Raw genomic sequence first — 115,343 nt, 5'->3', positions numbered from 1 at the left:
CGTCTTTTTGTGCGCACCACGCGATCAGTCATGCTGACAGACAGCGGGCGAAGATTCCTTGAAGATGCCAGACGCATTCTGATGGATCTCGAGGAGGCAGAGCGTGCCGCCGTCGGATCCTATGCCGAACCGACCGGGGAACTCAGCGTGACCGCATCGGTGTTGTTCGGCCGAATGTTCGTCAATCCGATTCTGGGAGAATTTCTGGAACTGCATCCAAAGCTCTCCGCGCGCACTCTTTATGTGGACCGTGTGGTCAATCTGATTGATGAGGGCCTCGACGTCGGCATCAGGATTGGAAACCTTGCAGATTCAAGCCTGATGGCCGTGCGATGCGGTGCGGTGAGGCAGGTCGTGTTTGCCGCTCCGGCATATCTCGATTCGCGCGGCGAACCTGACACACCCGACGACCTTGCCAATCACGCCATCATTAATTCAACTGCCCTGCACCCCTCGGCCCAATGGCATTTTCAAAAGAGCGAGACGGTCGTGACAAAACGTGTAAGTCCCCGCATCAGCATGAACACCAATGATGCGGTGATCGAGCTGGCCCTGCAAGGGCATGGCATCGGGCGGCTCTTGTCCTATCAGGTGGCACCCTACCTTGCGGACGGGCGGCTCAGGACCGTTCTGAATTCGTATGAACCACCCGAGATTCCCATCCATCTTGTGCATCAAGAGGGCCGTACCGTGTCTGCAAAAGTGCGTGCATTTGTCGATTTTGCGGCCAAGCGTCTCAAATCAGACCCCTATTTGGACGGATTCCAACACAGACCTGCGGGTTAGGCCAAAAGATCCGCCGAACCACGCCATCCGGTCGCGGCCAGGGTCGCCAGGGTCCTGACCGACAGATCACTCTGGGCATGCCCTTTGAGGTGAGTCCGCGCGAAACCTGCTAACATGCGCAACACAGCTTGCCACCGGACGGATTTGCGGGCACGAAACTGAAATTTCAGGTCCCGGGCACACACGCCTTTCGAAGCGATGGAGCCAGCATTGAGCATGCCATCACGTTTGACTGACGGCTTAGTCCGTCTTGCCCCAAGCATCGTGCGCGATCAGCGCGGCCTCGACCCGGTTTCGGGCGTGGAGCTTGGACAGGATTGCCGTCATGTAGTGTTTCACGGTTTTTTCCTGAAGATCCAGTTGATCTGCGATCTCCCGATTGCTCATCCCCTTCGCCACACGTCGAAGTATTTCTTCCTCGCGATGCGTAAGATCATCCAGGACATCACCATCCTTGGAATTCTCCGCCTCTCTGTTGATCTGAAGCAGCACGCGCGAGGCCAGCCCGGGCGACACGAATCCTTCGCCCGCGGCGATGCTGCGCAGTGAGGCGGTCAATTCGCTGGCTGTCACACCTTTGACGATGTAGCCGATTGCCCCGGCTTCCAAAGCATCCGCAACGTCACTGTTGTTTTCCGAGACCGTCAATATCGCGATGAATGGCGGGTTTGCCATAGCCGCGATTTTTCGCGTCGCATTTATGCCGCCCCCGGGCATCGAAAGATCGAGGATGGCGATGTCAGGTTGATGAATGCCGACAAGTGAAACTGCCTCATCCGCGCTCGAGCCGGCAGCGAGAACTTCGAAACCATCGGCTTCGTCCAATGTCCGGTGCAAACCGTCCCTGAAAATCGGATGATCATCCGCTATTACGACAGATGTTGTCATGACGTACTCATCTTTCTGGGAAATAATGTCATTGTGACAGAGGTGCCTTTGCCAGGGCTTGACCAGACTTCGAACCTGCCACCGATACTCTCAACCCGATCTCGCAAACCCAGAAGTCCCTGGCCTCCATCGTCGCGCAGTACTTTTCCGTCCGAGGGGTCAAATCCGGGCCCGTCATCGTCGACATGAATGACGACCCGATCGTCATGCGCCTTGCAAATGACGGTGCATCGAGAATTCGGAGCATACCTGGCGGCATTGGAAAGCGTTTCCTGAAGGAACCGAAAAACACACAACTTGTCGGAGACGGACAACTCGATCGTCTGGCTTCCCTGAAGTGAAACTTCTGGCCGCAGCGGGCTGTGTTCCGAGTGATCTTCTATGGCTCTTTTCACCACATCAATCAGCGCCAGATTGTCGATGTCCGGAGCGGACAAGCCCCGCGACAACGCACGAATTTCGGCCAGGGACTTCTGCAAAGACTGTTGTATTTCCTCAGCTTCCGCAGGCTTTTCTGGCCTGTCCGAGAACGCCGCCTCCAACCTGAGGGCCGCAAGGGACAGGTATTGAGCTGGGCCGTCATGAAGTTCGGAACCAAGTTTCTTCAGAAAGCGATCTGTTTGCGTGGCATATCGTTCCGACGCTTCGACCACGCGCGACCGCAGCCTGGCGTTCTGCTCTGCCATCTGCTCGCTCTCTTTCAGACGCCGCTCCAACAGGCGCCCCTGACGTCGAATGGTGTTGTCACCGATTGCCACGATGGAAAACAGAACGATTGTACTTGCCGTAAACGCTGATCCGACGACCAGCCAGCTTGTCCGCCGGGCTCTGGCCATATCAACTTCCAGCTGTTCCGCTTTTTCATAAAACTCTGCAACTGCAATGATATCTCCTGACCAGAGTTCTCGGATCGGGCTGTACACTTCAAGCAGCGGGATCCCAAGTGCTGCTTCTGCGGCGCTTTCGGCATGGTCGAGATCTTCGAACGAACCCGAAATCTCTCCGTTCCAGGCTCGGCTCAGATCGTCAGTCGGATCGAAACGGCTTCCAATGATGGTCGGATCCGACGCGTGCGCGATCACGCCGCCTTGCTTCCAAAACTTGAAGGAAACAATGCGGTCACGCAGTGGCTGGGTCATGAAAATTTCGTCCAGTGCCCGCCTTGCTTGATCGGAAAGACGATCCCCGTATGCAAGTTCCTGGCTGAGAGGGGATACGATGCTCTCCATATACAGCGCCGCGGAGTTGGCGGAGTTTTGGACAACTGCATTCTCGATCCGATTTGACACCCACACGCCAACTATCGCGGTGGCCGTTCCCATCACGACAATGCAGGCCGCAAGAAAAACTCGCGACAATGACCAATTGCGAACTGACAGATCGGAAATCTCGGGTCTCATTTCACGTTCAACTATGAACGACAATCCCTGTCCGCGCCACCGACCTTGGTCTGAACTCATAAGCGTTCGGTTTCAGAACTTGGCCCCTGTCATAACCCTTGTTCGCGCAATCGCGCAGACGGCGGACGGAAGGCACGCGTGGCCTTGCAGGAGCTAAACGGAGTTCGCCCGAACTCCGTCCAGACGATCAGCGCCTCGGCCCCGGAGCGTTTCTCGGAGGGGCCAAGCCTACTGGCGAGTTTTTTGATATGTCACCCGGGCAGAGCAATGGACAGGCGTTCGACCAAAGCTCTTTGTACGATGGCAAATCTCGGAGTGCGCGCTATCTCATCCAGTGTCGCCACCCACAGCGGAACGTCTATTCCGGGATCAATTTCTGACGACCGATGAAGCCGAGGATCCGCATTCCCGATAAACGAGGGCAGAAACGCTTTGCCCACCCCGGATGCCGCCATCTGCTGAAGCACCAAAAAGCTGTCTGCCCCGTTGGTCATCTCATCGGCGCTGACATGTTCGGCCAACCATTTGGCGGGAAGCGAGCGGCTCAACGCCCCATCAAGCCTCATCCATTTTCGGTTTGGGGAACCATCGTCAAAAACGCCGAATGACAATGTTCCCGCTCGTTCGCTGACAAGCCCTTCTTCAAGTTTGATCGAGGGTCGCACGGCGATGTCCGCGGTCAACCTCGACAGATCATGATGGCTGTTGCCACTTAACAAAGTCAGTTCCAAGCCGGGGTAAAGCCGCGATATCTCAGTCAATATTTGGGGCAGTACAAGCTGACAAAGGCTGTCCGTGGACGCAATGCGGACCTGACCCGCAGGGGACCGGTTTGCACCCACAATTGCCCGCTCTACGGAAAGTACCGCCTCTTCAACGCTTTCCATCGCCGAAAGAATTGCACTGGCCTCGGGCAGGGCGGTGTACCCTGACGGGTGTTTTTGAAAGATCACGCATCCAAAACGGTCTTCAAGCGCGGCGACTCTGCGCAGCACCGTTGCATGAGTAACACCCAGCGCCCCGGCAGCCGCATTCAGCGATCCGTGTTTCCTTACGGCCAGCGCGTACCGAAAATCATCCCAGTTTTGGTTGTGCATAAATTAACAAGGAACGATGAATAACAAACAATTACAAGAAAAAATGTTCAGGCTAGTATTCGACGCATTGAACAGGGAGACGCACAATGATGAAGAAAATTCCGGCCATTGCGGCAGGTTTATTGTCGGTAGCCGTTATTGGATCAGCCATCGCCCATGAAAGCGAAAACCCGGCGGTGAAGGCTCGGACCTCGATCATGCAGCTTTATGCCTTCAACCTTGGCACATTGGGCGGCATGGCCAAGGGAGAGGTTGAATATGATTCCGAGGCGGCAACCCGGGCCGCGAACAACCTGGTTGTTCTGACTCAGATAGATCAATCAGCGATGTGGCCTGCCGGGTCCGACAATGCGTCCGACCCGTCTACCCGAGCCTTGCCAGCCATCTGGGAAAACTTCCCGGATGTAAGCGCAAAAGGTCAGGCCATGGCCGAAGCCGCGGTTGCGATGCAGGCGGCGGCAGGTCAGGATGTCGATGCTCTGAAGGCGGCGATGGGTGATCTGGGCGGATCATGCTCGGCATGTCACAAAGTTTACAGGGCGCCCAAAGACTAAAGGAGCGCTGGCCATGCGGCGTTTTTTCATTTTCGCCGCAGGTATTGCTGTACTGGTCGGGCTGGTCGGTTTGGTGCTGACCCGCCCGAAAAGAGTTAATCAGACACAACTGAACGGGATTGTCCCTGATCTCAGTCGAGGTGAAGCCGTGTTTTACGCGGCTGGGTGCGCGTCCTGTCATTCTGCACCGAACGCAACAGGTGAGGAAAAGCTGGTACTGGCTGGCGGACGTCGGTTTGAGACGGATTTCGGCACCTTCATAGCCCCGAACATATCCAGTGATCCGGTTGCCGGCATCGGATCGTGGTCCGCATTGGATCTGGCCAATGCCCTGCTTCACGGGACCGGGCCCGAAGGGCAGCACTATTTTCCTGCGTTTCCCTATTCGACTTACGCCAACATGTCAGTCGAGGACGTTGTTTCGCTGCATGCCTTCCTCGGCACTTTGCCGGCGGTTCCAACCCAAAGCGCAGCGCACGATGTTGGCTTTCCCTTCAACATTCGACGCGGGCTGGGCGGGTGGAAGCTGTTGTATCTGAAACCGGGCTGGGTTGTGGAAGGCGATCTGACGGACCAGCAAATGCAAGGCCGTTATCTGGTAGAGGCGTTGGGACATTGCGCAGAATGCCACACACCGCGCAACGGGCTAGGGGGCCTGAAACGCGACCTCTGGCTGACAGGTGCACCAAACCCCAGCGGAAAGGGCCGCATCCCCGGGCTGACCTCCGCCCAGTTGGATTGGTCTGAGGCTGATATTGCCGAGTATCTGAAATCTGGCTTCACGCCGGATTATGACAGCGCGGGTGGCGAGATGGTGGAAGTCATCGAGAACACATCACGCCTTACGGATGAGGACCGTTTGGCGATTGCGGCCTATCTCAAGGCCGTGCCCGCGTCACCGACAGGCGCGCCATCAGAGTAACCCTCTTTGGCGCCATGCATCGGATGCCAGATGCCCCGGTCAGCTGCCAGCACGAAGCCGCAAGGCCTATTCCCTTTTCGCCAAACTCCTGTTTTACGTTCTGGGCACCGGAGCGCAGCACTCGCCCGAGTTTCTGTTCGTGATTGATTGAGGGTCGTGGCCGAATGACACAAAAAATAGCGCTTTGGTCCATTCCGATATCCCTGGCGGTACTGGCCCTGAAGCTGCTGGCCTGGTGGCTGACGGGTTCTGTGGCTTTGTTGTCGGACGCGATGGAATCCACCGTCAATGTCCTAGCGGCGATGCTGGCTTATTTCGCGGTTCGGGTTGCAAACAAACCCCCTGATGAAAACCACCCTTTTGGTCACAAGAAGGCCGAATATCTTTCCGCCGTCGTCGAGGGCGTATTGATTGTGTTGGCGGCGTTCCTGATCATCAGAGAGGCCGTGCTGGCACTTCCAAATCCGCATCTTGAGGACGCGCCTTTTCTTGGAATCGCCGTCAATGTCATTGCAACGGGCGTGAATGGCGCATGGGCCTACTTGTTGCTCAGAATCGGCAGGCGCGAGGGGTCGCCTGCATTGGAGGCAAGCTCGCGGCATATTTTTACAGATGTCATGACGTCAGCGGGTGTCATCGCGGGACTCATGCTTGCACTTGTCACCGGCTGGCTGATCCTTGACCCGATCCTTGCAATTCTGGTCGCGCTGAACATCCTGTGGGAAGGATGGAAAGTCATTCGAGCGTCCGTTGACGGCCTGATGGATGTGAGCCTTTCCGACCATGACCTGGAAGTTGTTTCCGACACCATTGAAAACAATCTTGGCGCTGCGCTGGAGTATCACGACCTCAAGGGACGCAGATCCGCAAATATCATCTTCGTCGAGTTTCACCTCGTTGTGGACGGCGCGATGTCGGTCAGCGCAGCGCATGACATCTGCAACGAAGTCGAACACGCATTGGAACGCATTTATCCTGGTTCTGTCTTTGTCATTCATCTGGAGCCCGATGATGAGTTGAAGGGCAACGGAGCAAAACCGAGCCAAGTCTCCTAAACCACTCTCCTAAACCACGCGGTGCAATCGATTACGACGGAAGTCGTGGTTTTGGCCGGGACGTTCGGCCTGCAATTCGTCAGACCTAAGCCCGATGTCGGGAAGCAACGCCCCGGGTAATCTGTCACCGACACCATGAGATGGGTCGAACAGAACTGGAGGCGAAAGAATGAAACTTCAAGGAAAACTGGGCCAGCTTCTCAGCACCGCAGCACTGGCTTCGTTGATTGCCGCAACGCCTTACGCGCCGAAGTTTGACGCGGAAGGGCGCTTGCACCTTGAACCAGCCTATGCCTTTGCCAAAAGCGGCAGCGGAAAAGATGGGGATGGCGGCGATGACGATCGGGGGGATGATCGTGGCGGCGAACGGGACGACAACTCGGGGTCGGGCAACAGTGGTCGCGGGGGTGATCGCGACGACGACAGGGACGATGACCGCGACGACGACAGGGACGATGATCGCGACGACAATTCCGGATCCGGCAAAGGTGGTCGCGACGATGATGACGATGATGACGACGACGATGATGATGACTCGAAGCGGTCGAACCGAGGCAGCGGCAAAAAGGATCAATCCCGGTCAGGAGGCGGGTCATCGCGCACTGCCGGCGTAACCAAGGTTGAGACGAACGCCAACGGCATCGAAGTGCGTTATGCCGATGGAACCAAAGAAGAAATCGAAAACGGTCGGTATGAGAGAAAGAATGCTCAGAACCGCACTGTGGAAGAACGGCTGGCGACAGGCGCCGATGTCTCAAGGCTCCGGTCATTGGCAGATGGTATCTCCATCGACAACGTGCGCGCGTCCGGCCAAGGAGGTTCTGCGGGAAGCCGCCCGACGAAGGTTGAACGTCAGGGCAACAATATCGAAGTAAACTATGCCAATGGCTGGAAAGAAGAGATCGAGTTTGGCCGTTACGAATTGAAGGACCCGTTCAACCGAACCGTTGTCGAGAGAAATGCAACCGCCGCTGACCGCCGGAGATTGCAGGCGGCAGCCAACTAGGCAACAATAACAGGTCGAAAGACAAAAGGCGGCTTCTCATCGTCAGAGGCCGCCTTTTCCTATCGTCATTGCCGCCGGTTATTGGCGTACTGCATTGCGATCAAGGGCTTCTTGCCCAAAGTGCTGACGCAAGATCCCGCCTAATACGACAGGCACGGGTTTAAATGTCGCAACCCGCCATGACCCGAAGTTTCATGTATGTCCTGCCCCTTTCGCGCTTGCAACAACAACCCATCCACTGGTTGTGAACCCTGATCCTAGCGTTCACCGCGCCGATAGGGTGCCATCAGCGCAGCAGGCACCTCGGCCCTGCGGGCGACGAGAACGAGCGCGACGATGGAAAGCACATAGGGCGCCATCAGGAAGAGTTGATATGGCACGCCTTCAATCGCCGTTTGCAGCCGCAATTGGTATGCATCGAAAAAGGCAAACAACACGGCGCCAATCAACGCCTTGCCGGGCCGCCAGCTTGCGAACACAACCAGCGCGATGCAGATCCAGCCGCGTCCTTGAACCATGCCCGGAAAAAAACTGTTGAACGCCGTTGTCGTCAGGAACGCGCCACCCACTGCCATCAACGCTGATCCAACAACCACTGCTCCAATGCGAATGCGAATGGGGTTCAGCCCCTGCGCCTCGACCGCGTGCGGGTTTTCACCTGTCATGCGAATGGCCAGCCCCAACGGTGTCCGGGCAAGGACGTAAGCCATCACAGCCACCGCAAACAGCGCCAGATAGGTCGGCAGGGCCTGGGAAAACAGGATCGGACCCAGAATGGGGATGTCGGAAACACCCGGAACATCGAGAGGCTGGAAAGGTTCTATCGTCGGGGGCAGATCGCCCACTTCAACAAGCAACCGGTAAAGGTAGTAGGCCAGCGCGGACGCAAACAGCGTAATGCCAAGCCCCGATACATGTTGCGACAAACCAAGCGGGACCGTCAGCATGGCGTGCAGCAATCCCATCACCGCGCCGCAAAGCGCGGCAATCATCAGGCCCACCAGCAAAGGTGCGCCCATGTAGACGGCAAGCCAACCGCTCATCGCGCCCATGGTCATGATCCCCTCGATCCCCAGATTGAGAACACCCGAACGTTCACAGAGCAACGCGCCGAGGACTCCGAAAATAAGCGGCGTTGCAATGCGCAGCACGGACGCCCAGAGGCTGGTATTCAGCAGCAGATCAATTGCATCACTCATCGGCGCACCCGGTAAGTTGTGAAAAGAAGGGCCACGATCATGGTGAGCAGGCAGAGCGCCACGATCACATCGGCAATGAAGCTGGGAACGCCGGTTGCGCGGCTCATGGCGTCGGCCCCGACAAAAACTGTGGCAACGAATACGGCGGCGGCGACCACACCGGCCGGATGCAATGCGGCAAGCATTGCGACGACGATGCCGGCATAGCCGAATCCGGGACTCATGGTCGTGGTGACCCCGGCTGTAACACCCATGACTTCGACGGAACCTGCCAGACCCGCCAAAGCACCGGAAAGCAGAGCCACACCCATGATCGTTCGGGGCAGAGAAATTCCGGCAAAGGCAGCGGCACTGGCGTTCAAGCCTGCGGCGCGTGTTTCAGCGCCAAAAACCGTGCGGGCCAGGATCAGCCAAACAACACCTGCTGCCGCGATGGCAAAAAGCAGCCCGATATGAAGGCGCGTGCGGGGGATAAGATCCGGCAGGCGGTACTCTCCGCCCACTGGCACGGAGGAAGGCCAGCCAAAGGCCATCGGATCGCGCATCGGGCCTTCGATCATGAGGCCGACGAAAAGGATCACAATGAAGTTGAGCAGCAGGGTCGTCACCACCTCATCCACCCCGAAACGCAGGCGCAAAAATGCGGGGCCTGCCAACAGGGCCGCGCCCGCCGCCATGCCCGCCAGCATCAAAATCGGAATACCGATCCACCCGGGAACCCCGAGTGAATGCCCGATCCACGCGGTGATCAACGCGCCAACGAAGAATTGCCCCTCGCCGCCGATGTTCCAAAGCCGCGCACGAAAAGCGACGGCCGCGGCAAGCCCGGTGAGTATCAGTGGCGTGGCGCGGGTCAGCATCTCGGTGATCGAAAGGCGTGAACCAAGGGCGCCGGTCAGCATTTCACCATAAGCAGTCAGCGGGTTCACACCCGCCGCTGCGATTAGTCCCGCAGCCAATAACAAGGCGGTAATGATCGCGGCCAGCGGCGCAATGACCACAAGGTACAGCGGTACATGTGTGCGTCGTTCAAGCCGCATCATCATCTTCCTTCCAGACTCCTGCCATCATCAGGCCAAGGCGTTGCGGATCAGCCTCATCAGCGGATATCGGTTTCGACAATCGACCCTTTACGATGGCCTGTATCCGATCGGACAGGGCCACGGCTTCTTCCAGTTCCTCTGAAATAAGCAGAATCGCGGCACCCTCGGCCCGCGCGGCCAAAAGCTCGGCATGAACCGCGGCAATTGCCCCTTCATCAAGGCCCCGCGTCGGCTGGTTGGCGAGTACAAAACGCGGTCCGTTGGTCAGGACTCGCCCCAGGATCAGCTTTTGCATGTTGCCGCCAGACAGCAGCCGTGTTCGCGTGTCGGGACTGGCCCCTCGGATGTCAAATCGTTCGATAAGACCCGCGGTGTATTCTCGGGCGGCGCGTTGTCGGACAAAGCCTCGGCGCGAAAACTCCGGTGTGCGCAGACGTTCAAGAACTGCATTTTCCCACAGGCTCAATTCACCCACGACACCTTCTGCATGGCGGTCTTCCGGAACCCTGCCGGCGCCAGCCCGGATCATGCCACGCGGGCCCAGATGGCCGATATCCTGATTCAGTAGTGTCAACTGCCCGGCGCTTGGGTGGATCAATCCGGACAACAGCCCGCCAAGCGAGGCCTGACCGTTGCCTGATACGCCAACGATCCCAAGGATCTCGCCAGCGTGGACGGTGAATGACACGTCATCCAGCCGCAATTCACCGTCTTCTTCCACGCGCACATCGTTTGCGACCAGAACCGGCGCGCCAATCTCGTGGTCTTGACGAATAGGCCGTTCCACTTTGCGGCCAACCATCAGTTCCGCCAACTCTCCGGGGGTTGTTTCAGAGGTCCTGCGTTCCGCAACCAACCTGCCGCCACGAAGAACGGCCACACGGTCAGAGGCCGCCATGACCTCATGCAGTTTGTGACTGATGAAGATAAGCGACAGACCCTCTTTCGTCATGTCGCGCAGCGTCTCGAACAGGCGCATTGCCTCGGGCCGGGCCAGAACGGCCGTGGGTTCATCCAAGATCAGTATGCGCGCGTCTCGATACAGCGCTTTCAGAATTTCGACGCGTTGACGCTCACCTACGGAAAGGGACTTGATCCTGTCGTCGGGGTTCACGGGCAGACCAAACCGATTTGCGATCTGCAACAACTTTGCGCGCGCCTCGCCACGTGCGGACCGTGCGCGTGTCAGGGGTTCTGAACCAAGCATGACGTTTTCAAGAACCGTGAGGTTGCCCGCAAGCGTAAAGTGCTGGTGTACCATGCCCACACCCACCTCGATCGCTGCGCGGGGCAGGCCGGGTGGCAGCTTCTCGCCGAACACCCTGACAGTGCCTTCATCGGCTGCGTAATGACCGAACAGGATGTTCATCAGCGTCGTTTTTCCCGCGCCATTTTCACCCAACAATGCAAGGATTTCACCCTCGGCCAGTGTCAGGGTCACATCATCATTGGCGGTAAGCGTTCCAAAACGCTTTGTAATGCTGTGAAGTTCCAGAACCTTGTTCATGTAGGCAGGCCTGCGATTGGAGACGGAAAGGTTAGTTCGGGCGCACGCGCCTCGATCAGAGCGCCAAGTTTCAGCAGCGCAACATCCGAACCGGGTGGTCCCAGCAGTTGCACACCGATTGGCAGGCCATTTGCCATGCCAAACGGCAATGCCAAAGCCGGCAAGCCTGCGACATTGGCAAGTGCCGCGTTCGGGGCAAAGGCCTCCAGCCGCGCCATGTGTTCATCTGCGGAGGCACCAGACAGATCCAAAGTGCCAATAACGGGCGGCGCAGACGATAAGACCGGCATCAGCACGGCATCGGCAGAACTTAAAGTCTTGCGAGCACGATATGTCAGACGCGCAAGCTGCCGTGAGGCCGCAAAAAGCGCGGTGGCAGATGTGGCACGGCCTTCGGCGGCCATGGCGGCGGCAAGCGGTGGAACCTGGTCATCGCGGATCCTGAGTGCAATGAGCCACTCGGCCAGCGAAACAGCCAATATCGTGCGGGCAATTGCATGAGCCTCGGCCCCCATCTCGTCCGGGGCGCAAATGTCATGCACTTCGCAACCTGCATCGCGCAGAGCGTCAGCCGCATCTTTGGCGGCTTCGCACTGGTCAGTTCCGCAACGCTCGGGCAATGCCAATGCGATGCGGGGGAGGTCCGCCGGATATACCGGGGCCATGGGCTGGGCTACGGCTTGAAAGGCGGTTTCCACATCGCGAACGGACCGTGCCAGAACCAGTTCTGACGCTATCCCCATCAGGTGATTGGTAAAATCAGGGCCTCCGGGCACCGCACCACGTGACGGCTTGAGCCCGGTCAAGCCGCAGCACGCGGCAGGTACTCTGATAGATCCGGCCGCGTCCGTGGCATGAGCAATGGCGACGATGCCGCCTGCAACCGCAGCCGCAGCGCCGCCAGATGAGCCACCGGGCGTCAACGCGGGATTCCACGGATTGCGGGCCGCAACCATGCCATCTGGTTCACATGTCAGGGAAAGGCCGAATGGCGGTGTTGCCGACACGCCAAAAGGGATCAGGCCGGTCTGGCGCAATTCATGCAGCAGGCAGCTGTCAGTTTCGGATTTTCGCCCTTGCGCGCGGATTGCCGCAGACCCGGCAGCAGCGGGCAGCCCTTTGGCGGAACCGCCGAGGTCTTTGACCAGGAACGGAACCCCGTGAAAGGGCCCGCGCTGGTCCGATGGCGCTGCATCTGCTGCCCTCGCGCCGGCGCGGGCCATGTCTTCGTCCAGAAACACCACGGCGCCCAGATCCGCCTGCGCGTGGCAGGCTGAAAGGCTTGCTTCCATCGCGTCGGCGGCAGTGATCTGCCCTGCCGAAACGGCAGCTGCAAGAGCCGTGGCATCGGTCACGTCAAAACCCCCGGGATCAGGAGGGCTCGCTTTCGTCGATCGGAACGTCCCATTCGCCGGATTGGATCGCGGCTTGTTTGGCCTTCATCGCAGGGATGGCGTCGGCAGGCACTTCGTCAGCGACATAGATCAGCTCATTGCCGCCATGGGCCATGAAGGAATATTCAGTATAGTTGCGCCCGGTGGGTTTGCCGGCCTGAACATCCGCCACGATGGCTTCGATGGTTGGCCCATAGTTCCATATCGCGTTTGCAAAGACCGTACCGGGATAGCGCGGTGTATAATCGATAAGTGAACCGATGGCTTTCACACCACGCGCCTGAGCCGCATCCGCCGTACCGATCCGTTCACCAAACAGGATGTCCGCGCCCGCATCGATCTGGGCAATCGCGGCTTCCTGCGCGCGGGCGGGATCAAACCATGCTCCGATGAAACCGTTGAGGAAAGTGGCGTCAGGGTTCACTTCACTGACGCCCATCCGGAAAGCATTGATCAGCAGGTTCACCTCGGGGATCGGATAACCGCCGACCGAACCATAGACATTGCTTTCCGACATTCGGCCGGCAAGCATTCCGGCCAAATAGGCCGCCTCATGGTTGCGGGTGCCGAAAACACCGAAATTGTCGCCCTCCGGTCCGCCGGAAGACCCCATCAGAAACGCGGTATCGGGGTAGTCACCCGCCACTTCGCGTGCTTCGCGTTCCACCGCGTAGGACTCGCCCCAAATGATTTGCGCACCGCCTTCGGCATATTCGCGCATCGCACGGGGATAGTCGGTCGGAGCTACACCCTCGGAAAACTCATATTCGATCAGACCAGCCTCGGCGGCTTCCTGCATCGCCACATGGATCCGGCTGTTCCATGCGTTTTCGACCGGAGACATATGCACGCCAGCGACGCGGATCGCAGATTGTGCATTGGCGCGGCGGACATAAGCCGGCAGGGCCAGCGTGGCCGCAGCGCCGACGATCAGTTGACGACGTGTTGTGGTGAGTTTCATCGGAGTATCCTCTTCTGTTGGTGGCAACTATTCTTGTTTTTAAGCTTCCTGAATATTGGGCCTGGGCGCGTAATCCGCTGGATCCAGGGTCGAGGGGCGGCCGGGCAAAGAAAGCGCGGCCAGTCTTGGTTCGGTACGCGCCAGCACCTTGCCGTTTTTGATGACGGCAAGACGTGTGGCCTTCATGCGAACAGCTTCAATCGGGTCACGCGCTTGCAGCACAACCATGTTGGCCGGGCCACCTTTGCGAATTGTCGGGTCAGGCAGACCCATGGTCCTGGCACCGTTCTTGGTAACGGATGTGAAAGCCCATTCCATCGCTTCGCGGGATGTCATCGGCACCGCATGCACGCCCATATGGGCCACTTCCAGCATGTCGGCGGACCCAAGAGAATACCATGGGTCCATGGTGCAATCCTGCCCGAAGGAAACGTTCACACCTGCTGCACGCAATTCTGGTACACGGGTCAGGCCACGGCGGCGCGGATAAGTGTCCGAGCGGCCTTGCAGCGTGATATTGATAAGCGGGTTCGGTACGACGTTCATGCCGCTTTCCGCAATCAGCGGAATAAGTTTCGAGGCATAGTAGTTGTCGTATGAATGCATCGCGGTGACATGGCTTGCAGTCACACGACCCCCGAGCCCAAGGCGCGTGGTTTCATAGGCGAGGGCTTCCACATGGCGCGACATCGGATCGTCGCTTTCATCACAGTGCAGGTCCAGCATCAGGCCACGATCTGCGGCAATCTCGGCCAGCCTCGTGACCGATCGGGCGCCTTCCGACATCGTGCGTTCAAAATGCGGGATACCGCCCACCACGTCGACCCCCATATCGAGCGCCCGGATCAGGTTTTTCTCTGCATTTTCTGCGCGATACAGTCCATCTTGCGGGAATGCCACCAATTGCAAATCAATATACGGGGCAACCAGCTTGCGCACTTCCAGCAAAGCTTCGACACCCACCAACGGAGTTGACGAAACATCCACATGCGAACGGATGGCCAGCAACCCCTGCGACACGGCCAGATCGCAATATCGCATGGCCCGCTCAATCACCGCTTCGGGCGTCAGAAGGGGCTTCAGTTCTCCCCAAAGCGCGATGCCCTCCAAAAGCGTGCCCGAGACATTCATACGTGGCGTCCCCAGGCTCAGGGTGGCGTCCATATGGAAGTGCGGGTCGACGAACGGAGGTGAAACAAGGCGGCCCGTTGCATCGATTTCTTCGCGCGCCTCACCCAAGATGTCAGCGGCAATTTCCGCAACACTGTCGCCCTTGATCGCAATATCCACCGGTTCGCGGCCATCCGGCAAGCTGGCCTTTCTGATGATGATGTCAAACATTCATCTGCCCCCTAATTTGACCACATGGTAAAAGTATTCAAAAAAATTGCCATTTATTTTTGCGATGTTTTGGAATCGGCGCCTTTGACAGCCTCTCAGCTGCTCATTATCAAAGCGCGACTGATTAAATTTTGGCCATCTATAGCCCGGGATTTGGGGCAATGGCGGCCCGAGCCAAAGAGCGCCCGGTTCATCCGCGAGATTGTTTGCCGATGCAAACAAAAGCTCCGCCCGCCACCGCACAGCGATATTCGATGACCGGTGCGGCGAACAGGGGCGCTAGCCCTCTGAATTGAGTTCAAGCAGAGCGTTGTTTGATGAAGACATCGACAATCCACCATCTGCACGCGCCGTGTTTCATCTCGACCGGAATTGGTGATACCTCCTTGCACGTCATGACCAATGTCGCACCAACGATCCTTTCCACGGTTTCCAGCCAGTTTATCGATGACTGGCTGACGGCATTGCGTACGCTATGCCCCGAGGCTCAGATGGCATCGCTTCTCGGCCGGTCGGGTTTGGTCGCGGATACGCGTCACCCTCATGGTCGCGTCACGCTGGATCAGATCGTATGTCTCTATCAACTTGCCGCAGTTGAGACCGGTGATGAGATGATGGGGCTTTGGAGCCGCCCAATCCGACCGAGGGCCCTGCAACATCTTTTGACGACAGTCCGGGAAGCCACGTCACTTTCATCGGCACTTTATCGCTTTTCGACCTTCTGGAACTTGTTGCTGGATGACTACCAGTTTGATCTGGATGACGCCGATAACATGTTGGTGCTTACCCTGAAGCCACGGGGCGCGGCTCAAGTTCAGCGATTCGGGCATATGCTGATACTCAAACTTGCCCACGGGCTCATGTCTTGGCTGGCGGGGCATGAAGTTCCGGTCAGGGGCGTCGATTTCGTGTTTGACCGCCCCGACTTTGATCAGGATTACGCGGTCATCTTTCCGGCGCCGCTACGGTTTGGCCAAGGCGCCACCGCGATTTCGTTCGATCCGAATGCACTGGGTCCAGTGCAGGCGCGCAGCACATCTGATCTTGACCGGTTTTTGCAAAACGCGCCCCGAGACTGGATCTTCACCAGTTCGCGAGAGCACACCCAATCGCTGCGGGTGCGCACATATCTGGGTCAAACGGGCTGGGGCGCGGCAACCCTGACCCAGACAGCGTCCGCGATGCACATGACCCCGCGCACCCTGATCCGCAGGCTGCATGCGGATGGAACATCGTTTCAGGCCATCAAGGATGCCCTGCGGCGTGACATCGCAATCCGTGATCTTCAGGCGGGGCGCAAAAGCGTTGAGGCCATCGCCCATGATGTCGGATTTTCCTCGGCCGCAAACTTTCACCGGGCCTTTCAACGCTGGACCGGCAGCACGCCCAGCTCGTATCGCAGGACGAATATCTGAGACGCGCTTTTTGTCACTTTTGGACAATACCCTGTCACCACGCGAGATAGAGCAAAGAAGTTTCTCCTGCTAAATATTGCGCAATACATGGCGTTCTCACCTGACTCTCCTCTGGAAGCTTGACCCGCTGCCTGCTCAGCAGGTGCTGAAGTGTGGCGTCATGTGAAAAGAGCCGCTCACAAAAGGACCGACCAATGTCAGACAAACTCGCCATCATACTCCAAGCCGCACGCGACCACGCCGAGCAGGTCATCCTGCCCAATGTGGACGCCTGGAACGCCGCAAAGACATGGCCCCGTGATGCGTCTGACAAGGCCGGGGCCGCTGGCCTGACGGGGCTCTACGCCCCCGAAGAGTTTGGCGGGCAGGCCTTGCCGCTGTCCGAGGGCATTCAGGTCTACGAACAGCTGGGGCTCGGAGATGGCGCTTATGCCTTTGCCCTGTCGATGCACAACATCTGTACCTTCGCGGGCTGCGGCTATGGCACGGATGCCTTCAAGGAAAAGTGGGCGCGGGATCTGACCTCGGGCCGCAAGCTGGCGAACTTTGCCCTGACCGAACCGCAATCGGGGTCGGACGCAACAAACATGTATTCGCGCGCCGTGATCAATGGTGACGGCACATGGACGATCCGCGGCGCGAAAGCATGGGTCAGCCTGGCGACCGAAGCTGATATCTATTTCACCGTGGTTAAGACCAGTGACGCACCCGGCCACAAGGATATGGCGATGATCGCCATTCCCGCCGACGCACCGGGCCTCAGCTTTGGGCCGCTTTATGATACCCCGTCCTACAACTTCCTGCCCTTGGCCGAGATGTACATGGACAAAGTGGTGGTGAGCGAAGACAACATCATCCTGCCCATTGGCCAGGGCCTGCAAGGCTCGCTCATGGCGATTGATATTGCCCGCGTTTCGATTGCGTCAGGATGCTGTGGATTGATGCAAGCTGCGCTGGATACGGCGCTGTCCTATTCCAAGAACCGCAAGATGTTTGGTGGCAAGAACCTCGATCTGGACGGGATCCAGTGGATGCTGGGCGAGGTTGCAACAGACCTTGAAGCCTCAAAGCTTCTCTACCGAAAGGCGGCAGAATCCCTTGGCACGCCCGAAGGTCCATTGATGGCCGCCCATGCGAAAAGGTTCGTGCCCGATGCCGCCGTGAAGGCTGCGAACACCTGTACGCAAGTGTTGGGTGGTGCGGGGCTGTTGCAGCCCTACGGTCTGGATCGTTTGTCCCGCCTTGCGCAAATGCTGCGGATCGTGGACGGGACGACGGAAATCAGCCGCGTGGTTATCGGGCGGGCCTTGCAAAAACGTGCGGCAACTCTGCCTGATCTGCCGGTGCCGAAAGGCTTTGGCGAGACCGACTGAATGTCCCACATCTGGCAGAACGGCGCCAATCGGAGATTCTGCGCAGACTTCAGCAAGATCGAAAGGCCAGCCGCATAAGTGCGGCCGGTTGCCTGAATGGTTGACCGTGGTGCTAGCTCGCCCTGAGCAATGTCGCGCAAAGCGTAAGAAGATTTGCTTTCTGACGACACTGACATCAAGGCCGGTTCAAAACAAAGTTCGGTGCTATCCCTGCCTTCATGATCGCTGCTTCAACATCATGCCCTGCGAAGAAACCGTATCCCGAGATGAGAGCGGAAGCTATGCCGGCTTCTCGTGCGCCCAGTATGTCGGTGTGAAGGCTGTCGCCAACCATCAGAACCCGGGGCTTGTCGATGTGCCCGAGACGTTGGAAAGCAATATCATAGATATTGGCGAAAGGCTTTCCAAAAAACTGAGGGGCGACGCCTGTCCGGTCTGCCAGCCGATGCGCGTAAAGACCGGGTTCTTTGGAAAAACCATACTCGCGCGGAGCGACAATGTCAGGGTTGCCGACCAATACCGGGCGGGGGCGCTCCAGCAAAGCGGCCTCCAACATGGCTTGTCGCGATTCAGTCCAAACCGCCGACCCGATCAGCAAAAAACCGTCGACGGTTTCGTAGGGCTTCGGATCGTCCTCCAGATAGGATAGTTTCAGCCCCTCCAGATCGCGAAGGCCGGCACTGGGGGTCGCCATCAATCCCCAATGCAACTCACTTTGGCCGTTTAGTTCAGACAACAATGTGACCCGGCTGGTGATCACGTCTTGTGGGGCGAAATCGTAACCAAGCCTCGTGTACTTCTCCAGTAGAGTTGCGTGGGGAAACCCAGCGGCATTCGACACAACCAGAACACGTTTTCCGGCGGCTTTCAGCGACCTGACCCGATCCGGCGTGCCCGGGATTGCCGTATCACCAATATTGAGAACCCCGAAAGCATCGAGGAGGAACACGTCAAACTCATGAGCTATGTCCTCCAGCGTGTCCGCCTGGCGATAGCTCAATTCAGTAGATCTGGTTTGCGGCAGGCGATGTCGTACAGCCTCGTAGGCGTCAAAAGCATCTTGCACAGAGAAACCGGTCAAATGATGGCCCCTCGTACTTTCGCCGAAACCCATTCGCTGATCATAACGGCGACCAGAATTACAATCAGGATCAGGCTGACTTGCGGCCATGCCAGAACGTTGAGCGAAGCTGAAAGTTGCAACCCGATGCCTCCGGCCCCAACCAGCCCAAGCACCGTGGACTCGCGGATGTTGATATCCCAACGGAAAACGGCAATGCCTGCAAACGCGGGCAGGATTTGCGGTACGATCCCATAGGCCATGACCTGCCAGCGTGAAGCACCGGTCGCCGCGATTGCTTCGACCTGCGCGTGATCAATTTCCTCAATCGCTTCGTAAAGAAGCTTTGCGCAAAACCCGATTGAACGAATGGCGATTGCTATGACACCGGCGAACACACCGGGACCAATAATCGCGATCAGAAGAAGCGCCCAGATCAACGAGTTGATGGAGCGGGTCGAGACAATGACCAATAGCGCAATCGGCCGGATGAACAGAGCGGACGGCGTGGTGTTGCGGGCCGCCAAAAAGGCGACGGGGACTGCCATGCACAGGGCGATGATTGTACCCAGGGTGGCGATATTTAGCGTGTCCCAAATCGGGCGACCCAACTGGGTGATGTACTCCCATTTAGGAGGCGTTGCCCGGGTCCATATATCATTGGCGATGCGGGGCGCGTCCCAGACGAAAAACCAAGTGGTCGATTCCGAGATCAGCTGCCAGCAGTAAACAAAGATCGCCGCGCCCAACAGCCAGCCGAACCAACGGACCAAGCTCTGACCTGTTGTCCGGCGACGCCAGATTTGCGCATCGTCGCGTTCAAGTATTGGCATTACTGAACCCTCGCTCGTATAATTCCCGAAAGGTATTCAAGAGCCATCACGATGCCGATGATAAGAATGAGAATGGCTGCCGCGGTGTCGTATTCATAGCGGTCGAATGCGGTGTTCAAAGTCGCGCCAATTCCACCAGCCCCCACAAGCCCGAGGATCGCGCTTTCCCGGAAGTTGATGTCGATCCGATACATGGAAAGGCCCACAAGTCGCGGCATCACCTGCGGCTGAACTCCATAGTTGATCCATTGTGGCCAACGCGCTCCAGAGGCCTTGATCGCCTCGGCCTGAACCTTGTCCATGGCTTCGATATCTTCGGCCAGCAGTTTCGAGAGAAATCCGATGGTGGCGAAGGAAAGCGTCAGAAATCCAGCGAGCGGGCCAAAGCCGAAGATCGCCACAAGCAATATGGCAACGATAATCTCTTGCAATGCCCGACTTATCGCAACAATGCCTCGGCAAATCATGTAGATTGGCAATGGCGCGATATTGCGTGCAGCCCCCAGCCCAATCGGGATCGATATCAGGATACCTACGACCGACGCGGCCACGGTCATGACGATACTTTCCAGAAGGCCGCTCCAAATATCTGACCACCGTGAAATGAAGTCCGGGCTGGTGAATGCAAGCACAAACGCCCAACCCCGATCCAGCCCTTCATAGACACGGCCCCAATCGACCTCGATGGTCATAAAGGCTGCGATCAGGTAGGCGAAAAAACCAAGAAGCAATGCCCAGCGGAGCACTGGGTTCTTGACAAAGGCAGGCTTACGCCAGCCTTTTCCCAGCATGTCGTCCAGTTCTCGATGGCTCATTCTGCGGCCTCGACATCTTCATCTTCGTCCACTTTTTCGATGGTTGCTTCCCAGTCCTCTTCCCCATAGATCTCGGTCAGCTTCTCAGGGGTAAGGCCGGTGGGAAGTCCATCATACACAATTTCGCCAAAGCGGAGTCCCACGACGCGGGGAACAAACATCTGAGCGAGCGCCACATCATGGATATTGATGATGGCCGCCAATCCGCGTTCCTGACATAACTCGGTGATCAGCCGCATGATTTGACGGCTGGTCTTTGGGTCCAGCGACGCAGTTGGCTCATCGACCAGCAACAGTTTCGGGTTCTGTATCAAGGCGCGGCAGATGCCCACCCTCTGGCGTTGACCACCCGACAGTTCATCCGCCCGTTTATCCGCCATGTGCAACAGCCCCACCCGATCGAGCAAGCGGAAGGCTTCGTCCACATCCGACTGCGGATACCGCCGCAGAAAACTGCGCCAGAACCCTACATAACCCAGCCTGCCGGACAATACGTTTTCCATCACCGTAAGGCGTTCGACCAAAGCATATTCCTGAAAGATCATGCCCATTTGGCGGCGCACTTTCCGCAGCGCACCCGAGCCGAGTTTGGTCACGTCTACGTCATCCAGAAGGACACCGCCGCTGGTCGGTTCAACCAACCGGTTGACACAGCGGATCATGGTCGATTTGCCCGCGCCCGAGGGCCCGATCAACGCAAGAACCTGTCCTTTTGGAACCTCAAGATCAATCGCCTTCAGCGCCTGATCTCCGGTCTTGTATGTTTTTGTCAGCTTTTGAAGACGCAGCATGAAATGCCCCAGATTAGGGTGAAGAGCGGGCCCTTTCAGGCCCGCCGGATGAGCCGGAAGTTACTGGCAGGCGTAAGAGACGCCATTTGCTGCGTCAATTTTACGAATGACGTCCCAGAATTCCTGATAGGTCATCTCGAGGAATTGGCCTTCGTTCGATTTCGAGAACTCCGCCTCCAGAGTCGTGCCTTCCCAGTCGAAACTGAAAAACGCATTGCGGATCTTTTCCTGCAACTCGGGCGTCAGGTTGTAGACGGTGCCAAACCCTGTGGTCGGGAAGGTCTGCGACTTGTAGATCGTAATGACATCATCTTCCTTGATCACATCGCGCGAGATCATCCGGGACTTGACGGAATTCGCAATTGAGGCCGCCAGGTAGTCCTTGTTGGCGACACCCAGAATCGAGTTGTCGTGCTTGCCCGAGTAGACAGGTTCGAAATCGCGTTCGGGCAGAAGATCAAAATCGCTTTTCAGGATCGCCGAGGGCGCTTTGAATCCCGAGTTGGATGTAGGCGATGTGAAAGCCAATTGCTTTCCCTTGATGTCTTCGACCTTTTCGATGCCCGAACCCGGATAGGTGATGATCTCCATCTCGTAACCAAAATTTCCGTCCTTCGAAGCCATGATCGTGAACGGACGGAACCCGGCGCAGTTTACCGCAAGTGGGTTGGACCCGGTGTTGAAGCCTGCAATATGCAAACGGCCCGAACGCATCGCCTCGATCTGGGCCGCGTTGTTCTGGACTGGAAAAAAGACGACATCCTTGCCAGTTTCCGCTTTCAAATGGTCAAGAAAGTCTGACCAAGCAGTTTTGTATACGGCGGGGTCTTCAACCGGCGTATAGGCAAAAATCAAAGTGTCCGGATCTATCTGCTCGGAAGGGTCCGTGGGGATATCCGCGATCAAATCCCCGTCGGCATCACAAAAACGCTCGTCCAAGTCACCGCGTGGACAATCCTGCGCCGACGCCGTTCCACTTATCGACATGAGCGCGATTGCAGATGCCCCAAGCAATAGTTTGATATCAATCTTCATGTTTTCCTCCCAGTCATGTGCGGTGCTTTTTGTCCGCCGTTAATCAGTCATTTCACATCTACCCGGCAACGAGAACGTCGACCCCGGCGCCCTCAATAGCGTTACGCAATTCTCCTGTTGGTTTTTTGTCCGTGATTATCGAATCCAGGTCACTAAGGTCTCCTACCTGAGACAGGTCTTTCCGGCCGAATTTCCCGGAATCAACAAGAAGGTGCCGTTTCTCGGCTCGCGTCAGCATCACCCTTTTTACTGCCGCAAAGCCCCGCACTGTTTCTGAAGGGCCATCCGTCGAAAACCCCGAGGAACCGATCATGCACCTGTCGACGTTGAAACGGGACAGAAATTCCAGCGTCTCGGTTCCGATCGTTGCGGACTCAGTAGCCAAAAATTCCCCTGGGCATAACAGCACTTGTGCAGCCCCATGGCCAAGGGTCATAGCTACGGGAATGGAATTGGTGATTACCGTGCAAGCGGTATCATTATAAGCCAGTTCACGTGCCATTTCGATTGTGGTCGAGCCGGAATCGATCATGACCGTTTCACCACTCTGGATCAGTTCTGCCGCTGTGGCGCCTATCCGTTCGCGTTCCTCAACCTGAGCGTTTGTTCGTTCATCCAGACCCGGATAGTGCCCTTGCGCGGCGGCCGACGCCCCCCCGTGTGCCCGCGCTATCAAGCCGTCATTCGACAGCGCATCGAAATCTCTGCGTACCGTCTCGGTGGAGACGTTGAACCGCTGTGCAAGTTCATTGATGCGAACGTGCGGGCGCAGCTTCAGTTCCAGCAATATCTGTTGGCGCCGGTCGGACTTCTTTACCCGGCTTTGGTTCTTTTCAGACATTCTGCCGCGCGTTTTAGTTTTGGACATCCGACGACCCGACTTGGCTTCGAAACCTACTTTTGTGGGCTTTCGGTCATAATGCAATATTTTTTGTTGCATAACCCACGGAAGGTTGTGAGAATTCGAGCGAACACAAGTATTTCCAAGCGCAAAGCAAAGGTGCACAGACTGACCAAATTCAGAATACGAGCCAAGGCAAAGCGTTAACCGGCCAAATTTGCCAATAAGACAGCTTTCTTTTGGTTTCTGGTCGTGTGGCATTGAGGAGCAGCATGGGCGACAGCGAAACGGCAGATCAGATTGCGGCGCTTCCGATGCGCTGGGACAAGACTGGCAAGTTGCGCGTTCTTATGGTCACTTCGCGGGATACCGGCCGGTGGGTTATCCCGAAAGGATGGCTAATGGACGGCAAAGAACCATGGCATGCCGCCGAAATCGAAGCGCAAGAAGAAGCAGGCGCTGTCGGCACCATTTCGAAACAGCCCATCGGTCATTTTTACTATGATAAACGATACGAGGGGCGAAGCAGCGTTCGCTGCCGCGTTACTCTTTATCCCCTGGCCGTCGAAAAGCTGAAGCGACACTGGAAGGAAGAAAGTGAACGCACACGTCACTGGTTTTCGCCGGCAAAGGCCGCAAAGTTGGTTCAAGAAAGAGACCTGTCAGACTTGCTGAACAATCTGACAGACGATCCAGAAGTCAAAATTGTCATAAAGAAACTTCGAAAGGCTGCATGAGGAAGGGCATGAAAGAACCGGGAAACCCGGACGCATCAAGCTCAAAGGGAGGAAAAAATGAGGAAACTGATATCCACCACGGTTGGATCGGTGATCGCTCTGGCTGCGTCACTGTCGGCGGCACAGGCCGATAAACTGACACTTTACTGTTCGGCGCAAGAAGATTGGTGCCAACTGATGGCGCGCAGCTTTGAAGATGCCACGGGCATCGACGTCAACATGACGCGGAAGTCGTCAGGTGAAACTTTTGCACAAATACGCGCCGAAAGCTCGAACCCGAAAGGGGACGTTTGGTGGGGCGGTACGGGTGATCCGCATTTGCAGGCCGCCGAAGAGGGCCTGACGATGGAATACATTTCGCCGATGCGCGACCAGCTTCATGATTGGGCGATATCCCAGGCAGAAAGCGCGGGAAACCGAACGATCGGCATCTATTCGGGCGCACTTGGCTACGGCTACAATTCCGATCTTATCGCTGCCAACAACCTGCCCGAACCGGCCTGCTGGAAAGATCTGCTGAAGCCCGAATACAAGGGCCACGTTCAGATGGCGAACCCGAACTCATCGGGTACGGCCTATACCACGCTGGCGTCGATGGTGCAGATCTTCGGCGAGGATGAAGGTTTTGAGTTTATGAAAGGTCTGCATTCGAACATCAACCAATATACCAAGTCCGGGTCCGCGCCGATCAAGGCCGCCGGTCGGGGTGAGAACACCATTGGTATCGTCTTCATGCATGACGCCGTGAAGCAGGCCGTTTCAGGATTCCCGATTAAGGTCGTCGCGCCATGCGAGGGCACGGGATACGAAATCGGCTCGATGTCGATTATCAAAGGGGCGCGCAACGAAGAAGAGGCGAAAAAGTTCTATGACTGGGCGCTGTCTCCAGAAGCTCAGAACCTTGCTCTTCAGGTCAACGCGTTTCAGGTACCGTCGAACAAGAACGCAAAAACTTCGGAGAGCGCGCCAGACATGAGCCAGATCAAGCTGATTGATTATGACTTCAAAAAGTATGGTTCCTCAGACGAACGGAAGCGTCTGTTGCAGAAATGGGACGAAGAGGTTTCGACTCTGCCGCAGTAAATGACTGACCGAACTTCAAAAACGACCCATCCGGTCCTGATCTTCTGGATCACGGCCGGGTGGGTCGGATTCTGCCTGTTGCCTTGGTATATGGTCGACGGCGGCCTTTGGTCGTTCGAGTGGCTTTTGGACGGCTACCCATTCGATGAGGATTACGCGCCCGCTGCATTTTTGATCGGGCAGGGCGAAAAACTTTGGCTCGCGCCGCTCCTGATCGCACTGGCCCTGCCGCTTCTGGTGTTGAAGCGCACCAAATCTGATCCAGTTTACGCCCGCATACTGATCCTGTCAGGGGCGCTTGGCTTTGGCTGGCTGATCGCTCAGGGGTTCAGCATTGGCATCAGAGGTTTCAACTTCAACTGGTTGGAGGCGATGTTTGGCGAACTGGGCGACCGTCAGTTCGGCATGGGCTATGGCGCGATGATGTGCGCCTCAAGCTTTTTGTTCCTGCTGACTCAGGGGATCGCGGCAAGGGGTGCCATTAACGGTGACGTCTTTGTCGTAAGCGCCATCGGCGGCGTGATTACAATCGTTACCGCGTTTGTCTTCTTCCCCATCGCCAAGATGCTTTTCGCTGCTTTCATCACCGAAGACGGCGCATATTCCATTGCGGTTTTCTTCTCGAAGTTTTTCGATGATCGACTGTGGGGCCTGGGGTGTTTTCATGGCGCCCGATGCGGTGCGGCCTGGAACTCACTTTTCCTTGCCATCCTCGTTGGCTTCATCACAACGATCCTCGGCCTATGTTTCGCGTTGGTCGTGACGCGTTCGGGTTTCCGCTACAAGCGCGCGTTGCGGGCTCTGACCGTTCTGCCCATAATCACCCCGCCATTCGTGATCGGCCTGGCGCTGATCCTGCTTTTTGGCCTGTCCGGGTCCGTCACCCGGTTCTTTGCCGAACTGTTCGGCACGCAGCCGACACGCTGGCTGTATGGAATGCCGGGCATCCTGATCGCGCAGACACTCGCGTTTACGCCAATTGCCTTTCTTGTTCTGATCGGTGTGGTTGAAGGTGTCTCTCCGTCGATGGAAGAAGCGGCGCAAACGCTCCGCGCCAACAGATGGCAGACATTCAAAACGGTTTCCTTGCCCCTGATGCGGCCTGGTCTTGCGAACGCATTTCTTCTGGGTTTCATCGAAAGTATGGCCGATTTCGGAAATCCGCTTGTATTGGGCGGGAATTTCGACGTGCTTTCGACCGAGATATTCTTTGCCATCGTCGGCGCTCAGTACGATCAGGGCAGGGCCGCGGTTCTGGCCATGGTGCTGCTGTTCTTTACTCTTTCCGCCTTTTACGCGCAGCGTGTCTGGCTGGGGAAGAAAAGCTATACAACCGTCACCGGCAAAGGGGATGCCGGCGTTCATCCACTGATGCCCACTGGCCTTTCTGCTCCGGTACTGCTCATCGCTCTGGGCTGGGCGCTGTTCACGATTGTTGTCTACGCGATGATCATTTACGGCAGTGTTGTCGAGCTGTGGGGCGTCGATAATTCGCTGACGATCAAACACTACATCACTGCATTCTCGGTGCGCTTCGAAGACGAGGGAATTCGCTGGACCGGAGCCGCTTGGGACAGTTTCTGGACCACCATAACCATCGCGGCCATTGCTGCCCCATTGACTGCCGCCGTTGGTCTGGTGACCGCTTACCTGCTGACAAGACAAAGTTTTGCAGGCAAGAACGCTTTCGAATTTGGAACAATGCTCTCCTTCGCCATCCCCGGGACAGTGATCGGCGTCAGCTACATCCTGGCCTTCAACGTTCCGCCAATTGAAATCACGGGTACGGGTGTCATTCTCGTTGTCAGCTTCATCTTCCGCAACATGCCGGTTGGCGTTCGTGCGGGGATCGCGAGCATGTCGCAGCTTGACCGCAGCCTGGATGAATCCTCGCTGACCCTAGGTGCAAACTCGTGGCAGACGTTCCGAAACATCATTCTGCCGCTGTTGCGCCCTGCGATACTTGCTGCGCTTGTTTACAGCTTTGTGCGCGCCATGACGGCGATCTCGGCCGTCATCTTTCTGGTCAGTGCAGAATATGACATGGCGACCAGCTACATCATCGGTCGGGTCGAGAACAACGACTATGGCCTTGCGATCGCCTATTCGACGACGCTGATCTTCGTGATGCTCGCGGCGGTCGGCTTTTTGCAACTTCTCGTCGGTCGGGTCCAGATTGGTCGACGCACGCAGCACGGAACGGAGACATCGCCATGACCGACACCAAAATCGGTTCCAAGGCTGCCCCAGTACGCTTTGAGAACGTGTCGAAAGTGTTCGGCAAGGATGTCGTCGCCGTCGACAACATCGACCTGCACGTCGAGGCAGGAAAACTCGTCACACTGCTTGGCCCGTCAGGCTGTGGGAAAACAACGACTCTGCGCATGATTGCCGGGTTGGAAATGGCAAGCTCGGGCAAGATCCTGATCGGTGATCGGGACGTGACCAAATTGCCTGCCACCGACCGTGACGTATCCATGGTGTTCCAGTCATACGCGCTTTTCCCTCACATGAGCGTGCTGGAAAACGTGATGTATGGCCTCACTTTCTCGGGCTTTGCAAAGGATGAAGCCCGCAGCCGCGCTCTGAACGGGCTGGAACTTGTTGGTCTTCAGGGGTTCGACAACCGTCTTCCCTCTGAACTGTCAGGGGGTCAACAACAGCGTGTTGCAGTCGCCCGCGCGCTGGTTCTTGAGCCGCAGGTTCTGCTGTTCGACGAGCCGCTGTCCAATCTTGATGCCAAGCTTCGCCGTCAGGTGCGAGAGGATATTCGGGCTATCCAGCAAGATCTTGGTTTGACCGTTGTCTACGTGACCCACGATCAGGAGGAGGCACTGGCGGTCTCGGATGAGATTGTTGTCATGCGCAACGCAGCAATCGCCCAAATGGGCACACCACGCCAGCTTTATGATGCCCCGAACGACCGATTTGTTGCGGATTTCATAGGCGAGGCAAACCTTTTGGAATGCCAAATCGTCGATATCAATGGCGACGCGGCAACGATAGAAATAGAAGGGTATCGCCACACGCTACCACGTCGTGGATTGTCCGAAGGACCCGCGACCATCGCCGTGCGACCCTCTCGTCTGGTCATCGGCTCAGACCAAGGCATCCCAGCCACGGTGGCCAAGGCGACCTATGTTGGCGTTCGGATGGAATACACGCTGACCGGTGAATTCGGTCAGGTTTTTGCCGTTCACGATGACGTCGATGCGCCGCTGGATCCCGGCACCGAGATCAAAATGGGCTTTGCTGACAAAGGCCCCGTTCTTTTGCCGGATTAAATGCCGAAACTCATTATCATCTCGCACCCCGAGGTCGCAATCGATCCGGCCGTCCCGATAACCGAATGGGGCTTGAACACTGTGGGCCGCAAACGCGCTACTGCATTTGCATCCAGCGAAGTCTTGTCCAACGTGGCGCAAGTATGGACCAGCAGCGAGCGGAAGGCCCGCGAAACAGCTGAGATTCTTGCTGAACCACGAGCGCTACCCGTGAATTGCAACTTGGGCCTTGGTGAGAACGACCGCAGCGCAACCGGTTACTTGCCTCGGGACGATTTCGAGGCCGCAGCCGATGCTTTCTTTGCTCAGCCGGATAAGAGCTATCGTGGTTGGGAAACAGCTGTCGAGGCGCAGAGACGCATTCATCGAACAGTATCAGAGATAATCCAGTCGCATGATGCCGGGGATCTTGCAATCGTGACCCATGGGGCAGTGGGCACATTGCTTTGGTGCGCACTCTCGGATTGTTCGATAGACCGCACATACGACCAACCCTCACAAGGCCATTTCTGGCAGGCTGATCTGGCGACACTCAAACCTGATTCATGTTGGGTCGCCTGGCATAGGCGCTAAGCGTTCCAAGCGTTCTCTGCGATCTCACGCAACGTCTCGAATACATCTGGCGTGCCTGCGATCACGCGCCCGCCGTCTCGGATCATCGCATCCGCGTTCTGATCCTCCACAACGCCACCCGCCTCTGAGACCAGCAATTGCCCAGCCAGGCAATCCCAAGCATTCATGTGCTCCTCGACATAACCCAGAAGGCGCCCGGCCGCGACGTAAGCCAACGAAAGCGCTCCGCTGGCGTTTTTGTGAAACATCGCCCCGTGTTCGATCAGATCCTCGATCACAGGTAAAACATGACGGCTTTCAATCCGGTTCGAGTACCCTACGGCCACAGTTCCGTCGCGCAACGCCACTCCTGATGCGACGCGTATCGGTGATCCGTTGAGTGTCGCTGTTTCCCCGCGCGTTGCGACAAATGTTTCATCCATGTTCGGATCATGGATCACACCAATCTCCGTTTGGCCGTTGGTGACACCAGCCAGAACAATGGTCCATGCTGGAATACCATTCACGAAATTCGTGGTTCCATCGATTGGATCAATAACCCATTCAAAGCCACTCTCTCCCGTTGCCGCGCCATGTTCTTCACCGTAAACGCCATCTTTGGGCCAAGCCTCCGCGATCCTTTGACGAATGAAAGTCTCGACGTTCCTGTCTGCCTCGCTAACCCAGTCCTGAGCGCCTTTTTGATCAACGACAAGATTGACCCGATCTGCAAAGAGCTTTTTGGCCATTACCCCGGCCTGCTGGCAGACTTCGGTGGCAAAATCTCTGCGTTCTGAAAGTCGAGACATATGTGCTCCTTTTTCGGTTGGAGAGTTGCCAGCAACATTTTCTGGCGTATCCGATCTCTTCCGCGCCCAGAGTGCTGGGGCAGGGCATTCTGCTGATCAACTATGCTCCAGTAAGATACACTACGCCGGTTTCCAGGTTGCGAAAAGGCTCACTGGTTTTCCGTTTGACGTAGACTTGAAGCGCTTGAACCGTCGAAGCATTCAAAAAGCGCAAAAATCTCAAGTTGTTGAATTCAAAGGGGGACGAGTCTCAATAATTTGATCCCATTATTTTTGCATCTAAAATACGCATAATGATGATTATGGTAATTTTATTTGGTGCGGGTGGAGGGACTTGAACCCCCACGCCTTGCGGCGCCAGAACCTAAATCTGGTGCGTCTACCAATTTCGCCACACCCGCATCCAAGCGCATTAGCGCTGAATTGAAGCGGTCAATAACAAAGCTTGCATCGGAGTGCGAGAGGGAAAATTCGAGGAGTTCAAAGTTTGTGACTTGCCAAGCTGCCTGGTCGAAAACTGCAACCTGTTTTCGACCTTGTTGATACAGCAAGCAACAAAAAGGCCGCGAAACCAGAGGCGTCTGCCCCCCCCTTGCAACTGGTTTGCAAGCAGCTGTATGACATTGCTTTTCCGCTTTTGGGTCACAGGTTGACGCTCGGCACAGTCAAGCCGGTCAAAAACGCGCTAACGTTGAATAAACGCCAGAACTACAGGTCGAAACTTGTGCCTCCAAAAGTGGTGGAGAATCAGAGTTCAACGGACCAGAGTTGGTGCAGTCTGATCCGGAAAACTGTCGCAGACTGTGATGCTGGATCTGCCCGGGCACATGGCTCCATCCGCCAGATTCGGTGCTTTCAGAAAAGCCGCGCAACTTAAATATCTGTTTTTTTTGAAAGTATGAAGCCAACAGGCTTTCAACCCTCAATTCATTCGAGTGGACCTGAAAAGACATCAGCTTTGCCCTTTTGACTGTGCCGACTATGCCTGCATACAAGCTTGCCAGACGTTTCACTGTCTGTTCTGCCGCTTTGAAATACTCGCGTCGGTTGAGGCATTCTTATGCGAGGTCGACCACATTGCCGCCACAATTCAACCGCTAAAAAATCTTATTCGCGCCAAAATAACACCGCCTTGAAGGTACTTGTTGTTTATCAGGAGTTAATGAGTCTTTTTGCCACTTTGGCGCCGGTACGAGTATTTTTGCTCAACTCCAATACAAGGCTTTCTGCTGTGACCGATTTGAATCCCTCCGCTGCCGCCGAGCAAGAAGCCGTCTTCTTCGCTCGTGAGAGTTTCCTTGGTGAGCTCAAGACTCTGAATCGCGACCATCCGACCACAGGCTTTGGCATTTCCCTTCGAACGCATTCGGGTGAACATTATCTGCTTGCGAACGCCCGCATGCCGTTACCCGCCGCAAAATCCGAAGGTTTCCCGACCGGGCGCCGCGTTGCATGCCTCGAAAACGGCGACCGCTTCAGCTCGATCGAAGTTCTGGCCGATTCCAAATCGTACGAGACCATTTCACCCCGGGCCGAAGCCGAAATACTGGGCAATGCATTGGACCTGATCGCGCGAATCGACACTCTGACAAGCGTTCCGGCGGGGCGTGTTGCACACGAACCCCAAATTGCTGCAACGGGAACCGGAGGTTAAGTATGGCGCGCAACGATCACCTTTTGTCTGTAGGCAACGAAGCACTGGCACCGATGACGGCGACCATGGCTTCACTGACGGCTCAGATTGATCAACTGACTGAGGTGGCTGATGCGCGCTCCTCGGCACGGCTGGCGACCCTCAAGACCCGGATGGAAAATTTTACCGCCAGCGTCACGATGGTGGGCCAGGTCAAGGCCGGAAAATCCTCGATCGTCAATATTCTTGCCGGGCGCCCTGGCCTGCTTCCGTCAGACGTCAACCCGTGGACGTCGGTGGTTACGACCCTGAACATCAACACGCGCCCGCCCGGTGATACAAAGGCCAAGTTCACGTTTTTCGAGCAGGAAGAATGGGACAACCTGATGGTCGGCGGCGGTCGTCTTGGTGAATTGGCCAATCGCGCCGGCGCAGATGACGAGATGGAAGACATCCGCCGTCAGATCGGTGAAATGAAGGCCAAGTCAGAGGAACGTCTTGGCAAGCATTTCGACCTGATCCTGGGCCAAAGTCATCAGTATGATCATTTCGATGAGGAACTGATTCAGCGCTATGTCTGCCTGGGCGATGAAGATGATCCCGATATTGATCCAAAAACGGGCCGGTTTGCCGATGTTACCAAATCAGCCGAGCTGTATATGGACATTCCGCAATACCCCATCGCGCTGAAACTGTGCGACACGCCCGGTGTGAACGATACGTTCATGGTGCGCGAACAAATCACGCTGCGCAGCCTGCGCGGATCTGAAGTCTGCGTTGTGGTGTTGGCGGCAAGCCAGGCCCTGACGACGATGGACATGGCCCTAATGCGCATTATCGCGCAGTTCGAGAACCGGCAGATCATCCTGTTCGTCAACCGGATCGACGAACTTTCCGATCCTGTGAAACAGGTGCCAGAGATCCGTGACCGCATTCAGGACACGCTGAAACAGAACAATATCGACACCAATACCAGCGTCGTTTTTGGCAGCGCGTTGTGGGCCGAAGCGGCGTTGACCGGGAACCCGGATATTCTGACAGAAGAGTCGCGCCAGGCTTTGAATACGTTCTACCTGGCGGCCGGTTTCGGTGATCAGGCGGCCTCGCTCGACAAAATCTGGGCGCTTTCCGGTCTGCCCGATCTGCTGCTGGCCATGAATGAGCGCATTGCGGAAGGTGCCGGAGCGCGCCTGATGGACCGCGTCCGCCATCGGGCCCGTAACATTGCCAGTCAGATCCGCGCGACTGCGGTTGCCAAGAATCTGTCGGAAGGCGAAGGCGTTGCACGGGATCTTGACGGCGTGTCGCCCGAAGAAGCGATAAACACGGTGTCAGCTGAATACGAAAAGAAAGCAGCCGAGTTGACAAATGCGTTGCGCGGCAAAGTGTTGGAGCGTCTGAAGTCAGCCGAGGACAATTTCGTCAAACGCGCGACGGACTCTCTGATCGCGCATCTTGAAAAAAATGGCGAACAAGGCACGTGGCAATACGATCCCGCAGGTTTGCGGACGTTGCAAAAGGCTGCCTATTTCAGTTTTGCCCGCGCCATGCGAAAAGACGCCGGGGCGTTGTATGCAACCGCCGCTGCGGATGTTGAGGCGCTTTATCACAAAATACTTGGCAACCATCTGGGCGAATTCAGCATCGAAGCACCCATTGTTCCCCGTGTTCCGCCACCTCTGGGTATCGGCCGGACGATTGCACTGGACTTGCAAAGCACTTGGTGGCGACGTTGGTGGCAACGCCGAAAGGGGTTTGAGGCATACGCGGCGGATTACACGCGGCTGATCGCGTCCGAGGCAAATTCGATCACCAAGGATATCGAGGAAAACCAGATTGCAGCGGTGCTGGAAAACGTCCGTGCGATTCTTACGGATTTCTTGCGTGAGCAGAAGGAAACCCTGCTGAGCATCTCGTCTGCTGCCGACAAGAATCCGGGTCAGACTGCGGCTGCGATGGCGGGTTTGCAGCCTCAGAAATCCAAGGACGAGATTCTGGGCGACATACTGAAAGATCTAAGCAACGAAGCGGCATAAGTAGAAAAATGGCAAAAGATACACAAACACGCTTTGTTTCACCGAAGGCATGGGAACGCATCGAGCAGTGGTCCCGCCGCAAGCCGGTTTTCGCCCTGATGGGCGAATTCAGCGCCGGCAAGTCCACGTTGATGAACTTTTTGCTGCGGACGCAGACCTTGCCGACGCAGGTGACGGCAACCCAGTTGCCACCGGTTTGGTTTAGCTGGGGCAATCAGGCTCCCTATATCAAACGTCATGATGGAAGTATCGAACTGATCGAGCTGGATCAGCTTGAAACCGTTGGTGTCAATGACGCACAGTTCATCCGTATCTATCTTGAGGCCGATATTCTGGAAGCAGTGGACCTGATCGACACGCCCGGCATTTCGGATCCCAAGATCTCGACGGATGTATGGCAACGTGCGGTGGGTCAGGCAAACGGCGTCTTGTGGTGTACCCACGCGACGCAAGCCTGGCGCGAAACCGAACGCGCGACATGGGTTTCCCTGCCCGAACGGTTGCAGCACAATTCTTTGCTTCTGGTGACGCGGGCAGATGCCCTGAGCCTCAAAGACCGCCAAAAAGTACTGCGCCGCGTTAACCGCGAGGCGGGTCACCTGTTCAATCGGTCCATTCTGTTCTCGGCTCGCGACGCGATCACTGCCCGGGACAAGACAGGCGATGCCGAGATGTGGTCACGCAGCGGCGGAGGCAAGATGATCGACAGTTTCCTGGAGATCACGGAACAGATTATGGACAACCGCGCCGACCAGCTGGCTCGGTACCAGATCGACAAGAGCCAGGCCGACGCACCCAAAGTCAAACCTTTGCGCCCTGCCCGTTCATCAAACGAGCCGACAGCCAAAGACGAAGCCACACCCTTGAGGTTGGTAAACCCGCTGGAAGCCACCGGGCCCTTGAACGCTGAAGGCGAAACAGTTGTTACCAGCTTCCCGGTACGACCTGCCCGGGTCGAGCGGCGCTCGGATGAGGCCGAACGGGTTCGGATCGATGCGGAAGAGGCTGAACGGCTGCGCGCAGAGATGACGTCAGAGCCGGTACCGTTGCCCGTTGAACCTGACACAAGCGATGATCTGCGTTCCTTGTTCAAGGACACGTCGAACGATCCGCTGGAATTGACGAATGTCGCGGGCCTTGAGGATGACGAAGACGAATTCGAGCTGTCCGTTTACGCCGATCTGGAAGACTCATTGGATGATGCCCCGAGCGCCCTGGAGGATGCTGAAATCAGCCCCGCGCCTCTTGCGGCTGTTGACGAGTCCGATGATGTGATCGCCTCGCTGAACACTTCGATGCAAGAGACCTCGATCGTGCCGGATGGGGAAGACGAGGAATCCAAGCAGGCCGATTTGGCGGAAGATCGCGGCATAGAGGTTTCCGTATCCTCGATCACGGCATTGATGGCCGCGCAAACCGGCAACAATGCGGATGACTATGAGCCGGAACCCGAAACCAGCGGTTTGATCGAAGCGGCCACCACCGAACAGGTTGATGCAGTTGAAAGAAACGTTGCCACGCTGGGTGGCCTGCCCGAAGTTGCGGTTGGATCGCCCCTCAGCGCGTCGGATATGTGGCAGGAGGTTTCGAGAAATGAAGACCTGCCGCAGGATGCAGAAGGGCTGAAGAACGTATTCAAGGCTTTTCTGGCCGAGTTCGATCAGATCGCCATAGAACACAACGAAAAGCAGACCAAAGAGGCACTTCGAGCCATTCCGAAAGCCAAAGAAAACAGCGGCGCTGAATGGCATGTATTGTAAGGGCGCCCGAATCGAAGTAGTGAGAAACTAATAAATGAAAACAATGGCTTAGATGTCTATTCAAACCGCACTGAACTCCGCCATGGAAACGATACCCGACTGTATTGCAGCCGGGTATATCGACATGGAGACAGGGATGCTTTTGGGCAGCTCTGTTTCTGATCCTGACTGCGCGGATTCGTTGGATGTTTTGGCGGTGGCTGTGGCCAATCTGTTTCAGGGGCAAGGGGTTGCAGCCTTTGAAGCGCTCTTGCGTCAGGCTGGCAGTGCGGACGAAGAAAACGCTGGTTTCGGGGAAGTCGCCGTTTTTTCCAAGGATAGGCTGAACATCTTTTTGCGGACCAAGGAATATCCTGATCATGTGGTCTGCTACATCTGTCGCAACAGTGCGAATGTCGGACTGGCGCTTACCAAATCACATCTCAGTCTGGGGCCGGTCGCGGCTGCGGTTTGAACGGGACCAGAGGGGGTCACGGCATGATGGACACGGACATTCTCGACCTGCTTGAAGACATCAGGCGGACCTCGGTCGCACGGCTGTCTCCGACCGTAAGGATCGCAGGGGAAACAGCGGCCGCGCGCCGGTCTGCGGTATTGCGGGCAATCCGCGGCACAGTATTGCCACGCCGGTTGGAATTTACCGCCGCAAACGGGGATTGTCTGGCAATTGAGGTGAACAGCTCTCGGATCACGGATGTCTTCAAGGTACCGTCAGGTGAGGTTCCGGACTTTGAAACGGAATCGCGCGCCGAACTGATCGAGAAGCTGGCTGGATTGGTGTCGGAGATCTCGGCCTCGCCTGCCCCGCTTGAGTTGACGTCGGGCAGGCCGGACACAGCGCTTGAAGTGGATGAGGTAGGTATCACCTTCAGCGAAATCGAGAACGCCTGCGCCGCCATCGAGCTTCCGTCCGAACCGATTGTATCCGTCGTCCCGAGCACTGAGAAACCTGTTGATGACTTTCCGCCCGCCGAGGCAACTACTGATGCAGCGGAAACACTTCCCCAACGTTTTTTTGAAGCGTCGAGCCGCTTCGCCTCGGGGCGTGTGTTCGTGGACAGGTCGGACGAAGCCGCACCGCTTTTGGAAGGCGTATGCAAGCCATCTGAGCCGATGTATCCCGACCAGGATACGCTGGCCCGTTTTGTGGCTGATCTTGCCGGCTGGGATGGTGATTCTCAGCATGAGAGTGAAGACCCGCAACTGATTGTCATGCGGCCATCGGGCGGGAAAGGGGCCGGTCTGGCCGTTTTGAGTGACGGTGGTCAGATCGCGGTCGCCATCCACGAAGCCCGCAAACTGGGGGCGGTCGTCAATCTGTGGACCTCTTTGCAGGAGGCAGAGAAATGATTGCCTCCGTTGAATTCAAATTTTCGACTACTTCAATCTGTTTTTTATTGTAGCCAGGGTAATGAGTAATGAGTGAAACACATCGCCGCGAACTTATTCGCATAGCAGAAGAAATGAACGGGATCAGCAATGATGAAACGCGCCAGTTCATTTCCCGCATCATTGGTGATCTTAGCAATCTGAAACCGTCAATTGCGTTTGTCGGGCAAATCAAGGCTGGCAAGTCGCGTCTGATCAACGGCTTCACCGGTCAGGCAGAGTATTTGCCTTCGGATGTCAACCCGTGGACAACTGTTATCACCGATATGCATTTCGGGCACCCGTCCGGCAGGACGCAAGGTGCCGAATTCCATTTCTTCGACAATTACCAATGGCAATCGCTGATCGCCGAAGGTGAAGAACTGCGCAACATGTTTCCCGATGACGAGGACAGTTACAAGCGCGAGATGATCGAGGAACAGGTCGAGGCCATGAAGGTCCGGGCGCGTCGGCGTCTGGGTGACAGCTATGAGCAGCTGCTGGGCCAACAGCACGATCTGGACGAACTGACGTCAGATGACCTGGCCAGATATGTCTGTGCCGGGGATGATCCGTCCGAGGACGGGGCTTTGGATCCGGGCAGTGATCGCGGGCTTTACAGCGACATCACCCGCAAGGCCGAGGTCTATTTTGAATTGGGCCATTTTCCGTTTCCACTGACGGTTACTGACACGCCCGGCGTGAATGACCCTCTGCTGATCCGCGAAGAAATTTCACGACAGTATCTGAAGGAATCCGATTTCTTTGTGGTGGTTCTGTCCGCGCATCAGGCATTGTCGCGCGCGGATCTGAAATTGTTCCGGTTGATGCAAGCGTTGGAACTTGGGCAGATCGTCGTCTTCATCAACCGTGTGGATGAACTGGGCGGCGGCGCCGAAGACGCTGCCAAGGTTCGCCTGGACGTATTGGACGGGTTGGAAAAGGCGCTCGGCAACTCGAACATCGATGTCCTGATGGGCAGCGCGCAATGGGCGCACTATGCTTTGACCGGCGATGAAACCGGAGTGAACCACGACCACGTTCTGGCATGGCTGCGCGCCCACCCGGAACAGATGCAGCAATACCTCAAGGGTGTGGCCGAGATCAAACAAGGCCCCGGACCGATCAGTCGCGAAGCGGTTCTGCGCTTTGCCGCAATGATCGCGTCCGGCCTGCCCGATCTGCGCCGTCATGTCACCCAGGCTTTGACGGACGGACCGATCAACGAACAGTTGCGGATGGCCTGGCAACATCTCGACAGCTTCGCGCGCGGAGAGCTTGAGCGCTCTCAGGTTCGTTTGCGGGCGCTGCAAGATGAAGACGGCTCGGATGTTCGAAATGCCGATGAAAGCGACAAGACACTTGTCGACCTGCGCAAGCTGATTGCTGAAAAAACGCGGGAGATCACGCGTGACATGGATGATGTCCTGTCGAATCTGCGCGGGGTCATGGATGACACTGTCTCGGAATCGGTGGCTATCGTTGTGCGCGGGCCGGACGGCCAGTCGCCTCTGCTGGCAAAAGGTGGAGAGACCGAGCTCAATTTTACACCATTGCGCGAACGTATGCGTGAACTGGTACAGGGGGCATCGCAAGTTGTTCGGCAGCGCATGCTCAGCGAGCTTTACGCGATCGACATGCATTGCAATGCCGCCTTGCGGGCATTGCCGGGATGGCAAGAGCCGGTCGACAATCGCATGAACACCAGTGCTGTACGTTGGTTCCGGCCGGACACCACCGCCCTGACCCGTGGCATTACCGTTGAATTGCGTGTAAACTGGTTGTCTCGTCTGATCTCGCGCAATAGCGTTGTGGCGCGTGCAGAACGGCTGATCGTGCAGGAATTCGAGCTGATCGGGGATGACCTGATCGACACGACTCGCGACGATCTGTTGGAACGGCTGAACACGGTTCTGGACCACTATATGGCCCTTCTGGCCGGTCATCTTGAACATCGTTCCAACTCAGGAGAACTGAACGCCCAGGCGGAGGCACAAGGTGCATTCGACAGGGCGCGTCGCATTGCAGCCGAGCTGGAGACGGTTTTTGGAACACCCGATGCGGATGAAAGACAAGCAAAGGCTGCGGAATGATTGAATTTCCCGGAACTGAAAAGGAAGTACGCCAACTGGAGCGCTTCCTGACCGCAACTGAAAACCTGACGCCGGACGCGGCGTTGGAGGATATGCGCGCGCGGGCTCTGTCCCACGCCGAACGTCTGTCAAATGCGGTCAATATCGGTTTCGCCGGGGAATTCGGCGCAGGCAAGTCAAGTCTGGCGAACATGCTGGCTGGCGCGGACATTCTGCCAACCGGCCCGCAGCATCTGAAATTGCCTCTGGTGATCGTCGCCTACGCGGAAGCGCCTGAAACGACTGTCGGTTGGTGGAACAGGGAGCCAAAGACCTATTCAGGCATAGTGCTGGAAAAAGCCGCCCAGGAAGAGCCCGATTTCATATCGGTCGGTATCAATACACCGGCTCTCAAGGAAATATCGCTATTTGATCTTCCGGGCTCGGGTGCTCTCGATGATACCTACAAGCCGACTTTGGATCTGCTGAAATTCGTCGATTGTGCCATCTGGTGCACAAATGGAACCAATGCCTGGCGCGAGACCGAGCGCCACCTGTGGTCCCAGGTGCCCCCCGAATTGCGGGCCAACAGCCTGCTGGCCGTTACACATGCTGATCTGCCACCGGTTCAGGGTGCCCTGGACCGCGTCCTTGCGCGTTTGAACAAGGAAAAGGAAGGAATGTTCCGCGCTGTTGTCCCAATTGGTACGCCGGTTGCGGTGCGTGCCATGGCGCAGGAGCCCGAGCCCGACTTTGCGCTTTGGGAAACCTGCGGCGGACAGAACCTTGCGGAACACGTGCTGGAAGCGGCCTCCGACCGGCGTCGCGGCGATCTCGAGGCTGCGCGGAAAGATTTGCAGCAGGACTTCCTGCCTTATCTTGAGGCGCTGAAGGGCGCAGAGCCAGAGCCTGTTTCGAATGATACCGCATCGATGCAGTCAACGCTGGAATCTGCCCTGCCCCCGTTGAACAATCCCATTCTCGAGGACTGGTTGGCCGCAATAGCAAGCATCTATGAAGATTTACGTGAAACATCTGACATCGAACCGGCCGCTTTTCTGAACAGCTGTCAGGAGATCGTCGAAGATTTTGCGGAACGACTGGAGCAAGGTGGTGAAATCGACCCCGAAGCTGATTGGATTCCCGCAGAATTTGAAAAGGCGACAGACTTGCTTTTGTTGCTGCAATTCGAAAGCGGAGACGCGCCGTTGAAGGACGCAATCAGCATTCTGGCGCAGCTGGGCGACAACCTTGCCTGGGCTGGTAGCTCGGTTGCGGTGGCACAACCGAAGACCGGAACCTGACGTCTTCCCGTCAAGATTGAGCTGCATTGCAGCGATTCGAAGGGCCGAGGAATCGGCCCTTTATTGTTTCGAATTCGTGGACCAACACGCTTGATTTGGGGTTTCAGTTTTCAATTAATCCATATCGCAAATCTATATGTAGTGGCCGCAACCCGTTTGAGGACAATATCTGCCATCTCACAGAAAACGATCCATAGTGAAGCCATCAGGCGGCCCCAATAAAGTCAAATTTGAAACGTCTAACCGTTCTCAAGTGTCCTGCGGTTGTTTTTGGTTGTGAGTTCGTGGGCTGTCGGCCCGGTTTTTCTAAGCCGCAAAATGAATAGAACGGGCGGATTGAAATGAGCCACAACCAGGCTGTCGGTGCGACGCACGACGAACCAAAAATTGAGGGATTGCAGCCAGGCGCAAAGCTGTTGCGCGGGCAGTATGAAATCCTCCGCTATCTCAGCAACGGTGGATTTGGGATCACTTATCTGGCGCGCGACAGCCTGGAGCGCGACGTCGTGATCAAAGAGTGCTTCCCCGGAGCGCTGTGCCGACGCAACGGTGATCTGGTTGAGCCCAATGATCCATCATACAAGGACGACCTGCGCTCGATCATTGACCTCTTTATTCAAGAAGCGCGCAATCATGCGCGCCTGGTACATCCCAATATCGTGGACGTACACCAGGTGTTCGAAGACAACGACACCGCCTATATCGCAATGGACCTGATCCGTGGGTGCGACCTGCTGGATTACGTGGAAAACCCGGAAAATGACGGCGGCCCGGATTTCATCGTTCAGGTCACCGAAAAAATGCTGTCCGCGGTATCTTTCATTCACCAGAGCGGCATGTTGCATCGGGACATTTCACCGGACAACATTCTGATTGATGAAAACGGAGACCCCGTCCTGATTGATTTTGGCGCCGCACGTGAGCAAGCGGCGAACAAGTCGGCAGCATTGTTGACCCTGCGCGTCATCAAGGATGGATATTCTCCGCACGAATTCTATGTCCGGGGCGCGGATCAAGGGCCCAGCAGCGACCTCTATGTTCTGGCCGCCACGCTTTATCACGCGATCAGCGGTGAACGCCCCATCGACGGCCAGAGCCGCCTGAACGCTTTCAACAACGGGCAGGATGACCCCTACACGCCACTGACCGGTCGGTTCGAAGGATACCCAGACGGGTTCCTTGAGGCGATTGACAAGGCGATGGAAGTTCACGCCACGGATCGTCTTCAATCCGCATTGGATTGGTTGCGCATGTTCCGCGGCCCCGGTGTCATGTTTGACACATTCGCCTATCGTCCCGTGTCCGTGATTGTCGGCATGGATCGCAAAGACAAAGAGGCAGAAAAGGCTCGGATCAAGGCCGAAAGCGAAAACGCCGAAGCCGTAGTTACGGCCCTGCTGGCCGGAAACTCGGACATCGTTCTTGGCACCGAAGACAAAAAAGATGGCGATCTGTCCAAGATTTCAAAGAAAGAGGATACCCCGGTCGCTGTCGATACAGTGGTTCAGAGCGGGTCCGGCGGCAGCGGCAAGCTGATTGCAGGCGCGGCTGTTGTTGCAGTTGCTTTGGCCGCGGGCGGTTTCTTTGTGATGTCCGGCGACAAGACAGAAGACCAGGCAGAATCACCGGTCACGCAGCCCGCGGCAGACGTACAATCCGCTGAGGCAGAGTCACCCGCTACCGATCCTTCTGTCACGGAGGCCACCGAACCCGAAGTGGCCGTCGCCCCCGAACCCAAACCGGAAGAGCCTGTCGAGCAGGCACAACCAGTACCTGCGGAGCCAGCTGCCACAGAAACAGCCTCCGCAGACACTGAACGTTCCGAGGTTCCGTCACAGTCGGAAGAAGCGACTGAAATTGCAGCAGTGTCTGAGATTGAGACACCTGCGACTGATGCAATTGCCAACGCCGGTGTTCCGGCGGAACAGCAGGTGGCGTTTGCGCATTGGGATGTCGATATCCCCTTCCAGACATCCCGCCGCCGCGGCTCGACCGGAGCCACGATTGCAGTTACGGGGGTGGACGCCGATCAGGACATGAGCGTGATCGGCGATTGGGTGCAGCGTGGCGCTGTCATCTATACCCTGAATGGCCGCCCGGTCCGTCAAGATGTTTCTTTTGCGGCGCAGGTTCTGGATAACCTGAAAGTCGACACCGATGGGTACACAAGGGTTGCAGCCCGCTATCGCCCGCTGGGTCAGACCCGGGCGCAAAACGGCTTGTTGGCCCTTCCCGCCATACGATCCGTTGGCTTGGAAAATGGTTACACCTTTACCGTCAGCGCCGATGGCGACGCCGGATGGCAAACAAGGGTGAACGCAGTTCCGGCTGAAGCGGCAGGAAACCTGCAAAAAGGCGATGTCCTGCTGAATGAAAGCCTTTCCGGCATTACATTTGACGGCTCGGAAAGCCTTGATGAGATGCTGGCCGCACTCGTTTCAAGCGAGCAGTCTGAGGCAAATCTGACAGTGTTGCGCAATGGGGCCGAGACGGCCGCCACCATGCAGCTTGCACAGGAGTAATCTGACCGGTTCGAAAGTGATCTGCCAGTGTGTGTTTGCTGAGGGTGGCATCCAGCTTTGCCACCCTGGCGGGAACCGGCCCGCCGCAGAATGTACCAGTTCCCATGGGTATCCATTGAGTGGCTCTGCGCTGACGTGCAGGGAACAGTAGCAGCTTACGACGCGGCTTATCTGCGTCAATAACTTGAAGGTGTCGACACCATGTTCAAATACAAAAGCCCTCTGAGCCGGCTTCTCGAAGGTGCCGGCAAATCCAAAGAAGAAGACGTTGCCGAGAACACGACTGCGGTAGATGCCGCAGAAAGCGAAGAAGCAAAGCAGGAACCCATTGCGGATTTCAACGCGCTGCGCGCCGCATTGGCCGGTGGAAACATGACATCCGAATCCTATGAGGAAACGGATGAGCTGATCCCCGAAGAAAAGATGCCCGAGTTCGACGAGGCCGAGCCGGAGGCAGTGACCGAACCCGAGGAGTCGATCTTTGCCGAGGACAGTTCGGAGGAGGAAGACACGCCGGAAGAAGAAGACGCTCTGAAAAACGTTCTGGCGGAAGAGCCTGTCGAAGAACCGGTTGAGGTCGAGCAGGTTGTCACCCTGCATGTGACGGAAACACCCGCTGAAACACCGCCAGAGGAAACAACGGCCGAGGTCGTGTCCGAACCTGCCGAACCGGAAGTCGTCGAGGTTGAGGTCGCGGAAGCTCCGGCCCCAGAAGCGCAACAGGTCGAAGAGACCGCTGAGCCGGTGATTGAACAGGTTGCACCAGCCCCAGCCCCGGTCGAGGATCGCCGCTCACGGGTCAAGACGACATTTCTTGGATTTGAGCGCGCCGATACGCATGTTCAGGACCTGATCGAATCCTCTGAACCCCTGGCAAAAGCAGAAGCGGCACAAGCGACGTTCCCGGTGGGCTGGCTGGTGGTAACAGCAGGTCCGGGACGGGGTTCAAGCATTACGCTGACCGAAGGCCTGATGCAAATCGGGCGCAACGATGACCAGGCCATTCAGTTGGATTTCGGCGATACCGGCATTTCGCGCTCGAACCATGCCGTGATCGCCTACGACCCCGAGGACCGGAAGTGCTATCTGGGCCATGGCGGCAAGGCCAATCTCGTTCGTCTGAACGGCAAACCCGTTCTCAGCACCGTGGCCCTGTCCAGCGGAGACCTGATCCGCATCAGCGAAACCTCGATCCGGTTCATGGCCTTCTGTGACGACGGTTTTGATTGGCGGGATTCCTGATTGATGCTGGCAACTCCGGCATATGATGTTGCGCTGATCCTGAACCAGGGTCAGCGGGAAACGCAGGAAGACGCGATTGCGGCCCGCATGTTTGATGCGTCGGACGCGGGTTATGTTGTGATTGCAGACGGCATGGGTGGCCATGAAGCGGGCGAAATAGCGTCGGAAATGGTAGTGGCCGCATGGCGCGACGCGCTGGACGCAGAACTTGAGGCAGAAACCCTCAACGAAGGATCCGCGATGGATGCGCTTCCTTTGGCCGCCATGCAAGCCAATGCCGCGATCGCCAACTACACCGAGGCCCGGGGCCAGGGGTTCAACATGGGATCAACCATGCTGGGCGTCCTTCTTCTGGGGCGGCGTGTGTTCTGGATTTCAATCGGCGACAGCCCTCTTTACCTGTTCCGAGATGGAGCGTTGACGCAGGTCAACGAAGACCACTCGATGGCACCCGTGATTGCTTCGAAATTGGCTTCGGGCAAGATTACTGAAGCGGAAGCCCGGGAAATGGACCGCAATCAATTGACGTCCGTGGTCATGGGCGGGGCCATTCCCAAAGTGGATTGCCCGGAAGATCCATTGATCGTCTCGCCTGCCGATGTCCTGATCCTCGGAAGTGATGGGTTGCAGTACATCAGCGACGCCGAAATTCAGGACATTCTGCGGGATCACCAACAGGGGCTGGCACAAGATATTGCCGAAGCATTGCTGAGGGCCGTGCAGGCCAAGGGTGACCCTGATCAGGACAATCTTTCTATCGCAGTGGCGAAACTTACAAGCACCTAAACAGGCAAAGCAACAGGACCCATGAAAAAGCACTTACTCATATCAAGCCTTGCCCTTGCTGCCGCCACGGGCGCGGCATCTGCGCAAGAGGCATGTTCAAGTTATGAAATTCAACGCGGCGATAGCTTACGGGAATTGGCAATCGAAGTGTATGCGACCGAAGACTTTCGCATCATTTTCGACGCGAACCGGGATGTTATCGGTTCCAACCCCAATATCATCCGCGTCGGCGACGTTCTGGAACTGCCATGTCTGGAAGATGTCGGGCGGGCTCCGGCGCTGGCTGACACCGAGGCAGAGCGGCTGGCTGCCGAAATGGCGGCAGAGCTGGTAAAAGCCGCAGAAGAGCGCGCCAAGAAAGCCGTGGCCGAAGCGGAAGCCCGCGTTGCCGCAGCGGAAGCCGAGGCAAAGAAGGCGAGTGAAGAGGCCGTCGTTGCAGCGCGGGCTGCTGCCAAGGAAGAGATCGAAGCCGCCCGTGCGGAAGCTGCCGCTTTGATCCGGAATGCCGGAACGGGTGAACGGCCCGAAATCCGGGACCGGCAATTGCTGTTGATCACTGGCGGGAACTACGCTCCGTTCACCGATGAATCTCTGCCCAACAGGGGGCTCTATACCCATCTGGTTGAGACAGCGATGTTTCGTGCCGCTCCCGAACAGGCCTACAAGATTCAGTTCGTGAATGACTGGTCATCCCATCTGGACCTGTTGATGCCGACACTTGCATTTGACGCCACCTTCCCCTGGTCGCGCCCCAATTGCGAAGAGGCCGTTGCACTGTCGGAAGATGATCGCAACCGGTGCGAGACCTACAATTTCTCAAATCCGTTCTACGAGGTTGTGGATACGTTCTTCGCCCGGGAAGGTTCCGGCTATGAACAGACACTGACCTATGCCGATTTTGCCGGTGCAACGATCTGCCGGCCGGAGGGTTGGTCCTTGTCACACATGGACGCGGTCAGCCTGTACGAACCGGTCATCAAACTTCTGCGTCCGACGTCTCCGGATGATTGCTTTCACGCTCTGATGGACGGCACCGCAGATATCGTCGCCATCGAGGCACATCTGGCAGCCGAGGCAATAGATCGGCTTGGGTACAAGCACCGGATTATCGAAAACCCCAACCTAGCGGCCATCAAGTCGCTTAACGTCATGACCCACAAAGATAATCCTGATGGGGAAGCGATCCTCGAGACGCTGAATCAGGGTCTGGCAATCATGCAGCAATCGGGCGAATGGCGCGACATCGTGTCAACCGCCCTGCGTCATCAAATGGAAAATGGATAAGGCCCCTATCTGGCCTCACAAACTATAGTCTGGAGGAAGTGGACATGTTTAACGAGAAGATAAAGAAGGTAGCGCTTTCAGCAACCGCGATCACCGCTCTGAGTGCGGGCGCCGCTGCGGCGCAGGAAGCTTGTACCAACTACACCGTCCAGGACGGTGACACCATGGCGACCATTGCAATCGCAGCGTACGGCACGTCAAACTATCAGCCGATCTTCAACGCGAACCGGAACGAAATCACCAACCCCAACGCTCTGGAGCCAGGTCTTGTTCTGGCCCTTCCCTGTGAGGACGGTAGCCTGCCCAATGGTCAGAGCGCGCAGGAAATCATCGCAGCTGAAGAACAACGTGCGGCCAGTGTCAAACGATCGAGCGTCTACCAGCCGCCGATCAAGCTGGTAACCGGCAATGGATGGGCACCTTTCGCCGATGAATCGTTGAACGGTGGCGGAGCAATCACGCGTCTGGGCACCACGGCTTTGCAGCGCGGCGGCAACGCGCGGGACTATTCCGTAAGCTTCGTGGATGATTGGAACTCGCACCTGGAAACTCTTCTGCCTCTTGGCGCCTTTGACGTGTCCATGGCGTGGAACATGCCGGATTGCACCAACCGCACTTACGAATGGTCCTGGGAAACCGAAGTGCGCTGTACCCAGTTCGATTCATCTGTTCCGGTCTACGACATTGTCGTCGGTTTCTACACCATTCCGGAAAGCCCGTATGCGAGCGCGACAACCTTTGAAGAACTGAAGGGCGCCACCATCTGCCGTATGGATGGCTGGTTCATCCACGATCTGGAACAGGAAGGTCTGCACAACGGTGAAACCATGACGCTAATGCAGCCGATCACCGCACGCGAATGCCTTGACGCGGTTCTGACCGGCACCGCAGATGTTGCAACCTTTGAAGTTCAGTTGTTCTCGGACACAATGGTTGAAATGGGCCTGAACCAGAACGACCTGGTTGAGAACCCATACGTGACCTCGCTGTCTTCGCTGCGCTTTATCAGCCACCGCAGCAATCCGTTCGGGAAGCAATACCTGGCGATGCTGAACAAAGGCCTGAACGAGATGCGTGAAACCGGGGAATGGTATGCGATCGTCTCTGACACGCTGCGCGAGCACAACGAAAAACTGATGGCAGCTTCGAACTGATCCCTCGGTTCAGCTGAAACTTTGGGGCCGGTTCTTCAATCGGCCCCTTTTTTGTCAGCGTCAAACACGAGGTTTTTCAGAATGACAAATTTTGGCCTCTTATCTGCTTCATAACAGCCTCAAATGCGCAGCACCTTCTAACCTCAAGCACGATCATCATTCAATTGATGCCAATGAAAGAGCGTGATTTGCATATGATACAGGGCGCCTTCGATATTCAGAAAAACTCTCCGTCGTCCACGACAAGATCGGATTTGGACGTTGCAGTGATCTTGCCCTGCTACAACGAGGCCGTTGCCATAGGGGAAACCGTTCGGCAATTCCGCGCGGCCCTGCCCGACGCGACGATTTACGTTTATGACAACAATTCTACCGACGACTCCGTCAAGGTCGCGCTTGAGGCAGGCGCCCTGGTCTATTCCGAAACATACCAGGGCAAAGGCAACGTGGTCCGTCGAATGTTTGCCGACGTTGATGCGGATGTCTACGTTATGGCTGACGGGGATGCGACCTATGACAGCGCGGCGGCACCGGAATTGATCGACCTGCTCGTTTCGCAGAATCTGGATATGGTCAACGGCGCTCGGGTGAATGAAGAAACCGAAGCCTATCGGCGCGGCCACAAATTTGGCAACGCGTTGTTCAGTTGGCTTGTGAAATTCTTCTTCAACAGCAAAATCAACGATTTGCTTTCGGGTTACCGCGTTTTCAGCAGGCGCTTTGTCAAAAGCTTCCCCGCAGTATCAAACGGGTTCGAGATTGAAACAGAGCTGACAGTTCATGCGATGCAGATGCGCATGCCGATCGGTGAGGTTCAAACAAGATATTCGTCACGCCTGCCCGATTCGAACTCCAAGCTGGCAACGTTCTCTGACGGGTGGCGGATCCTCAAAATGATCGGTTTGTTGATCAAAGATGAAAAGCCCGTTGCGTTTTTCCTGTCTTTGGCCGTGATGATGTTTTTGCCTTCGCTCTTTGTGTTTGTGTCCGTATTCCGGGAATTCTTGGAAACGGGGCTTGTTGATAGAATTCCGTCTGTTGTCGTTGCAGTATCCGGTTTTGTTGCAACAATGCTGTCCATCGTCTGTGCTTTGATTCTGGAATCTCTGGCTCTTGCCCGGAGGGAAGCACGTCGTCTTTCCTATTTGCAGCACAAAGGTGTAGCTGCGTCAGGCGATGATCAATTCAAGCCAACACTTGTCGAGGCTGAGACCCGTCGATTTGGCTGATTAAAACCATCCCCCGGTTCCCAGTTAGGCGAATGGTCAGCCTGATCCCGCGTAAGCGCCTGAATACGCTGACGTGTTCAAGAATTTACTTAATCCAATAAGCAAATGGCCAGCACCCCAAATGCTGGCCATTTTTCTGAGTGAGTGATATAGCCCTAAGGCCTCACCAGTGAAATTCTTTGTCCCCACAAAACTAACGCGGACAGAAAACCGGCGCTATTGGGGGAATCCCGTAAATCCTGAGTTTTTCCGAGGATCCGGATGTTTCGATCCGCGCCAACCGCGCTGTTTGCAGTTTCGGGACAGCGATCGAAATTTGTGCCCGACGAGCGGACGGACAAGTGTTTAATACCAACGTGACGCGCAGCTGTCTTCCCGGCACACACTGCGCAAGTCGTTCATGGAACCTGACAAGGTTGGTTTTAACGGCGCAGCTACGGCATGCTAAAGATCGTCAGGCACAGGGTTCGGGGCGGGTCTTTTGGCAATCCCGCGGTCCATGAAAAGGACCGCGCAAAGGCGGTCCCTTCGTGTTTTGATGTCGGACGAAACTCGCCCGCATGTTCGACGGCGATCAGCCGATGATTGCGTTCAACGTAGCGCTGGGGCGCATCACAGCGGCGGTTTTGACCGGGTCAGTGTGATAGTATCCGCCCAAATCCACCGCCGGTCCTTGGACTGCGGCCAATTCCGACAAGATCTGCTCTTCTTTGTCTGCCAGCTCTTTTGCAAGGGGTGCCATTTCAGCTGCCAGATCGGCATCGTCAGATTGGGCAGCCAAGGCTTCGGCCCAATAGCGCGCGAACCAGTAGTGGCTGTCGCGGTTGTCCGGTTCGCCAACTTTTCGACTTGGCGACCGGTTGTTGTCCAGAATGCCCTGAGTTGCCGCCTCTGCCGCAGCGCCAAGAACACCTGCCTTCGCGTTTCCTTTGGCGTCAGCCAGGAAGTTCAGGGATTCCCCAAGCGCGCAGAATTCACCCATCGAATCCCAGCGCAGATGGTTTTCCTCGACCAGTTGCTGCACGTGTTTCGGCGCCGAGCCCCCTGCCCCGGTTTCGAACAGGCCACCACCATTCATCAGCTTGACGATCGACAGCATCTTGGCCGAGGTGCCCAGTTCGAGGATCGGGAACAGGTCGGTCAGATAGTCACGCAGCACGTTGCCGGTGATGGCGATGCTGTCCTTTCCGGCGGTGATGGTTTCCAGCGTCTGACGCGTTGCCTCGCGCGGGGCCATGATCTGGAACTTGTCGGCCACGCCCGCAGCCTCGAGCGCCGGTTGAACGTATTTGATCAGCTCGGCGTCATGGGCGCGGTTCGCGTCCAGCCAAAAGATCGCCTCGGATCCGGTCAGGCGCTGACGGTCCATCGCCAACTGGATCCAGTTCTCGATCGGCGCCTTCTTGACGGTGCAGGCCCGCCAGATGTCGCCCTTTTCGACCTCGTGCGAATGCAGGGTCTCGCCATTGGCCAGAACGATGCGGATCGTGCCGTCGGCGGGTGCCTCGAAGGTGGTCGGGTGGCTGCCGTATTCCTCGGCCTTCTGCGCCATAAGGCCAACGTTTGCGACCGCACCGGCAGTGGCCGGATTCAATGCACCATTGGCTTTGAAGAACTTGATGCTTTCATCATAAACAGTTGCATAGCACCGGTCGGGGATGACGCAATTGGTATCGCCCTTGGCACCCGTCTCATCCCAACCCTTGCCGCCCGCGCGGATCACCGCTGGCATCGAAGCATCAATGATCACGTCGGAAGGCACGTGCAGGTTGGTGATGCCCTTGTCGCTATCCACCATGTACATGGATGGACGATCAGCCTTGATCGCATTTATTGCGGCGACGATCTCGGCATTGTCTTGAACCCGCTCAAGCAAGTCGCCAAGACCCGAGTTCGGATTCACACCCAGCGCATCCAGTTCCGCACCGAATTTTTCAAAAACCGGCGCCAGCCAGGCCTTGACCGCATAGCCAAAAATGATCGGGTCCGAGACCTTCATCATCGTGGCTTTCAGGTGCAGCGAGAACATTGTGCCGTCTTTCTTGGTGTCCTCGATGGCCTCTGCCAGGAAGGACGACAGCGCTTTGACCGACATGAACGTCGCATCAGTCACCGTGCCTTCCTCCAACGGCCACGCGTCCTTCAGAACAGTCACACTGCCGTCTTTGCCGACAAACTCGATCCTTGCATCGCCCGCCTGGGCAGCGGTGATGGTAGCCGATTTCTCGTTGGCGTAAAAATCGTTGCCCGACATGGACGACACTTTGGTTTTGCTGTCCGAGGCCCATTCACCCATGGAATGCGGGTTCTTCCGAGCATAGTTTTTGACTGCCCGGGCTGCGCGGCGGTCACTGTTGCCTTCTCGCAGAACCGGGTTCACGGCCGAACCCTTGATGGCATCATAACGCGCGCGGATCGCCTTTTCTTCGTCGGTCGAAGGTTCTTCCGGATAGGCCGGGATATCATAGCCTTGCGACTGCAACTCTTCTATGGCGGCCACCAGTTGCGGAACCGATGCCGAGATGTTCGGCAGCTTGATCACATTTGCATCCGGGGTCTTTACCAGTTCACCCAACGCCGCCAGATCGTCCGAGACACGCTGCTCATCCGTCAGGTTCTCGGGGAAGGCTGCCAGAATGCGCCCGGCCAGTGAAATGTCCTTTGTACCAACGCTGACGCCAGCTGCCGAAGCGAACTTGCGAATGATGGGCAGGAACGATGCGCTGGCCAGTTCGGGCGCTTCGTCTACAATGGTATACAATATGTCGAAGTTCGATTTATCTGCCATATTCTTTTACCTTTTTAAGCCTTTCGGGGCGTGCGATCCAAGAGTTGAAGCCACATATGCGTGGCGCGGGAGGGGCGCGATCATGATACCGCCCCTGGGTGACTCTGTTTTGACAGGGCCTCCCTTAAATCACGTTGGGCTGGGAATCAATCATCTGTGCCCGCGCGTTTTGCCACGGGCTGGGCGTGGATGGCCTTTGATGTCATCAGCTCAACGGTTCGCCCGCCTGTCTTGGGCGTTTCCCTTCAGGTCACGCTACATGTTTTCCATGATGCTGCACGGCTGGTCCCGCGAAGTTCTTCGGGTTGCGGCCGAAGTTCTTCGGGTTGCGGCCAAGGATTACCGAAATCTCTGCCCTGTCTCGGGATCAAATACCATGGCTCGATCGGGTTGAATGGATATGCCAATCCGGTCGCCCGTTTTGCTGCGTTGGTCATCCCGCTCTTCCACAATCAGTTTGTCACCATTTGGCGTCAGCAGATAGGAGTAGGAAACACCCCCAAGCGCTTCGGTCAGATCCACTGTGCAGGTGTCCGCAGACCGGTCGATGTGGATATGTTCGGGGCGCATCCCCAACGTCACCTTGTCCGTTCCGGCAGGAACAGTTGCCGAGATCGGCAATGGCTGGCCCAAAGCGGGATGGGTGACATGGCCGTCGGCATAATCGCAATCGAGAAAGTTCATCGCAGGCGAACCGATGAAACCTGCAACAAACCGGTTGTCGGGGTCACGGTACAGATCCATCGGGGCGCCGACCTGTTCAATCCGGCCATCGCGCAGTACGACAATCTTGTCGGCCATCGTCATGGCTTCGACCTGATCATGGGTCACATAGATCATGGTTGCGCCGATTTCCTGATGCAGACGCGCAATTTCGACGCGCATCTCGACACGCAATTCGGCGTCCAGGTTGGACAGGGGTTCGTCGAACAGAAAAACCTCGGGCCCGCGTACAATCGCCCGCCCGATTGCAACCCTTTGCCGTTGCCCGCCCGACAGGGCCTTGGGTTTGCGCTTGAGATAGGGATCAAGCTTCAGAATGCTCGAAGCCTCCTGCACCTTCTGGTCGATCTCGGCTTTTGGGACACCGTTCATGCGCAGGCCAAATCCCATATTTTCGGCCACTGACATATGCGGGTAGAGCGCATAGGTCTGGAACACCATGGCCACGCCGCGCTTGGCCGGGTCCATATGTGTCACCTCGCGCGATCCGATGTGAATCTCACCTTCCGAGGTTTCTTCCAACCCGGCAATCATCCGCAACAACGTGGATTTTCCGCACCCCGAAGGCCCTACGAAAACGCAGAACTCGCCATCTTCGATTTGCAGGTCGATCCCATGAATGACCTGTGTCTGACCGTACCGTTTGATTGCCCGATTCAGAGTTACACCTGTCATGTCATTAGCATCCTGTCGTTTTTCGAACCTGGGCCTGTTTCGGGAAACCGCCAGGCTTGTGCCTCGGTTCCGATTTGTTCAGCCACACGCCGCAGGCGCGGCACCCAGGCTTCGAGTTGATCGAAATCCATTCGTTCGGTGGACCCGGTTATCGAAATCGCCCCAAGCATCCGCCCGTTCGACGTCAGAACTGGGCAGGCGATGCAAATGATGCCAGGCTCGTGCTCTTCATCATCGACGGCAAATCCCCGGCTGCGAATTCTGTCAAGATCAGCCCGCAACATCTTTTCGGATGTCAGAGTTTTGTCGGTGAAGCGGTGATAGCTTTGCTGCGACACCGCCCTGTTCAGCGCATCTTCGTCCAAGAAGGCCAGCATCGCCTTGCCGACCCCCGTGCAGTAGGCCGGGCCAACTTTTCCAGCCTGAGAGTACATCTCGATCGGTTGTGCGGCGTTGCGTTTGTCGACGTAAAGAACCTGACTGGAATCAAGTTGCGCCAGGTGCACGGTTTCACCGGTTTCTTGGCTGAGGGCATCCAGAAAAGGCCGCGCTATCGGGGCCAATGAGCTTTGCGTCCATGCCGCATGGGCCAACCGAACCAACCGCATCCCGGGCGCATAGGTCTGCCTGTCGCGGTCATAAGACAGCATTCCCTGGTTGGTCAGGGATTGCAGAAATCGGTACAGGGTCGCCTTTGGAAAATCGCTGTTTTCCAAAAGTTCAGCGAATCGAACTGGGCGCTCGAACGACGCTACATGATCCAGTACATCACATGCTTTGCCTATAGTTCCGTCACCTGACACGGGCCATCGTTCTCCTCCGATTGTCCCCCGCCATCCTCACGAGGGTCTTGACAACAGTAACCGAGTCGATGTGTAGTTTTCAATATATAAAACAAGGTTTCACTATATGGAACCTTTCATGGGAACAACAGGGAGGAGACCATGTATTCAACTTTCAAGCGCACGACGGCTGCGCTGGCGATCGGTGTCGCGATGGCGGCACCGGCAGCTGCGGAACTCACCGGAGAGCTGCGGATCTTTCTCGACACATCAAACCCGGCGCCCCGCGCGACGATGGAAGCGATGATCGAACGGTTCGGAGCACAGCATCCGGGGTTGGAGATCGAAACAACGGTCATCGACCGCGAAGCATACAAGACGCAGATCCGGAATTTCCTGACGGCCGACACCCCGGACGTGGCCACATGGTACGCCGCCAACCGCATGAAACCATATGTCGAGGCGGGTCTGTTCGAGGATGTGTCGGACTTGTGGGCAGAGCCTGAGATCGCCGAAAACCTCGCTTCGACCAAGGGCGCGTTGACAATCGACGGCAAGCAATGGGGCGTACCCTATACCTACTATCAGTGGGGTGTTTACTACCGCAAAGATATCTTTGATGAACTGGGTTTGAGCGAGCCGACAACCTGGGAAGAAGAACTGTCCAACTGCCAGAAAATCGTCGATTCGGGACGCGCCTGCTATACCATTGGCACCAAGTTCCTTTGGACCGCCGGTGGCTGGTTTGACTATCTGAACATGCGAACGAATGGTTTCGACTTCCACCAGCAGCTCGCCAACGGCGAAGTCAGCTGGGAAGATGATCGGGTAAAACAGACTTTCGCCAACTGGAAACAGTTGATCGACATGGGCGCCTTCATCGACAATCACCAGACATATAGCTGGCAGGAAGCCCTGCCCTTCATGGTCAATGGTGAGGCAGCGGCCTATCTGATGGGCAACTTCGCAGTGGCACCGCTTCGCGATGCGGGCCTGACAGATGACCAGCTGGATTTCTACCAGTTCGTCGCGATCAATCCCGATGTTGAGCTGGCCGAAGACGCCCCGACCGACACGTTCCACATCCCGGCCAATGCTTCGAACAAGGAAGCTGCGCGCGAATTCCTGCGTTTTGTGGTCTCTGCTGACGAACAGACCGAAATCAACAACGGCGCGAATCTCGGCCAATTGCCGGTCAACGCGCAATCTACTGTGGATGACGACAAGTTCCTGCAACAGGGCTTTGAAATGCTTTCGTCCAACAGCCCCGGTGGGGTAGCCCAGTTCTGGGACCGCGACGCGCCTGCGGAAATGGCCAAAGTGTCCATGGAAGGTTTCCAGGAATTCATGGTCAAACCCGACAACTTGGACCGGATACTGGCCAAGCTCGAACGCGCGCGCGAGCGTATTTACGATAACTGACCAGGCAAGGGTCGGGCCAAAGCCTGGCCCACGCTCCCTTGAGTCGTAGGGCGGGTTCCGACCCGCCTTGCTCCAACAGATCCGAGTTTCCCATGACAGTTGCAGCCGACGCCTCGGAACAGGAAAGCTGGTTCCATCGCAACCAACAACGTATCGCACCCTGGCTGTTTCTAGCCCCCGGGATGCTGTTCTTTTTGGTCTATGTGATTATCCCGGTATTCCAGTCCTTCAACCTGTCACTTTACGAGTGGGACGGCCTGGGCGCTGCGGAATATGTCGGCTTTCGCAATTACGAGGACCTCTATTGGGAATGGGTAGACCGAGATGCGTTCTACATCTCGATGAAGAACAATCTGATCTGGCTGATCCTGTACCTGGCAGCGATTCCGGCAGGTTTGTTCATCGCCCTGTTCCTGAATCAGACAGTTTGGGGCATCCGCCTGTACAAGTCCCTGTTTTTCTTTCCTTTCGTGATTTCTCAGGTCGTGGTGGGGCTGGTGTTCACCTGGTTCTACGATCCGACGTTCGGGTTGCTGAACGAATTCCTCGGCTTCTTCGGCCTCGGCCCGGTAAACGTGTTGGGCGATGAGCGTTTCGTGACCTATGGCATCATCTTCGCCGGCCTCTGGCCACAAACCGCCTATTGCATGATCCTGTACCTGACCGGTCTGAACGCTGTGGACCCGGAGCAGATCGAAGCAGGACGCCTGGACGGGGCCAAGGGTTGGAAGATGCTCTGGCACATCATTATCCCGCAACTGCGGCCTGCAACCTTCATCGCGTTCGTCGTGACCATCATCGGCGCATTGCGATCTTTCGACCTGATCTCGATCATGACACAAGGCGGCCCCTTCGGATCCTCCCGAGTGCTGGCCTATTACATGTTCGAGGTCGCCCTGTCCGAATACGGCTTCCGCATGGGTTATGGCGCGGCCATCGCCGTGATCCTTTTCCTGATCATGCTGTGCTTCATCGCCTATTTCCTGTGGTCGATGTACCGTGAAGAGAAGGGGCGCTGAGATGTTTCCCAAACCCATCGAAAAACAACCCCGCGCGGCGCAGATCACATATCAAGCCATGCTTCCATTGGCCCTTCTGTTGTGGCTGGGCCCCCTGCTGGCAGTTGCTCTTTTCTCGGTGAAACCCGCTGCTGACTTCACCAACGCGAATTACTGGGGGATGCCGTCCAGCTTTGAGGGCGCCTTCAACTATGGGCAGGTGTTCTTCAATTCGGACATGCCGCGATACCTGCTGAATTCATTCATGATCACCGTCCCTACCGTGATCGGTGCGGTGGCCCTCAGCTGCATGACCGGCTTCGCGCTTGGCATCTACAAGTTCAAGTCGAACCTCTGGATCTTTTTCATGTTCGTGGCCGGGAATTTCGTGCCCTTCCAGATCCTGATGGTGCCGGTTCGGGATCTGACCCTGCAACTTGGGCTTTATAACACAAAAACCGGGCTGGTCCTGTTCCACATCGCCTTCCAGACCGGGTTCTGCACCCTGTTCATGCGCAACTTCATCCGCGCCCTGCCCTTCGAGTTGATCGAGGCAGCACGGGTCGAAGGCATCAGCGAATGGCGCATCTTCTGGTATGTGGTCCTACCCCTGATGAAGCCCGCGATCGCCGCGCTCAGCGTGCTGATATTCACCTTCATCTGGAACGATTATTTCTGGGCCGTCGTCCTGACGCAAGGCGCAGAAAGCCAGCCTGTCACTGCCGGCATCACCAGTTTCAACGCCCAATTCCGCGCCGCTTATCAATTGATGAGCGCAGGCTCCATCGTGGCGGCTCTGCCACCGGTGGCCATGTTCTTCCTGATGCAGAAACACTTCATTGCAGGTTTGACTCTCGGAGCTGTGAAATGACCAAAATTACCTTTATCGGTGCCGGGTCCACAATATTCATGCAGAACATCGTTGGGGATGCTCTGTTGACCCCTGCGCTGGCCGACAGTCACTTTGCGCTTATGGATATCGATCCCGAGCGCCTGGCGGAAAGCGAAACCGTTGCGCGCTCCATGATCCGTTCGGTCGGGGCCGGGGCGACCGTCTCGACCCATACCGACCGCCGCGCGGCGCTGGACGGGGCCGATTTCGTCATCACCGCGTTTCAGGTCGGGGGGTACAAGCCTTGCACAATCACCGATTTTGAGATCCCCAAACAGTATGGCTTGCGTCAAACCATCGCTGATACGCTGGGTGTCGGAGGGATCATGCGAGGTCTGCGCACGGTTCCGGTGCTTTGGGATGTCGCAGGGGACATGATGCAACTCTGCCCCAACGCGACGTTGCTGCAATACGTAAATCCGATGGCCATCAACACCTGGGCACTGGCCGAACGCTTCCCGACCCTGAAACATGTGGGCCTTTGCCACTCGGTTCAAAACACGGTCGAGGAACTGGCCCACGATCTGGATCTGCCAAAGGATGAGTTCCGCTACAAAGTCGCGGGCGTCAATCACGTCGCATTCTTTCTGAAACTGGAACATCAGGGCCGCAACCTGTATCCCGCACTGCGGCAGGGCTATCACGCGGGGAAATTCCCCAAGGCGCCGCTGCTGATGCCGCGCTGCCCCAACAAGGTGCGCTACGAGGTGATGGATCACCTGGGCTATTTCTGCACAGAAAGCTCGGAACACCTGGCCGAATACGTGCCGTGGTTCATCAAGGACGGGCGTCAGGACCTGATCGACCAGTTCCAGATCCCGCTGGACGAATACCCCACCCGCTGCGAGGAACAGGTCGCGAACTGGAAGGAACAGGCCAAGACCCTGACCGACGGGCGCGACATCGAGGTGACCCGCAGCCACGAATTCGCCGCCGACCTGATGAACGCGATCGTTACGAACACGCCTTACATCGCCTATGGCAACCTGCCCAACACCGGCCAGATCCCGCAACTGCCCTTGGGTGCAGCGGTCGAAACCCCCTGCCTGGTCGACAGCAACGGCGTGCAGCCTTCTGTCGTGTCCGACATCCCGCCGCAGTTGATTGCCCTGATGCGCACGCAGATCAATGTACAGGAACTGACTGTTCGGGCCCTGACAGAACAGAACCCCGAATATATTTACCACGCCGCGATGATGGATCCGCACACCGCCGCCGAACTGGACCTGCGCCAGATCCGCAACCTTGTCACGGATCTGCTGACGGCCCATAACGATTGGCTGCCCGACTGGTGCCGCCCGGCCCGTGCCGCCTGATCTTCATCTTTTCACAAATACTCAGATCCAACTTCAGCCAAGAAAAACAAAGCCAGACATGACAAAACGCCGCTCACAGCATTGGTATGGAAAACTCGACAAGGATGGCTTCATCCACCGGTCGTGGATGAAAAACCAGGGCTTTCCCGACCACGCTTTTGACGGACGACCCATAATTGGCATCTGCAACACCTGGTCAGAACTGACCCCCTGCAACTCGGGCCTGCGCGACCTGGCCGAGGGCGTAAAACGCGGCGTATGGGAGGCGGGCGGCTTTCCGGTAGAGTTCCCTGTCATGTCTCTGGGCGAAACCCAGATGAAACCCACCGCGATGCTGTTCCGCAACCTGCTGGCCATGGATGTCGAAGAATCGATCCGCGCCTATGGAATCGATGGCGTGGTACTTCTGGGGGGCTGCGACAAGACCACACCGGGTCAGCTGATGGGGGCCGCTTCAGTCGATCTGCCTTCGATCGTCGTCAGTTCAGGCCCGATGCTGAACGGTAAATACCGCGGACAGGATATCGGGTCCGGCACCGATGTCTGGAAGTTTTCCGAAGCGGTGCGGGCTGGCGAAATGACCTTGCAGGATTTCATGAACGCCGAATCCGGCATGTCGCGCAGCGCGGGCGTATGCATGACCATGGGCACCGCGTCCACCATGGCGTCGCTGGTCGAAGCGATGGGCATGAGCCTGCCCACCAACGCCGCGCTTCCGGCGGTCGACGCCCGCCGCATGGCGCTGGCGCACATGACCGGCCGGCGCATCGTCGAGATGGTGGATGAAGACCTCAAACCATCGGACATCCTGACCAAAGAGGCGTTTGAAAACGCCATTCTCGCCAATGCCGCCGTTGGCGGATCGACCAATGCGGTGGTTCACCTGCTGGCGCTGGCGGGACGTGTCGGGGTTGACCTGACCCTGAAAGATTATGAAATCGGGTCCGAAATTCCACTTCTGGTCAACTGCATGCCGTCGGGCAAATACCTGATGGAAGACTTCTGCTATGCAGGCGGCGTGCCGGTCGTGCTGAACGAACTCAAACCCTTTCTGCGCCCGGCAAAAACGGTGCTGAACAAGGACATCTCGGCCCATTTCGAAGGGGCCGAGTGTTTCAATACGGATGTGATCCGCCCCTTCAACGACCCTGTGAAACCCGCCGCAGGTTTGCGCGTTCTGCGCGGCAACCTTGCGCCGAATGGCGCAATCGTCAAGCCTTCGGCGGCCACTGACGCGCTTCTTGAAACCGAGGGCGAGGCTTTCGTGTTCGACAACATCGAAGACCTGAAGGCCAATATCGACCGTGAAGACCTGCCAGTCACGGCCAAGAGCATTCTGGTGCTCAAGGGGTGTGGCCCCAAGGGGTATCCGGGTATGCCCGAGGTCGGCAACATGCCAATTCCGGCGAAACTGGTGAAAGAGGGTGTACGAGACATGATCCGGATCTCGGACGCCCGCATGTCGGGAACAGCTTATGGCACCGTCATTTTGCATGTCAGTCCCGAAGCACAGGCGGGTGGCACGCTGGCGCTGGTCAAAACCGGAGACCGCATCCGTGTTTCAGCCAGAAGCGGCGAACTGGAACTGCTTGTGGACGAAAACGAACTGGACGCCCGTCGCGCCGCGTGGCAACCGGATGATCCGCACTATACCCGCGGCTATGCGAAGCTTTACATCGACCACGTGCTGCAAGCGGATCAGGGGGCGGATCTGGATTTCCTTGTGGGCAAAGACACCCGCCTCGTGACCAGAGAGAGCCACTGATGACCCAACCAGCTACATTCCACGATCTGAACGGGGCCTCGGTCTATATCACCGGCGGAGGCTCGGGCGTTGGTGCGGCGCTGACAGATGGATTCATGGCACAGGGGGCCAATGTGGCCTTCATTGGTCGGTCGGATGCCAGCGGGTTTGTTGAAGAGATGCGTGACAAGCACGGCCGCGCGCCGCTGTTCCTGCAAGGCGACATGACGGATACCGAACTGCTGCACGCGACGATGACCAAAGCTGCCGAGGCTCATGGCCCTTTGAACGTCTTGGTAAACAACGCAGCCAACGACCAACGTCATACGCTTGAGGAAACCACGACGGAGTTCTGGGACTGGATGATCGAGGTGAACCTGAAAGCCTATTATTTCGCGTGTCAGGAAGCCGCCCGGCAAATGAAAGATGGCGGGGCAATCATCAATTTCAGCTCGATCAGTTACATGATGGGCAATGCTGGCTATCCGATCTATACGACCTCGAATGCCGGGATTACGGGGATGACGCGGTCATTGGCACGTGAACTGGGGCCGAGGAAAATCCGGGTAAACGCACTGGCCCCCGGCTGGGTTCTGACGCAAAAACAGTTGGATAAATGGGCCACACCCGAGGATCTGGCAGCCCATTTGGACCGGCAATGTCTGAAAGAGCACCTGAAGCCCGAGGATATGATAGCACCAACACTTTTTCTGGCGTCCAGGGCCAGCCATGCGATGACCGGGCAATGTATGGCTGTTGATGGCGGCGTCGTGGTTTCGGGGTGATGTTATGAATACTGAATGGATCGCCGTCGACTGGGGAACATCTCATTTACGGGCCTGGGCCATGCAGGGTGCGACTGCGCTGGACCATGCGCAATCCGACAAGGGCATGGCGCATGTCGGACCTGACGGGTTTCAAGCCGCCCTGCTGGACTTGATCGAAAACTGGTTGCCCGGCGCGCCGGTGGATGTGGTCGCCTGCGGAATGGTCGGCGCACGACAGGGCTGGGTGGAAGCCCCATATTCGACGGTGCCGTCGGACCCCTTGCCGGATGTCCCGATCCGCGTTCCCGGATCAGACCCGCGCATTCGGGCCTTTGTCATACCAGGTCTGAAACAGACAACCCCACCGGATGTGATGCGGGGTGAGGAAACCCAGATTGCCGGATTTCTGGGCGCGCGTCAGAATTGGGACGGCGTCATCTGCCTGCCCGGAACCCATACGAAATGGGTTCAGGTAAGCGCTGGCGAGGTTGTAAGCTTTCGTACCTTCATGACGGGTGAGTTGTTCGACCTGCTGTGTGGTCAGTCCGTGCTGCGACACTCTGTAGGTCCGGGCTGGGACGAAAACGCCTTCGCCGAGGCGGTTGCGGATACGTTGTCAAAACCCGAACAATTGGCTGCCCGTCTTTTCAACCTCCGAGCGGCGGACTTGCTGCAAGGCCAGGCCAAAGCCACCGCACGCGCGCGCCTTTCCGGAATGTTGATCGGGGCCGAACTGGCCGCGACACGGCCCTATTGGCTGGGGCAGCAACTGGCCATTATCGGAGCAGAAGGCGTGTCGCAGACATATGCAACAGCCCTGCAACGGCAGGGTGCATTCGTAGAAACCGCGAATGCCACCGAGGCAACTCTGGCCGGGCTTGCGCTGGCCCGAAACATGACAAGGCAAACCGCATGAGCCGTCCCATCATCGCCATATTGCGGGGCTTGCAACCGCACGAAGCCAAAGCCGTTGGCCGCGCCATTATCGATGCCGGCATCGACCGGATCGAAGTACCGCTCAATTCTCCGGACCCGCTCGACAGTATCGGGATTTTGGTTGATGCGTTTGGAAACCAGGCCCTGATCGGCGCGGGTACTGTTTTGACAGTCGATCAGGTGGACGCTGTGTCGGCTGCCGGAGGCAAGTTGATCGTATCGCCCAACTATGACGCCGAGGTCATCAAGCGTTCAGTCGCGTTGGGCTTGCAAAGCTGGCCGGGGGTTTACACCCCGACCGAAGCTTTTGCGGCCCTCAAGGCCGGGGCCACCGGGTTGAAGCTGTTCCCGGGGGTGATGGCTGGTCCGGCGGGTTTGGCCGCGTTGCGCCCGGTTTTGCCCATAGGCTCGCTTGTTTTTGCCGTTGGAGGTGCCGGGCCCGACAATTTCGGGCAATGGATCAAAGCGGGCGCAGATGGCTTTGGGATAGGCTCTGCACTTTACAAACCCGGGATGGATGTCGCCGAAATCGCCGAGCGCGCCCGACACATCGTAACTGCCTATGACGAGGTCGCCGGATGAGCACCCTCTTTGACGACCGCCCCTGCGAGTTGGGCGAAGGCCCGTTGTGGCATCCTGAAAGACGTCAGCTTTTCTGGTTCGATATCATCGGCAAACGTCTGATGACCCGCGAGCGGGGCACGCCAAAAAGCTGGAGCTTCGATGAACATGTCTCGGCCGCGGGCTGGGTGGACCGCGATACGCTTCTGATGGCTTCTGAAACCGGTCTTTGGCGTTTTGATTTGCAATCCGGAAAGCGGAACTTGATCACGCCTCTGGAAGCCGACAACCCCATCACCCGTTCAAACGATGGCCGCGCTGATCCTTGGGGTGGGTTTTGGATCGGAACAATGGGCAAGCAAGCGGAACCCGGGGCCGGATCAATCTATCGCTTCTGGAAAGGTGAGTTGAGACGGTTGGTTCCGGATGTAACAATCTCCAACGCGATCTGTTTTGCCCCCGATCGTTCGGTGGCCTATTTCTGCGACACCGCAACGAAACAGGTCAGACGCTGGCGTCTGAACGCCGAAACCGGTTGGCCGGAAGGCGACAGCGCAGTTTTTCTGGACTTGCGCAAAGAAGGTCTGAACCCGGATGGTGCGGTCATTGATGCCCAGGGGAATATCTGGATCGCACAATGGGGCGCCAGCCGGATCGCGGCGTACACGGCCGACGGCACATTTCTGAAGGCCGTTGCATTTGACGCATCCCATACGTCCTGCCCCGCTTTCGGGGGCGATGAACTGAATACGCTTTTCTGCACAACGGCCCGTCAGGGGTTGAGCGCAGAAGCAATAGACAGCCAACCGACCAACGGCATGACCTTTGCCGCGCGAAATGCAGGTCAGGGTCAGGCAGAACACAAGGTCATCTTATGAAGCCGGAACTGGGCGTTTGTTATTATCCTGAACATTGGCCAGAGGCGATGTGGGCCGACGATGCCGTGCAAATGGTCGAAACAGGCCTGACATGGGTGCGCATTGGCGAGTTCGCGTGGAGCCGCATCGAGCCGCAATCCGGCGTTTTACAATTCGAATGGCTCGATCGCGCGATCGAGACACTCGGTGCAGCCGGATTGAAGGTCGTACTGGGCACGCCAACCGCAACGCCGCCGCGCTGGATGTTGGACAAACACCCGGACATGCTGGCCACCGATGAAAATGGCAACCCGCGCAAGTTCGGATCCCGGCGGCATTACTGCTTTAGCCATCAAGGCTATATCGACGAATGTACCCGCCTCGCCCGGATATTGGGTGAACGGTACGGTAAGAACCCGCATGTGGTCGCGTGGCAGATTGACAATGAATACGGGTGTCATGACACCACTCTCAGTTACAGCGCAGCTGCCCAACAGGCGTTTCGCGATTGGTTGGCCGAACGGTATGGAACGATTGAAACGCTGAACCAGGCGTGGGGCAACGTATTCTGGTCGATGGAATATCGCGACTTCAACGAAATCGACCTGCCCAATCAAACCGTGACCGAGCCGAACCCGGCTCATGTACTGGCATTCCGGCGCTTCAGTTCGGATCAGGTCGCGGCATTCAACAAATCACAGGTGGATGTGCTGCGGCCGCTGACCGATGCGCCGCTTTTGCACAATTACATGGGCCGTATTCTGGACTTCGACCATTTCAAGGTTGGCGCGGACCTGGATATCGCCACCTGGGACAGTTATCCGATCGGTTTTCTGTCGGACCGGCTGGAAGGCGACGACGCGCACAAGACCGCCTTTTTGCAACAGGGCGACCCGGACATGCAGGCGTTTCATCATGATCTCTACCGGGCGGTCGGACGCGGCCGTTGGTGGGTGATGGAACAACAACCCGGACCGGTGAATTGGGCACCGTATAATCCGGCACCCCTGCCCGGAATGGTGCGGCTTTGGTCTGTGGAAGCCGTGGCTCATGGTGCCGAGGTGGTGAGTTATTTCCGATGGCGGCAAGCCCCGTTTGCGCAAGAGCAAATGCATGCCGGCTTGCTGACGTCGAACAATCACCCTGCTGCTGCACTGGCAGAGGCCCGCCAGACCGCAGATGACCTGAACAATTTGGGTGCGGTGCAACAGATACAGGCCAAAGTGGCCATTTTGTTCGATTATGCCTCGGACTGGGCGTGGGCAACACAACCACAAGGCGCGGGATTTGACTATTTCCGATTGGTTTTTTCAGCTTATCGCGCACTGCGACGGGCCGGTCTGTCGGTAGACTTTGTTTCGGCGAAGGACATTCCCGCCGATTACACGGTGATCCTTGCACCTGGTTTGGCCACAATGGATCCTGAATTGGAACACCGCCTGGCAGAGAGATGCGATCTTGCCATTCTGGGGCCACGCAGTGGTGCGATCACCCGTGATTTTCAAATTCCTGAAAAGGGCAGACCCGGTCTGAGCAGGATCGATTGCGATGTTGATCTGGTCGAAACTCTGCCGCCCACGGTTGAACGCGCGGTCAAGGGTGGCGGCGCGGCGCGGCATTGGATCGACCGATTGTCAGGAACGGCCAAAGACCTGCTGAGTTTTGAAGACGGAACATCTGCCCTCAAGGTAGGGGCCGATATTTGGTACTTGGCAGGTTTCCCGGATGAGGACCTTTGGGACCGTGTGATAGCCATGGCCGCGGAAAAAGCCGATTTGACATTGCGCACGATGCCGCAAGGCCTGCGACTGCGCGAGACGGCCAATCATGACTTCCTGATCAACTACAACGCAGGACCGGTGGAATGGAACGGGCTCACCGTCGAAGGCTGTGACGTCAAAATCCTGAAACGCAAACCGCCCGAACAGACCTGAGGTCAGTCCGGGCGGGTGCCGAGGTTACGAACCTGCGCCGCTATTCGTCGCTTTGCAGGCTGTTGGGGTCAAACACCCCGCCGAAACCGCTGTTGTTGGCCGGAGCGCTTTCAGATTCAGACCCTCCATCTGCGCCTTCGCTTTCCTCGCCCCCTAAAGAGTTCGGCGCGAACACATTGCCAAAGCCGCTGTTGTTCGTTGGTTTTGGAGTGGATTGCGCACCGCCCTGTTCCGCTTCTTCAGCTTCGCGTTGCTTGCGGCGTTCCTCACGCTGTTTGCGCAACTCCTGAATACGCTGTTCCGCTTCCAACTTCTTCTGCTCGCGGATATCGGCGATACACTGCGCCGGATTGTAGGTGGCCGCAGTGCCGACAACCGTGATCGTCGCGACGGCAAATACAACCAACAGAACCGCTGCCATGTTGCCGGAAAAGAAGCTGGGCAATTTGATCTTGCCGGCCAGTTCCTCAACCGTCGCGTTCTTGCGCGCCGCTGCCACCAGTTCCTGACGCTTCAGCTTGGCTTCGTTCAGCAGAGCGAAGAACACCGTCAGCGCCACGATGATGAAGGCCAGTGCCGAGATCGCGGGTGTGATGCCATAACGGACCTTTTGGGCCAGCTCGATCGTCAACGTCGGGTATTCACCGAAGGTGAAGGTGGTGGTGTTGTAATTCTCGAACGATGCGAGGAACGCCAAAACCGCTGCCGATGCAATCGCCGGGCGCATGAACGGCAACAGGATCTTGCGGAAGGCCTGCGCGTGGCTGGCCCCAAGATCCAGCGCAGCCTCGGTCAGCGCCATGTCGTAGCGCTGCAAGCGTGCCACCAACACCAGCATGCAGTAGCTGGCGATAAAGGTGGATTGGCCGATCACCGTCAGGAAGATGCCATTCGACAGGAAGCTGTCCGCCCCCAGTCCCAACATCCGGTTGATCCGGTCCCAGAACACCAGCGTCGAGATACCCAGAACCACGCCGGGGATCAGGATCGGAGCGATGATGATCGTGTAGTAAGTCGCCCGCAGCTTTGGCCAGATCTGGGTCAGCATCAGTGCACCCGCCAGACCCATGGCGACTGACAGGATGACCGTGCCGATCCCGATGATCAGTGAGTTCTTGATACCGTTCAGGATTCGCTGATCCTGAAACAACTCACCAAACCACTGGAAGGTCAGGCATTCCCACGGGCTCATCCGTGGGAAGCCGGACGAGTTGAACGCGGTGATCGACATGATCACAAGCGGACCCAGCAGATACAGGAAGAAGAGCGCCAGATAGACCCAGATGCTTATACGGAGGAAGGAATTGTTCATTTCCCGATATCCCCCATGTTCACTTTGAACAGGCGCATCATGGCCAGCACGAACAGGATACAGGTCACCAGCAGGACGATCGCGTAAGCAGCCCCTTGCGGCCAGTCGTTGTTATCGTTGAACTGCTGATAGATCAGCTGCGTGAACCACAGCGACGACGGCCCGCCCAGAATTTGCGGTGCAGCCAACGCACCGGCAGACAGCATGAACACCATGGTACAGCCCGAACTGATACCCGGCTTGGCATAGGGAATGACCACACGCCAATGTATCCGCCACCACGGCGCACCAAGGTCGCGCGCTGCTTCGATCTGATTTTTGTCCAAGCTTTCTATGACGTTGTACATCGGGAAGATCATCAGCAGGATATAGGCATAGCCCAAACCGGCATAGAGCGCGATATCGTTCCGGATGAAGTCGAACGGCACATCCCAGATCCCCAGTCCCACGAACAGCGTGTTCAAAACGCCGGTTTCACCAAAGATAATGCGCAACGCAAAGGCGCGCAGAATCTCGTTGATCCAGTAAGGGATGATCAGCATGATCGCGAAGATGCGGATATGGCTGCCTTCGGATTGCCCCAGATAGTAGGCGATCGGATAGCAGATGATCAGGTTGAAAATCGTGACGCAAACCGCCGCCACGAGGGTGCGGAAGAACACCCGCAGGTCAACCGTGTTGTAATCCTGGCTGCCACCTTCGGGGCCGTATATCAGATACTTGTAGTTCTCCAGCGTATAGACGTCCTTCGGCCCACCAATCTCTGGCGGCGGAAGGTTCGGACGGAACGAGAAATCCAGCATCGAAAGCTGCGGCAGGATGATCAGGCCGATGGTCCAGAACAGAACCAGGCCCAGGATCGCCAAACCCATACCGGTTCCGTTGCGGTTGAAGAATTCCTTCAGAAAATGGGGCATGAGTTCATCCCCTTATTCTGCGGCCAGTTCACCGGCAGGAACAACGACGGCATTGTGCGTTTCGTATTCCAGCGTGATGTTCTGCCCGGTGTGATCGTCGAAAGACTGCCCGTGGTTGGGGATCGAGACCTTGATTTCCTTGCCGCCTTCACCCTCGGTAAAGATATTGAATGCGTTTCCTTCGAACTCTTCATGATTGACCCGGGCAGTGACGAAGTGATCACCCGTTGCGCCATCGGGGGCAATTGCAAAGGCCTCGGGACGGATGAACATCATCGCGTCATCACCTTCTTTCATCTTGCCCTGATTGGCCGTCGAAATCCTTGCCACCAGATCACCCGAGCGGTTGGTCGAGATCAAAGCTTCGGTGCCCATCACCTGTTTGACTTTTCCTCGGAACACATTGTTTTCGCCGACAAAAGAGGCAGCAAAAGCCGTGTTGGGATCGTTGTAAATCGTTTTCCCGTCGGCAATCTGGTCAATCACACCGGCACGCATGACGGCGATATTGTCTGACATCGTCAGCGCTTCGCCTTGATCGTGCGTGATGTAGATAAAGGTAATACCGACCCGTTGCTGAATCTCACGGAGTTCGGTCCGCATGTGCTGGCGCAGCTTCAGGTCAAGTGCCGACAGGGGTTCGTCCAGCAACAGCACGTCGGGTTCGGCGCAGAGTGCGCGGGCGATCGCCACACGCTGACGCTGACCGCCCGACAATTCGCTTGGCAGCTTGTCCCCCTGCCCCGGCAACGCAATCATGTCCAGAAGCTCATCGGCACGCCTGCGGCGCTCGGCAGCACTGGCCCCTTTGATTTCCATGGAAAACGTAATGTTTTCCCAGACTTTCATCAGCGGGAACAAAGCGAGATTCTGAAAGATCAGCGCTGTCGGACGCTTGTTGGGCCCGATACCGCGCATATTGTTGCCACCAATCAGAACATTGCCTTCGCTTGGTTCAAGAAAGCCCGAAACAGCCCTTAGAATGGTTGTTTTACCGCAGCCGGAAGGCCCGAGGAACGAAAAGAAATCGCCCCCGTTGATGCTGACGTTTGCATCGCGCACGGCGACGAAGTCACCGAAACGGATCCACAGGTTTTCCAGATCGACTCCGACCCCTGCACTCATTTTTGGTTTCTCCCTGAAGTGCGTGTTTTCACCACACTGTATTTGTGTCCGTCACGCCGGGACGGCGCGCAGATGGGTGCCCCCCGCAAAAAGCAGGGGGCGAAGGTTCGGAACGCTTAAGCGCTCTTGAACTTGTTGACGAACTCGGTCCGGGTTTCGGCATACCAAGGTGCTTCGGCCGGCCACGGATTGAGGTTGGCCAGCGAGTCGCCCGGATAGGCCTCGGCAAAGTTCTTCTTGTAGGTGTCGCCGGAATACTGGTCGGCGCCCAAAACCGGCGAGTTGTAGCCGTGACTGTCAATGGCAACACCGGCCGGCTTGGCCTGATAGGCAAAGTCGATGAAAGCGTAAACCTGATCGATATTCGCGGCACCAGTCGGCATGGACATACCGTCCACCCAAGCCATCGCACCTTCGACGGGCGCCTGATAGTGCACCGGCTCGCCTGCGGATTTCAGTGCAAGGGGTGGGCCGTCCCAGGTTTGGCCAACGACAACGCCTTCGTTCAGAAGACCGTTCTTCTGCGTATCGGCGTCGTTCCAGATCAGTTTGATGCGGTCCTTGCGTGCAATGCACCAGTCGGTGATCTGGCCCCAAACCTTGCGCATGGTGTCTTCATCACCGTACGCGGCCCAAACCGAACCCGGCTCCATCTCGCCAGCGCGCTCCATGTACAGACCCGCGCCCAGCATCATCGAATGCGCGCGACCCATGGTCTTGCCGGCGTTTTCTTCCGACCAGACGTCACCATAAGACGGAGCGTCGCCTTCGGGCAGCCACAGGTCGGTGCGATAGGCAATGCCTTCGGTACCCCAGATATGCGGCAGCCAATGCGCACCGCTGTCACCAAAGTTCCAGGCATCGGTACCGATCTTGGCCATCGCAGGGTTGACCTTGTCGATCGGAACCTTGTTCATGTCGAAGGGCTGCAACAATTCCAGCGGTTCCCACTGCAACGAACGGTTGTTGGTCGGTGAAACGATATCAAAGCCCTGGCCCTTGGTGGCCTTCATCTTGTTGATGATTTCTTCGTTCGAGCCGATGCCGGTGTAGTTCACCTTGATTCCCGTAAGGGTCTCAAACTCTTCAATGAAGCTGGGCGGCAGGTAATCCGACCACATCAGAATGTTGATTTCGCCCGACGAAGCCAGAGCGCTCTTGCTGTACAGGGGTGCCGCAAGTGCTGCGGCGCCCGCGCTTTTCAGCACAGAGCGTCTCGAAAGAGTCGAATGTTTAGTCATAAGTGTTCTCCCGTTGTTGGATTAGTTTGTTATTGTTTTTTATTCATAGGACTTTCTGTGCCCGTACGTCAGTCCAAAAGTGACAGTTTGCGGAATTCTTATGTCCAGTTTTGAGTCTTGACACGTTTTGGTTGAATTTCAAGGCGTTAGTTTTCCTCCCAGACAGTGAAATCGTATGCACAGACCGGATCGGAGCCAAGCAGCATGCGTCGTGATCCACCGCCAGGCAGGGGTTTGGACATGTCACCAAAATTGAAGGCAAAATGCAACGTACCGCGCCGGGTTACGCGTAAGTCTGGATCGCAGTCCAGAGGTTTCAGCCCTGCCCATTCCAGGACATCGCGCATAACCTCGTGCAAGAGCGCACCGCTGGGGACCAAGGCCAGATATGTTGCACGATCCGACCGGACGACCGCTGGGCTGCCGTCGCAATAGGCACTTTTGAAGCGCGCCAGGACATTTGCCTCGGTCTCGACGGTTTCGCGCCACCCACTAAAGTCAAAGAGCTGACCGTTTGGCAGCTGTACGGATTCCCGCGCGATATCAGGAAGCGATTCGACACGGGCAACTCGGACGCCGGTCAGATCCGCCAACACACCCGGCGCCAGATTTGAAGGGGTGTGCATTTGAGCCGTCTTGCTGCCGGACCGGGCACCAATCATTAGCTTTGCCCCCGAAGCATCAAGTCTTGCGGCCAGATCCGGGGTCACGATCATGCTTTGCGGCAGCACGATCAGGGCGTAACCTTCCAAACCATCCTTGGGACCAACAAAATCAATGTCCACCCCCAGACTGCGCAAGGCGGTGTACCATTCGCGGAAGATTTGGGAATTGGGGAAGTCATCATCATGCGGCAGGATATCGGCCGCCCAGATCGAAGCGTAATCCAGCATCATCGCCACCGAGGCTTTTCCGCGCGTCGTCGGCGGGAGGTTTTCGCGTTCCTTCACGACCTGAACCAGCTCAAGCGCGGCTTGATCCACACTGTCATCCGAGCGCAGCAAAGCCGTATGGTATTGTTCCTGCGCGAACTTTGCCTGTCGCCATCGAAAGAGCATCACAGCTTGTGCGCCGTGGGCATAAGCGGCCCAGGTCCAAAGCCGAACCATCCCTTCGGCCGGAGAAGGATTCTGAGCCGCCCAGTCCACCGGCCCCGGCTGCTGTTCCAACACCCATACCCGCCCCCGCCCCTGACTGCGATACAGGTCGCAATGAAACCCCTGATAGTCAGGCGCGCCGGTTCGCAGATAGCGGCGCTTTTCTGTCTCTGACAGGGTTGATCCCATCAGATTGCCCAGCGGGTAGCTGTCAAAGCCAACGATATCCAGATCGGCGGCCACTGCGTGGTGATCGAATTCGAAACTGCCGGCCATGAAGTTGTGCGTGATATCTCGACCCGGCGCATGTTCGCGCAGCACGTCCACCTGAGCCTTGTTGAACAACCGCACCCGATCCGAGGAATAGCGTCTGAAATCAAGGGCATGAGTGGGGTTGGGTGTGGCGACCAAACCGTTGGGCAGTTCAATCTGGTCAAAGCCGGAATAGCAGGTCCCCCAAAACACGGTCCCCCAGACCTCGTTCAGTGCGTCGATTGTGCCGTATCGTTGTGCCAGCCAGCGCCGAAAGCCAGACCGCGCGGCATCGGAATAGCTGAGAACGGTGTCGTGGTCGTTGTACTCATTGTCGATTTGCCAGGCATGGACATGCGGGTTCTGGCCATATCGGCTGGCATATTCCGTCGCGATCCTTTGCGCCTCGGCCAGGTATACGTCACTGGAAAAACAATAATGCCTGCGCGACCCATAGCCCCGGACCCGGCCGTCCGGGCCAACCGGCAGAATTTCGGGGTGCTCATCAATCAGCCATTTGGGTGGCGCAGCCGTTGGCGTCGACATCATGACCCGCAGGCCGGCCTGCCCCAGAACCTCGATGACGTCATCCAGCCAGTCCCAGCGAAACCGACCGCGTGCCGGTTCAATCAGACCCCAGGTGAACTCGGCGATCCGAACCCAATCCAAACCCATCTCGGCCATCCGCGCGGCGTCACTGCGCCACTGGGACGGGTCCCATTGTTCGGGGTAGTAACAAACCCCAAGCTCCAGCTTGCTCATCGGTTGTCCTTTGCCGTGCGCCGTTCGATCCACTTCAGGAAGCTTGCGCAACCGAGGGTGAGCACCACGTACAAAATTGCCGCCGTGTTGAACGGCGCAAAGGGCAGAAAGCTTGCTGCCTGAAACTCTCGCATCCTTTGGGTCATGTCGCGGACGGACAGGATGGACAACAACGAGGTATCCTTGATCATCGCGATAAACTCATTTCCCAGAGGTGGAGTTACGATCCGCAAGGCCTGAGGCAGAACGATCAACCGCGCTGTCTGCCAGCGGGACAAACCCAGGGAACTGCCCGCTTCAAGTTGCCCTTTGGGAATAGCCTCAATCCCCGATCGGAAAATTTCGGCCATATAGGCCGAGTACCCGACGGAAATCGCGATGATCCCGCGTGTCATGTTGGTCATATCAATGCCGCCCCCAGTGGCATCCTTGACCGCGCCCGCCAAGGGCAGGCCGATGTAAAGGATGATCACCAGCATCGGAATACCGCGTATCGTGTCCACGAAGAATTCAGCCCCGACCGCCAAGGGATGCAGCTTGTGCTGTGCGCCGCCGATGGTCAGCGTCAGCAGCAAAAAGCCAAAAACGGCGAAGGCCAGCGCGGGATTCCGGTATTTGTCAGGCAAGAAACTGGTCTGCCACAGAACCGGATAGCCTTGTGAATGAGAATCCACGGGAACAAACGCTCCGGACACGCTTTCGACGGTTTCTATCTGCTCCAAAGCTGCGGCAGGATCAGTGGCGCTGCGTATGCGGTATTGCTGGTCGCCGGCACCTTCGAACTCGCCGAACCGGATGACGTCAGCCTGCGCCTGTGGCGTGCCGCGCACAATGGCGATGCGCCCTTCGGTGCTTCCGACCAGAACGTAACTGACCTGTGGCTGCATGAAGAAAAAGGCGGATATTGCAAGCAATGTCAGGCTGATGGAACCATACAGTATCGTGGTACGCGCTCGTGGTTTGAACGATTGCAGCCCCACCCAGATCAGACCCAGAATGGCCGAGAAGATATAAGCGAAGATGGCTGCGCGGAACGTAATGGCAACGCCGGTCGCGAACTGCCAGTGGGCCATGAACATCAGATAAAACAAAACCGCACCTGTAAGGCATTCCAGCCCCAGTAGAACGTGCCCGCGCCAAGGGGTTTGCAAACCCGCTGACATCAGGCTCAAGGCGACAACGGCTGTGTATGCGGCCAGAAGAACTTGCAGACCTGTTTGAACCTGGGTCACGACTTCGGGATACAACACCCAGGTCTGACTGGACCGGTCGATCAGGGTTGATGTGTTCTCGCTGAGTGCATGAAAGAAAACGGATTCCGCGAAGGGCATCAAAAGCTGTGGAGATACGAAGCTTGAGACCAAAAGCGCAATTGATGCAGGCAGCGCCGCAAGGGCCGAAACCCGCAACCAGCCGGGGGCATGATTGGTAAAACGTGCGTGCCGGGCGCAGAGATATCCAAGGATTGCAACCGAGACGATCAGCAGAAAACCGACGAAAACAGGCCCTGCATTGTTGCCGATCCCCAGAATTGCAATCAGAGATCGCAGGTATTTCGAGGACGTGGCGAACAGATAGATGATGAAAGGGGCGGCTGCGAGCAACACAAGATTGCTCGGGCGGATCGTGCTGAGACGCGACATGGAACTTCTCCGCTGAAACATGGCCCGGCAACGTCAGCCGCCGGGCCCGGAAGGGCTTGAAGGATCAGTTTGTGCCCCAGTATTTGGCTTTCAGCGTGTCCAGCGTGCCGTCTTCCTGAATGGCGGCGAGACCGGCATTGATTGCATCCACCGTCGGGTCACCTTCCTGAAACACGATACCCAATGGATCCGATTGCAGGCCTGTGATGCCCACGGTCAGTTCTCCGGCAAACTCCTGCTCGTAGGCCGCGGCAGAGGTGCCATCGATGATCACCCCTTGCACGTCTGCGTTCTGAAGCGCCAGAATAGCCGCCGAGAAGTTGTCGTAGAGGCTGACATTCTCGCGCCCCACAAGCTCTTCCGCCAGTTGGGCGTTGGTCGTCGCGGTTTGTGCCGCCAGTTTCTGGCCACCCGCTTTGAAATCCTCAAGCGTCATATCCGCGTTGTCGACTTGCAGCAAAATGGCCTGACTGACAACGATGTAAGGTTCGGAGAAGTCCATAGTCTGTTCACGCTCGGGCGTGATCGATACGCCCGAGATGACCAGATCGAATTCACCCTGCTGAAGCGCCGCAAAGATGCCGTCCCAGGCGGTATTTACGAAATTCGGAACGCAATTGATCTTTTCACAGATTGCGTTCATCACGTCGACATCAAAGCCTACGATTTCACCGGTTGCTTCGTCGACGGTTTCCATCGGGGGATAGGTTGCATCCGTTCCGATCTTGAGCACGCGACCTTCCAGATCGGCGGCAAAAGCCGCAGGCGCTGTCAGCATTGCAAGCGTTGCAGCGGCAAATAGGTTTTTGAACATGTTCGGTTTCTCCTCTGTTGGCTCAGTTGGTCTGCGCCATACCCGGCGCCGGGGTGTCAGGTTGCCGCTCGATCAATCTGGCCCTGATCTTTTTTTGCGTTTCGGACGGATCAACGCCGTTCAATGCTTTTAGCATGAATTCCCCCAGCAGGCGGCTGGTCTCGCCTATCGGCAAGTAATAGGTGCTGGGCGGGGGGACGAAATACTGGCTGAGTTTCAGATCGTCATTGGAAATGACGACGACATCCCTGCCGATTTGAACGCCCATGTCGGCGGCGGCGGACAAGGCGCCAAGGGTCATCGCCTCGTTCGCGCAAATAATGGCGCTTGGCCGGTTGTGCATTCGCATCAGCGCCGCAAACGCCCTTTGCCCGGTCTTCGCCGTGGTCGGGCCGGGAAAAACAAGGGCCGGATCAAACTCCATGCCACCTGCCGACAGAGCGTCTGAGTATCCCTGGAGACGTTGACGGGCGTAGATCAGGCCATCCGGCGGATTGATAAGCGCGATCCGCCTGTGCCCCAATGCCAGCAGTCGAGCGGTTGCATCAAAAGCAGCGGCCTGACTGTCGAGATCCACGTAAGGATGTGGTTGGGCACTGTCACTCATCCCGTACGTGACAAACGGAAACCCCTCATCTTGCAGATAGGCGATACGCGGGTCATTCACCCGTGTACCGGAAAAGACCACACCGTCTGCCAACCCTTCCTGCACAATGGAATGTAGGGTCTGCAATGCGGCTTCAACATCTCGTACGCTGAAGACACTCAACTCATAACGTGACCCTTGAACCGCGTCGGATATTCCGGCCAGAATCCGGGTAAACTCCACACCTTCCCACTCTTCAGCGGCACTGCCCGAAACACTGACCAATACAGCAATCCTGTAGGATTTATTGGTGCGCAGTTTCAGGCCGTCCAGATTGACCCGATACCCAAGCTCGGACGCCGCCTTTTGGATCTCTTCCCGCGTTTCGCGCTTTACCGAAGAGGCTCCGCGCAGGGCGTTTGAAACTGTACCAACTGAATAGCCGGTCATACGGGCGATCGATTTGATCGTTGCCCGCGCCATCAGCCGATACCCCCAAGCCGTTCAGTCAAAAACGACCGCCCCGTTTGCAAGGTGCGCCTGTGATCGGCGGTTTCATCATGCTCGACGAAAAGGTCGGTGCACCTGGTGCTTGAAAGGGCTCGTATCGTGGCGTCCCAATCGACAACACCCTCACCCAGATTGCGCCAGCGCCTGTCGTCTGATCCGCCCTGCGGATCCACGTCCTTTGCATGGACAGACAGGATGCGATCCGCATGGCGCGCCAGCAGGTCAGCCACGTCCTGACCGGCCGCGACGATCCAACCGATATCAGGCTGCCAATAGATGTTTTCTTGCGCCAGAATCTGTTCAAGAGGCGTATTTCCCGGCGCGCCGAACAGATCAAAGTCGTGGTTGTGATAGGCCAGACTGACGCCGTGATCCCTCAGTCGATCTGCCCAATCGGACAACTGGCCCGACACTGCCTTCCATCCCCGGGCAGTGCCGGGCCGCGCCTGTGGCGCCAGCCAAGGCATGACCGCCACCTGGCATTCCAAAAGGTGCAGTACTTCAACGATGTCGTCGAAACGCTGGTGGAACTCCTCCCAATCGAAATGTGCAGAACGAAGGTTAAGACCTGATTGATGGACGATGCGCGCCATCTCTTGCGGTGTCATGCCATGCAGCCCGGTGGTTTCGATATCCGAAAACCCGCATGCGGAAACCAACTTCAGTTGATCCGCCAGATCACCGCATTGCCGAACCGTGTAAAGCTGCGCCGATACCCGCATTTTTCACCATTGAAACGTTTCAATTATGGTGAAACACGAAACGCAATTCTGTCAAGAACTGCGTTTCGCCGCTATTTGCGCATGGACAATCCATTGTGGAACAGGTGTACCTTGTCCGGTGCGGCCGTGACCGAGACTGTCTGGCCACGCAGGTTTCGCTGAATCCCCGGCAGTTTCGCAATCACCGCATCCGCACCATCGGCTTTCTCAAAATACAGCAACGTGACTTCGCCCAGGGCTTCGGTAAAATCCACTTTGCCGGACAGAATCGCGGTTTCATTTGTCGTGGTCAGGTCTTCAGGGCGCACCCCGATATTGACCTTTTTTCCCAGGTCACTGTCTTCGGTTGGAACCGCAGATTTTGCTATCCCGCCTGATGACAGTTCAACGGTTGTCGTTTCGCCGGTTCCAGTGATTGTGCCGGACAGCAGGTTCATGGAAGGCGAACCGATGAACTGCGCAACAAACTCGTTGTCAGGCGTCTCATACAGTTCAAGCGGTGTCCCGACCTGCGCGATGCCCTTGTTGGCCAACACCACGATCCGACTGGCCAGGGTCATGGCCTCGACCTGATCGTGGGTCACGTAGATCATGGTGCTGTCAGGCATGGCCTCTTTCAGGCGCGCGATCTCAATCCGCGTGGCCACCCGAAGTGCCGCGTCGAGGTTCGAGAGGGGTTCGTCGAACAGATACACCTTTGGGTCACGTACAATCGCGCGCCCGATGGCAACCCGTTGACGTTGCCCCCCGGAAAGAGCTTTTGGCAGGCGGTCCAGGAATGGTTCCAGCTGAAGGATCTGAGCGGCACGATCTACGGCAGCATCAATCTCGGCCGCGGGCATTTTTGCAATTTTCAGGGCAAAGGCCATGTTCTCGCGTACGGTCATGTGGGGATACAAGGCATAGCTTTGAAACACCATCGCGATGCCTCGCTGTGCAGGCGGAACGTCGTTCATGACCTGCCCTTCGATTTCCAGCGTGCCGCCTGTAATCTTCTCCAACCCGGCGATCATCCGCAACAAGGTGGACTTGCCGCATCCGGAAGGACCGACAAAAACGATCAGTTCGCCTTGTTCGATGTCGAGGTTGATGTTCTTCAAAACATCGACAGGGCCATAGGATTTGGCGACATCCGTTAGGTTGAGTTCAGACATGCGTTATCCCTTTTTCCTATACATCAGGATGAACTGCGCCGCGTTCAGGACAACGTTGCCGCTTCCTTCGACACCGCCCAGGTCCTGACCCATGACCTGCCAACTGCCTTCGGGCAGTTTGAGCTCGGCAGTATCCGCACCCAGATTGAACGCGCAGAAAATCTGCTCGTGCGAATCCTCACGTACAAAAGACAGAACCGAGCCCGTTTCTGCCATGCCGGTCTGCGCCCCCATTGCCAAAGCAGGATGCGCATGCCGCAAGGCAATGGCTCGACGGTAGTGGTTCAACACCGAGTTTGGATCCACCTCCAATCGGTCTACCGCCTGCCCGGCCTGCTGTGCGCTTACCGGCAGCCAGGGTTCTGCGGTGCTGAAACCCGATTGTTCATCTTGTGCCGCCCAAACCATCGGTGTGCGGCAGCCGTCGCGGCCCTTGTACTCGGGCCAGAACTCAATGCCATAGGGGTCTTGCAGTTTCTCGAACGGCACATCCGCTTCGTGCAGGCCCAGCTCTTCGCCCTGATAGAGGCAGGCAGAGCCGCGCAGGCACATCATCAGAACCGCGAGCTGTCGGGCTGCCGCGTCATCCAAATTCCAGCGCGAGACGTGTCGCTGCACGTCGTGGTTGGAAAATGCCCAACATGGCCACGCGTCCCCTGCCTTCGCTTCCAGTTGGTCGAAAACGTGCTTGGTGTAAGTGGCTGTCAATGCACGTTTTTCCAGGAACTCGAAGGCATAGCACATGTGCATCCGTTTATCCCCGGATGTGTATTCGCCCATAATCTCGAGCCCACGCTGCGCATCTCCGACCTCTCCCAGGCAAGCCCGGTCTTCATATTCATCCGTCAAAGCCCGCAATCTTTCGAGGAAGGCGATGTTCTCGGGCTGGCTTTTCGAAAACAGGTGGTCCTGATGGTTGTAGGGGTTCACGGCCGGCGCGATCGTGGCGTTGCGTTGATCCATCGGCAGCGCGGGATTGTCGCGCAGCGCCTTGTCGTGGAAATAGAAATTGATGGTATCCAGCCGAAAGCCATCCACCCCCAGATCAAGCCAGAACCGCGCCACGTCCAGCAACGCATCCTGAACAGCCGGACAGTGGAAATTCAGATCCGGCTGCGATGTCAGGAAGTTGTGCAGATAGTATTGCAGGCGTCGGGCATCCCATTGCCAGGCCGAGCCGCCGAAGATCGAAAGCCAGTTGTTCGGAGGCGTGCCATCCGGTTTGGGGTCCGCCCAAACATACCAGTCGGATTTTGGGTTCTCCCGACTGCTGCGGCTTTCGCTGAACCAAGGGTGCTGATCGGATGTATGCGACAGAACCAGATCAATCATGATCCTCAGACCCTTCGCATGGGCCTGATCCAGAAGCTCTTTGAAATCCGCCAACGACCCGAACATGGGATCGACATCGCGATAATCACTGACATCGTAGCCAAAATCCTTCATCGGCGATTTGAAAAACGGCGAGATCCAGATCGCATCAACGCCCAGCGAGGCGATGTAATCCAGTCGCGCAGTGATGCCCCTCAGATCGCCGATCCCATCCCCGTTGCTGTCCTGAAAACTGCGTGGGTAGATCTGATAGATCACCCCCCCGCGCCACCAGTCCGAAGACAGTTTCGTTGCTTTGCATTGTTCAAGGTTGTTCTGCACGTTCATCAGACGCCTCTATTTGACAGATCCGGCCAGCAGGCCGCGGACCAGGTATTTTTGCATTGCGAAGAAGACGACCAGCGGCACGAAGATCGAGACAAATGCAGCGGTCGCAAGGATTTCCCAGTTGCCGCCACGCGTACCCAGCAGTTCGACGATGCGGTTCGTCATCACGGTTGTCTGGCCGGTCGCGTCGATCAGGAAAACCTTGGCGACAAGCAGGTCATTCCATGTCCACAGGAACTGGAAGATCGCGAAAGACGCCAGCGCCGGGAAGCTGAGTGGCAGGATCAGTTTGGTGAAGATCTGAAACTCGGTGGCACCGTCGACGCGGGCGTTTTCGATCAGATCTCGTGGCAATCCGGCCATGTAGTTGCGCAGCAGATAAATCGCCAGGGGCATCCCAAACCCTGTATGCGCAAGCCAGACACCCAGATAGCCTTTGCCGATCCCGATATTGAGGTGAAACTTCAGCAACGGGATCAAGGCCAATTGAAGCGGCACGACCAAAAGGCCAACAACAGCCGCGATCAGCAAGGCGCGTCCGGGGAAATCCATCCAAGCCAGTGCATAAGCTGCAAATGCGGCAACCAAAATCGGAATTATGGTCGCCGGGATGGTTACGGTCAGCGTGTTGAAGAACGCCTTGGCCATGCTGTCCGTACTGCTTTGATCCAGAAGAACCTTTTGGTAGTTTTCCAAGGTGAACTCGGGCGGCAATTCGGCCGTAACAAAGATGCGCACGCCACGTTTTCCGGTGAACTCCTCGGTGTTTTCCATCCGGTAGTTGCCGGCCGCATCCACCGTGATCGTACCACCTCGGCGCAGTTCTGCTGTTTGGCCCGGTTCAAATGCATCTACCTCGCGCGAACTGATACCCCATCTGGAAATCGTTGCTTGCTCATCTTCGCCGAACAACGCCCCCTGAATGACATACACTCCGTTTTCCAGCACCTGCGTATCGGGCGCGGCACTGCGAAGGGTCAAATTTTGCTCGGAGGGAAACAGCGACCGCCACCAGCCGCTGGACGATATCTGATCTGCCGTCCGAAAAGACGAAATCAGCAAGCCAAGCGTGGGGATGACCCAAAGGGTCACAAGAAAGACGACTGACAGATGCACCACCCATCTGAGCGCGGGTTTGGTTCCGGCGATATCGCTCATGGCTTACTCCATCTCTTTGCGCGCGTTGCGCACGTTCCAGACGAGGATCGGTGCAACAAGCAGCATGATCACCATGGCCGAGGCCGATCCGACACCCCAGTCATTGGCGCGGAAAAGCTTGTCATACATGTAGTTTGCCAGCACCTGCGTCTCCCACTGGCCATTGGTCATTGCAAAGACGATGTCGAACACTTTGAGAACGGTGATCGTGATCGTCGTCCAAACAACAAGGATTGTGGTTTTGATCTGCGGCACCTTGATCTTGAAGAAGATCTGAAAGGGATTGGCCCCGTCCAAGATGGCCGCCTCGATGGTTTCTTCGGGAATACCGCGCAAGGCCGCCGACAGGATCACCATGGCGAAACCCGTCTGAATCCAGATCAGGACAACCATCAGAAAGAAACTGTTCCAGAATGGAATTGTTAACCACGTGTTGGGTTCACTGCCGCCGAAGAAGATGTACAGCGCGTTCAGGATTCCTATCTGGTCTTGTTCAGCTGGTCGCGCGTCATAAACCAGTTTCCAGATCACCGATGCACCAACAAACGAAATGGCCATCGGCATGAAAATCAAGGATTTCGCAAAGTTGCCCCAGCGGATGCGGTCGGTCAGTTGCGCCACAAGAAGACCAAAAGCCGTTGACATGGCCGGCACGACGATCAGCCAGAACATGTTGTTGCGCATGGCTTCCCAAAACTTCGGCTCGGCCGCCATTTGGGTATAATTGTCCAGGCCAACCCATCGGTATCCGCCACCGGGCACGCGCTCTGTCAGTGAAAGGCGCAAGGTTTCGACCACCGGATACGCCAGATACAGCCCCAATGCAGCAAGCGCCGGGAACAGGAACAACCATGGACGGATCAAGTTCGCGCGGTTGATGTTTCGGCCCGCATTCGGACCGCGCGGCGGAAACAGGATTTTGTCCAGAAACTGGTTGGAAAGATAGAAGTAGCCCACGCAACCCGACACGCCGATGGCGATCGTCAGCAGGCCTTGAAGTGCGGGTGTCATGGTGCGCCCATCCGTTTGGCAAGTGGGGCGGCCCTGGGACCGCCCCATAAGTTGGTCACTTGGCTGCGTCCCAGGATGCCTGGATTTCACTGGCCACGGTGGCTGCATCTTTTGCACCCGAAGAGTAGTCGACCATCCCGGTCCAGAAAGTACCTGCCCCAACCGCACCCGGCATCAGGTCGGACCCGTCAAAGCGGAAGGTCGTAGCGTTGGTCAGAATTTCGCCCTGTCCGCGCTGTGAATCATTCGAGTAGTTATCCGGGTTTGCACCAAGGTGGGGCGTCAGAAAACCATCCTGCGACATCATGATCTCATGAGCGAAAGGTGTCTTGAGGAACTCAAGAAAGGCTTCGGCCGCGGGATTTGGGTTGGTGATCGTGAACAATGTCCCGGCCCCAAGCACCGGTGTACCCAGGTCTTTTTCGGCGTAAGCCGGGAAATAGAAGAAGTCCGCATCCACCCCCAATTCCGTGCCCTCCGGAAAATAGGCGGGAATAAACGAAGCCTGACGATGCATCATGCAGGCCGGCGGGCTATCGAAAAGACCTTTGGGGCTGTCACGGAAATCAATTGCCGCCGTGTCGTCTGCATCACCCACCACATAGTCGTCATTGCGGGTAAAGCTGCCATATTCCTCAATCGCGGCTATGACGCGGGGATCATCGAACTTGATCTCGTTGGAAACCCATTGGTCATAGACTTCTGGCGGTTGCGTGCGCAGCATAAGATCCTCGACCCAATCCGTTGCGGGCCAACCCGTTGCGCCACCCGAGGCCAGACCAACGCACAAGGGCGTCTCACCGTCTTCGACCATCTGATCCATCAGAGCTTTGAACTCTTCCATGGTTTCGGGCACTTCATACCCAAAGTCTTCGAAGTTTTCGGGCACGTACCAAACCAGAGATTTGACGTTCACATTGAAGAAGAACCCGTAAAAATCGTCAGACCCTTCCGCGTTCTCAAACGTTCCCAGATCCACCCAGGACTGACCGGCAGCGAAGTTCTCCCTGATCCAGTCCGCAGTACCTTCGGCCAAAGGTGTCAGATACCCCTGCTTGGCGAGGTTTGCCGCCAGACCGGGCTGCGGGAAAACAGTCAGGTTCGGAGCGGAACCTGCGGCTGCATCAATAAGGATTTGCTGTTCCAGAGAGTCCGAGCCCACATAGCTGGAATTCGCACCTGTTGCTTCGTCGAAATAGGCCACGAGGTTCTCGAAAGACTTGCCCTCGCCGGCCAGCCAGGGGCCGAAAATGGTCAGGCTTTCGCCGGACAGATCATTTGCTTCGGCAAAGGCCTGAAACCCATCCCAGTCAAAACTGCCCTCGCCGACGGCATGGATCATCTCACCCTCTGCCTGAACTGATCCGGCCATCAGGGCGAGTGCCGCCGCGCCTGCGTAAAGCCCGTGTTTCATCAAATCCTCCTCCCAAGCTTTCATGTATTCAAAGACTCGCTTTCAAAGCGCTTTGGATAGCCCGTGTTATCCGCTAACATTGGCACCCTGTCAATGTTTTGCTTTCCAGAGCCAGAATTATTTATATTTTCTGCTTTCCACGCAAAACAAGTTGACGGATGCTGCATTTGCTCACAAAACAAGAAAGAGCCACTCAATTGAAGGCGCTTTGAATCGTAAAATGAACCTGAAGCAGCTCTCGGAAGTTCTGGGCCTTTCGCAAACTACGGTCAGCCGGGCGCTGAACGGGTACCCCGAAGTGAGCGAGGACACACGTGCGCGCGTCCAAGCCGCGGCGCACAAACACGGGTACCGGCCGAACAGTCGCGCCAAAGGGCTTGCGACCGGACGATCGATGGTGATCGGCCACGTCATTCCAAGCTCGCCCCAACATGAAATGGTCAACCCGATCTTCGGGGATTTCGTCGCCGGTGCCGCAAAAAAATATGCCGAACATGGCTATGACATGATGTTCACCAACGCCGACGACACCTCGATTGAGGAAGCGTATCGGAGTCTTTTTCAGCGCGGCGCGGTGGACGGGGTTGTGCTGCAAGGCCCCAAAGTGAACGAACCGCGTATCGAAGTCCTGACCCGCATGGGCGTCCCATTCATCGTGCACGGACGCTCGACCGGCGTCGACGCTCAGTATGACTGGATCGACGTGAACAACAAAAGTTCGTTCCTGCGCGCCACGCGCTTTCTAATTGACCTTGGCCATCGCCGTATCGCTCTGATCAACGGTCTGGAAGATATGGACTTCGCCCAACGTCGTCGCGACGGATATCTTGAGGCGCTTGGGCAGGCCGGGCTGGCGCCCGATGCAAATCTGATGCGCAGCGCTGAAATGACAGAGGTTTACGGCCATCACGAAACGCAGAACATGTTGCGCCTGGACACCCCTCCGACTGCGATTCTGTGTTCGTCGATGATATCCGCCATCGGTGTGCGGCGCGCTCTGTCCGAAAACGGGCTTGAGATGGGTGCGGATGTATCAGTGATCGCCCATGACGACGACCTGTCCTATTTGAAGAACGGACAGGATGTTCCGATTTTCACCGCAACGCGCTCGTCCGTCCGGCAGGCGGGTGAAATGGCGGCTGACATGTTGATCCAGCGCATCAAATCTCCGAATGATCCCGTCAAAACGAGGCTGCTGGAGGCCGAGCTGGTCGTTGGTAGGTCAACCGGCCCTGCGCCCAACAGGTTGTAACCATGAAACACTCACGCGCTGATTTCCCCAAAGATTTCCTCTTTGGTGTCGCCACCTCTGCGTACCAGATTGAAGGCCACGCACAGGGCGGTGCGGGGCAGACACACTGGGATACCTTTGCGGCGTCGCCGGGCAACGTGGTGCGCGGGGAAAACGGAGACGTGGCCTGTGATCACCTGAACCGGTTCGAGCAGGATTTCGATCTGGTGCGCGAAGCCGGGTTCGACTGTTATCGCTTTTCGACCAGTTGGGCACGTGTATTGCCGGACGGGCGTGGTCAGGTCAATCAGGCAGGGCTGGATTATTATGATCGGCTGGCTGACGCCCTGCTGGAACGCGGTGTCCGCCCCTGTGTGACGCTTTATCATTGGGAACTGCCGTCGGCGCTTGCGGATCAGGGGGGATGGTGCAACCGCGATATCGCGGATTGGTTCGCGGATTATACCCAGGTCATCATGGGTCGGATCGGCGACCGGATGTTCAGTGCCGCACCGATCAACGAACCCTGGTGTGTCAGCTGGCTGAGCCATTTTGAAGGCCACCATGCACCCGGTCTGCGCGACATCCGCGCCGCGGCCCGGGCGATGCATCACGTTTTGTTGGCCCACGGGCGGGCCATTCAGGCCATGCGCGGTCTTGGCATGAGCAACCTAGGTGCCGTGTTCAACCTCGAATGGTCCGAGCCAGCAGATGGCAGCGCGGAAGCGCGGCTTGCGGCAGATCGCTACGATGCAATCTACAACCGGTTTTTCCTGGGCGGGGTTTTCAACAAAGAATATCCCCAGACAGCCTTGGAGGGGTTGGAGCCGCACCTGCCCAAAGGCTGGCAGAACGACTTTGAAACCATCGGTACACAGGTCGATTGGTGCGGGTTGAACTATTATACCCGAAAACTGATTGCCCCGGCGGACACCGCCTGGCCCAGCCTGCAAGAGGTTCCCGGACCGTTACCCAAAACGCAGATGGAATGGGAAATCGAGCCCTCTGCCCTCACCCGCTTTCTTGTCCGAACAAGGAAAGACTATACGGGCGCGCTGCCAATCTATATCACCGAAAACGGAATGGCGAGTGAGGCGCGCGTGCAGGACGATGATCGCATCGATTATCTCGACAGGCACCTTGCGGCCGTGCTGGACGCTTTGGCACAAGGTGTTCCGGTGAATGGCTATTTTGTCTGGTCGCTGCTGGACAATTACGAATGGGCCTTCGGGTACGAGAAGAGGTTTGGACTGGTGGACGTGGATTTCGAAACACTTGCGAGAACGCCCAAAGCGTCTTTCATGGCGCTGAAATCCGCCCTGTCCGAGGGTCAGAGCGTCTCTCAGCCGTTAGCGCAACCATTCGGTGCCGTGCATGAGCATTGGAATCTGGTCGCGGATATCGGGGGCACGAACACACGTCTGGGCGTCGTCACGAATGGCGAATTGGCAGATCTTCGGAAACACCCGACAGGAACATTGGAAAACCTGCTGGAGGCGCTCCATGATCTCAGGGACGAGATCGGAACCAACCCACAGGCCGTCGTCGCAGCCGGAGCCGGGCCTGTCAGGGACGGAACGATTCAGCTGACCAACGCGAACCTGGATCTCTCGGAGACAGAGTTGGCAAATGCAACAGGAGCGCAGCGCACCTTCGTCATAAATGATTTTACCGCCGCGGCATGGTCTGTGGCCGAGGTGACCCGGTCGGATGTTGCCGTCTTGCAGGGTCAGGCAACGCCGCCCGCAGGCACACGATTGGTTGTTGGCCCTGGAACCGGGCTCGGCGTTGGCGCCTTGCTTTATTCCGAAGGCAGGTATCACACAGTTTCCGGCGAAGGCGGGCATGTGGGTCTGTACCCGCGCCATCGCGACGAAGTTGTTATCTTTGAAGCGGCGCGTCGTATCGCACCGGGCTGTTTCTTTGGGGACAGCCTGGCACTGGAAGCAGAAATGTTCCTGAGCGGAACCGGCCTGCCGGTCCTGTATCAGGCGGTTGAATTGGCAGCCGGTCATGCGCGGACACAGGCGCGCTCTGCGAAAGAAATTCTGAACGATGCCCGCAGCGGCACCGATCTCATTGCCGAAAAAACGGCGCAGATTTTTACCACTCATCTGGGTGCTTTGATGGGTGATCTGGCAGTCACCTTGATGCCGGAGGGAGGCGTTTTCCTTGTGGGCGGCGTTGCCGAGAAAAACCGCTGGCTTTTCGGTGACACCTTCAAGGATGCGTTCAACGGCGGCGGCCGCTTCAGCGATTTGCGCCGTTCCCTGAACCTTTACGTGTCTGAACAGGCAGAGTTCGGGATCATCGGCGCAAACAACTTCTGCAAGAACGCGCTGCGACAGTAACCAGCCAAACCGAAATTTCTATTCCGAGAAGGACCAAGACATGATCCTGTGCTGTGGTGAAGCGCTGATAGATATGATCTCAGAACCGACCGTGTCGGGTGCACTGGGCTTTGTGCCACATACCGGTGGTGCAGTTCTGAACACAGCCGTCGCGATGGGACGTCTGGGTGTTCCGGTTGGGATGCTGACAGGTTTGTCATCGGACATGTTCGGCCAGCAATTGATCGATGCGCTGAAGGCCAGTCATGTGGACACGACACATGTGATCATCTCGGACCGTCCTACCACGCTTGCCTTTGTGCAGCTCTCGGAAGGGCACGCGACTTACAGCTTTGTTGATGAAAACACCGCGGGCCGGATGTTGCTGCCCGAAGACATGCCCGATCAGCTTCCTGCTGTCTCTGCCCTGTATCTCGGCGGAATCAGCCTTGCCTGTGAACCTTGCGCAGATGCCTATGCCGCCCTTCTGGACCGCCACGGTTCCGACCGGGCGGTGATGCTGGATCCGAATATCCGCCCGGGTTTCATCAAGGATCAAACCCGGTTCAGAGCGCGTTTGAACCGCATGATCTCACAAGCGGATATCGTCAAGGTTTCAGACGAGGACCTGGACTGGATCATTCCGGGCGCTGAATCCGAAGCCGCGAAGGCGTCTGTGCTGTTGCAGGCGGGTCCTTCCGTTGTCATCGTCACGCGTGGCAGCGACGGGGCGCACGGCTATCTGGCGGATGGTTCCGAAGTCTCGGTTCCTGTGAAGCCCGTTGAAGTGGTCGACACGATCGGCGCAGGTGACACGTTCAACGCCGGCGTCCTGACCGGTCTCAGCCGTGCAGGGCATCTGACCAAATCAGGTCTGCGCGGATTGACGGCTGAAAGCCTGCAAGCAGCCATGGAACTGGGCGCTGACGTGGCGGCCGTGACCGTTTCCCGAGCCGGGGCGGAACCCCCCTGGGCGCACGAACTTTGACCTGCGGGATAGCATGATGAAACGTTCCGAAATCAACCGTATCAAGACCCAGGCACAAGCATTCATTCAGTCCTTCGGTGCCGTGTTGCCACCCTTTGCGGATTGGTCGCCCGAGAAAATGCGCAGCCCTCTGGCGGAAACGATCCGCGGCCGCGGGTTGGGATGGGACATAACCGATTACGCACAAGGCCGTTTCGACGAACTTGGACTGTTTCTGTTCACTCTGCGCAATGGCGAGGCGAAGGATCTGAAATCCGGGCGCGGGATGCTCTATGCGGAAAAACTGTTGATCTCGAAAGACAATCAGCTTTCTCCGATGCACCGGCATATCGTCAAGGCAGAAGACATCATCAACCGGGGCGGCGGCGACCTCGTTCTGGAAATTCATGCGTCGGATCCAAACGGTGGCGTCGACCGCGACAATCCGGTGACGGTCCCAAGCGATGCCTGCCCTGTAACCTTGCAACCCGGAGAACACTTGCGGCTGAAGCCGGGGCAAAGCGTAACTTTGATGCCCGGCATCTGGCACGCTTTCTGGGCCGAGCGCGGCGATTGCCTTATTGGCGAGGTATCGACCGTGAATGACGACCGTACGGACAATGTGTTCGAAGAGCCGATCCCACGGTTTTCGAAGGTCGAGGAAGATACCGATCCGGATTTTCTTCTTGTATCAGACTATTGACACCGTTCGGTCCGGGCTGGCGCAGCAGGATCGCTGGCTCAACTGTTGCAATTCCATCCACCACCCTTTCGCCTGCCGCTTGACAAGTCTGGCATAGCCGGACTAGCTGAGCGGGATGGTTCCGTAAGGGATGAAAATGGGAACACGGTGCGGCGCTGGAATGTGCCAAGTCCGTGACTGCCCCCGCAACTGTAAGCGGAGAGCGACGCCACTTCACCACTGACCCGTATGGGTTGGGAAGGTGGGCCGAGCCTTGACCCGCAAGTCAGGAGACCTGCCATCGCATGGTAACCAACCCGGGGCGGGGCGTCCCCGAAGGAGGCTTGATGGCGCGTTTGCGTAATATCTGGGTATGTGCCCTCTGTCTGCATCTGGCAAACGACGGAGACGGCAATGACCTGCTATTCTGATCACTACGTTCTGATCTGTTCAACATGTCAGGGGACGATGCCTGCCGAGGCTGCGCAAGACGCGCTGGATGCTCAGCTGCCTGACGGTTTTGAAACCCGAATGGTGGCCTGCATGGCAGGTTGTGAACGGGCCATGACCGTCGGATTTCAGGCCGCAGGCAAAGCGCAGTACCTGTTCGGCGACATTAAGACATCACACGACCTGGATGCCCTGGTCGAATTCGCGACCCAGTTCGGCGACAGCGACGATGGCTGGACCAGCGCTTCGGACCGCCCTCCTGCCCTTTTCGCAAAGACCCTGTCGCGAATACCCGCTTTGCCAACCCGGGGGACATCATGAGCTTTCTGGTTGCCGAGGATCTGGAGTACTACGCGCTCAATGGTGATATCCTGTTGCAGGATGTATCCTTTCGTCTGGAAGAAGGATCAATTCTGGCAATCGCCGGGCCGAACGGCGCCGGTAAGACCACTCTGTTGAAACTGCTGTGCGGGATTGAACGGATTGCCTTGGGTGATGTTTGGATAGAAGGCCAAAGCCTTCGTACCCTGTCCGCCCGCCAACGCGCCCGCTCCATTGCTGTGGTCGGACAGCAGGAAATGCCCGACGGACGGATGCGCCTGCAAGACTACGTTGCGCTGGGACAAATCCCGATTCAGGGCGAACGTTCGGTGGCTCAGCACAAGGCTGATCTTGAACGGGTGCTGACGACGACCGAGCTGTCGCATTTTGCCAACAAGACGATGGGTCAACTGTCGGGCGGAGAACGTCAGCGCGCACATATCGCGCGCGCGCTGGCCCAGAATCCGTCGTTGCTGTTTCTGGACGAGCCAACCAACCATCTGGACCCCGATGCCAAGGGGCACATGCTGTCTCTGGTCGCTGATCTGGGGGTAACGGTCGTCATGATCGTCCATGATCTGGTCATGATCCCGGAATTCGCCAGCCATGTGGCGTTGATGAAAGCCACGCGTCTGACAGGGTTCGGGCCTGTTGGCGAAGTTCTGACCCCAGACCGGGTACGTGAGACATTCGGCGTGGATTATCTGTGCTTTCAGCACGAAGGCCGCATGATCCCCGCACTGGATATCCGAAAACGGAAATTGTCATAATAACAGGAGCTTACATATGATGCAGAAACTCTGGCCAGTGGTCGTCTTCGCTGGCTTGGCAGGTGGGGTGGCAGCAGAGGGCGTCACCGTGGACAATTGCGGCGAACCGCTGGCTTTTGACTCGGCGCCGGAACGTCTGGTCGTGCATGACATGAACATGACGGATATGGCCTTTGCGCTCGGCCTTCAGGACAAGATCGTGGGGCTTACCGGAATTACCGGCTGGTACAAAACAAGCCCTGATTTTGATGCTCAGCGTGGCGATATCCCAGAGCTTGCCCCCAAATACCCGACCATTGAAAACCTTGTGGCCGTCGAACCCGATCTGTTTTTTGCCGGTTGGTACTATGGCATGAAACCCGGCGGTGACGTCACGCCCGACACGCTGGAACCCTTTGGTATCAAGACCATGATCCTGTCCGAAAGCTGCGTGCATCTGGACAAGGATCGCCCCGAGGCCAGCATGAACCTGTTGTTTGATGACGTTCTGCGTCTGGGCACGGTCATGCAGGTCGAGGACAAGGCCGAGGCGCTGGTTGCCCGCTGGAAGGACCAACTGTCCGCCATCGAAGCAAAAACAGCCGATCTGGCGAAGCCCCGCGTGTTCCTGCTGGACGGGCCGGCAGATGCTCCGTTTACCGCCGGCAAGTTCGCCATTCCCGATGCAATGATCGCAGCCGCGGGTGGCGAGAACGTGACGCATGATCTGGATACCAGCTGGGGTCGCACGTCGTGGGAGGCCGTCGCCGCGGCTAACCCGGAATTTCTGGTGCTGCTCGACTATCAGGCCGGCAACGGCGCAGAGGACACTTTCCAGTTCCTCAAGGATCACCCGGTAATGTCACAAACGGACGCGGTAAAGAACGAGCGCTGGATTGGCCTGCGTTACGAGGAACTGACGCCCGGTCCGGCAAATATCGAGGCGATCGAGAAGATGGCGAAGGCGATGCACCCGGAGATCAACTGATATGGTCCAATTGGGCCGTTTGATTTTGCTGGGGGCGGTTGTTCTGACCGCCCTTTTGCTGTTGTCCATCGTCTACGGGACCACCCCAATCCCCGTGCGCGAAGTTTTTTCGGCCATCGGCCTTGGAACCGGTCTGGTGGACGGAGACATGTCGCCTTTGCACCGGATCGTCTTCGACCTTCGCCTGCCCCGCGCCCTGTTTGCCGCCGTGATTGGTGCGGGACTGGGCGTCGTTGGTGTTGTTTTGCAAACAACGACGCGAAACGATCTGGCAGATCCGTTTCTGTTCGGTCTGTCCTCTGGTGCTGCTGCTGGCGCCGTTCTGGTGATCACCGTCACGGGTGATGTATTGGGAATCTGGACGTTGCCGTTGGCGGCGTTTTGCGGCGGTCTGATCGCATCCGGCATTGTTCTGGCGCTGGTTCAGGGCTTGCGTACGAGCGCACCCGAAAAACTGATCCTTGCTGGCCTGGCGGTGTCCTTTCTGTTTTCCGCGATCACCAATTACCTGATTTTCTCTGGCGACAATCGCGCTGCGCATTCGGTGATATTCTGGATGCTTGGCGGTCTGGGACTGGCAAGATGGGAAACCTTCCCGCTTGTCCTGATCGGATTGGGCCTGATCCTGAGCTATTCCCTTTATCGCAGCCGGTGGCTTGACGCGCTGCTGACCGGAGATTTCACAGCCTCGTCACTGGGAATTCCCGTTCAGGGCCTGCGGTTCAGCATGTTCTTCGTGGCCGCGTTGGCGACGGCCAGTTTCGTATCCGTTGCCGGTGTCATCGGCTTCGTCGGGCTGATGGTGCCTCATATTGCACGCGGCATCGCCGGAACTCTGCATCGAAACCTGCTGATCGTCTCGGCCATCGTGGGCGCCATTCTGCTGACACTCTCTGATATCTTGTCACGCCTTCTTCTGGCTCCGCAGGAGTTGCCCGTCGGAATCGTCACAACGTCAATAGGATCACTTTTTGTCTTTTTGTATTTATTCAAATCCGATCGCGGGAACTAGTTTCCAAAGGTCGCGCAACACTGTCATTTCTCGACATTGATGAGGTCAAGCAGTTCTGCGTGCAGTTCAGGGGTTGCGGCGGAAACGACCGCGCCATCTGAATCGAGGGTCAAAGCGTGCCCCTGCCAATCGGTCATCACGCCGCCAGCAGCCGTGATCAGAGGTGAGAGCGCCAGATAGTCATAAGGTTGCAGATCGTAATCCACCACAGCATCGACATGGCCCGAAGCAAGCAAGGCATGGGGGTAACAATCATAGGCAAATCGGCGCGTCTGCCCTGCATTTATCAGCCGGCTGAACAGGTCAGGATGATCGCGATAAATCTTGTCCCCTTCGTTCACATACAAAACCGATTGATCCAGACGCGTGGTTTGCGACACTTTTATCGGTCGCCCGTTCAGGCTGGCGCCGTCACCAACCACACCCAAATAGGTCTCATGCAAGGCCGGCATTCCGACCAGCCCCAACCGAGGGTGCCCATCCACAAGGTGCGCCAAAAGAAACCCGAACAAAGGATGACCGGACAGAAACGAACGGGTTCCGTCAATCGGATCAATCACCCACATATGACGCCCGTCGCCTGATTCTTGCCCGTGCTCTTCGCCAAAGATGCCGTGCTCGGGAAAATGCTGTTTCAAGTAGGTGCGTACTTCTGCCTCAACTGTCTTGTCGGCCTGCGTCACCGGGCTTTCATCCTGCTTGAATTCAATGCCCAAAGATCCCCGGAAAAACCGCATCGCGGACTCCGAGGCAATACCGGCAATCTTCATCGCGTGCTCAGTCAACGCATCTGGGGTTACCATTTCCGGTCCTTTCGGCTGAAGTCATCCAATTTCCGGCGGATGAAGGGTTGCATGCCCTCAAGGCTGAATGAGGCGTCATGAGGTTCAGTCTTCAGATTGGCGTGAGGTGTGACAATAATGGAACTTTATCAAAGGCTTATAGGTCGCAAACAGCCAGATTCGACGAACTTCCGAACATTCGGGGCGGATTTGCCGTGTTTGTATGCTTTCCCCATGTGTTCCGATCGCTGTGCGTGTGTCGGTTGATCATCTCTTGCTCGCTCGCGTCAGATCTTCACCCGGCTCATCTGCGGGTCGTACAGTGGTTGCAGTGTTACTTCGCAAGGTACCCTCTGAGTGGCGACATCCAATTCATATGTCCCTGACGTGACGTATTCCGCGTCGACGCCCTTGGCGTTTCGGATGTAACCGTAGCCGATCGACTTTCCGACGGTGTAGCCATAGCCGCCCGAGGTCAGCCATCCGACCCTTTCGCCATTCCGATAGATCGTTTCACGCCCCAGAAGAACAACGTCGGGTTCGACCGTGAAACATGCCAGCATCTTCTTTACGCCGCCGGTTTTTTGCGCCTCAGCAGCGGCACGCCCTTTGAAATCAATATTCTTCCGAAGTTTCACGGCCCAGCCCAAGCCGCTTTCGAACGGCGTATGATCCGGCCCGATATCCGAGCCCCAGGCGCGATAGCCTTTTTCAAGGCGCAGCGATTCAATCGCCCTGTATCCCGCATTTATCAAGCCATGCGGGCGCCCTGCCTCCATCAAGGCGTCATACACCGTTTGGGCATATTCCACCGGCAGGTGCAGTTCCCACCCCAATTCACCAACATAGGTCACACGCAGCGCCTTGACCGGGCACCCCGCAATGCCGATGGTACGGATCGTGCCAAACTTGAACCCGCTGTTCGAGACGTCATCGCGCGTCACCGCCGCAAGAACATCGCGCGCTTTTGGTCCCATCAATGACAGGACTGCATTCGATGAAGTGATATCGAACAGCTGGCAATTCATACCCTCGGGAATGCTGCGGTCGATCCAGTCGAAGTCATGGGTGGCATAGCCGGTGCCGGTGACGATGTAGAACTCGTCATGAGCCACGCGCCCAACGGTCAGGTCACACTCGATCCCGCCCTTGTCGTTCAACATTTGGGTATAGACCAGCGCGCCAACCGGCTTGTCCACATCATTGGCGCAGATCCAGTTCATCGCTGCCAAAGCATCGGGACCCTTGAGGGCGAATTTGGCGAAGGACGTCTGATCGAACAACACCGCCGCTTCGCGTGCTGCTTTGTGTTCGCGCCCCACGGCATCGAACCAGTTCTGGCGGCCAAAGCTGTATTCATCTTTGGCCACCTCGCCCTTTGACACGTCCGCGTACCAGTTGGGACGTTCCCAGCCCAGTTTCTCTCCAAAGCACGCGCCCTGCTTTTTCAGCGTGTCATAAAGCGGCGACTTGCGACAGGGGCGGCCCGAGTCATGTTCCTCATGCGGCCAAGCCATCGTGTAGTGTTTACCGTATGCTTCAACGGTACGGGTGCGAACCCAGTCGGTGTCGAAATGGGGGCGGCCAAAGCGGCGGATATCGGCAGACCACAAATCGAAGGGCGGCTCACCCTTGTGCACCCATTCCGCCAGCGCCATGCCCGCACCACCGCCAGCCGCGATGCCAAAGGCGTTAAAGCCCGCACCGACAAAGAAATTCCTCAACTCGGGCGCTTCGCCGATGATGAAATTGCCGTCGGGCGTGAAGCTTTCCGGCCCGTTGGTCAACGTCTTGACGCCAGCGTTCTCCAGCGCGGGCACACGACCCAACGCAAGCTCCATAAGCTGTTCGAAATGATCGAAGTTGCTGTCGAGAAGGGTATAGTGGAAACCTTGCGGAATACCCTTGGTGGCCCAGGGGATCGGGTTCGGCTCATAGCCGCCCATAACCAGACCTCCGACTTCTTCCTTGTAGTAGGTCAGCCGGTCGGGATCGCGCAGAGTGGGCAGATTGCCGGGCACGTCGAAAGGTTCTGTCACCATGTACTGGTGCTCCATCGGAACCAGAGGAACGTTGACGCCAAAGCGGCTGGCAAAGGTGCGGGACCATTGCCCGGCGCAGCAGATCACCTTTTCACACTCGATCCGACCGTGTTCGGTGATTACCGCGCGAATTTTGCCATCTTCAATCTCGATATCGATGACTTTGGTATCTTCGAATATCTTCGCCCCGGCCATGCGGGCGCCCTTGGCCAATGCCTGCGTGATATCTGACGGGTTGGCCTGACCGTCTGTCGGCAGGTAAGCCGCGCCGATCACGTCCGAAACATCCATCAAGGGCCACAGCTCCTGCGCCTCGGATGGGGTCAGAAGTTGCATGTCCAGACCAAAGGAATGCGCTGTCGTGGCCTGCCGTTTGACTTCTGTCCAGCGCTCCTCGTTGCAAGCAAGGCGCAAGCCGCCGTTCATCTTCCAGCCAGTACCAAGCCCTGTTTCCTCTTCGATCTTGTTGTACAGATCGACGGAATAGCCCAGCAATTGCGTGATATTGGCGTTCGAACGCAACTGTCCCACCAGACCCGCGGCGTGGAAGGTGGTGCCCGAGGTCAGCTTCTTGCGCTCCAGCAGCACCGTGTCGGTCCAGCCCAGCTTGGCCAGGTGATAGGCGGTCGAGCAGCCGATGATCCCGCCGCCGACAATGACGGCTTTGGCTGTTGTAGGAAGGTCGGTCATGTCTGTCCTCAGGTATTTTTGAAATCGGTAAGGGCTGCGCGGAACCGCGCCAGGTTTTCAGCTGTGTAGGCTGCGTAATCAAAGTCGATATCCGAGGTGATCTCGGACACCATGCTCCACATGGTTTCCCGCAGCAGCGAGGCGCATTTCATCGCCGCATATCGATGGCGTAGGTCGTCGGTTATCGGGGCCTCAAAATAGGCTTCAAGCACCCAGTCTTCCTGTTCAGGCGACAGGCCATTGTTCGACGCCAGCCCGCCCAGATCAAAAAGCGGCGAGTTGAATCCGGCATAGTCGAAATCGATCAGCCAAAGGCGGTTGCCGTCGTCCAGAAAATTGCCGCAGAGCAGGTCGTTATGGCCGAACACGATGTCATACGGCCCAGCCTCACGTTCCAGCAGCGAGCTTGCGTCGATCAGATCGGGGATCAGCTTTGCATGGGCGCTGTTATTCCCGGTCAGCGTTGCGGCATAGTCCCGGATGACATGGAACACCCAGAATACCAGCGACGGCCCGCGCAGGTGTTTCGGCACTTCGACATGACAGGCTTTCACCAATTCCAGAACACGGGGCAGCATGTTCGGATGCCGGACGTCTTCTTCCGTCAACGTGCGGCTTTCGATGAACTCCAGCACCGTCAGATCGCCCGAGGAATGCAGCACGGCAGGCGACAGACCCGCTGCATTGGCTGCCTTGCTGGCGGCCAGCTCATTGAACCGCATCACCTGATGCAAGGGGATGTCGTCGCCCACACGCACCACATAAGACCCGCTGCTATCCGTAACCTTGTAGTTCACATTGGTGATGCCACCGGTCAGCGGAGTGGCCTCGATCTCTCCCTGCCAGATCGGCAGAGCGAGGATGCGGGTCATCAAGTCGGGATGGCTCATATCAACTCTCCAGTCCAAAGCGGATGCGGGCCTGACGGGCACTGGCATTGATCAACCGATCGGCGATGATGGCGATGAAGGCAATCGACAGACCGGCCACCAGACCGCGGCCGGTATCGGCCTTGGTCAGGGCGATATAGACCTCCTGCCCCAGATCGCGGGTGCCGACGAGGGCGGTGATGACCAGCATGGACAGCGCCAGCATGATGGTCTGGTTGATCCCCAGCAGGATCTCAGGCAACGCCATCGGCAGACGGATATGGCGCAGCAATTGCCTGCGGGTGCAGCCCGAAACCAGACCGGCCTCGATCAGCTCTTCGCTAACCGACCGTATGCCATGGGCAGCATAGCGGACCGCCGGGGCCAGCGCATAAAGAACGATGGCGATCAGCGCGGTGAAATCGCCGACCCTGAACAGCATGACGACAGGGATCAGATAAACAAAGCTGGGAAGGGTTTGCAGCGTGTCGATCAGCAGGTTGATGGCCGTTCCAGCGCGTTTGTTCAGCGCCGCCAGAACACCCAGAGGCACCCCGATCAGCGTTGCCAGAATGACCGATGCACCGCACAGATACACTGTCACCATCGCCTTTGACCACAGGCCCGACACAAGTACCAGCGAGGCCATCCCACCACACAGCAACGCCAGCCGCCAACCGCCAGCGTGCCAGCCCAGCAGGGCCAGCATCGCGATGGCCCACGGCCACGGGATGCCCAGCAGAACCGTTTTGATCGGGATCATGAACCAGGTCAGGAAGAAAACCTTGATCGCCTCGAACGTGTCGAAATAGTTGACGTTCAGGTATTCGACCGTGTTGTCCCAGAACGCGCCAGTGGTGATGGTCTGGCTTTCAGGATATTCCAGCAACAGAGGCGAGAACTGTCCCAGTACCCATGTCAGCACCAGTAAAACCAGAACCAGAACCGTCCGGCGATGACGCGCGACCCACGAGCCGGCGACCTCATGATGCACCTGGCCCATCCGTTCGGCAAAGGCCTGGCTCAGACGGTCGACGGCGATGGCCAGTACCACGATGGCGATGCCGGCTTCGAACCCTGCTCCAATGTCCAGACGGCGTAGTGCGGCGAGAACGTCAAAGCCCAGCCCCCCAGCCCCGATCATCGAGGCGATGATGACCATGTTCAGGGTCAGCATGATCACCTGATTGACACCCACCATCAGGCTGTGGCTGGCCGAGGGCACAAGCACGCGCCACATCAACTGCCGCCGGGTCGTGCCCGCCATGCGTCCGAAATCCAGGATTTCGGGATCCACACCTTTCAGTGCCAACGTGGTGATCCGCACCATCGGTGGCGTCGCATAGATGATCGTCGCGACCAAGGCAGAGATCGGGCCAAAGCCAAACATGAACAGGATCGGCACCAGATAGGCAAAGATCGGGATCGTCTGCATCAAGTCCAGTACTGGTGAGATGATCTTTTCAAAAAGCGGATGGCGATAGGCGAGAATGCCCAACAGCAACCCTCCGCCCGCGCCAATCGGCACCGCGATCAGGACCGAGGCCAGCGTTACCATGGCGCTGTCCCATTGTCCGAAAACTGCAAGATAGACGAAGCAGGCCCCGACCAGAGCGGCCAATCCCCAGTCGCGGCAGTATTGACCCAAGGCGACAACGGCGGTGATGACCACGATCCAGCTGATCGCAGGCAGGATGACCTGCGCGTCATTTCCCTGACCGCTGACAAAGCCGTCGGCCAGCAGGGCCAATACCAGATTGTAGGGCTGCTCGATCAACCACGCGATGGCGCGGGTGACATCGGTGAAGGACACCGGCCCGATGGCGGCATCCTCGATCAGCCATGTCATCGCCAAGGAAATGTAGGTTTTGAACGGGATCACCCAGGCCGAGGGGAACTTGGTCAACCAGCGCGCATCCAGCGCCTTGCTCAAATCACGCCCGAAATAGCCAAGTGCGATGGTGATCAGAACAAGCACCAAAATGGCAATCTGGCTGCGGGTCAGGCGGATCATGCCGTGTCTCCGCCGCCGAACAGCACATGCGCAACGGCCTTGCGGTCAATCGCTCCGACGGGCTGGCCATCAGCATCCACCACGGGGATCGGCGCATCTGCCGCGATAATCCGTTCCGCCACGTCCGAGATGCGCGTGGATTGAAAGATCGGATTGCCCTCGCCCACAGCGCCGGGGGTCATGACACCGCCGACGGTCAGGACCTTTGAGCGGGGGATATGTTTCGTGAATTCAGCCACATAACCGGTGGCCGGGTGCATCACCAGCTGTTCCGGCGTGGCGATCTGGATCACTTCTCCGTCCTTCATGATGGCGATGCGGTCGGCCAGGCGAACGGCCTCTTCGAAGTCATGGGTGATGAAAACGATGGTCTTGTGCAACCACTCCTGCAACCGCAGGAATTCATCCTGCATCTCGCGCCGGATCAGCGGATCGAGGGCCGAGAACGGCTCGTCCAAGAACCAAAGGTCCGGCTCGGTCACCAAGGAACGGGCAATGCCGACGCGCTGCTGCTGGCCGCCGGACAGCTCACGCGGGTAATAATCCTCGCGCCCCTTCAAACCGACCAGTTCCACGACCTCGCGGGCCTTGGCGTCGGCTTCGGGTTTGGGTGTGGCCTGAATCGTCAGCGGAAACATCACATTCTGCAAAACGGTCAGATGCGGCAGCAACGCGAAATGCTGGAACACCATGCCCATCTTGTGACGTCTGATTTCGATCAGCTCATTCTCGCTGGCGCGCAAGAGGTCAGCATCGTCGAATAGAACTTCACCGGCGGTTGGTTCGATCAACCTGGACAAGCATCGAACCAGAGTGGATTTGCCGGACCCCGACAGGCCCATGATGACGAAAATCTCACCTTCCGAGATCTCGATATTGGCGTTGCGGACTGCGCCGATCACACCTGCCTTGCGAATATCTTCTGCCGTAGGTTCGGGGGTTGTCCGCAGCAACCGATCTGCGTTGGGGCCGTAGAATTTCCAGATATTTCGGCACGACAGTTTGGTCTTGGGGGGCATCAGGGTGGTCCGGTTCATTCGCGAAAAAGGCCAGAGCGGTCCGAGAGAGCGACAGGTCCGCTCTGGCCAGTGGATTACTTCGAGATCCAGCCAGACCAGCGGTCTTTGTTGGTCTCCATCCACTCTGCAACAACGCTGTCGATTTCCACGCCATCCAGATCGGCCTTGCCGACCATGGCGCTCATTTCATCATTGTTGATATTGTAGGCTTCGATGATGTCATAAGCGCCTGGCCATTTCTCTTGCAGGCCAGACCACGCGGCTTTCCAGATCGGGCCACGCGGCTTGCCGCAATCATAGGCCATATTCGGGTTCACACCAACCGATGGGTCACTGTAGCATTCCGGTGTAAATGGCGGGAATTCTACGAACTCGCCTTCATATTTCGCCGGCGCCCAATGTGGGACGTAGACCCACAAGACAATCGGATCCTGTCTTTGATACGCGGATTCCAACTCGGCAAACAGGGCCGCGTCGGTACCCGCATGGACGACTTCGAAATCCAGTTCAAGGGCTTCGACACGCTCGTCATCGAAGCCGCCCCAGGTCACCGGGCCGCCGACATAACGCCCGTTCGGAGCAGTTTCCGCCGTCGCGAATTCCTCGGCGCAGTCTTTCAACGCTTCCCAGTTCGGCAATCCCGGGCACCGTTCCTTCATGTAACTGGGGTACCACCATTCTTCGATCGCCATCAGGCCGGTTTCGCCGACATTGACGACCTTGCCGGTTCCGGTTGCTTCGTCCAGCGCCTCGCGCCCGGTGGTTTCCCAGATTTCCATCGCCAGATGCAGGTCACCCGTTTTCAGACCGGCGAACTGAGCAATGTAATCCGCCTGAACATATTCAACGTTGTATCCGGCTTCTTCCAGGATCGAACCCATGATCTTGGTATTGATCAACTGCCCCGACCAGTCATGCAGCGTCAGTTTGATCGGGTCCGAGGACTCAACGGCCCAGGCAGTTGTTGCGGCTCCGGCGGCCATGAGGGCCAGTGCGGAAATTCCCATTTTACAGTTCATAACACCTTCTCCCTGTCGTGATTTTTTTTCGATGAATCGGTGGTATTGAGTACAGACGACCACATCGTGGGGTTTTGTGTCAATAAAAACCACGTAAAGCCACATTTTTTCCTGATCTAAGCAGGTTTCTACAGCCAACCTTTTGTCTTACGTTGCTTTATGTGGGTATTGTGGTATGGCTTAACGTCCCTTATGACGATGCCATCAGAGCGCGAAACATGAACCTGCCGACCACAAACCAACGAGAAGAAGAAATCCTGCGCGCCCTTTTTCGCGCGGGCGGGTCGTGCCGGGTAAGCATTCTGGCGAATGAACTTGGGGTCAGCCTTGAAACCATTCGGCGAAACGTCCGCAATCTGGAAGAACGCGGCATCGTGCGCAAGGTCCATGGCGGGGTTCATCTTCTCGAAGACATTCTGGAACCGTCGCTGCAAAGCCGTCTGGACAAGAAGGTTGACGCGAAAGAGAAGCTGGCGAAGGCGGTTGCCGAGGTCATCAGTGACGGGGACTCCGTTTTCCTCGATATCGGTTCAACTACCGCTTATGTGGCGCAGGCGCTTGGCAACCACAGGGATCTCTTTGTGGTGACGAACTCGGTTTTTGTGGCGCAGGCATTGGCTTCAAGAAACAACAACCGGGTCTTTATGGCAGGTGGCGAGCTGCGGTCGCACGATGGGGGCGCATTTGGCGTCGAAGCTCAGGACCTGATCAAACGTTTGAACGTCCGTTTCGCCGTACTTTCGGTCGGGGCGGTCAATGCGGACCCGGGCTTTATGCTGCACGACTTGCAAGAAGCAAACCTGGCCCGCGTCGCCATTCAAAACGCACAGGTTCGCATTGTCGTGGCCGATGGCGAAAAACTGGGAAAACGCGCGCCGGTCACATTGGAACCTGCCGACAAGATCAATCTGTTCTTTACCGATGTGAACCCGCCCGAGGATATCTGCCAGATGCTGTCGGCGAATGAAATCGACCTTGTCGTCGCCGAATAAGCGCCTAACGCTTTTCGGCGATGACCCACACCGGGTGGTAAGTCAGAGGAACCCTGCCGTCAGTTCCGAACTTCTGCACGTAGTCAGCTTCGAACCGGGCCAAGGTGGACCGGGTCCATGCACCCCGAGCCCGGCCATTAACCCCTGTACTGCGCAAATGTTTCAGCACTTCTCTGGGCGTGTCAAAGTAGGATGGCCGAACGCTTTGGCCAACCGTCAGAATCTTGAACGGCCCATCTATGGCGGTTGCAAGGGTGTCAGGCAGGCATAGGCCCGGTGCACGGGCTGTCGATCCGATGTGCGCAAGCTCTTGATATTGCAATGGGCCAAACCCGGAAATGGCCAGCCACCCTCCGGGCTCAAGCGCTTCGGCAACCTGTTGCAGCAAACCGGCCGGATTCTCCATCCACTGGATCATCGAGGCCGACGCGACCAAATCCAGCTTTGCGGGCCATTCGACCAGGCGGACGTCTCCGGCAATGAAAGCCGCGTTTTCCGCATCTGCCGTCGCCCGAGCCTGCGGCGCGATATCGTTCAGGTAAAGATCGGGAAGGTCAAAGTTCTGCCGCAGCAACCGGGTCAGATGGCCAGTGCCGCATCCTAGCTCGAACGCCACATCAAACCGGTTCGGCGCGCCAACCCGGCGCATCTCGGAAACCAGCTTGCGGGCAACCCACGCCTGCTGGCTGGCTGTGTCGTTGTAAGTCTGGAAGCTTCGGCTGAAGCTTCGCTGCACCTTGTCCGCCAATTGCGCCGTCATGACAGCCACTCCGCCCAGCTTTGGCCCGGTTGGAAAGGTACATGCGGAGCGGCGACGCCCTTGACCACATCCGGGGTTGCAGCCCAGGCCGTCTTTTGAGCATTGGTCGGAATGATCCGGTCCCGCTCTGATATCCAAACCCGATCAAAACCGGGATCAGGGGCCGAGCCGCGTTCGATGACCGCGTGAAGCTCCTTTCTTGCCCGCTCGATGTCCAGTTCAGGTATGTCAGCAGACAGTCCGGCGCGTCGGCAAAACTTGATGAAGCTTGCCGATGACAGCTGATCCGCCGTGGCCCGGACAATATCAGGCGCGATGCCCCGGTCCGCGCAGGCAGGATGCAACGTACCGCTGACGGCAACCAGCCGGTCAGGGCGAAAATGAGTGCTGGCCAGCCAATGGGCCGCGGACGCGACACCGAAGGAAAACGCAAGCATGTCGACGTGGTCAAACCCGGCCAGATCGGGCAGGGGATCATCGAGCCCGGTATAGTCATCCACCAGCAGAACAGATCCGCCTCCGGTCAGCCCGCGGAACGGAGCAGCACCCAGCGCCCAACCCCCGAAGACCAGTGTCAGCCTGCTGTCATCCGATTGCGCCAGCCACCGGTGTTTCATTGCTGCCCCCCGGCCAAAGCGACCATCGCGCTGGTGATCCGGCTGAGTTCATCAGGCGAAACAATGTAAGGCGGCATACAATAGATGTTGCGCGCAAAGGGGCGCAGCCACACTCCGGTTTCAGGGGCCAGCCGGTGAGCGACAGAAGGATCAACCGTTTCCTTCATCTCGATAACGCCAATGGCGCCGAGAACCCTGACGTCTGCTACGCCCGGCAAACCGCGTGCTGGTTCCAGCTCGGTCCGCATCTGGTCTTCGATATCTGCGACCTGGCGTTGCCAGCTCCCCCCGGCAAGAAGACCAAGGCTGGCCGATCCTGCGGCACAGGCCAGAGGGTTGGCCATATAGGTCGGGCCGTGCATGAACACTCCGGCCTCACTGTTGCCAATGCCATACGCCACCTGCTTGCTGGTTACGGTAGCAGCAAACGAGATATGCCCCCCGGTCAATGCCTTGCCCAGACACATTATATCCGGGGTGATGCCCGCATGATCGGTGGCAAACAGCTTGCCGGTTCGGCCAAACCCGGTTGCGATCTCATCGAAAATGATCAGCACGTCATGGGCATCGCACATGGCGCGCGCCGCGCGCAGCCATTGGGGATGATAGAAATACATGCCCCCGGCGCCTTGAACCACGGGTTCAAGGATCAGGGCCGCGAGGTGATCACCCTTGTCGGCCAACAGTCGTTCCAGCGCCCCCAACCCGTTCAGCGCCGGGTCTTCGGGCCAGTCATCCTCCAACCGAACCTGGGGACGCGGCAGGAAGTGCTGGATCGACAAAGCGCCTCGGAACAGCCCGTGCATACCCGTGACCGGGTCACAGACGCTCATCGCTTTCCACGTGTCACCGTGATAGCCGCCCCGAATTGTGGCAAACTCGAATTTGCGGGTGCGGCCATGGGCCATTTGGTACTGCACCGCCATCTTCATCGACACTTCGACCGAGACAGACCCACTGTCGCAATAGAAAATGCGATCCAGCCCCTCGGGCAACATGTCGACCATCCTGCGCCCCAGGTCTATGGCCGGACGGTGTGTCAGCCCCCCGAACATCACATGAGGCATCTTTTCCAGCTGGGACTTCATGGCGGATGTGATTTCGGGATGCTTGTGGCCGTGGATGGCGCACCACCATGACGACATGGCGTCTATCATCTTTGCGCCGTCCTCCCGATAGAGATACACGCCCTCGGCCCGGTCGATGAGATGCATCGCACCGGGATCGGCCACGTTGGTATAGGGATGCCAAAGGTGGTGGGCGTCAAACTCCAGCGGGGTCACAGAAACCTCCGTATGGTCGCCACGTCTATGGCCGAAAACGCATCTGACAAGCTTTGCTGAGTCAGGTCTCCAAGATATGGCAAGCGTCCGAGATGTCGAACCTTGCTCATTTCGACGATGGTTTGCTCCACGTCAGGCTCCGGATCTCCGACAAAGGCAACGCCGACCACCTCGCACCCAGCGCTTCGAAGCGCCATCAGGGACAACGTGGTGTGGCTGATCGTTCCCAGCGCCGTTCGTGCGACCAGAACGACCGGGGCCTGCCATTGGGCGATCAGATCCAGATAGTAGGATTTGCGGTTCAGAGGCACCATCAGCCCCCCTGCCCCTTCCACAACCAGCGGCCCGTCCACGTGCGGCAGCGCAAGCCGGGACAGATCGATCTCAATGCCCATATCTTCCGCAGAAAGATGGGGTGAGGCAGGCATGTTCAGGCGATACGCTTCAGGCAACACGTCCACGCCGGACAAGGTGCAGACGGTTTCCGTGTCCGTTGCATCCTCGAGGCCCGATTGAACCGGCTTCCAGTAACTGGCGTTCAGGGCCGCCGTCAGGCCAGCCGAAAAAACTGTTTTTCCGACGCCGGTGTCGGTTCCGACAATGACCAGAGCGCTCATGCGGCCTCCGACTGATGGCTGGAGATGGCTGCGAACAGGGCCGAAATGTCCTCTGGACTGACATTCCCGGTGATCGAGACACGCAGACGGGATGTGCCTTTTGGAACGGTAGGCGGGCGAATGCCGCGAATGTCGAACCCCTGATGTTGCAAAGCCTGTGCCATCGCCATCGTGCGGGCCTCATCCCCAAGAACGACGGGAATGATCTGGCTGTTCAAGGCCGTGTCAGGCAACCCTGTTTCACGGGCCGCATCATGTGCATGGCGCAGACGTTTGCGTGCAGCAGTGACCAAATCGTCAGTCCCGGCCAGTTCACGCAGGACAGCCCGTACCAGCGCAACATTCAAAGGCGACGGCGCCGTTGCAAAGATAAAGGGTCGTGCGCGGTTGATCAGGGTATCGATCATCGCACGCGGGCCACAGATCAGCCCGCCGGAAACTCCAAGCCCCTTGCCGCAGGTATGCAGGGTCAAAAGGTCAACGTTCAGATCATGCGCCAGACCTTTGCCATTTGCCCCGAAAACGCCAGTGGCGTGCGCCTCATCCACGATCAGAACGGCTTCGGCTTCACGCGCCAGACATGACAGGTCCTTTAGCGGGGCCAGATCGCCTTCCATGGAATAGACGCTTTCAACAGCAATCCATACCTGACCCGGCCCACCAGCGGATCGCCATTCGGTCAAAACGTTGCGCGCATCCGCGACGTCGTTGTGACGAAAGGCGCGCAGATCCGCTCGGCTGGTACGCATCCCCTCGTGGGCGCTGGCGTGAACCAGTTCGTCATACAAAACCAGATCCCCGGCCGCTGGCAGCGTGGAAAAGATTGCCTGATTTGCCTGAAACCCTCCACCCATGAACAATGCGGCCTCGGCCCCAAAGAACGCAGCTGCTTCATGTTCCAGCGCCTCATGCTCCGGGTGATTTCCCCGCAGCAGACGCGAGCCGCCCGAGCCTACGGGCACGCCGCGCGCCAGCGCTGCCTGTGCCGCCTCTTGCAACAGGCTTGACCCGGCCAACCCCAAATAGTCGTTGGACGCAAAATCCAGCCCCCGCGCCGGGATCAGAGCCCGACGGCGGTGCCGGGCTTCCAGTGCATCGAGCATGGATTCCAGTCGTTCGACTGCTTTCATTCGGCGGCTTCCGTGCGGTTGTGTTCTTCAGCCGTTTCGGCCTGAAGGCCAAGTTTCGCAAACAGGATCGAGTCGGTGTCTTCTTCGGGGTTTTCCGCCGTCAAAAGAGTTTCACCGACAAAGATGGAATTTGCCCCGGCGAAGAAGCACATCGCCTGCATCTCGTCGCTCATGTCACTGCGACCGGCGGACAACCGAACATAGGCTTTGGGCATCAGAATGCGAGCGGTCGCGATGATCCGCACAAAGTCGATCGGATCAACCGGTTCGGCATCAGCCAGCGGGGTATCCGCTTGTGGCATCAACATGTTGATCGGCACCGAATCCGGCGGCGGGGTCATGTTGGCCAAAGTCAGCAACATGTCGATACGGTCACCGGTATGTTCACCCATCCCCAGAATACCACCCGAGCAGACCTTGACTCCGGCTTCCTGCACCCGGTTCATCGTGTCGATCCGGTCCGAGAAAGTACGGGTGGTGATCACTTCGGAATAGTAGCGTTCGGACGTGTCGATATTGTGGTTGTAATAATCCAACCCGGCATCGCGCAGCTGAACCACCTGGGTGTCATCCAGCATGCCCAGCGTCATGCAGGTTTCCATGCCCATCGCCTTGACGCCTTCCACCATGGCGACCAGCGCAGGCATATCGCGCGGCTTGGGCTCGCGCCAGGCGGCCCCCATGCAGAACCGGGTCGCGCCACCGTCGCGGGCCTTTTTGGCCTCGGCCAGGACACGCTGAACCTCGATCAGTTTCGATGCAGGCAGGGTGGAACCATTGCGGGCCGACTGCGAGCAATAGGCGCAATCCTCGGCGCACCCGCCGGTTTTGATCGACAGCAGCTTAGAGGTCTGGATCTTGTTCGGATCAAAGTTCTCGCGGTGCACAGTCTGTGCCCGGAACAGAAGGTCCATCAACGGGAGGTCATGAACCGCTTGCGCAGACTTTCGGGTCCAGCCGGAATGAGGGATGATCATTTTATCTATAAAACTTCCTGCAGCTTGCGTTGCCGTGGATTTATTATCGATAAAATCTGAAGGCGCAACCGTGTTGGCGCAAACGATCCCAAATCAAGCGGAAATGCCGCGCTTTTCAGAAATCAAGGCCCAGATCAACGGTTCGGGCGGAATGCGTCAGCGCCCCGGACGAGATGTAATCGACCCCGGTCGCCGCAATCGATGCGACACGGTCCAACGTCACATTGCCGCTGGCTTCGGTCTTCATCCGCCCGTCCACCATGGCAACCGCTTCGCGCAGCATCTCGTTGTCCATATTGTCCAGCAATACGACGGACGCGCCGCCAATCCTGAGGACTTCGGCCAGTTGGTCCAGTCGATCGACTTCGATCTCGACGGCCATCATGTGGCTGGCTTGCGCTTTGGCGACCTCAAGAACCTGACGCACACCCCCGGCGGCGGCAATGTGGTTGTCCTTGATCAGGATCGCGTCGGACAACGAATAGCGATGATTGAAACCGCCACCATGCAGCACGGCCTGTTTTTCCACGATGCGTAGTCCGGGCGTGGTTTTGCGGGTACAGGTCATGCGGGCATTCGTGCCCTTTGTCTGCTGGACAAAGGTGGCAGTTTTTGTGGCAATACCGGTCAGGCGACCGGCAAAATTCAGCGCGACCCGCTCACCCGACAGGATCGAGGCCGCGGACCCTTTGATGGTCATCAGCGTGTCGCCGCACCGACAGGACTGGCCATCCTTGACAAGCACCTCAACTTCAAGCGTCGGGTCGACCAGCCGGAACGCTATCGTCGCCACCTGCATGCCCGAAACAACGGCGTCCTCGCGCGCATTCAGCCGGGCTGTATAGGTCGTGCTCGGCGGGATCACGGCGCGGGTGGTCACATCACCGTAAGCTCCCAGATCCTCCATCAGCGCCGCGCGGATGACGGGTTCGAGGATCAGATCGGGCAGGGTCGCAAAACTCATGGTATTTCCTTGCAGGCTTCGGCGCGAATGTGCAGCGCGTCGCTAAGATACATCCCGGATCGCTTGCCGGGGCCGTCGGCAGTTTCCGGAAAGTCGGATCGCTCATGCGCGCCGCGGCTTTCTTCGCGCTGCAATGCCGCCGCGGCGATCAGGGTTGCTGTGGCACACATGTTTCTGAAGGACGGGCATGTGCCATGCTGCTCTTCGAGCGTGGCAATCCTGTGCAATGCCCGGCATAACCCGGCGCGGTCCCGGACCACGCCGACATCGCGCGACATGGTCATGCGCAATACACTGACTGCATCGGACGTATCAGGGATGTCAGCTTGATCAAATCGAAGGGCCACAGGTTCCGACCCGGATATGTCCGGCATCGAACGCGCAATGTCCTCGGCACAGATGCGTGCAAACACCAACGCTTCGAGCAAACCGTTCGAGGCCAGCCGGTTGGCGCCGTGAAGGCCGGTCGAGGACGCCTCGCCGCACACCCACAACCGATCCAGCGTCGCGCGGCCATCAGTGCCTGTGGCAATCCCGCCCATGTGGTAATGCGCTGCCGGAGCGACCGGGATCGCATCCCGGACCGGATCGATTCCGTTGCGCGCGCAATATGCGGCAACCGCCGGGAAAAGTTCGTTGATTTGCGCGCCCAAAGCCTTGCGGGTATCCAGCATCGGGCGGTTGCCGGCCTGCACCTCGGCAAATATCGCGCGGGCCACAACGTCGCGCGGGGCAAGCTCGGCATCAGGATGAACGGCCTGCATGAACCGCTCGCCACGCTTGTTTACCAGTATTGCCCCTTCTCCGCGCAGGGCCTCGGTCGCCAGCGGGGCCGGGTCTTCACCTACGTCCATGGCGGTGGGGTGGAACTGCACGAATTCGGCGTCGGCGATCAGCGCCCCCGCCCGTGCGGCCATTCCGATGACCTGCCCGCGGATGCGGGCCGGATTGGTCGTCAGGGCATAAAGCCCGCCAGAACCACCACCCGCCAACAATACGGCAGGTGCACGAAGCGTCACAGGCGCGGATCCGCTTTCCGAGGCGTCCTGCAAAACAACGCCCACCACGCGCCCTTCCGTCACTTCCAACGCAATGGCAAGGACCCCTTCCAACACCTGCACCGAAGGAGTTTCGCACACTCGTTCGATCAGGGCGGCCATGATTTCACTGCCGGCCTGATCCCCCTTTACCCGCACCACGCGCGCAAAACTGTGCGCGGCTTCTCGGGACAGGACATATCCGCCACCCTCGGTGCGATCAAACGGTGTGCCCAAAGTGGTCAGGTCCAGAATATAGTCCCGTGCCTCTCGCGTCACCAAATCCGCAACGTCAGGCTCGACGGTTCCAGCCCCGGCATTGACGGTGTCAACGGCGTGGCTTTCCGGGCTGTCGGCCAGGTCCATCGCCGCCGCCACGCCCCCCTGCGCCCATGCCGAACTTGCGCCTTCGCCCAGCGGGTCAGGCGAGATGATCACCACCGGTCGCGGTGCCAGTTTCAGCGCAGCATAAAGCGCGCCAATCCCGGCCCCGACAATAATGACGCGATCCGTGGTGATGTCGGTCATTGCCGATCAGATGCCGAGTTTGCGAGACAGATCAATCATCGCCTGAACGGATTTGCGAGCCTTCTCTGCCACGTCTTCGGCGACCTCGACCTGGCCTTCCATCGTGTGCAGGGCATAGAGAATCTTCTCAAGCGTGATCTTTTTCATGTACGGGCACATGTTGCACGGCCCTACGAAATCGACCTCGGGCAGTTCATCGGCGATGTTCGACGCCATGGAACATTCGGTGATCAGCATCGCCTTTTCGGGTTTCTCATCATGCACATATTTGATGATACCGCTGGTTGAACCAGAATAATCCGCCTCGGCCACAACATCCGGCGGGCATTCCGGGTGCGCAATCAGGCGCGTTCCGGGGTTCCATTCGCGGAAGTCGCGCAGGTCCTGCGCGGTGTATTGTTCATGCACGATGCAGGAACCGGGCCAGAACACCACGTTCTTGTGGCTTTCATTGGCCACGTTTTGAGCCAGATACTGATCCGGCGTCATGATGACCGTGTCGCTCTCCATCGCATTCACGATCTGCAAGGCGTTCGACGAGGTGCAGCAGATGTCCGAGGCCGCTTTGACCTCGGCAGTGGTGTTCACGTAAGACACAACCGGCGCGCCGGGGTATTTGGCCCGCATTTCGTCGATTCCTTCAGCAGTAATCGATTCTGCCAAAGAACAACCCGCATCCATGTCGGGCATCAGAACCGTTTTTTCGGGGCTCAGAACTTTCGATGTCTCGGCCATGAAATGAACCCCGGCCTGAACGATCACATCCTCTTCCACCTCGCTGGCCTTGATCGCCAGTTGCAGGCTGTCACCCACGAAATCGGACACACCATGATAGATTTCCGGTGTCATGTAATTGTGCCCAAGGATCACGGCGTTACGCTCTTTCTTGAGCGCGTTGATCGCCCGCACATAAGGCGCATAGATCGCCCAATCCGGCGGACTGATCACACGATCCATACGGGCAAACGTGTCTTTCATCTCATTGGCCAATGTGGCCGATGGGGCAAGGTCATAGACGTCCGAAAGAACAGTGCGGACTTGTGCGATATCGAGCAACGGGCGAGCCACCTTTGTCAGTTGTCGTTAGCCTGGCGGGCTGCTTAACGGCTTAGCCCTAGCGGAAACATCCCCGGTTCGAAACCGGAAAATGAGACGTTAGCGCTAAGCCATGCAGACAAATTCAAAGATGAATGGCAAATCAGCCCAAAATCCCCGGCAGACGCAGCCCGTGTTCACGTGCGCAGGCCTTGGCATCCTCGTAACCCGCATCTGCGTGACGCCAGACGCCCGAAGCCGGATCATTCCACAGAACCCGTTCGAGACGTCTGGCCGCTGCATCTGTTCCGTCGGCACAAATCACGACACCCGCATGTTGGCTGAAACCCATGCCAACGCCGCCTCCGTGGTGCAGCGAGACCCATGTCGCGCCCGAGGCGGTATTGACCAGCGCGTTCAGCAGCGGCCAATCCGACACGGCATCCGAGCCGTCCTTCATCGCTTCGGTTTCGCGGTTCGGCGACGCCACCGAACCGCTGTCGAGGTGGTCACGACCGATGACGACCGGTGCCTTCAATTCTCCATTCCTAACCATCTCGTTGAATGCCAGCCCGGCCTTGTGGCGGTCGCCCAGTCCGATCCAGCAGATCCGCGCGGGAAGGCCCTGAAACGCGATGCGCTCCTGTGCCATGTCGAGCCAGTTGTGCAGATGCGTGTTGTCGGGGAAAAGTTCCTTCATCTTGGCGTCGGTTTTGTAGATATCCTCGGGATCACCCGACAGCGCGCACCAGCGGAACGGGCCGATGCCACGGCAGAACAACGGGCGGATATAGGCGGGCACGAAACCGGGGAAGGCAAAGGCGTTTTCCAAGCCTTCGTCCTGCGCCACCTGCCGGATGTTGTTGCCATAGTCCAAGGTCGGCACACCCGCGTTCCAGAAATCGACCATGGCGGCCACGTGTTGTTTCATCGACGCTCGGGCTGCCTTTTCCACGGCCTTGGGGTCGCTTTCCCTCTTGTCTTTCCACTGCGCCATGCTCCAGCCCAGCGGCAGGTAGCCGTTGACCGGATCATGGGCGCTGGTCTGATCGGTCACGATATCGGGGCGCATGCCGCCCGCCTGCATCCGCCGGTAGATTTCGGGGAAAACCTCGGCGGCATTGCCCAGCAAACCGACCGATTTCGCCTCGCCCGCCCGGGTCCAGCGGTCGATCATTTCGAGCGCTTCGTCCAGCGTCTCGGCTTTTTCGTCGAGGTACTTGGTGCGCAGGCGGAAATCGATGCTGTCAGGATTACACTCGACAGCCAGGCAACACGCCCCTGCAAAGACCGCTGCCAGAGGTTGCGCGCCACCCATGCCGCCCAGACCGCCAGTCAGAATCCACTTGCCGGTCAGGTCCCCGTCATAGTGTTGACGTCCCGCCTCGGCAAAGGTTTCGTAAGTGCCCTGAACGATGCCTTGCGTCCCAATATAGATCCACGAACCGGCCGTCATCTGGCCGTACATCATCAGGCCCTTCTTATCGAGCTCGTTGAAGTGATCCCAGTTGGCCCAATGCGGCACGAGGTTCGAGTTCGCGATCAGCACCCGAGGAGCATCGGCATGCGTCCGCACGATGGCGACCGGCTTGCCGGATTGCACCACAAGCGTTTCATCTTCCTCCAGGCCCTTGAGGCTGGCAACGATGGTATCAAAATCTTTCCACGTCCGTGCGGCACGGCCGATGCCACCGTAGACAACCAGCTCATGCGGGTTCTCGGCCACATCCGGGTGCAGATTGTTCATCAGCATCCGCATCGGCGCTTCGGTCATCCAGCTTTTGGCGTTCAGTTCGGGCCCTGTCGGGGGATAGATGTCACGGGTGTTTTTACGAGGGTCGGTCATCGGGCAAGCTCCAATGCAGTGTCGTGGATGGCGTCAAGGATATCTTTGAGCCAACGGCGCAGGCGGTCGGCTTTGTCGGTATCAAAAGTCCAGGGCGGCGCTTCGGCGCTCAGGTAAGCCGACTGAGCCAGCTCCATCTGGATCGCGTGCACCCCTTCCGAGGGGCGCCCATAGTGGCGCGTTGTCCATCCGCCCTTGAACCGCCCATTCAAAACAGCCGTATAGGGCGAGGACGCCGCGAATTCATGTGTTATGGCTTCGATTTCCGGTGCACAGGTCGCCCCATTGTTCGTGCCGATGTTCAAATCGGGCAAAGTACCTTCGAACAGAAAAGGAATATGGCTGCGGATCGAGTGGCAATCATACAGCACCGCAAACCCATGGGCCGCCTTCACGCGTTCCAGCTCGGCCTTCAGGGCGGCATGATACGGCGCATGGAAAGCTTCCCGTCGTTCGAGGATATCCTTTCCGGAAGGCGGGATGTCCCAGATGCCCTGGCCGTCGAAATCCGTCAGCGGCACAAGGGTTGTCGTGTTCTGACCGGGATAAAGCGACACGCCCGACGGGTCCCGGTTGGCGTCGATCACATATCGGTGGAAGGTCGCCCGAACCGTGGTCGCACCGGGCAGAAGTCCTTCATACAAGGTATGAATATGCCAATCCGTATCCGTCAATGCCCTGCCCCGCGCATTCAACTTGGCCTCGATCGTGGCGGGCACATAGGTGCCGGTATGCGGCAGACCCAGCACAATGGGGCTTTCACCACGTGTGATTTCGACCGGGCCGCTCATGCGCCAAGTTCCGGCATGGCGATGCCCGTGCCTTGGGCAATCTCGCCACTGGCAATCAGGGCCGAGGCTGCTTCGATCTCGGTCGCCATATAGCGATCATCTCCCAAGGCTGGCACCTCGGCACGCAGCCGTGCCATCACGGCCTGCAACGTTTCGCTCGTGGGCAGCGGCGCACGGAATTCGACACCTTGTGTGGCACAGAGCAGCTCGACCCCCAGAATACGTTCCAGATTGGCAACCATCTGCCCCAACCGCCGCGCGCCATGAGCCGCCATCGAAACGTGATCTTCCTGATTGGCCGATGTGGGCGTCGAGTCCGTCACGCACGGATTGGCCAGATGCTTGTTTTCGCTCATCAGTGCGGCGGTCGTCACCTCGGCGATCATGTAGCCCGAATTCAGGCCCGGGTTGGGCGTCAGAAACGGCGGCAGATCAAAGCTGAGCGCAGGGTCGACGATCAACGCAATGCGGCGTTGCGCAATTGCCCCGATCTCGGCCACGGCAAGCGCAATCATGTCCGCAGCAAACCCAACCGGTTCGGCATGAAAATTCCCGCCCGAAACGATCAGGCCGGTTTCCGATAGAACCAGAGGATTGTCCGTCGCCGCGTTGGCCTCGATTTCCAGCGTTGTCGCGGCCTGCCTCAGCACATCCATCGCGGCGCCCACCACCTGAGGCTGACAGCGGATGCAATACGGATCCTGAACGCGGGTATCGCCATCCCGATGGCTTTCACGAATGACCGACCCGGCCAGCAGCGCTCGCATGGTCACGCCGGCCTCGATCTGCCCGCGATGCCCGCGCAGCGTGTGGATTTCCGGTTGCAACGGGGCGGTCGATCCCATGATCGCATCCGTCGTCAGCGCCGAGGTAACCAGCGCGCTTTGCGCCGCCTGCCATGCGCCAAACAGGCCGGCCAGTGCAAAGGCCGTCGAAAACTGGGTGCCATTGATCAACGCCAGCCCTTCTTTGGGGCCCAGTTCGATCGGTTGCAGACCCGATTTGGACAGCGCAACGGCACCGGGCATCACATCGCCACCGAATTCGGCCTCACCAGCGCCCATCATGACGGCAGCCATGTGGGACAAGGGCGCAAGATCGCCCGAAGCCCCGACCGAACCCTGCGCCGGGATCACCGGGGTCACACCCTTGGACAACATCCCTTCCAGCAGGGTGATCACCTCTGGCCGAACCCCCGAGGCCCCGCGCCCCAGGCTCAGCAATTTCAGAACCATCATCAACCTTGCGTGGTTGCGCGGGACCGCAGGGCCCACACCGCAGCAATGGCTGAGGATCAGGTTGCGCTGCAGGGTTGCTGTGTCCTCGGCCGCGATTTTGACGCTGGCCAGTTTCCCGAACCCTGTGTTCACGCCATATACGGCGGCCTCTCCCGCCGCCGCATCGGCGATGCGCTTGTGCGCTTCTTCGACGGCCGGGCGGCAAGCGGGATCCAGTTGAACAGCGCGCTCTTCGCGAAAGACCTGTTCCAGCTGTGACAGGGTAGCGGTGCCCGGGGTGAGGGTGAGCGTCGTCAAAATATGCCTCCGAATATGCGAGTATGAAGAGGGTTGAAGCCGATGCGATAGGCCAGTTCCGCAGGGTGTTCGACATTCCAAACCGCCAGATCAGCGCGCCGCCCGACTGAGATCTGACCGCAGTCAGCCATGCCGAGAGCGCGGGCCGCGTGGGTCGTTACGCCCTTAAGGGCCTCCTCTGGCGTCATGCGAAACAGGGTGCAGCCCATGTTCATCGCAAGCAGCAACGAGGTCATCGGCGCCGAACCGGGGTTGCAATCCGTAGCAAGCGCCATGGGCACACCGTGCTGGCGCAACAGGTCAATCGGTGGCGCCTGTGTTTCGCGCAGTGTGTAGAACGCACCCGGCAAAATGACGCCTACGGTTCCGGCCCGCGCCATGGCCTGAACACCTGCTTCGTCAAGGTATTCTATATGATCTGCCGAAAGCGCGCCGTATCCGGCAGCCAGTTTTGCGCCGCCCAAATTCGACAATTGCTCGGCGTGGATCTTGATCGGCAGGCCAAGCTCTGTCGCGACATCAAACAGTGGGATCAACTTTTCCGGTTGAAAAGCAATGCCTTCGCAGAAGGCATCGACCGCATCGACCAATCCCTCGGCATGAGCGGCGCGAAGCGTGGGAATGCAGACCTGATGAATGTAGTCCGACGCCCTGCCCTCATAGTCCCGAGGCACCGCATGAGCCCCCAAAAAGCTGGTCAGAATGCGGATGGGACGATGATCCGGCAACGCCCGAGCCGCGCGCAACATGTTCAATTCAGTCTTGTCATCCAACCCGTAACCGGACTTCACTTCGATGACCGATACTCCTTGGGCCAGCATCGCATCAACTCGCGGCAATGCTTGTGCGACCAGTTCCTCCACGCCGGCCGCGCGCGTGGCCTTTACGGTCGAGATGATTCCACCCCCGGCGCGGGCAACCTCTTCATAGCTCGCGCCTTTCAGGCGCATTTCGAATTCTGCGGCGCGATGGCCACCGTGAACCACATGAGTGTGGCAATCGATCAACGCAGGCGTAACCAGGCGTCCACCGAGTCGAGTCCGTGGCTGGTCGGCGAATCTTGAAGGAAGGTCAGCGACAGCTCCGATCCATGCGATTTGTCCGTCCCGAAACGCGATCGCGGCATTCGGAACCAAACCGTATGGCGCGCCGCCTTCGGTCATCGTTGCAGCGTCAAGATCCGTCAAAACCCGCGTTTGCGTCTGCATGTGACTCGCAACCTCCGTGCATTTCCTTCTTTTCTAGTACATTTCTATCATTTATATGTCTATGCATAAAATGAGGTGAAAAATGGCTGTCTTCGCTAATCGCGCATTATTGAGCACCGGTTGGACTTCGAACCTGCGGGTAGAAGTCAAGGAAGGTCTGATAGCGTCGCTGCAACAGGGCGCGACGGCGCAAGATGGCGATACATGCGTCGACACTTTGCTGCCTGCGCTGGCCAATCTGCACAGCCACGCGTTCCAGCGCGCGATGGCTGGGATGACCGAATACCGCATGGCAGGACGCGACAGTTTCTGGACATGGCGGGAACTGATGTATCGTTTCACCGCGCACCTGACGCCCGATCAGGTGCAGGCGATCGCCGCACTGGTCTATATGGAGATGCAGGAAGCAGGTTACGCCTCGGTTGGTGAATTCCATTATCTGCATCACCAGCCAGACGGCACACCCTATGCCAATCTTGCAGAGCTGTCTCAGCGGATCATGGCTGCTGCGGCCGAGACGGGAATAGGGCTGACGCATCTGCCCGTACTTTATTCCTATGCGGGGGTCGGCGAGCAGCCGTTGGAAGCGGGTCAACAACGATTTGGCAATGACGTGGACCGCTATCTGGCGTTGGTCGAGCAAGCACAAGCGGCACTGGGCGATCTGCCGGATGACTGTCAGATAGGCATTGCCCCGCATTCCTTGCGCGCGACGTCACCGCAAGATCTTGCCGGGGTTCTGGACGCAAAAAAGACGGGACCTGTCCACATTCACATAGCGGAACAACCGATGGAGGTTGCGCAGGTTCACGAGGGTCTGGGCGCCCGCCCGGTGGAATGGCTGCTGAACAATGCGCCGGTAAACCAACGCTGGTGCCTCATCCACGCCACACATATGACGGAAAAGGAAACCCG

The 115,343-nt window shown here is 57.5% G+C and carries 97 protein-coding genes, 1 tRNA gene, 1 pseudogene and 1 riboswitch (2 of these 100 cut by a window edge); of the genes and pseudogenes, 46 read left to right on the top strand and 53 right to left on the bottom strand.

Going from position 1 to position 115,343, the window contains the following annotated elements; translation table 11 throughout:
• Nucleotides 1-786, top strand: partial view of a LysR family transcriptional regulator gene (locus AC2FF8_RS11275; protein ID WP_496879720.1) — the 3' portion only. It extends 138 nt beyond the left edge of the window; only the last 786 of its 924 coding nucleotides appear in the window; its start codon lies off the left edge, out of view; its stop codon occupies nucleotides 784-786.
• A gap of 240 nt (nucleotides 787-1,026) precedes the next feature.
• Here the strand turns inward: AC2FF8_RS11275 and AC2FF8_RS11270 are convergent, their stop codons facing one another.
• The 3 genes from AC2FF8_RS11270 to AC2FF8_RS11260 all read right to left on the bottom strand — a co-directional run bounded on the left by AC2FF8_RS11270 (nucleotide 1,027) and on the right by AC2FF8_RS11260 (nucleotide 4,171).
• Complete coding sequence (locus AC2FF8_RS11270) at nucleotides 1,027-1,674, bottom strand: response regulator (RefSeq protein ID WP_496879719.1); 648 nt, start codon at nucleotides 1,672-1,674, stop codon at nucleotides 1,027-1,029.
• Entirely contained in the window at nucleotides 1,671-2,813 is a 1,143-nt protein-coding gene (locus AC2FF8_RS11265) for a sensor histidine kinase (protein ID WP_425079598.1), read from the bottom strand. The genes AC2FF8_RS11270 and AC2FF8_RS11265 overlap by 4 nt, the downstream gene beginning before the upstream one ends.
• Nucleotides 2,814-3,325: 512 nt before the next feature.
• Nucleotides 3,326-4,171, bottom strand: coding sequence for a LysR family transcriptional regulator (locus AC2FF8_RS11260; RefSeq protein WP_257600949.1), 846 nt, complete (start codon nucleotides 4,169-4,171; stop codon nucleotides 3,326-3,328).
• A gap of 86 nt (nucleotides 4,172-4,257) precedes the next feature.
• Between AC2FF8_RS11260 and AC2FF8_RS11255 the strand changes: the two genes are divergently transcribed.
• The 4 genes from AC2FF8_RS11255 to AC2FF8_RS11240 all read left to right on the top strand — a co-directional run bounded on the left by AC2FF8_RS11255 (nucleotide 4,258) and on the right by AC2FF8_RS11240 (nucleotide 7,708).
• Nucleotides 4,258-4,725, top strand: coding sequence for a c-type cytochrome (locus AC2FF8_RS11255; protein ID WP_170345402.1), 468 nt, complete (start codon nucleotides 4,258-4,260; stop codon nucleotides 4,723-4,725).
• Nucleotides 4,726-4,738: 13 nt separating this feature from the next.
• Entirely contained in the window at nucleotides 4,739-5,647 is a 909-nt protein-coding gene (locus tag AC2FF8_RS11250) for a c-type cytochrome (RefSeq protein WP_496879718.1), read from the top strand.
• A 164-nt stretch (nucleotides 5,648-5,811) separates the two neighbouring features.
• A complete protein-coding gene (locus tag AC2FF8_RS11245) occupies nucleotides 5,812-6,702 on the top strand; it encodes a cation diffusion facilitator family transporter (RefSeq protein ID WP_174818418.1) in 891 nt (296 codons plus the stop codon).
• Between the two features lie 169 nt (nucleotides 6,703-6,871).
• Nucleotides 6,872-7,708: a hypothetical protein gene (locus AC2FF8_RS11240; RefSeq protein WP_216597847.1), complete on the top strand. Its 837-nt coding sequence runs from the start codon at nucleotides 6,872-6,874 to the stop codon at nucleotides 7,706-7,708.
• A gap of 257 nt (nucleotides 7,709-7,965) precedes the next feature.
• On the opposite strand, the gene AC2FF8_RS11235 is transcribed toward AC2FF8_RS11240, so the two are convergent.
• The 6 genes from AC2FF8_RS11235 to AC2FF8_RS11210 are packed head-to-tail and all read right to left on the bottom strand — an operon-like array spanning nucleotide 7,966 to nucleotide 15,153.
• Nucleotides 7,966-8,907 carry an ABC transporter permease gene (locus tag AC2FF8_RS11235; RefSeq protein ID WP_171205143.1) on the bottom strand — a complete coding sequence of 314 codons (942 nt, stop codon included), beginning with the start codon at nucleotides 8,905-8,907 and terminating at the stop codon, nucleotides 7,966-7,968.
• The gene (locus tag AC2FF8_RS11230) at nucleotides 8,904-9,947 is read right to left on the bottom strand and encodes an ABC transporter permease (RefSeq protein ID WP_496873314.1); all 1,044 of its coding nucleotides are present in this window, start codon (nucleotides 9,945-9,947) and stop codon (nucleotides 8,904-8,906) included. The genes AC2FF8_RS11235 and AC2FF8_RS11230 overlap by 4 nt, the downstream gene beginning before the upstream one ends.
• A complete protein-coding gene (locus tag AC2FF8_RS11225; RefSeq protein ID WP_496879717.1) occupies nucleotides 9,937-11,457 on the bottom strand; it encodes an ABC transporter ATP-binding protein in 1,521 nt (506 codons plus the stop codon). The genes AC2FF8_RS11230 and AC2FF8_RS11225 overlap by 11 nt, the downstream gene beginning before the upstream one ends.
• Nucleotides 11,454-12,812 (bottom strand): amidase, encoded by a 1,359-nt coding sequence (locus tag AC2FF8_RS11220; RefSeq protein ID WP_496879716.1) that lies wholly within the window; start codon nucleotides 12,810-12,812, stop codon nucleotides 11,454-11,456. The genes AC2FF8_RS11225 and AC2FF8_RS11220 overlap by 4 nt, the downstream gene beginning before the upstream one ends.
• A gap of 16 nt (nucleotides 12,813-12,828) precedes the next feature.
• A complete protein-coding gene (locus tag AC2FF8_RS11215; protein WP_496879715.1) occupies nucleotides 12,829-13,812 on the bottom strand; it encodes a BMP family protein in 984 nt (327 codons plus the stop codon).
• Nucleotides 13,813-13,851: 39 nt separating this feature from the next.
• Complete coding sequence (locus tag AC2FF8_RS11210) at nucleotides 13,852-15,153, bottom strand: amidohydrolase family protein (protein ID WP_496879714.1); 1,302 nt, start codon at nucleotides 15,151-15,153, stop codon at nucleotides 13,852-13,854.
• Between the two features lie 395 nt (nucleotides 15,154-15,548).
• Here AC2FF8_RS11210 and AC2FF8_RS11205 point away from each other — a divergent pair, with 395 nt between their 5' ends.
• Together AC2FF8_RS11205 and AC2FF8_RS11200 are read left to right on the top strand one after the other, a co-directional pair.
• Nucleotides 15,549-16,568 carry an AraC family transcriptional regulator gene (locus tag AC2FF8_RS11205; protein ID WP_257601394.1) on the top strand — a complete coding sequence of 340 codons (1,020 nt, stop codon included), beginning with the start codon at nucleotides 15,549-15,551 and terminating at the stop codon, nucleotides 16,566-16,568.
• 194 nt (nucleotides 16,569-16,762) lie between these two features.
• The gene (locus AC2FF8_RS11200) at nucleotides 16,763-17,941 is read left to right on the top strand and encodes an acyl-CoA dehydrogenase family protein (protein WP_496879713.1); all 1,179 of its coding nucleotides are present in this window, start codon (nucleotides 16,763-16,765) and stop codon (nucleotides 17,939-17,941) included.
• 175 nt (nucleotides 17,942-18,116) lie between these two features.
• Here AC2FF8_RS11200 and AC2FF8_RS11195 read toward each other — a convergent pair whose 3' ends face one another.
• The 6 genes from AC2FF8_RS11195 to AC2FF8_RS11170 are packed head-to-tail and all read right to left on the bottom strand — an operon-like array spanning nucleotide 18,117 to nucleotide 23,343.
• Nucleotides 18,117-19,055 carry an HAD-IIA family hydrolase gene (locus tag AC2FF8_RS11195; RefSeq protein WP_170345393.1) on the bottom strand — a complete coding sequence of 313 codons (939 nt, stop codon included), beginning with the start codon at nucleotides 19,053-19,055 and terminating at the stop codon, nucleotides 18,117-18,119.
• Nucleotides 19,019-19,834, bottom strand: coding sequence for a phosphonate ABC transporter, permease protein PhnE (gene phnE, locus AC2FF8_RS11190; RefSeq protein WP_170345392.1), 816 nt, complete (start codon nucleotides 19,832-19,834; stop codon nucleotides 19,019-19,021). Before phnE (AC2FF8_RS11190) ends, AC2FF8_RS11195 begins: the two co-directional genes overlap by 37 nt.
• A complete protein-coding gene (gene phnE, locus AC2FF8_RS11185) occupies nucleotides 19,834-20,649 on the bottom strand; it encodes a phosphonate ABC transporter, permease protein PhnE (protein WP_152457392.1) in 816 nt (271 codons plus the stop codon). The genes phnE (AC2FF8_RS11190) and phnE (AC2FF8_RS11185) overlap by 1 nt, the downstream gene beginning before the upstream one ends.
• On the bottom strand, nucleotides 20,646-21,440 hold the full coding sequence (gene phnC / locus AC2FF8_RS11180) for a phosphonate ABC transporter ATP-binding protein (protein WP_170345391.1): 795 nt from the start codon (nucleotides 21,438-21,440) through the stop codon (nucleotides 20,646-20,648). Before phnC ends, phnE (AC2FF8_RS11185) begins: the two co-directional genes overlap by 4 nt.
• Before the next feature lie 60 nt (nucleotides 21,441-21,500).
• Nucleotides 21,501-22,475, bottom strand: coding sequence for a phosphate/phosphite/phosphonate ABC transporter substrate-binding protein (gene phnD, locus AC2FF8_RS11175; protein WP_170345390.1), 975 nt, complete (start codon nucleotides 22,473-22,475; stop codon nucleotides 21,501-21,503).
• 58 nt (nucleotides 22,476-22,533) lie between these two features.
• Nucleotides 22,534-23,343, bottom strand: a complete 810-nt coding sequence (locus tag AC2FF8_RS11170) for a DeoR/GlpR family DNA-binding transcription regulator (protein ID WP_496879712.1) — start codon at nucleotides 23,341-23,343, stop codon at nucleotides 22,534-22,536.
• 245 nt (nucleotides 23,344-23,588) lie between these two features.
• Here AC2FF8_RS11170 and AC2FF8_RS11165 point away from each other — a divergent pair, with 245 nt between their 5' ends.
• Genes AC2FF8_RS11165 through AC2FF8_RS11145 form a run of 5 tightly spaced genes read left to right on the top strand, consistent with a single transcriptional unit; the run spans nucleotide 23,589 to nucleotide 28,993 of the window.
• Entirely contained in the window at nucleotides 23,589-24,053 is a 465-nt protein-coding gene (locus AC2FF8_RS11165; protein ID WP_496879711.1) for an NUDIX hydrolase, read from the top strand.
• 57 nt (nucleotides 24,054-24,110) lie between these two features.
• Complete coding sequence (locus AC2FF8_RS11160; protein ID WP_257600964.1) at nucleotides 24,111-25,136, top strand: ABC transporter substrate-binding protein; 1,026 nt, start codon at nucleotides 24,111-24,113, stop codon at nucleotides 25,134-25,136.
• Entirely contained in the window at nucleotides 25,137-27,353 is a 2,217-nt protein-coding gene (locus AC2FF8_RS11155; protein WP_496879710.1) for an ABC transporter permease, read from the top strand. It abuts the gene before it with no gap.
• The gene (locus AC2FF8_RS11150; RefSeq protein ID WP_257600966.1) at nucleotides 27,350-28,420 is read left to right on the top strand and encodes an ABC transporter ATP-binding protein; all 1,071 of its coding nucleotides are present in this window, start codon (nucleotides 27,350-27,352) and stop codon (nucleotides 28,418-28,420) included. The genes AC2FF8_RS11155 and AC2FF8_RS11150 overlap by 4 nt, the downstream gene beginning before the upstream one ends.
• Nucleotides 28,421-28,993 carry a histidine phosphatase family protein gene (locus AC2FF8_RS11145; protein WP_496879709.1) on the top strand — a complete coding sequence of 191 codons (573 nt, stop codon included), beginning with the start codon at nucleotides 28,421-28,423 and terminating at the stop codon, nucleotides 28,991-28,993.
• Here AC2FF8_RS11145 and AC2FF8_RS11140 read toward each other — a convergent pair.
• Both AC2FF8_RS11140 and AC2FF8_RS11135 read right to left on the bottom strand, forming a co-directional pair.
• On the bottom strand, nucleotides 28,990-29,781 hold the full coding sequence (locus tag AC2FF8_RS11140; RefSeq protein WP_496879708.1) for an inositol monophosphatase family protein: 792 nt from the start codon (nucleotides 29,779-29,781) through the stop codon (nucleotides 28,990-28,992). The genes AC2FF8_RS11145 and AC2FF8_RS11140 overlap by 4 nt on opposite strands.
• Nucleotides 29,782-30,097: 316 nt before the next feature.
• Nucleotides 30,098-30,182 (bottom strand) — tRNA-Leu (locus tag AC2FF8_RS11135).
• A gap of 731 nt (nucleotides 30,183-30,913) precedes the next feature.
• Between AC2FF8_RS11135 and AC2FF8_RS11130 the strand changes: the two genes are divergently transcribed.
• The 13 genes from AC2FF8_RS11130 to AC2FF8_RS11070 all read left to right on the top strand — a co-directional run bounded on the left by AC2FF8_RS11130 (nucleotide 30,914) and on the right by AC2FF8_RS11070 (nucleotide 48,171).
• Entirely contained in the window at nucleotides 30,914-31,435 is a 522-nt protein-coding gene (locus AC2FF8_RS11130; RefSeq protein ID WP_254439997.1) for a hypothetical protein, read from the top strand.
• A gap of 2 nt (nucleotides 31,436-31,437) precedes the next feature.
• Complete coding sequence (locus AC2FF8_RS11125) at nucleotides 31,438-33,450, top strand: dynamin family protein (RefSeq protein ID WP_170345366.1); 2,013 nt, start codon at nucleotides 31,438-31,440, stop codon at nucleotides 33,448-33,450.
• Between the two features lie 8 nt (nucleotides 33,451-33,458).
• Entirely contained in the window at nucleotides 33,459-35,210 is a 1,752-nt protein-coding gene (locus AC2FF8_RS11120) for a dynamin family protein (protein ID WP_496879707.1), read from the top strand.
• 82 nt (nucleotides 35,211-35,292) lie between these two features.
• The gene (locus AC2FF8_RS11115; RefSeq protein ID WP_257600972.1) at nucleotides 35,293-35,664 is read left to right on the top strand and encodes a hypothetical protein; all 372 of its coding nucleotides are present in this window, start codon (nucleotides 35,293-35,295) and stop codon (nucleotides 35,662-35,664) included.
• A gap of 23 nt (nucleotides 35,665-35,687) precedes the next feature.
• A complete protein-coding gene (locus AC2FF8_RS11110) occupies nucleotides 35,688-36,560 on the top strand; it encodes a hypothetical protein (protein WP_496879706.1) in 873 nt (290 codons plus the stop codon).
• A gap of 68 nt (nucleotides 36,561-36,628) precedes the next feature.
• Entirely contained in the window at nucleotides 36,629-38,671 is a 2,043-nt protein-coding gene (locus tag AC2FF8_RS11105; protein ID WP_496879705.1) for a dynamin family protein, read from the top strand.
• Nucleotides 38,668-39,954, top strand: a complete 1,287-nt coding sequence (locus AC2FF8_RS11100) for a dynamin family protein (RefSeq protein ID WP_496879704.1) — start codon at nucleotides 38,668-38,670, stop codon at nucleotides 39,952-39,954. The genes AC2FF8_RS11105 and AC2FF8_RS11100 overlap by 4 nt, the downstream gene beginning before the upstream one ends.
• Before the next feature lie 341 nt (nucleotides 39,955-40,295).
• Entirely contained in the window at nucleotides 40,296-42,476 is a 2,181-nt protein-coding gene (locus AC2FF8_RS11095; RefSeq protein ID WP_496879703.1) for a serine/threonine-protein kinase, read from the top strand.
• Between the two features lie 201 nt (nucleotides 42,477-42,677).
• A complete protein-coding gene (locus tag AC2FF8_RS11090; protein ID WP_496879702.1) occupies nucleotides 42,678-43,718 on the top strand; it encodes an FHA domain-containing protein in 1,041 nt (346 codons plus the stop codon).
• A 3-nt stretch (nucleotides 43,719-43,721) separates the two neighbouring features.
• A complete protein-coding gene (locus tag AC2FF8_RS11085; RefSeq protein ID WP_496879701.1) occupies nucleotides 43,722-44,504 on the top strand; it encodes a PP2C family protein-serine/threonine phosphatase in 783 nt (260 codons plus the stop codon).
• Between the two features lie 21 nt (nucleotides 44,505-44,525).
• Nucleotides 44,526-45,788: a substrate-binding periplasmic protein gene (locus AC2FF8_RS11080; protein ID WP_425079623.1), complete on the top strand. Its 1,263-nt coding sequence runs from the start codon at nucleotides 44,526-44,528 to the stop codon at nucleotides 45,786-45,788.
• 44 nt (nucleotides 45,789-45,832) lie between these two features.
• Nucleotides 45,833-46,942, top strand: a complete 1,110-nt coding sequence (locus AC2FF8_RS11075; protein WP_224857035.1) for a LysM peptidoglycan-binding domain-containing protein — start codon at nucleotides 45,833-45,835, stop codon at nucleotides 46,940-46,942.
• A gap of 194 nt (nucleotides 46,943-47,136) precedes the next feature.
• The gene (locus AC2FF8_RS11070; protein ID WP_425079700.1) at nucleotides 47,137-48,171 is read left to right on the top strand and encodes a glycosyltransferase family 2 protein; all 1,035 of its coding nucleotides are present in this window, start codon (nucleotides 47,137-47,139) and stop codon (nucleotides 48,169-48,171) included.
• 574 nt (nucleotides 48,172-48,745) lie between these two features.
• Here AC2FF8_RS11070 and AC2FF8_RS11065 read toward each other — a convergent pair.
• From AC2FF8_RS11065 to AC2FF8_RS11055, 3 genes are all read right to left on the bottom strand, one after another.
• Complete coding sequence (locus AC2FF8_RS11065) at nucleotides 48,746-50,959, bottom strand: NADP-dependent isocitrate dehydrogenase (RefSeq protein WP_170345355.1); 2,214 nt, start codon at nucleotides 50,957-50,959, stop codon at nucleotides 48,746-48,748.
• A 339-nt stretch (nucleotides 50,960-51,298) separates the two neighbouring features.
• On the bottom strand, nucleotides 51,299-52,357 hold the full coding sequence (locus tag AC2FF8_RS11060; RefSeq protein WP_170345354.1) for an ABC transporter ATP-binding protein: 1,059 nt from the start codon (nucleotides 52,355-52,357) through the stop codon (nucleotides 51,299-51,301).
• Nucleotides 52,354-53,160 carry an IclR family transcriptional regulator gene (locus tag AC2FF8_RS11055; RefSeq protein ID WP_257600981.1) on the bottom strand — a complete coding sequence of 269 codons (807 nt, stop codon included), beginning with the start codon at nucleotides 53,158-53,160 and terminating at the stop codon, nucleotides 52,354-52,356. Before AC2FF8_RS11055 ends, AC2FF8_RS11060 begins: the two co-directional genes overlap by 4 nt.
• A gap of 141 nt (nucleotides 53,161-53,301) precedes the next feature.
• Here AC2FF8_RS11055 and AC2FF8_RS11050 point away from each other — a divergent pair, with 141 nt between their 5' ends.
• The 10 genes from AC2FF8_RS11050 to AC2FF8_RS11005 all read left to right on the top strand — a co-directional run bounded on the left by AC2FF8_RS11050 (nucleotide 53,302) and on the right by AC2FF8_RS11005 (nucleotide 64,566).
• A complete protein-coding gene (locus tag AC2FF8_RS11050; RefSeq protein ID WP_496879700.1) occupies nucleotides 53,302-54,561 on the top strand; it encodes an ABC transporter substrate-binding protein in 1,260 nt (419 codons plus the stop codon).
• A gap of 92 nt (nucleotides 54,562-54,653) precedes the next feature.
• Entirely contained in the window at nucleotides 54,654-55,580 is a 927-nt protein-coding gene (locus AC2FF8_RS11045; RefSeq protein ID WP_171119269.1) for a carbohydrate ABC transporter permease, read from the top strand.
• A 1-nt stretch (nucleotide 55,581) separates the two neighbouring features.
• A complete protein-coding gene (locus AC2FF8_RS11040) occupies nucleotides 55,582-56,430 on the top strand; it encodes a carbohydrate ABC transporter permease (RefSeq protein ID WP_170345350.1) in 849 nt (282 codons plus the stop codon).
• Nucleotides 56,427-57,767, top strand: coding sequence for an alpha-glucosidase/alpha-galactosidase (locus AC2FF8_RS11035; protein WP_496879699.1), 1,341 nt, complete (start codon nucleotides 56,427-56,429; stop codon nucleotides 57,765-57,767). Before AC2FF8_RS11040 ends, AC2FF8_RS11035 begins: the two co-directional genes overlap by 4 nt.
• A 58-nt stretch (nucleotides 57,768-57,825) precedes the next feature.
• On the top strand, nucleotides 57,826-59,532 hold the full coding sequence (locus AC2FF8_RS11030; RefSeq protein WP_496879698.1) for an IlvD/Edd family dehydratase: 1,707 nt from the start codon (nucleotides 57,826-57,828) through the stop codon (nucleotides 59,530-59,532).
• Nucleotides 59,532-60,296 carry an SDR family NAD(P)-dependent oxidoreductase gene (locus AC2FF8_RS11025; RefSeq protein ID WP_496879697.1) on the top strand — a complete coding sequence of 255 codons (765 nt, stop codon included), beginning with the start codon at nucleotides 59,532-59,534 and terminating at the stop codon, nucleotides 60,294-60,296. Before AC2FF8_RS11030 ends, AC2FF8_RS11025 begins: the two co-directional genes overlap by 1 nt.
• Nucleotides 60,297-60,300: 4 nt before the next feature.
• Nucleotides 60,301-61,194, top strand: a complete 894-nt coding sequence (locus tag AC2FF8_RS11020; protein ID WP_170345346.1) for a 2-dehydro-3-deoxygalactonokinase — start codon at nucleotides 60,301-60,303, stop codon at nucleotides 61,192-61,194.
• Entirely contained in the window at nucleotides 61,191-61,796 is a 606-nt protein-coding gene (locus tag AC2FF8_RS11015; RefSeq protein WP_496879696.1) for a 2-dehydro-3-deoxy-6-phosphogalactonate aldolase, read from the top strand. The genes AC2FF8_RS11020 and AC2FF8_RS11015 overlap by 4 nt, the downstream gene beginning before the upstream one ends.
• On the top strand, nucleotides 61,793-62,653 hold the full coding sequence (locus AC2FF8_RS11010; RefSeq protein WP_480684918.1) for an SMP-30/gluconolactonase/LRE family protein: 861 nt from the start codon (nucleotides 61,793-61,795) through the stop codon (nucleotides 62,651-62,653). The genes AC2FF8_RS11015 and AC2FF8_RS11010 overlap by 4 nt, the downstream gene beginning before the upstream one ends.
• Complete coding sequence (locus tag AC2FF8_RS11005; protein ID WP_496879695.1) at nucleotides 62,650-64,566, top strand: beta-galactosidase; 1,917 nt, start codon at nucleotides 62,650-62,652, stop codon at nucleotides 64,564-64,566. Before AC2FF8_RS11010 ends, AC2FF8_RS11005 begins: the two co-directional genes overlap by 4 nt.
• A gap of 40 nt (nucleotides 64,567-64,606) precedes the next feature.
• Here AC2FF8_RS11005 and AC2FF8_RS11000 read toward each other — a convergent pair whose 3' ends face one another.
• The 14 genes from AC2FF8_RS11000 to AC2FF8_RS10935 form a co-directional block, all read right to left on the bottom strand.
• A complete protein-coding gene (locus tag AC2FF8_RS11000; RefSeq protein WP_496879694.1) occupies nucleotides 64,607-65,878 on the bottom strand; it encodes an ABC transporter permease in 1,272 nt (423 codons plus the stop codon).
• The gene (locus AC2FF8_RS10995; protein ID WP_171615186.1) at nucleotides 65,875-66,795 is read right to left on the bottom strand and encodes an ABC transporter permease; all 921 of its coding nucleotides are present in this window, start codon (nucleotides 66,793-66,795) and stop codon (nucleotides 65,875-65,877) included. Before AC2FF8_RS10995 ends, AC2FF8_RS11000 begins: the two co-directional genes overlap by 4 nt.
• A gap of 12 nt (nucleotides 66,796-66,807) precedes the next feature.
• Entirely contained in the window at nucleotides 66,808-67,920 is a 1,113-nt protein-coding gene (locus AC2FF8_RS10990) for an ABC transporter ATP-binding protein (protein WP_170345340.1), read from the bottom strand.
• A gap of 116 nt (nucleotides 67,921-68,036) precedes the next feature.
• Nucleotides 68,037-69,161, bottom strand: a complete 1,125-nt coding sequence (locus AC2FF8_RS10985; protein WP_170345339.1) for an extracellular solute-binding protein — start codon at nucleotides 69,159-69,161, stop codon at nucleotides 68,037-68,039.
• 146 nt (nucleotides 69,162-69,307) lie between these two features.
• Nucleotides 69,308-71,272, bottom strand: coding sequence for a beta-galactosidase (locus tag AC2FF8_RS10980; protein ID WP_496879693.1), 1,965 nt, complete (start codon nucleotides 71,270-71,272; stop codon nucleotides 69,308-69,310).
• A complete protein-coding gene (locus tag AC2FF8_RS10975) occupies nucleotides 71,269-72,915 on the bottom strand; it encodes an amino acid ABC transporter permease (RefSeq protein WP_496879692.1) in 1,647 nt (548 codons plus the stop codon). The genes AC2FF8_RS10980 and AC2FF8_RS10975 overlap by 4 nt, the downstream gene beginning before the upstream one ends.
• Nucleotides 72,916-72,979: 64 nt before the next feature.
• Complete coding sequence (locus AC2FF8_RS10970) at nucleotides 72,980-73,729, bottom strand: basic amino acid ABC transporter substrate-binding protein (protein WP_257600993.1); 750 nt, start codon at nucleotides 73,727-73,729, stop codon at nucleotides 72,980-72,982.
• Between the two features lie 22 nt (nucleotides 73,730-73,751).
• Entirely contained in the window at nucleotides 73,752-74,798 is a 1,047-nt protein-coding gene (locus AC2FF8_RS10965; RefSeq protein ID WP_170345335.1) for a LacI family DNA-binding transcriptional regulator, read from the bottom strand.
• Nucleotides 74,798-75,547: a sugar phosphate isomerase/epimerase family protein gene (locus AC2FF8_RS10960; RefSeq protein ID WP_496879691.1), complete on the bottom strand. Its 750-nt coding sequence runs from the start codon at nucleotides 75,545-75,547 to the stop codon at nucleotides 74,798-74,800. Before AC2FF8_RS10960 ends, AC2FF8_RS10965 begins: the two co-directional genes overlap by 1 nt.
• A 71-nt stretch (nucleotides 75,548-75,618) precedes the next feature.
• Entirely contained in the window at nucleotides 75,619-76,701 is a 1,083-nt protein-coding gene (locus AC2FF8_RS10955; protein ID WP_425079637.1) for an ABC transporter ATP-binding protein, read from the bottom strand.
• A gap of 3 nt (nucleotides 76,702-76,704) precedes the next feature.
• The gene (locus tag AC2FF8_RS10950; protein ID WP_496879690.1) at nucleotides 76,705-78,360 is read right to left on the bottom strand and encodes an alpha-glucosidase; all 1,656 of its coding nucleotides are present in this window, start codon (nucleotides 78,358-78,360) and stop codon (nucleotides 76,705-76,707) included.
• A gap of 9 nt (nucleotides 78,361-78,369) precedes the next feature.
• Entirely contained in the window at nucleotides 78,370-79,518 is a 1,149-nt protein-coding gene (locus AC2FF8_RS10945) for a carbohydrate ABC transporter permease (RefSeq protein ID WP_152460245.1), read from the bottom strand.
• A gap of 3 nt (nucleotides 79,519-79,521) precedes the next feature.
• Nucleotides 79,522-80,529, bottom strand: coding sequence for a carbohydrate ABC transporter permease (locus AC2FF8_RS10940; RefSeq protein ID WP_480684927.1), 1,008 nt, complete (start codon nucleotides 80,527-80,529; stop codon nucleotides 79,522-79,524).
• 55 nt (nucleotides 80,530-80,584) lie between these two features.
• Entirely contained in the window at nucleotides 80,585-81,943 is a 1,359-nt protein-coding gene (locus tag AC2FF8_RS10935) for an ABC transporter substrate-binding protein (RefSeq protein ID WP_496879689.1), read from the bottom strand.
• A gap of 220 nt (nucleotides 81,944-82,163) precedes the next feature.
• Between AC2FF8_RS10935 and AC2FF8_RS10930 the strand changes: the two genes are divergently transcribed.
• The 9 genes and pseudogenes from AC2FF8_RS10930 (at nucleotide 82,164) to AC2FF8_RS10890 (ending at nucleotide 90,673) form a co-directional block, all read left to right on the top strand.
• Entirely contained in the window at nucleotides 82,164-83,195 is a 1,032-nt protein-coding gene (locus AC2FF8_RS10930) for a LacI family DNA-binding transcriptional regulator (protein WP_496879688.1), read from the top strand.
• Nucleotides 83,196-83,197: 2 nt separating this feature from the next.
• Nucleotides 83,198-84,499: pseudogene (locus AC2FF8_RS10925) on the top strand (GH1 family beta-glucosidase); the annotation flags it as partial.
• Complete coding sequence (locus AC2FF8_RS10920; protein ID WP_496879788.1) at nucleotides 84,476-85,525, top strand: glucokinase; 1,050 nt, start codon at nucleotides 84,476-84,478, stop codon at nucleotides 85,523-85,525. The pseudogene AC2FF8_RS10925 and the gene AC2FF8_RS10920, both read left to right, overlap by 24 nt.
• A 40-nt stretch (nucleotides 85,526-85,565) precedes the next feature.
• Nucleotides 85,566-86,492 (top strand): carbohydrate kinase family protein, encoded by a 927-nt coding sequence (locus AC2FF8_RS10915; RefSeq protein WP_171638777.1) that lies wholly within the window; start codon nucleotides 85,566-85,568, stop codon nucleotides 86,490-86,492.
• Nucleotides 86,493-86,508: 16 nt separating this feature from the next.
• On the top strand, nucleotides 86,509-87,174 hold the full coding sequence (locus AC2FF8_RS10910) for a D-lyxose/D-mannose family sugar isomerase (protein WP_170345326.1): 666 nt from the start codon (nucleotides 86,509-86,511) through the stop codon (nucleotides 87,172-87,174).
• A gap of 99 nt (nucleotides 87,175-87,273) precedes the next feature.
• Nucleotides 87,274-87,470, top strand: a riboswitch (cobalamin riboswitch).
• 97 nt (nucleotides 87,471-87,567) lie between these two features.
• Nucleotides 87,568-87,924 carry a DUF1636 family protein gene (locus tag AC2FF8_RS10905; RefSeq protein WP_480684931.1) on the top strand — a complete coding sequence of 119 codons (357 nt, stop codon included), beginning with the start codon at nucleotides 87,568-87,570 and terminating at the stop codon, nucleotides 87,922-87,924.
• Entirely contained in the window at nucleotides 87,921-88,694 is a 774-nt protein-coding gene (locus tag AC2FF8_RS10900) for an ABC transporter ATP-binding protein (RefSeq protein WP_170345324.1), read from the top strand. The genes AC2FF8_RS10905 and AC2FF8_RS10900 overlap by 4 nt, the downstream gene beginning before the upstream one ends.
• 16 nt (nucleotides 88,695-88,710) lie before the next feature.
• Nucleotides 88,711-89,661, top strand: a complete 951-nt coding sequence (locus AC2FF8_RS10895; RefSeq protein WP_496879687.1) for an ABC transporter substrate-binding protein — start codon at nucleotides 88,711-88,713, stop codon at nucleotides 89,659-89,661.
• Between the two features lies 1 nt (nucleotide 89,662).
• The gene (locus AC2FF8_RS10890) at nucleotides 89,663-90,673 is read left to right on the top strand and encodes a FecCD family ABC transporter permease (RefSeq protein ID WP_170345323.1); all 1,011 of its coding nucleotides are present in this window, start codon (nucleotides 89,663-89,665) and stop codon (nucleotides 90,671-90,673) included.
• Nucleotides 90,674-90,696: 23 nt separating this feature from the next.
• Here the strand turns inward: AC2FF8_RS10890 and AC2FF8_RS10885 are convergent, their stop codons facing one another.
• The 6 genes from AC2FF8_RS10885 to AC2FF8_RS10860 form a co-directional block, all read right to left on the bottom strand.
• Nucleotides 90,697-91,476, bottom strand: coding sequence for an inositol monophosphatase family protein (locus tag AC2FF8_RS10885; RefSeq protein WP_496879686.1), 780 nt, complete (start codon nucleotides 91,474-91,476; stop codon nucleotides 90,697-90,699).
• Between the two features lie 266 nt (nucleotides 91,477-91,742).
• A complete protein-coding gene (locus tag AC2FF8_RS10880; protein WP_496879685.1) occupies nucleotides 91,743-94,187 on the bottom strand; it encodes a GcvT family protein in 2,445 nt (814 codons plus the stop codon).
• Between the two features lie 8 nt (nucleotides 94,188-94,195).
• The gene (locus tag AC2FF8_RS10875; RefSeq protein ID WP_496879684.1) at nucleotides 94,196-95,077 is read right to left on the bottom strand and encodes a phosphotransferase; all 882 of its coding nucleotides are present in this window, start codon (nucleotides 95,075-95,077) and stop codon (nucleotides 94,196-94,198) included.
• Nucleotide 95,078: 1 nt separating this feature from the next.
• Nucleotides 95,079-97,070: an ABC transporter permease gene (locus AC2FF8_RS10870; protein ID WP_496879683.1), complete on the bottom strand. Its 1,992-nt coding sequence runs from the start codon at nucleotides 97,068-97,070 to the stop codon at nucleotides 95,079-95,081.
• Nucleotides 97,067-98,089 carry a quaternary amine ABC transporter ATP-binding protein gene (locus AC2FF8_RS10865; RefSeq protein WP_496879682.1) on the bottom strand — a complete coding sequence of 341 codons (1,023 nt, stop codon included), beginning with the start codon at nucleotides 98,087-98,089 and terminating at the stop codon, nucleotides 97,067-97,069. The genes AC2FF8_RS10870 and AC2FF8_RS10865 overlap by 4 nt, the downstream gene beginning before the upstream one ends.
• 74 nt (nucleotides 98,090-98,163) lie before the next feature.
• Nucleotides 98,164-99,108, bottom strand: a complete 945-nt coding sequence (locus AC2FF8_RS10860; RefSeq protein ID WP_496872376.1) for an ABC transporter substrate-binding protein — start codon at nucleotides 99,106-99,108, stop codon at nucleotides 98,164-98,166.
• A gap of 218 nt (nucleotides 99,109-99,326) precedes the next feature.
• On the opposite strand from AC2FF8_RS10860, the gene AC2FF8_RS10855 reads away from it, so the two are divergent.
• Nucleotides 99,327-100,100 carry a DeoR/GlpR family DNA-binding transcription regulator gene (locus AC2FF8_RS10855; protein WP_170345317.1) on the top strand — a complete coding sequence of 258 codons (774 nt, stop codon included), beginning with the start codon at nucleotides 99,327-99,329 and terminating at the stop codon, nucleotides 100,098-100,100.
• Nucleotides 100,101-100,104: 4 nt separating this feature from the next.
• Here AC2FF8_RS10855 and AC2FF8_RS10850 read toward each other — a convergent pair whose 3' ends face one another.
• The 13 genes from AC2FF8_RS10850 to hutI all read right to left on the bottom strand — a co-directional run bounded on the left by AC2FF8_RS10850 (nucleotide 100,105) and on the right by hutI (nucleotide 114,428).
• Entirely contained in the window at nucleotides 100,105-100,860 is a 756-nt protein-coding gene (locus tag AC2FF8_RS10850; protein WP_170345316.1) for a methyltransferase domain-containing protein, read from the bottom strand.
• Entirely contained in the window at nucleotides 100,857-101,477 is a 621-nt protein-coding gene (locus AC2FF8_RS10845; protein ID WP_425079648.1) for a pimeloyl-ACP methyl esterase BioG family protein, read from the bottom strand. The genes AC2FF8_RS10850 and AC2FF8_RS10845 overlap by 4 nt, the downstream gene beginning before the upstream one ends.
• Nucleotides 101,474-102,760 carry an adenosylmethionine--8-amino-7-oxononanoate transaminase gene (gene bioA / locus AC2FF8_RS10840; protein ID WP_425079649.1) on the bottom strand — a complete coding sequence of 429 codons (1,287 nt, stop codon included), beginning with the start codon at nucleotides 102,758-102,760 and terminating at the stop codon, nucleotides 101,474-101,476. Before bioA ends, AC2FF8_RS10845 begins: the two co-directional genes overlap by 4 nt.
• On the bottom strand, nucleotides 102,757-103,377 hold the full coding sequence (bioD, locus tag AC2FF8_RS10835) for a dethiobiotin synthase (RefSeq protein WP_496879681.1): 621 nt from the start codon (nucleotides 103,375-103,377) through the stop codon (nucleotides 102,757-102,759). The genes bioA and bioD overlap by 4 nt, the downstream gene beginning before the upstream one ends.
• Nucleotides 103,374-104,507 carry an 8-amino-7-oxononanoate synthase gene (locus AC2FF8_RS10830; protein ID WP_496879680.1) on the bottom strand — a complete coding sequence of 378 codons (1,134 nt, stop codon included), beginning with the start codon at nucleotides 104,505-104,507 and terminating at the stop codon, nucleotides 103,374-103,376. Before AC2FF8_RS10830 ends, bioD begins: the two co-directional genes overlap by 4 nt.
• Nucleotides 104,504-105,421, bottom strand: a complete 918-nt coding sequence (gene bioB / locus AC2FF8_RS10825; protein WP_496879679.1) for a biotin synthase BioB — start codon at nucleotides 105,419-105,421, stop codon at nucleotides 104,504-104,506. Before bioB ends, AC2FF8_RS10830 begins: the two co-directional genes overlap by 4 nt.
• Nucleotides 105,422-105,599: 178 nt before the next feature.
• Complete coding sequence (nadC, locus tag AC2FF8_RS10820; RefSeq protein WP_496879678.1) at nucleotides 105,600-106,448, bottom strand: carboxylating nicotinate-nucleotide diphosphorylase; 849 nt, start codon at nucleotides 106,446-106,448, stop codon at nucleotides 105,600-105,602.
• On the bottom strand, nucleotides 106,445-108,013 hold the full coding sequence (locus tag AC2FF8_RS10815) for an L-aspartate oxidase (RefSeq protein WP_496879677.1): 1,569 nt from the start codon (nucleotides 108,011-108,013) through the stop codon (nucleotides 106,445-106,447). Before AC2FF8_RS10815 ends, nadC begins: the two co-directional genes overlap by 4 nt.
• Before the next feature lie 6 nt (nucleotides 108,014-108,019).
• Nucleotides 108,020-109,069, bottom strand: coding sequence for a quinolinate synthase NadA (nadA, locus tag AC2FF8_RS10810; protein ID WP_496879676.1), 1,050 nt, complete (start codon nucleotides 109,067-109,069; stop codon nucleotides 108,020-108,022).
• A 142-nt stretch (nucleotides 109,070-109,211) separates the two neighbouring features.
• Nucleotides 109,212-110,894, bottom strand: coding sequence for a urocanate hydratase (hutU, locus tag AC2FF8_RS10805; RefSeq protein ID WP_496879675.1), 1,683 nt, complete (start codon nucleotides 110,892-110,894; stop codon nucleotides 109,212-109,214).
• Nucleotides 110,891-111,685 (bottom strand): N-formylglutamate deformylase, encoded by a 795-nt coding sequence (gene hutG / locus AC2FF8_RS10800; protein WP_425079656.1) that lies wholly within the window; start codon nucleotides 111,683-111,685, stop codon nucleotides 110,891-110,893. The genes hutU and hutG overlap by 4 nt, the downstream gene beginning before the upstream one ends.
• On the bottom strand, nucleotides 111,682-113,220 hold the full coding sequence (hutH, locus tag AC2FF8_RS10795; RefSeq protein WP_496879674.1) for a histidine ammonia-lyase: 1,539 nt from the start codon (nucleotides 113,218-113,220) through the stop codon (nucleotides 111,682-111,684). The genes hutG and hutH overlap by 4 nt, the downstream gene beginning before the upstream one ends.
• On the bottom strand, nucleotides 113,217-114,428 hold the full coding sequence (hutI, locus tag AC2FF8_RS10790) for an imidazolonepropionase (RefSeq protein ID WP_496879673.1): 1,212 nt from the start codon (nucleotides 114,426-114,428) through the stop codon (nucleotides 113,217-113,219). Before hutI ends, hutH begins: the two co-directional genes overlap by 4 nt.
• 82 nt (nucleotides 114,429-114,510) lie before the next feature.
• On the opposite strand from hutI, the gene AC2FF8_RS10785 reads away from it, so the two are divergent.
• Nucleotides 114,511-115,343, top strand: partial view of a formimidoylglutamate deiminase gene (locus AC2FF8_RS10785; protein ID WP_496872403.1) — the 5' portion only. It continues 529 nt past the right edge of the window; only the first 833 of its 1,362 coding nucleotides appear in the window; the start codon lies at nucleotides 114,511-114,513; its stop codon lies beyond the right edge, outside the window.

The sequence above is a fragment of the Ruegeria sp. YTSA144 genome, from assembly GCF_059610125.1.
The sequence above is the reverse complement of the archived record's forward strand: the minus strand, read 5'-3'. Positions and strand labels throughout refer to the sequence as shown.

Excerpts from the sequence above, each read along its gene's own strand:
- AC2FF8_RS10895 (WP_496879687.1), top strand. The coding sequence starts at position 88,711 with ATGATGCAGAAACTCTGGCCAGTGGTCGTCTTCGCTGGCTTGGCAGGT.
- AC2FF8_RS11090 (WP_496879702.1), top strand. The coding sequence starts at position 42,678 with ATGTTCAAATACAAAAGCCCTCTGAGCCGGCTTCTCGAAGGTGCCGGC.
- AC2FF8_RS10845 (WP_425079648.1), bottom strand. The coding sequence starts at position 101,477 with ATGAAACACCGGTGGCTGGCGCAATCGGATGACAGCAGGCTGACACTG.
- bioB (WP_496879679.1), bottom strand. The coding sequence starts at position 105,421 with ATGGACCTTCTGTTCCGGGCACAGACTGTGCACCGCGAGAACTTTGAT.
- AC2FF8_RS11045 (WP_171119269.1), top strand. The coding sequence starts at position 54,654 with ATGACAGTTGCAGCCGACGCCTCGGAACAGGAAAGCTGGTTCCATCGC.
- AC2FF8_RS10860 (WP_496872376.1), bottom strand. The coding sequence starts at position 99,108 with ATGAACTGTAAAATGGGAATTTCCGCACTGGCCCTCATGGCCGCCGGA.
- AC2FF8_RS10935 (WP_496879689.1), bottom strand. The coding sequence starts at position 81,943 with ATGAAACACGGGCTTTACGCAGGCGCGGCGGCACTCGCCCTGATGGCC.
- AC2FF8_RS10885 (WP_496879686.1), bottom strand. The coding sequence starts at position 91,476 with ATGGTAACCCCAGATGCGTTGACTGAGCACGCGATGAAGATTGCCGGT.
- AC2FF8_RS11260 (WP_257600949.1), bottom strand. The coding sequence starts at position 4,171 with ATGCACAACCAAAACTGGGATGATTTTCGGTACGCGCTGGCCGTAAGG.
- AC2FF8_RS10865 (WP_496879682.1), bottom strand. The coding sequence starts at position 98,089 with ATGCCCCCCAAGACCAAACTGTCGTGCCGAAATATCTGGAAATTCTAC.
- AC2FF8_RS11265 (WP_425079598.1), bottom strand. The coding sequence starts at position 2,813 with ATGACCCAGCCACTGCGTGACCGCATTGTTTCCTTCAAGTTTTGGAAG.
- AC2FF8_RS10995 (WP_171615186.1), bottom strand. The coding sequence starts at position 66,795 with ATGCCCCATTTTCTGAAGGAATTCTTCAACCGCAACGGAACCGGTATG.
- AC2FF8_RS10875 (WP_496879684.1), bottom strand. The coding sequence starts at position 95,077 with ATGAGCCATCCCGACTTGATGACCCGCATCCTCGCTCTGCCGATCTGG.
- AC2FF8_RS11270 (WP_496879719.1), bottom strand. The coding sequence starts at position 1,674 with ATGACAACATCTGTCGTAATAGCGGATGATCATCCGATTTTCAGGGAC.
- hutI (WP_496879673.1), bottom strand. The coding sequence starts at position 114,428 with ATGCAGACGCAAACGCGGGTTTTGACGGATCTTGACGCTGCAACGATG.
- AC2FF8_RS11020 (WP_170345346.1), top strand. The coding sequence starts at position 60,301 with ATGAATACTGAATGGATCGCCGTCGACTGGGGAACATCTCATTTACGG.
- AC2FF8_RS11215 (WP_496879715.1), bottom strand. The coding sequence starts at position 13,812 with ATGAAACTCACCACAACACGTCGTCAACTGATCGTCGGCGCTGCGGCC.
- AC2FF8_RS11010 (WP_480684918.1), top strand. The coding sequence starts at position 61,793 with ATGAGCACCCTCTTTGACGACCGCCCCTGCGAGTTGGGCGAAGGCCCG.
- bioD (WP_496879681.1), bottom strand. The coding sequence starts at position 103,377 with ATGAGCGCTCTGGTCATTGTCGGAACCGACACCGGCGTCGGAAAAACA.
- AC2FF8_RS11050 (WP_496879700.1), top strand. The coding sequence starts at position 53,302 with ATGTATTCAACTTTCAAGCGCACGACGGCTGCGCTGGCGATCGGTGTC.
- AC2FF8_RS10970 (WP_257600993.1), bottom strand. The coding sequence starts at position 73,729 with ATGTTCAAAAACCTATTTGCCGCTGCAACGCTTGCAATGCTGACAGCG.
- AC2FF8_RS10870 (WP_496879683.1), bottom strand. The coding sequence starts at position 97,070 with ATGATCCGCCTGACCCGCAGCCAGATTGCCATTTTGGTGCTTGTTCTG.
- AC2FF8_RS10940 (WP_480684927.1), bottom strand. The coding sequence starts at position 80,529 with ATGACACCCGCACTTCAAGGCCTGCTGACGATCGCCATCGGCGTGTCG.
- AC2FF8_RS11255 (WP_170345402.1), top strand. The coding sequence starts at position 4,258 with ATGATGAAGAAAATTCCGGCCATTGCGGCAGGTTTATTGTCGGTAGCC.
- AC2FF8_RS10905 (WP_480684931.1), top strand. The coding sequence starts at position 87,568 with ATGACCTGCTATTCTGATCACTACGTTCTGATCTGTTCAACATGTCAG.
- AC2FF8_RS10815 (WP_496879677.1), bottom strand. The coding sequence starts at position 108,013 with ATGACCGACATCACCACGGATCGCGTCATTATTGTCGGGGCCGGGATT.
- AC2FF8_RS10910 (WP_170345326.1), top strand. The coding sequence starts at position 86,509 with ATGAAACGTTCCGAAATCAACCGTATCAAGACCCAGGCACAAGCATTC.
- AC2FF8_RS11070 (WP_425079700.1), top strand. The coding sequence starts at position 47,137 with ATGATACAGGGCGCCTTCGATATTCAGAAAAACTCTCCGTCGTCCACG.
- AC2FF8_RS10930 (WP_496879688.1), top strand. The coding sequence starts at position 82,164 with ATGAACCTGAAGCAGCTCTCGGAAGTTCTGGGCCTTTCGCAAACTACG.
- AC2FF8_RS11235 (WP_171205143.1), bottom strand. The coding sequence starts at position 8,907 with ATGAGTGATGCAATTGATCTGCTGCTGAATACCAGCCTCTGGGCGTCC.
- phnD (WP_170345390.1), bottom strand. The coding sequence starts at position 22,475 with ATGAAGATTGATATCAAACTATTGCTTGGGGCATCTGCAATCGCGCTC.
- AC2FF8_RS11225 (WP_496879717.1), bottom strand. The coding sequence starts at position 11,457 with ATGAACAAGGTTCTGGAACTTCACAGCATTACAAAGCGTTTTGGAACG.
- AC2FF8_RS10990 (WP_170345340.1), bottom strand. The coding sequence starts at position 67,920 with ATGAGTGCAGGGGTCGGAGTCGATCTGGAAAACCTGTGGATCCGTTTC.
- AC2FF8_RS11065 (WP_170345355.1), bottom strand. The coding sequence starts at position 50,959 with ATGGCAGATAAATCGAACTTCGACATATTGTATACCATTGTAGACGAA.
- AC2FF8_RS10850 (WP_170345316.1), bottom strand. The coding sequence starts at position 100,860 with ATGACGGCGCAATTGGCGGACAAGGTGCAGCGAAGCTTCAGCCGAAGC.
- AC2FF8_RS11150 (WP_257600966.1), top strand. The coding sequence starts at position 27,350 with ATGACCGACACCAAAATCGGTTCCAAGGCTGCCCCAGTACGCTTTGAG.
- AC2FF8_RS10880 (WP_496879685.1), bottom strand. The coding sequence starts at position 94,187 with ATGACCGACCTTCCTACAACAGCCAAAGCCGTCATTGTCGGCGGCGGG.
- AC2FF8_RS10830 (WP_496879680.1), bottom strand. The coding sequence starts at position 104,507 with ATGAAAGCAGTCGAACGACTGGAATCCATGCTCGATGCACTGGAAGCC.
- AC2FF8_RS11115 (WP_257600972.1), top strand. The coding sequence starts at position 35,293 with ATGGAAACGATACCCGACTGTATTGCAGCCGGGTATATCGACATGGAG.
- phnE (WP_170345392.1), bottom strand. The coding sequence starts at position 19,834 with ATGCCAATACTTGAACGCGACGATGCGCAAATCTGGCGTCGCCGGACA.
- AC2FF8_RS11005 (WP_496879695.1), top strand. The coding sequence starts at position 62,650 with ATGAAGCCGGAACTGGGCGTTTGTTATTATCCTGAACATTGGCCAGAG.
- AC2FF8_RS10985 (WP_170345339.1), bottom strand. The coding sequence starts at position 69,161 with ATGACTAAACATTCGACTCTTTCGAGACGCTCTGTGCTGAAAAGCGCG.
- AC2FF8_RS10920 (WP_496879788.1), top strand. The coding sequence starts at position 84,476 with ATGGCGCTGAAATCCGCCCTGTCCGAGGGTCAGAGCGTCTCTCAGCCG.
- AC2FF8_RS11200 (WP_496879713.1), top strand. The coding sequence starts at position 16,763 with ATGTCAGACAAACTCGCCATCATACTCCAAGCCGCACGCGACCACGCC.
- AC2FF8_RS11145 (WP_496879709.1), top strand. The coding sequence starts at position 28,421 with ATGCCGAAACTCATTATCATCTCGCACCCCGAGGTCGCAATCGATCCG.
- AC2FF8_RS11085 (WP_496879701.1), top strand. The coding sequence starts at position 43,722 with ATGCTGGCAACTCCGGCATATGATGTTGCGCTGATCCTGAACCAGGGT.
- AC2FF8_RS11075 (WP_224857035.1), top strand. The coding sequence starts at position 45,833 with ATGTTTAACGAGAAGATAAAGAAGGTAGCGCTTTCAGCAACCGCGATC.
- AC2FF8_RS11170 (WP_496879712.1), bottom strand. The coding sequence starts at position 23,343 with ATGTCCAAAACTAAAACGCGCGGCAGAATGTCTGAAAAGAACCAAAGC.
- AC2FF8_RS11105 (WP_496879705.1), top strand. The coding sequence starts at position 36,629 with ATGAGTGAAACACATCGCCGCGAACTTATTCGCATAGCAGAAGAAATG.
- AC2FF8_RS11100 (WP_496879704.1), top strand. The coding sequence starts at position 38,668 with ATGATTGAATTTCCCGGAACTGAAAAGGAAGTACGCCAACTGGAGCGC.
- AC2FF8_RS11230 (WP_496873314.1), bottom strand. The coding sequence starts at position 9,947 with ATGCGGCTTGAACGACGCACACATGTACCGCTGTACCTTGTGGTCATT.
- AC2FF8_RS10965 (WP_170345335.1), bottom strand. The coding sequence starts at position 74,798 with ATGGCGCGGGCAACGATCAAATCGATCGCCCGTATGACCGGCTATTCA.
- AC2FF8_RS11095 (WP_496879703.1), top strand. The coding sequence starts at position 40,296 with ATGAGCCACAACCAGGCTGTCGGTGCGACGCACGACGAACCAAAAATT.
- AC2FF8_RS10980 (WP_496879693.1), bottom strand. The coding sequence starts at position 71,272 with ATGAGCAAGCTGGAGCTTGGGGTTTGTTACTACCCCGAACAATGGGAC.
- AC2FF8_RS11060 (WP_170345354.1), bottom strand. The coding sequence starts at position 52,357 with ATGACAGGTGTAACTCTGAATCGGGCAATCAAACGGTACGGTCAGACA.
- AC2FF8_RS11125 (WP_170345366.1), top strand. The coding sequence starts at position 31,438 with ATGGCGCGCAACGATCACCTTTTGTCTGTAGGCAACGAAGCACTGGCA.
- AC2FF8_RS11040 (WP_170345350.1), top strand. The coding sequence starts at position 55,582 with ATGTTTCCCAAACCCATCGAAAAACAACCCCGCGCGGCGCAGATCACA.
- AC2FF8_RS11240 (WP_216597847.1), top strand. The coding sequence starts at position 6,872 with ATGAAACTTCAAGGAAAACTGGGCCAGCTTCTCAGCACCGCAGCACTG.
- AC2FF8_RS10900 (WP_170345324.1), top strand. The coding sequence starts at position 87,921 with ATGAGCTTTCTGGTTGCCGAGGATCTGGAGTACTACGCGCTCAATGGT.
- AC2FF8_RS11110 (WP_496879706.1), top strand. The coding sequence starts at position 35,688 with ATGATGGACACGGACATTCTCGACCTGCTTGAAGACATCAGGCGGACC.
- AC2FF8_RS11025 (WP_496879697.1), top strand. The coding sequence starts at position 59,532 with ATGACCCAACCAGCTACATTCCACGATCTGAACGGGGCCTCGGTCTAT.
- AC2FF8_RS11210 (WP_496879714.1), bottom strand. The coding sequence starts at position 15,153 with ATGTTTGACATCATCATCAGAAAGGCCAGCTTGCCGGATGGCCGCGAA.
- AC2FF8_RS10945 (WP_152460245.1), bottom strand. The coding sequence starts at position 79,518 with ATGAGCGATATCGCCGGAACCAAACCCGCGCTCAGATGGGTGGTGCAT.
- AC2FF8_RS10855 (WP_170345317.1), top strand. The coding sequence starts at position 99,327 with ATGAACCTGCCGACCACAAACCAACGAGAAGAAGAAATCCTGCGCGCC.
- AC2FF8_RS11015 (WP_496879696.1), top strand. The coding sequence starts at position 61,191 with ATGAGCCGTCCCATCATCGCCATATTGCGGGGCTTGCAACCGCACGAA.
- AC2FF8_RS10890 (WP_170345323.1), top strand. The coding sequence starts at position 89,663 with ATGGTCCAATTGGGCCGTTTGATTTTGCTGGGGGCGGTTGTTCTGACC.
- AC2FF8_RS11140 (WP_496879708.1), bottom strand. The coding sequence starts at position 29,781 with ATGTCTCGACTTTCAGAACGCAGAGATTTTGCCACCGAAGTCTGCCAG.
- AC2FF8_RS11035 (WP_496879699.1), top strand. The coding sequence starts at position 56,427 with ATGACCAAAATTACCTTTATCGGTGCCGGGTCCACAATATTCATGCAG.
- AC2FF8_RS11250 (WP_496879718.1), top strand. The coding sequence starts at position 4,739 with ATGCGGCGTTTTTTCATTTTCGCCGCAGGTATTGCTGTACTGGTCGGG.
- AC2FF8_RS10960 (WP_496879691.1), bottom strand. The coding sequence starts at position 75,547 with ATGCGGGTATCGGCGCAGCTTTACACGGTTCGGCAATGCGGTGATCTG.
- AC2FF8_RS10955 (WP_425079637.1), bottom strand. The coding sequence starts at position 76,701 with ATGTCTGAACTCAACCTAACGGATGTCGCCAAATCCTATGGCCCTGTC.
- AC2FF8_RS11080 (WP_425079623.1), top strand. The coding sequence starts at position 44,526 with ATGAAAAAGCACTTACTCATATCAAGCCTTGCCCTTGCTGCCGCCACG.
- AC2FF8_RS10950 (WP_496879690.1), bottom strand. The coding sequence starts at position 78,360 with ATGAACGTGCAGAACAACCTTGAACAATGCAAAGCAACGAAACTGTCT.
- AC2FF8_RS11120 (WP_496879707.1), top strand. The coding sequence starts at position 33,459 with ATGGCAAAAGATACACAAACACGCTTTGTTTCACCGAAGGCATGGGAA.
- AC2FF8_RS11155 (WP_496879710.1), top strand. The coding sequence starts at position 25,137 with ATGACTGACCGAACTTCAAAAACGACCCATCCGGTCCTGATCTTCTGG.
- AC2FF8_RS10975 (WP_496879692.1), bottom strand. The coding sequence starts at position 72,915 with ATGTCGCGTCTCAGCACGATCCGCCCGAGCAATCTTGTGTTGCTCGCA.
- AC2FF8_RS11160 (WP_257600964.1), top strand. The coding sequence starts at position 24,111 with ATGAGGAAACTGATATCCACCACGGTTGGATCGGTGATCGCTCTGGCT.
- hutU (WP_496879675.1), bottom strand. The coding sequence starts at position 110,894 with ATGACCGACCCTCGTAAAAACACCCGTGACATCTATCCCCCGACAGGG.
- AC2FF8_RS11000 (WP_496879694.1), bottom strand. The coding sequence starts at position 65,878 with ATGAACAATTCCTTCCTCCGTATAAGCATCTGGGTCTATCTGGCGCTC.
- AC2FF8_RS10915 (WP_171638777.1), top strand. The coding sequence starts at position 85,566 with ATGATCCTGTGCTGTGGTGAAGCGCTGATAGATATGATCTCAGAACCG.
- AC2FF8_RS11195 (WP_170345393.1), bottom strand. The coding sequence starts at position 19,055 with ATGGGTTTCGGCGAAAGTACGAGGGGCCATCATTTGACCGGTTTCTCT.
- hutG (WP_425079656.1), bottom strand. The coding sequence starts at position 111,685 with ATGAGCGGCCCGGTCGAAATCACACGTGGTGAAAGCCCCATTGTGCTG.
- nadC (WP_496879678.1), bottom strand. The coding sequence starts at position 106,448 with ATGAGTTTTGCGACCCTGCCCGATCTGATCCTCGAACCCGTCATCCGC.
- phnC (WP_170345391.1), bottom strand. The coding sequence starts at position 21,440 with ATGCTGCGTCTTCAAAAGCTGACAAAAACATACAAGACCGGAGATCAG.
- phnE (WP_152457392.1), bottom strand. The coding sequence starts at position 20,649 with ATGAGCCATCGAGAACTGGACGACATGCTGGGAAAAGGCTGGCGTAAG.
- AC2FF8_RS11030 (WP_496879698.1), top strand. The coding sequence starts at position 57,826 with ATGACAAAACGCCGCTCACAGCATTGGTATGGAAAACTCGACAAGGAT.
- AC2FF8_RS11205 (WP_257601394.1), top strand. The coding sequence starts at position 15,549 with ATGACCAATGTCGCACCAACGATCCTTTCCACGGTTTCCAGCCAGTTT.
- AC2FF8_RS11165 (WP_496879711.1), top strand. The coding sequence starts at position 23,589 with ATGGGCGACAGCGAAACGGCAGATCAGATTGCGGCGCTTCCGATGCGC.
- AC2FF8_RS11245 (WP_174818418.1), top strand. The coding sequence starts at position 5,812 with ATGACACAAAAAATAGCGCTTTGGTCCATTCCGATATCCCTGGCGGTA.